Genomic DNA, 82,250 nt, shown 5'->3' on the forward strand with positions numbered 1-82,250 from the left:
GTCACCCCGGCCGCGGAGATCTCCACCAGCCCCGAGGACGACGAGTGCGTGGCCTCGGCCAACCCCGCCACCGCCGTGGCGATCAGCTCGGCGAAGGCATCCGGGTCCTGCTCGCCGGCTCGGGCGAGGAGCTTCACCGCCGGCACCGAGAGCAACTCCTCCGGCGTCTCGATCGGCCGGATGCCGTTGGCGTCGGCGTCCCAGCGCAGCGGGTAGTGCGCCTCGTGCCGCATCTCCCGGCTGTCCAGGATCTCCACGGCGAAGCTGATCCCGGGCACCTCGGCCCGTAGCCTCCGAGCCACCTCGGCCAGGTGGTGCGGTGCGAGCGGGTCAGCCCGCACCACCTCGTCCTCGAACGGGTCGTAGACCACGGCGCCGTTGGCGCAGACCGCCGGCAGCGGCCGGGCGAGCTGGTCGTACACCATCTTGAGCCAGCGGACCGGACGGCCGGTGACCAGGACGACCGGCGTGCCTCGCGCGGAGATCCGCGCGAGCAGGTCGGCGGTGCGCGGGCTGACGGTGTGGTCGTCGCGGATCAGCGTGCCGTCGATGTCGGTGGCGATGAGGCGGGGTGTGTCTCCCATTACCGGGACAGTAGCCGGTCGAGATACACCGCCACCCCGTCGTCGTCATTGCGCAAGGTCACCTCGTCCGCGACGGCGCGCAGAGCGGGGTGGGCGTTCGCCACGGCCACCCGCGACCAGCCGGCCCACTCGAACATCGGCAGGTCGTTGGGCATGTCACCGAAGACCAGCACATCGGCCGGGTCGACCCCGAGGGTCTGCGCCACCACGGTCAGCCCGGTCGCCTTGTCCACGCCGGGCGGGCAGATCTCGATGAAACCGAGCCCGGCCTGGGTGAGTGTGGCGACCTGCGGCGGGACGATCCGACGAGCCACCGCCAGCAGTTCGTCCACGTGGTGGTCGGCGGTCCGGGCAAAGGCCTTGATCACGTCGCAGGCGAGACACTCGTCGCGCGTGCGCGCCTCGAAGCGGTCCTGGTAGGGCCAGCTCTCGTGATAGTCGCCCCACAGCGGGGCGTCCTGCTCGTCGGACGCCTCGACCATGACGGTCAGCGGGCCGACCTCCGCCTCCAGGTCGGCGAGGAGCCGGGCCAGCACCTCGGCGGGCAGCCGCTCGTCGCGGAGCACCACCGGGCCGCTCGGGTCGCTCTGGTCGACCACTCGCCCACCACCGGCCATCACCAGGAAGTCGGCGGCGCGGATGTCGTTGCGGGTCAACTCGGTCAACCGAGGGCCGCGTCCGGTCGCGCCGACCACCGGAATCCCGGCGGCGCGCACCCGGTCGAGCACCCCATGGGTGTACGCGGAGACGGTGTCATCGCTGCGGACCAGCGTCCCGTCGAGGTCGGTCGCGATCAACTTGGGCAGTCCCGGGCGGGTCATGGTTCCTCCTTCGCCCGCCGCCGTCGCACCGCCAGCGTCAGGGAAACCGACTCCCGGCGTGACGGCGGGCAGCAACCGTACCTCGCGGAACGGGTCGCATCCATGGCTTCCAGGCGAATCGGACGCCAACCCCCGGCACCCGCAAGGTGTCCCCACCCCGCCCCCACCCCCTCCCCGCCGATCATGGAGTTGTGGTGTCCGGTTTACCCGTTCACACGACTTATGTTCACCACCACAACTCCGTGATCGACGCGATCGAGGCGCCGTGAGGTCGGGCGTTGGGGTGGGGTGGGGTTAGGGCTGGGGGTCGGGGCGGGCGAAGGGGGCGGCCGGGGCGACTGTCAGGTCGGCTGGTGCGGGTAGGCCGTCGTCGACCGGGTCCGGGTCGCGGCGGCGGCGCCAGGGGCGCGGTGCTGGCGCGTCGGCGGGCCGGTCATCGTCCGGTGGCGCGGCGAACGCGCCGGGGGGTGCGGCGGGCGCCAGCCGCAGGGCGGCCGCGAACAGCACACAGGCGGCGAACGCCATCACCAGCCCCCGGCCGTACTCGACCTGGAAGCCGTCCTGCGGCGAGTAGAAGAAGTTTCGCTGACCGGGGTTGTCGAAGCTGGCCGTGGCCGCCACCAGCAGCGCCAGCAGGGCACCGGCCAGGGTGAGGCCGGCCAGTCGGGCGTTCGGCCGCACGGCCGCCGTGCCGCGCAACGCCAGCGCCACGGTGCAGACCAGGGCGAGAAGCCCGACCAGATAGCCGACCCCGAAGCCACCGACCTCGGACACCCCGGCGGGCACCTCGATCGTCGCGTTCCCCTCGGGCCCGCCGTTCGGCAGGCTCATCACCAGCCACTCACCGACCAGCGAGGCGATCGCGGCCACCGCGCCCAGACCGGCGAGCAGCAGGGGCAGTCGAGGATCCCGCGCGAAGTCGGCCAGGGACCAACCGAACCGGCGTCGTGGAGCCGGGTCGACGGCGCCCCACTCGATCACGGCCGGGGCCTCGGACCGGTCGCCCTGCCGCGGGATCGGAAGCTCCTCGGACATCGGCCACCCTTCCGCCGGCACGGACCTGGGTCGCATCATGGCACAGCAAGCTGGTGGTGACAGGGATCGCAGGGCTGGCGAGCGTGCCGGTCAGTCGCTCGGCGGTCGCCTTTCCGCTAGCGTTTGCCTCATGCCTATCCGTACCGCTTCAGCACAGTGGCAGGGCAATCTCACCGAGGGCGCGGGCACCATCCGCACCGGTAAGGGCGGCCTGTCCGGCAACTACTCCTTCAAGTCGCGCTTCGAGGAGGGTGAGGGCACCAACCCCGAGGAGCTGATCGCCGCCGCGCACGCCGGCTGCTTCTCGATGGCGTTCTCCAAGGCGCTCGCCGACGCGGGCTCCACGGCCACCTCGGTCGAGACCACCGCCAAGGTGCACCTGGACAAGACCGACGCCGGCATGACCGTGACCCGGATCGACCTGGAGACGGTCGGCCAGGTCCCGGGGATCGACGACGCGGAGTTCCAGAAGCTCGCCGAGGCCGCCAAGGCCAACTGCCCGATCTCCCGCCTGCTCTCGCCGGGTGCCGAGATCACCCTCAACGCCCGCCTGGCTTCCTGAGCTAGCCGGCCCACACCGTACGTCCACGGAAGGAGCCTCCGCCCGGTCCCGGGTGGTCGCTTCTTCCGTGCATGTGCGGGTGACGGCCACGGTCGTCCCGCAGGACCGGGCCGCGTGCCCCCGCGTCGGGCACAATGGGCGAGGTGCCGGTGGAGATGAGCCGTGAGCGCTTCGAGGAGTTGGTCGGCGAAGCCCTCGACGAGGTGCCCGAAGAACTACTCGGCCTGATGAACAACGTGGTGATCCTGGTCGAGGACGACCCGCCACCGGGAGAGGTCGACCTGCTCGGCCTCTACGAGGGGCATGCGCTCACCGAGCGCGGCTGGGACTACTCCGGCGTGCTGCCCGACCGGATCTTCATCTACCGCCATCCGATCCTGCGGATCTGCGACAACGACGAGGACGTCATCGACGAGGTGGCGGTGACCGTGGTGCACGAGATCGCCCACCACTTCGGCATCGACGACGCGCGGTTGCACGCTCTCGGCTGGGGCTGACCCCCGCCGCTCGACGCCCGCGCCGCTCGATGCCCGCCCGCGCCGCACGGCCCGCGTGCGCCGCGCCGCCCGGCCGATGGCCTGTGCTTGCCGAGGTCGCCTACCGTCGGTGCAGCGAACGCGACCCTATTCAGGAGGCCCTTTCATGCGCAGCGAGCTGTTCTCCGCGGAGAATCTGGAGAAGGAGTCCGCGCAGCCCGGCATGCGGTTGCAGAACTCCAAGATGTTGAAGATCGAGCTCAACGGTGAGGCGATGGCCCGGGTCGGGTCGATGGTCGCCTACCAGGGGAATGTGCAGTTCCAGGCGCTGGGCTCGGGCGGGCTCGGCAAGTTCCTCAAGCAGAAGCTCACCGGCGAGGGCGTCCCGCTGATGAAGGTCACCGGCCAAGGGGACGTCTTCCTCGCCGAGCTGGCCAAGGACGTGCACATCATCGACCTGGAGCCGGGCGACGCCCTCTCCATCAACGGCAGCAGCGTGCTCGCCTTCGACTCCACCCTCCAGTACGACATCAGGATGGTCGGCGGTGCCGGGATGGCGTCCTCGTCCGGCCTCTTCAACTGTGTGTTCAGCGGCCACGGGCGGATCGCCATCACCACCAAGGGCACCCCCGTCGTGCTGAACGTGGACGCCCCGACGTACGTCGACCCGCAGGCCGCGGTCTGCTGGTCGGCGAACCTCCAGACCGGCTACCACCGGGCCGAGCAGCTCGGTCTCGGCACACTGCTCGGCCGTCGCACCGGTGAGTCGTTCACCATGAGCTTCGCCGGTCAGGGCTTCGTGGTGGTGCAGCCGTCCGAGGAGCCGCCGGTTCTGGGCAGCGGCCAGCAGCAGCAGGAGGGCGGTCTGCTCGGCGGTCTGCTGAGCTGATCGCGAGTGGCGTGGGGCGCTCCCGAACTGTGGGGGCGCCTCCGCCCGATCAGGTCAACTCGCCGGTACGCAGGCGGGCCAGCCAGGCCGCCGCATCGGCGTAGTCGATGTCGGAGAGACCGGCTGGCGCGGGCACCGGGCGTTGGCCCGCTGCCTCGGCCCACCGGTGCCGGGGGTAGGAGCCCAGGAAGCGGACGTCGGCACAGACCCGGCGGAGCCCCTGCAACGCCTCGCCCAGGCGTACGTCGGCCACGTGGCCGGTGCAGTCCAGGAAGAAGACGTAGCGGCCCAGCGCCTCACCGGTGGGACGGGACTCGATCCGGGTCAGGTTGACCCCCCGGACGGCCAACTCCATCAGCACGGACAGCAACGCGCCGACCCGGTCGTGGGCGATGTAGACCGCGAGCGAGGTGAGGTCGTCACCGGTCGGCGGCGGTGGCGGCCCGGGGCGGGACACCAGCGCGAACCGGGTCACCGCGTCGGGGTGGTCGGCGATCTTGTCGGCGAGTGTCGTGAGTCGGTGCCGGGAAGCTCCGATCGGTGCGCAGATCGCCGCGTCGTACTCACCCGTGCCGGCACCGGCGGCGGCCGCGCCGTTGGAGAGTACGTCGACCACCACGGCGTCGGGCAGGTGGTCGCGCAGCCAGCCTCGGCACTGGGTGGACGCCTGTGGGTGGGCCGCCACGGTGCGGACCGAGGTCAGCGAGGTGCCGGGCCGCGCGGCGAGCACGAACTCCACCGCCAGGATCACCTCCCGGGTGATCACCAACGGCTCGCCCTCGGCCATCTCGTCCAGGGTGACGCCCACCGCGCCGCCGATCGAGTTTTCCAGTGGCACCAGCGCGGCGTCGGCGTCGCCGGCGCGGACGCTGTCCAGTGCCTCCCCGACGCTGCGGGCGGGCGTACGGGTGCCGCGCTCGGCGGCGGGCACGGAGCGCAGGGCCTGCTCGGCGAAGGTGCCCTCCGGCCCGAGGAAGACGAAACGCGTCGGCGGTGTTCCCGGCATGCCGATCAGCCTACGCACCCGGTCCGTTGGCCGGGCCGGCGTCGCAGGCGAGGGTGCGGATCCCGGCCGGACCGGTGGCGCGTACCTCGATGGTGCAGACGTCCGTGCCGGCGGTGACCAGCACCGGGGCGCTGGGCCTGCCCCGGGTGACCACCTGGAGTTCCTCGTGCCCGGTCACCGTCAGCACGGTGAACTGCCAGTCGCCGGCACAGAGCGGCCCGGTTCGGACCTGGACCCGGACGTTCGCCGGCAGCACTGCGGCCCGACCGCGCAACAGTTGCAGCACCCGCTGCCCGGTCGGCCCGTTGCGGCAGGCCGTCGCGACCAACCCGGCGTCCGGGGTGGGCGTCACCGTACCGAGGGAGGGTGCGGTGGCCGGCGGGGTCGGGGGCGCGGTGCTCGGGCCGGGCGTCGTCGGGGTCGCGGTGTGGGTGGGCACAGCGGTCGGCTCGCCGAGCCCGGGTGGGGCGCCACAACCGGCCAGCGCCGCGACGGCGAGCGCCATCGGCAGGATCCGGGCGATGGCCCGGACAGGACCGTGATCGGCTGCCCGGCCAGGATTCGCCGGTGGGGTGTGGATCGTCGGCCGCGGTGAGGGGGACGCGGGGCGGGGCGGGGTGAACGGCACGGGCCGATCCTCGGGACATCGGAGAATTCGTCGCGGCCGGGGTGGCCGAGCCCATCGTAGGGTGAGCGGCCGATCGGGTGAAGGTCAGCCGGTGACGCGATGCCCGGCGCGCTGGAGCGCGGCCGTGCCCTCGGCCAGCCGGACGGTCGGCACCAGCAGGTAGTCGGTGTCGAACGTGGAGAACGTGACGGCGCTGACCCGTGCCTCGGCGAGCGGGTCGACGAGGGCGGCCAGGCTGCCGGCGCCGGCCGGCGCCACCGGGGCGGTGACCCGTAGACAGCGCCAGGTCGTCTCCACCACGGCCTGCGCCGGTGCCCGGTCGGTCGGGCAGATCACGGAGATCCCGTCGGCGGTCCAGCTCACCGTCACCACGTCCGCGCCGCGCAGCCCGCTCGACAGCGCGTACGGCAGGGTGGTGCCGGCGGCCAACCGGCACACAGCGTATTCCCCCCGGCAGTAGTGCGATATCGAGCATGAGGGCACCCTACGGCCTTCGTACGGGCCCACCCCGGCAACACCGCGTGCGGTGAAGGACACACTCCGCCGCAGGTCAGACCTCGGAGAAGAAGGTGAGGGAGCCGGCGACGGTGCCGTCGGTGAGCACCGGGGTGGAGATCGCGTCGACGGTCGCGTCGGAGCTGTTCGCCGAGGCGGCCTGCACCCGGAGTAGGCCACGGGCGAGTCGGCCGGAGGAGAGCGCCAACAGCGGCGGGATCTTGTCGATCTCGGCTTCGGTCAGCTCGCCCCGGTTGGCGGTGAAGTCGAGCAGGCGTAGCCCGCCGTCGAGCAGCGGTCGCCCGATCAGCCCGTCCGGCTCACCGAGGCAGAGCAACTCGCAACCGGCCGTGGAGATCGCCACCACCCGGGTGTCGGCGTCGATCAGCAGACACGGCTCGTCGGCCCGGGAGACTGTCGACGACCATTGGCCGACGTTGTCGGACTCCGGCTCTGTCGAGGCCCGCGCCGCCGGCACGAACGCTTCCGAGAGCGAAAGTTCGACGTGGGCCACCGCGCCTCCTATGTGCACCGATCGACTGTCCACGCTAGCGGGTCGCCGACGGAATCACCGAGCGCACCGGGTCACCGGGACGCGCAGCGTGAACCGAGGCGACCGGTGACGGCGCGGAGACCGGTGAGGTGAACGGGGGGACCGGAGCCGCGTGGCGTCGCCGGTGACGTTACCGGCGGTGGGCCGGCTTGTCAGCGGCCGTTCGGCCCTCGTCGTACCACCGGTAGTCGGCCGTTGGACGGTACGTGCCGTTCAGCCAGGTGCCGGGGTGCTGTGCGACCCGGGAAAGCTTCTCGGCTGTGGCGGGGCTGATCCGGCTGCCACCGGCCACGAGCAGCCGGTCCAGTTCGCGGTGGGTGGCCATCAGACAGTCCTTCGGAAGGCCGTAGACGCTGATCACGCCGGAGCCGACGAAGGTCAGCACCGGAGTCACCGGTACGGGCAGCCCCACCGCGTCGGAGAGGGCCTTGCTGGCCCGCTTGGCGTCCCGACGGGACTCGGCCACGTACGGGGGCCGCTTGCCGTTGATCTGCACCACGTCTCCGGCGACGAGCACCCTGGCCCGGCCGTGGTCGGCGATGGTCACGGCGAACAGACCGCTCGGCCCGATGGCGAGGAACCCGGCTCGGTCGTCCTGACCGCGGTCGAGGACGTCCGTCACATCGGTGCGCGGCCACTCGATCACGTGCCACGCGGGCCCGAGATGGTCGAGTTGGCCCAACGCCCGGGCCCCGGCCGCCTCCAGGCGGCGTGCACCCCGCTCGGCCCGACGGCGGCGGGCCCATTCGAGCGGTGTCGGACGGACCGGTTCGAGAACCCCCGGCGCCTCGACGCGGGGGTGTGGCACCGCCACGGGCGGCAGTGCCCGAGCGGACGGTACGGCTCGTCGTGCGGGAAAGACAGTCATCGCGACCTCCGGCAAAAGGTCCCTCGAAGTTATGTCCTCACTACCCTACGTTGCCACTACCGGTGTTCGGCAAGCCGGAGCGCCGGAGTGACTGTGGATGAATGCCATATTCATCCACAGTTCTTTTGTCGGATGCCGCTAAACCCTGCCCTACGCTGCGGGAGTGACCCACTACGTCGACAGTGAAGTCGGGCGGCTCGGCACCGTACTGCTGCACCGGCCCGGCCCCGAACTGGCCCGGCTCACCCCCCGCAACAACGACTCGCTCCTCTTCGACGCGATCCCCTGGGTGGGGCGCGCCCAGGAGGAGCACGACGCGTTCGCCGCGGCCCTGCGTGAGCGCGGCGTCGAGGTGCTCTACCTGGCCACCCTGCTGGCCGAGACGCTCGCCGTCGCGGACGCCCGGGCCGAACTCACCGAGCAGGTGCTGCGCTCCCGACGGCTCGGCGACACCCTGCGCGCCCGCGTCGCCGACCACCTCTCCTACCTGGATCCGGCCGCCCTGGCCGACGTCCTCACCGCCGGGCTGGCCCACGAGGAGTTGCGGATCAGTTCGGAGCGACCGGGTGGCCTGGTCTACACGCTGATGGACCGACACGACTTCGTCATCGACCCGCTGCCCAACCTGCTGTTCACCCGCGACTCGTCGCTGTGGATCGGCGACCGGGTCGGCGTCACCAGCCTGGCCATGCCGGCCCGCCGCCGCGAGACCACCCTGACCGACGCCATCTACCGCCACCACCCCCGGTTCGCCGGCACCGAGTTCGTCTACCGCCCGCACCTGGAGCACCTGGAGGGCGGGGACGTGCTGCTGCTCGCACCCGGGGTGCTGGCCGTCGGCGTGGGCGAGCGGACGACCCCGGCCGGCGCCGAGCGCCTCGGTCGGCAGGTCTTCGGCGCCGGCCTGGCCCACACCATCCTGGTGGTGCCGATCGCTCAGAAGCGCGCCACCATGCACCTGGACACCGTGTGCACGATGGTCGACGTGGACGCCGTCCTGATGTATCCCAACATCGCGAGCACGCTCTCCGCGTACACAGTGATCGCCGGCGCGGACGGCGAGGACCCACGGGTGGACGGGCCGGCACCGTTCCTGCGGGCCGCCGCCGACGCGATGGACCTCGACCTGCTCCGGGTCATCGACACCGGGCTGGACCCGGTCACCGCGGAACGCGAGCAGTGGGACGACGGCAACAACACCCTCGCCCTGGCCCCCCGGCTGTGCGTCGGCTACGAGCGCAACACGGAGACCAACGCCCAACTGGAGCGCGCCGGCATCGAGGTGATCCCGATCGCCGGCTCGGAGTTGGGCTCCGGCCGGGGCGGACCCCGCTGCATGTCCTGCCCGATCACCCGCGACCCGCTACCGGTCGCCGGCTGAACGCGCGCCGACCGCGCCCACCCGTCACCCGGCGCGCGGGACGACCGCGCCCGCCGCCGGGCTGAGCGGGACGACCGCGCCCGCCGCCGGGCTGGAGCGGGACGACAGCGCCCGGGTGAGCGGGACGGCGGGGCCGGCTCAGCGCAGGGTGAGTTGGCGGCCGAGCAGCCCCTGACGGGCCCGGCGGGCGGCGGCGTCGAGTGGGTCGGTGACGGTGAGCGCCTCCGCGTACCGCTTGGCGAACTGCGCCACCGGCTCCTCCCACTCGGCCGCCGGGGTCTCCTCCGGCAGGTCCCAGACCGGCACGAGCCGACCGTGTGCGCGGAACATGCCGGCGAACTTGGTCTGCTCGCCGAGCGGCAGGGTGCCGGCCGCGCCGAGTCGGGCCAGGGCGTCCAGGGCGGCGTCCTCGTCGTCGGGCAGCACCCAGCGCACGTGGGCCTTCTCCGGGACCTGACACCAGTACGCGGCCTTCGCCGCGGTCAGCCGCACCGTGGGGTAGATGGCCGCGTTCGCCCGCTCCAGCGACGCCTGGACGGTCGGATCGTCGGCCGCCCCCGGGTCGAGCCAGAAGTCGAAACCGTCGTGCATGGTGATGTCCAGCGGACCGTCCACGAGGATGTCCTGCAGCCGTGGGCCGGGGCCGGGCAGTGGCGGCACGGTCACCTGGCCACCCGGCTCGGTACGCAGCGCGCTGAGCAACGCGTCGGCCAGATCCCGGGAGACGTCGCCGGACTGCTGGTGGCGCTGGAGACCGATCAGCACGCGGCCGTCCGGCTTGGTGATCGCCGGGGCGGCCATCGGCAGCACCGTGGCGAGCGTCGCCGCCCGGTCGCCGAACTCCTCGACCAGGGCGGGCGCCAGCCGCAGCGGGGCGGAGGCGGCGGGCACCAACTCGCGCAGCGCGATCCACTCGGACTCGTCGACCAGCCCGTCGAACGGACGCGGCACGAAGACGTCCCGTACCTTGTCGCGACGGGGGGTGGTGTCGGCGGCGGTGCGCTGGCTCTTTCGACGCTTACTCACGGCGTCACAGCCTAGAGCCCCGAGCGGCAGGCCGTGGCCGGGACCCGCCCGAGCCGTCCTCAGCCCGCCGGCACCAGGTCGGGTCGGGGGGTCGGCACCGGGTCGAACTCCGCCCAGACGCGCTGGCCCATGCCGTCCTGCTCGACGCCCCAGCGAGTGGCCAGGCCGGCCACGATGTGCAGCCCGCGCCCGTCCGCCGCGTCCGGGTTGGCGGTTCGGAGCCGGGGCCCGGCGCTCGCGCTGCCGCCGTCGGTGACCCGCAGCTGGATCAGTGCGCCCTCGGTCGAGGGCCGCAGCCGCCAGGCAACCCGGATCACGCCGCCGGGCAGCGGCCTGGCGTGCCGCACCGCGTTGCCCACCAGCTCCGCGAGTACCGCGATCAGGTCCGCGAGGAGCGTCGGGGGTACGACGTCCGCCAGGTCGGCGGCGAGCCGGTGTCGGGCCAGCCGTGCCCCGCCCGGGTGGTGGGGAACCACCACGCACCAGGCTCGATCCCTCGCTGCCACTGCCGCTGCCACCGTCGCCTCCACGTCGCGCCACCCTTGGTCAACCGCGTGGTAGCCGCACCTCTGCGACCGTACCGCCGCCGGTCCTCGGTCGTAGGGATACCCATCCATTCTGTTGTTCAACGATCCGGCGGACGAGATAGAGGCCCAGCCCGGCACCCGGGTAGCCGCGGCGGTCGCCGGACTCGCCCTGCCAGAACCGGTCGAACGCCCGCTCCACGTGCTCGGGTCGGATGCCGATGCCCTGGTCGCTGACCCGGAACGCGACCAGTCGACCGTCGCCCGAGGCGGTGATCTCGATGGGAGAGTCCGGTGCCGAGTACTTACCGGCGTTGGTGGTCAACTCGGTCAGCACGGTGGCCAGGCTGGGCCGGTGACCGAGCGCCTTGGGGAGATCGCTCGGGAGGCGGAGCACCAGCCGGCGGCGCAGCTCCGCCGGCAGGTCCACGACGGCGGAGCGCAGCGCCTCGCCGAGGTCGAACGGGGTGGGAGGGTCGTCGCCCGGCCCCGCCTCGGCCGCCGAGCTGAGGAGACGGTCGACCAGCCGGGCCAGCTCGTTGGCACGCTGCCCGATCACCCGGGCCGCCTGCCGTCGGTCGACCTCGGTCAGCGACTCCCAGTGGTCGGTGAGGGTGTCCGCGTACCCCTTGATGACGGTGACCGGGGTGCGCAGCTCGTGGCTGGTCACGGCGACGAACAGCTCGCGGTCGTGGTCGCGGCGCTGCTGGTCGGTGATGTCCCGGAAGGTGACCACCCGCAACATGCCCGGACCGGGCAGGTCACCGGAGGTGAGCCGCAGCCAGCGGCCGTCCGGCATCCGGTGGTCCCGAACCTGCCCGGAGGGTGGCAGCGGAAACGGCAGCGGGCGGCTCAGCGCCTGCTCGACCGTCCGGCCGGTGACCTGGGCCGCGGCCGGGTTCCAGAGCCGGACGTGCCCGTCCCGGTCGACGACGGCCAGCCCGTCGGCGAGGGCCGCCACCACCGGACCGTCGCCGTGGACCGGCAGGCCAGTCTGGTCGCCGTACATGTGCGCGACGCAGGACGCGAGGTAGGCGACCACGCCCTGCTGCTCGGCGTCGGGCTCGTCATCGCCCGGATAGAGGGCGTGCAGACTGCCGACGGTGTGACCGCCGATCTCGGCCCGGGAGACCACCATCCGGCGCAGGCCGCTGCCGGCCAGTTCGCCGGCGAGGTTGCCGTTGAGGTCGCTCACCCGCGCCTGGCGTACCCGTGGTCCGGAGAGCAGGCAGACGGTGTCCGGGTCGTCGACTGCCAACGGCCGGCCGAGGGCCCACTCCGCCGCGCCGGTCGCGGCGATGACGCGGCCACCGGTCGGACCGAACTCGACGAACGCCATCCCGGTCGCGCCGAGCGCCGGCTGGGCTACCCGGAGCAGCCGGGCGAGGACCGGCAGGCCGGCGTCCCCAGAGTTGATCATCTCGATCACGACGGTGTGGCCGGCGAGGAGAGCGGGGAAATCGATACGCTCCGGCATGTGCCGAGTCTGCCCCGCCGAGCCGGTTTTGGGCACCCCCGCCGGGCGCTGGGGTCAGCGGTCCAGCCGGGCGAGGGCGTACGCCGGCCGGTCGGTGATGATCCCGTCCACCCCGGCGGCCAGCACCAGTTCCAGGTCGGTCGGCTCGTTGACCGTCCAGACGTACACCTGGTTGCCGGCCGCGCGCAGTGCGGGCAGCAGCTGCGGGCGGGCCCGGACCAGGCCGATGCCCGGCCCGGCGATCCGGGTGCCGAACGGCAGCCGCCCCAACCGCAGCCAGCGCGGCAGCACCTCCAGCAACAGCACGGTGGGCAGCGTCGGGGCCAGCTCGCGCACCCGACGGACCGCCAGTGGGGAGAACGACATGACGGTGACCTGCACCGGGTCGTCCGGCGCGGGGTCGGCCAGCCCGTACCGGCGCAGCAGGGTGACCAGTCGCCGTTCCACGTTCGAGCGGTAGCGGGACGGGTGCTTCGTCTCGACCAGCAGCCGGACCGGCCGGCCGGCGGCCAGCACCGCGTCCAGGAGCCGGGCCAGCGTCAGCAGCCGGGTGTGCGACTCGTCCGGCGGCAGGTCGCCGTTCGGCGCGCCACCCGGGTGCCACGAACCGAAGTCCAGGGCGTCCAGCTCGGCGAGCGTACGTGCGCTGACCAGACCGCGACCGTTGCTGGTGCGGTCGAGTCGTCGGTCGTGCACGCAGACCAGGTGCCCGTCCCGGGTCAGCCGGACGTCGCACTCCAGGCCGTCGGCACCCTCGTCCAGGGCGCGCAGGTACGCGGCGAGGGTGTGCTCGGGTAGGTCGAACGAGGCGCCGCGGTGCGCGAAGACCAGTGGCCCGCCCATTCCGCCGGCCTCAGATGACCTGGCCGGGCTGCCCGTTAGCGTCGACCACCGGTCGGCCGACGGCAGCCCACTGGCGCATCCCGCCGTCGGCGTTGCGCACCTGCTCCCAACCGTTGTTGATCAGGTAGGCGACGACCTGGGCGGAACGCCCACCGGAACGGCAGACGACCGCCACCTCCCGGTCGGCGGGCACCTCGGCCAGTCGGGCCGGCAACTCCATCATCGGCAGGTGGTGGGCGGTGGGCGCGTGGCCGGCCGCCCACTCGTCGTCCTCCCGCACATCCAGCAGGTAGGTCTCGTCGGCGATCTCGGTCACGGGCACGGTGGGAACCTGGGGTCCGAACACAGGAAGCAACACTAGATCCTCGTGGCCCGGTTCAACACCGACCGGGCCGTCGGTACCGTCACAACCGGGTCACCCAGCGCGGGTTGGCCTGCGCCCAGGCCGGCACCCGCGTGCCGCGAAGCGCCTCGAAGAGCCCGTTGCCCCCGTTGTCCAGCACCACGTACGAGACCTCGTCGATGGTCTGCGGCGAGGAGGGCACCTGGACGCCACGCATGCCGTCGGGCGGCAGCGCGCGCAGCGCGAGGAGCAGGTCCTCCAGGGGTACGCCGTTGGTGTCGACGGTCAACGAGCCGCCGACGGCCCGGAGCACCTGGTCGAATTTGACGGGGTTGTTCCGCAGGTCCGCCTTGCCGGCGCTGTCCAGCATCGCCCGGAGCAACTGCTGCTGGTGGTGTTGCCTGTCGTAGTCCCCGCCGGGCAGGTCGTAGCGCTGCCGGACGTAGTCCAGCGCCTGCGCCCCGTCCATCCGCTGGCAGCCGGTGGGGAAGACACGGTTGGTGTGGATCGAGCGGACCTCGGTGTCCACGCACATCTCCACTCCGCCGAGCAGGTCGATGACCTTCCGGAAGCCGGAGAAGTCGATCAGCGCGGCGCCGTCGAACCGGATTCCGGTGAGCCGGTTCAGGGTGGCCGAGAGCAGTTGGGCGCCGGCCTGCCCGCCGCCGCCGTGCTCGTACGCCGCATTGATCTTGTCCTGGCCGCCGCCGAAGCCGTTCGCGGGCGGGATGGCGACCAGCAGGTCACGCGGGATGGAGACCAGGTACGCCTCCCGCTGCCCGGCGGGGACGTGCACGATGAGGATGGTGTCCGAGCGTTGGTCCGGGCCGCTGTCGCCGGGGCGCCGGTCGGAGCCGACCAGGAGGTAGTTGAGCGGCCCGTCCAGGTCGGTGCGGTCGGTGCGGGCGTCGGGGTCGAGCAGTTGCTCCTTGGTCACCGTGCGGTCGTACCGGTGGGTGAGCATCTTGAGCCCGGCCGCGGCGAGCCCGGCCAGCAGGACGAGGACCAGGCCGACCCCGAGCAGGATCCGCGAACCCCGGGCGCGAGGTGACCGGGCGGGCGGGGTCGCTCCGGCCCGGCCCGCTGCGTTCCGTCCCCACCTGGACGTGACCGCCTCCCCGCAGCCGATACGTGAAACCTGCTCACGTCAGGCTACGGGCGGTGAAGTGGCCGTCGCTGGCTTTCCGCGACTACCGGCCGCTACTTGCGGCTGGAGATCACCTCGGGGTGGGTGAAGACGAACTCGGCGAGTTTGTCCTGCTTGACCGCCCGGAACATCGCCATCGTCTCTTCGCTCAGGCCCTCGGTGTTGTTGTTGTTGGCGTGGAAGGTGCCGTTGTTGGTCTTGAGCATGGTCAGCTCGTTGCCGGTGACCCCGCGCATGGTGAAGATGAAGTCCTCGATCGGCACGCCGCCGGTGTCCAGCACGAACGCCTTGCCCGCTGCCTTGATCAGGTTGTTCATCTTGGCCGGGTTGGACAACATCCCGCCCTCGGTGGCCTTCTTCGCCATCGCCTTGATCAGCTGCTGCTGGTTGGCCTGCCGGTCGTAGTCGCCGTTCTTGAGGGTCTTGCGCTGCCGGGAGTAGTCGAGCGCGGCCCAACCCTCCATCTCCTGGCACCCCTTCTTGTGCACCACCGGGGTCCGCTCCTTGCCGGTCTTCTTGGCGTCCGCGTTCCACATCGGCTTGCCGTCGACGTACGACATGTGCAGCGACTTGACCTCCTGGCTGACACAGATCCGCACCGTGCCCAGGGTGTCGATGACGTTCTTGAAGCCACCGAAGTTGATGATCGCCGCGCCGTCGAAGCTGATCCCGGTGAGTCGCTTGATCGTCTGGGCCATCAGCTGGGCGCCACCCTCCCAGCCGCCGCCGTTGGCGGCACCGGCCTGGAACGCGGCATTGATCTTGCCGGAGCCGCCGCCGTAGCCGCTCTTCTTGAACGCCGGGATCTGCGCCTCGGTGTCCCGGGGGATCGAGATCAGGTACGCCTGGTCGTGCGTGGCCGGGATGTGCAGGACGATGATGCTGTCCGAGCGGACGTCGTCGGCGGCCCAGCGCTCCCGCGCGTCCACACCGAGCAGCAGCATGTCGATCGGGCCGTCCAGGCTCGCCCCGCCCTCGGCGTCGGACTTGCCGGCCTCACCCAGCAGGTTGCCCTTCGCGATGCCGCCGGTCGCCTGCCCGATCAGCGCCTTGCTGCCGACGATGGCCACCCCGCTGCTCAGCATCAACACGGCACCGAACACCACGGTCAGCCTGGCCCAGAGCGGGTCCTTGCGCTTGGTCCGCTTCTTCGACCCACCGCCACCCGGGCGGTCGCCACCGCCACCACCGCCGCTGCCCGGCGGGCGCGAGCCCGGCCCGCCGCCCGAGGGGCGCGACTGCACGGGTATGGCCGCGGCGACTCGACCGCTTGGGGCGGTGGACCCGGGGGAAGAAGGGCGACGACTGGCCTGAACCGGCATGCGTGCTCCAGCTCGTGATCAGGAGGGGGCGGCACCACTGTACGTACATCAAATCGACTTGGCGAGTTCATCCCGGGTCAATCCGGACGTCGAATTTCGTAGACTCAGTCGATCGTCGCCGCTCGATGATCCGAACGGCTGGTGCCCGTCGGGCCGCGATCAGCCACCGTCGTTGCTCTTCGGCGGGTTGGCCTTGACCCAGTCGGCCATCGTGTCCGCCGACATGGCCTGGTACATCGCGAGCGCCTTCTCCCGGTTCGACACCACCACCGACTCGCCGTTGATCGTCTCGCTGCCCGAGTTCGGGCTGGTCACAAAGGTGAGGTTCTGGCCGCGCAGGTTACGGAACTGCAGCGCCATGTCTGTAACCGAGAAAGACTGGTCGACGGTTACGGCCGCGGTCACCGATTTGAGGAAGTCGTTCAACTTCTTCGGGTTCGCCAGCGTGCCGGTGCTGGCCGCCTTGTCCATCAGTGCCCGAAGGAACTCCTGCTGGTGCCGCATCCGGGCGAAGTCTCCGTCCGGGAACTGCTTGCGCTGCCGGATCCAGTCCAGCGCCTCCGAGCCGTCCATGTGGTTGGTGCCCTTGGTGAACGTCCGGTACGGCTTGTGGATCGAGGTGATGGTTCGCTCCACCTTCAGGTCCACCCCGCCGAGGGCGTCGGTGACCTCCTTGAAACCGCCGAAGTCGATCGCCATCACGTGGTCGATCCGCACGTCGGTGAAGCACTCCACGGTGCGTACCGCAAGCGGCAGCCCACCGAACGCGAACGCTGCGTTGATCTTCGCGCGCGAACCGGAGCCGCAGTCCGCGCCGGCGCTCTCCGGGATCGGCACGTACAGGTCCCGGGGGATGGAGACCAGATACGCCTCCTGGTGGTCGGCCGGGATGTGCATCACGATGATCGTGTCGGCACGCCACTGACTCTTGCTGTCGACCGGCGCGTCCGGGTCCCGCGAGTCGCTGCCGACCAGCAGGATGTTCAGCGCGCCATCGACGGTCTTCGCGGGGCGGCCACCGGTGATCTCCGCGAACGGGTCGGTGCGGGCCAGGTCGCTGTTGAGGTTGCGGGCGTACAGCCAGGCACCGACGCTGCCCAGCAACGCCAGCACCAGCACCGCGATCCCGGCCACGAGGGCGATCCGACCCCAGCGCGGTCGCGGGCCACGCCGCCCCGGCCCACCGGCGTCACCCGGTCCGCCAGGCCCGACGGGCCCCGCCGGGCCGCCGGAGCGGGGCTGCTCCTCGTCGTACGACGGGTAGAAGCGTGCCTCGGTCGGACGGGCACGCCCGGAGGCGCCCCGGTCGGGGCCGGGCACCGAGGCGCGGCCGGCGCTGCGGTGCAGGTACGGATGCGGGACGCCGGCAGACGAGGTCGCGGACATGTAACTCAGGGTACGTAGCGAGAGCCACCGCCGCCTTCAGGCGACACTCAGCGGCGGGCGTACGCGAAGATCCGGTTACCCTAGCCGCGCCCGGAAGTACTCGATCGTGCGTCGCAGGCCGTCTTCGGGCGCGACCGACGGCTCGTATCCGAGCAGCTCGCGAGCGAGCGTGAGATCCGGCCGACGCATCTCCGGGTCATCCGAGCTGCGGGTGACATAGGTCACCTTCGAGGTGCTGTCGGAGAGCGACACGATCAACTCGGCGAGTTGCCGCATCGTCAGCTCGTGCTCGGTGCCGCAGTTGACCGGGCCCGTCTCGGTCGAGTCGAGCAGCAGCAGGATGCCGCGCACCAGATCCTCGACGAAGCAGATGGACCGGGTCTGGTTGCCCGTGCCGTGCACGGTGATCGGCTCACCGCGCAGCGCCTGCGAGATGAAGGTGGGGATGGCGCGGCCGTCGTCCGGGCGCATCCGCGGGCCGTACGTGTTGAAGATCCGGACGATCGCCGCGTCGAGCCCGCGGTAGCGGTGGTACGCCATCGTCGCGGCCTCGGAGAAGCGCTTGGCCTCGTCGTAGACGCTGCGGACGCCGATCGGGTTGACGTTGCCCCAGTAGGTCTCCCGCTGCGGGTGCTCCTTCGGGTCCCCGTACGCCTCGGAGGTGGAGGCCATCAGGAACCGGGCGCCGTCGGCGACCGCGCGCTCCAGCAGGTGCAGGGTGCCCACCGAGCCGACCCGGAGGATCTCCACCGGCAGTTGGGCGAAGTCGGTGGGGCTGGCCGGAGAGGCCATGTGCAGGATCGCGTCGAACCGCTCGGCCAGCGCCGGGTGATGGGTCGGCAGGCCGTCGGAGATGTCCGCCTCGACGAGGGTGAAGGTCGGCCGATCCAGCAGGTGGGCGACGTTCTCCTTGGAGCCGGTCACGAAGTTGTCCAGCGCCACCACCGTGCAACCTCGGGCGATCAGGGCGTCCACCAGGTGCGACGGGACGAAGCCAGCTCCGCCGGTGACGAGGACGCGGTGACCGGAACCAAAGCGCTCAGCAACCTTCATACCGCTCAGCCTACCGACAGCCGAATTCGCGGACGGGGTCCCCTGTTGACGTCGCGCGTCAACAGGGGACCCCCTTTCAGAGGTGGCGCGGTCAGTGGGCGCCGGCGCCGGTGAGGGCGCGCACCTCCAGCTCCGCGTACTTGTCCTCGTCGTGCTCCTTGGAGATGACGGTGCCGATCCACCCGCAGAGGAAACCGAACGGGATGGAGAGGATGCCCGGGTTGGACAGCGGGAACCACTGCCAGTCGTGGTCCGGGAACATCGAGGTCGCCGCACCGGAGACCACCGGCGAGAAGAACACCAGCAGTACGGCCGAGAGCAGCCCGCCGTAGATCGCCCACACCGCGCCGGACGTGTTGAACCGCCGCCAGAAGAGGCTGTAGAGGATCGCCGGCAGGTTGCCCGAGGCGGCGACCGCGAAGGCCAGCGCCACCAGGAACGCCACGTTGAGGTTCTGCGCGAAGATCGACAGCGCGATCGACACCGCGCCGATCGCCAGGGCGGAGATCCGGGCGACCCGTACCTCCTGCCGCTCCGACGCCTCACCCTTCTTCAGCACGTTCGCGTAGAAGTCGTGCGCCAGGCTGGACGACGAGGCCAGTGTCAACCCGGCGACCACCGCGAGGATGGTGGCGAAGGCGACCGCCGCGATGATCGCCAGCAGGGCTGCCCCGCCGAGTTCGCCGCCGAAGAAGTCGAGGCCGAGCGCTTCGGCCAGCTGCGGCGCGGCGGTGTTGCCGGCCTTGTCCTGTGCCGTGATCGCCTGGCTGCCGACCAGCGCTGCCGCACCGAAGCCGAGGGCCAGGGTGAGCAGGTAGAACGTGCCGATGATGCCGATCGCCCAGAGCACGCTCTTACGGGCCGCCTTCGCGGTCGGCACCGTGTAGAAGCGGATCAGGATGTGCGGCAGGCCGGCGGTGCCGAGCACCAGGGCGATGCCCAGGGACAGCAGATCCACCTTGTTGTAGAAGGTCTGCGTCGAGTTGCCGGCGACCTCGACGCCGTACCGCAACCCGGGTTCGAGGAACGCGTTGCCCTTGCCGGAGGCCGCGGCCGCCTGGCCCAGCAGCTCCGACAGGTTGAAGTTGAACTTCGCCAACACCAGGATGGTCATCAACAGCGCGCCGCCCATGAGCAGGAACGCCTTGACGATCTGCACGTAGGTGGTGCCCTTCATGCCACCCACGGTCACGTAGATGATCATCAGTGCGCCGACCATGATGATGGTGGCCACCTTCGCGGTGGACGCGTCCATGCCGAGGAAGGTCGTCCCCGGCCGGATGCCGAGCAGCAGCGCGACAAGCGCGCCGGCGCCCACCATCTGCGCGAGCAGGTAGAAGATCGACACCGTGATGGTGGAGACCGCCGCCGCCGTCCGCACCGGACGCTGACGCATCCGGAACGCCAGCACGTCCGCCATCGTGTACCGGCCCGAGTTGCGCAGCAGCTCCGCGACCAGCAGCAGGGCCACCAGCCAGGCGACCAGGAAGCCGATCGAGTAGAGGAAGCCGTCGTAGCCGTACAGCGCGATGATGCCGGCGATACCGAGGAACGAGGCGGCCGACATGTAGTCGCCGCCGATCGCCATGCCGTTCTGGAAGCCGGAGAAGGACCGGCCGCCCGCGTAGAAGTCGGTAGCCGTCTTGGTCTGCCGGCTGGCCCAGATGGTGATGGCCAGGGTCACCGCCACGAAGACCAGGAAGAGCGTGATGGTCAGGTTGCGGGCGGTGTGGTTGCCCGCCTCAGCCGCGAGGAACGTCTCAACCGCGTGAACCGTCTTCACGGGTCACCTCCCCGATCTCGGCGCGGATCCGGTTTGCGATGGGGTCGATCTTCCGGTCCGCGTACCGGGAGTAGAGCCAGGCGATCAGGAACGTGGAGACGAACTGGAGCAGGCCGAAGACCAGCGCGACGTTGATGTTGCTGCCGAACAGCTTCGTGCCCATGAAGTCCCGGGCGTACGCGGAGAGAATGACGTAGAGCGCATACCACAGGAAGAAAGCGACGGTCATCGGGAAGACGAAGCCGCGCAGCGCACGCCGCAGCCCGGCGAACTCGTCCGACCGTTGTACGGCCAGGTACTTGTCCGACTGGGAAGCGGCCGGAGCGGGTGTGTCCGTGGACATCTGTGGATCACCACCTTCACAGGCGTCAGAGGAGTTTCGCGCACCGTAAAGAGCGCACTCCCCGGCAGGGAAGGCTGAGATCGACGCCGGTCGGCGAGTGCGCCGAGCGGTTGGCTGGCTGCGCCAAGTGACTCAGGTCACTGCGGTGATCGGTCGCCCCGGGCGAGGCGTCCGTTCAGGCCGGCAGCTCGTGATAGCGACCGCGGTAGTGCAGCAGCGGAGCGGCCTCCTCGGCCAGGTCGACCGCTTCGATCGTGGCCTCGACCAGCAGGCCCCAGCCGTACTCCCGGGCGGTGTCCAGCCGGCACCCGGCCCAGCCGCCGGCGTCCGCCGGGACCGGCCCGTACGGCGTCTCGGTCCACGCGCCGGTGGCGAAGAGCCCGCCCGGGGCGGGGAAGAGGCCGGCGAACCGGTCGGCGAGTTGCCGGTGTGGCGGGCCGAGCGGCGTGACCGCGAACCGACCCGACTCCTCGACAGCAGCCCAGAGGTCGGACTCCGGGTCGATGAGCCCGAGCAGCCGGTCCGGTTCCCCCTCGGCCACCAGGGTGGACGAGACGGTCAGCCCGGCCGGGCCGGGCGCCGTCCAGAGGGTCACCGGCGCGGCGAGGCGACCCCGCAGCCGGCGTACCGGCGACCGCTGCCCGGTCGGCACCGCGAACGGGTCGGTGTGGTGGATCTCGGCACCCGGCTCATGATTCACGTGAAACATTGTGACCCGCCCCGCCCGTCGCCCGAACCCGACCGGCGAAGGAGCGAATCAGGGCGGCGACCTCGTCCGGTCGCGTGTCGAGCACGAAGTGCCCGCCGTCGAGCAGGTGCACCTCCGCCGCCGGCACGTCGGAGCGGTACGCCTCGGGTTCGGTGACCTCGAACGATGTGTCGTACCGACCCCAGACCACCAGCAGCGGCGGCTGGGTGCGTCGAAGCCAGTCCTGCCAGGTCGGGTACGAGGCGACGTTGGTCCGGTAGTCGTACTGGAGATCCAGTTGACGCTCGATCTCACCGGGGCGACTGAGGAAGGCGTGCTCGTCGACCCACAGGTCGGGGTCGTACCGCTCCGGGTCCGGATCTTTGCCGACGTGCCGGGTCCGGATCGCCGCCAGCGAGAGGACGTTCTCCCGGACCGCCGCCTCGTGCGCGGCCCGGTCCTGCCAGAAGGCCCGGCGGGTGCCCCAGAGCGGGCCCAGCCCGGTGTCGTGGGTCACCGCGTTCTGCACGATGAGGCCGCGCAGGCGACCCGGATCGGCGAGGACCATCCGGAACCCCACCGGCCCGCCGTAGTCCTGTACGTAGAGCAGGTAGTGCTCCACGCCGACGGCGGCGACGAAACCCGCCATCGTCTCGGCGATCCGGTCGAAGGTGTACGGGCTCCGCGGGTTCGGCGGGGCGCTGTGCCCGAAGCCGGGGTAGTCCGGCGCGATCAGCCGGAACTGGTCGGCGAGCCGGTCGAACAGCGGCTCGAACATGCGCGACGAGGACGGGAAGCCGTGCAGGAGCAGCAGCACGGGCGCGCCCGGCGCCCCCGCCTCCCGGTAGAAGACCGAGAGCCCGTCGACGACGATGCTGCGGTAGCGCGTGTGCGAGCCCATGCCGACTGCCCCCTCGTCCCCGACTGCTCGCACCATAACGAGGGACGGACGTCGCGGACCGGTGTTCGGCCGGATGGCGACTGCCCGCGCTCAGCGCCGGGGGGTGACCGTGGCCAGCAGCTCCGGCTGGCGGCGGTCCAGCACGTCGCCGGCCAGGTACGCGCCCAGCAGCGCCGCCCCCAGCCCGTACGCGACGCCGACCGGCAGGGCCAGCCAGAGCCACGCGTCCCCGAGCAGCGCGGCGGCCACCACCATCGGCACCGCGGCGACCGCCGAGGCGAGCATGGCCAGCAGGGTGAGCAGCCCCTTCGCCAGGCCCGCACCGCTGTTCATGGCGAACGGGTTGCTCGTCTCCGGCAGCGAGTACGCCCCCAGCACCGAGACCAGGCTGTTGACCGCCAGCCCGGCGCCGTAGGTGGCGACCAGGCTGCCGGCCGTGAGCCCGATCCAACCCGGTTGACCGAGCAGCACCGACAGCACCACCGCGACGACCGCCAGCATCGGCAGCACGTACAGCGAGAAGGCCGTCATCCGGGCCCGCAACTCGACCCGGCCGGGCACCCCGGCCACCACGTTCGCGGCGTACGCGCTGCCGTCGAAGCCGAACTGGTTGGCCAGCGTGACGGCGGCGAGCACGCCCACGAAGACCATCGAGATGGTGACCACGACCGGTGAGCTGTCGCTGGCGGCCGCCGTCAACCCCTCGTCCTCCATGGCCGCGAAGTCCCCGCCGGTAACGTTGATCATCACTGGTACGAAGATGCCGACCACCGCGATCGTGATCAGGTTGGCCCGGCGGCGAGCGTCCCGCCACCAGTAGCGGGCCTCCCGGGCGACCAGGGCACCGAACCGGTCCCGGCGGGCCCAGCCGGCGCCCCGGGGAAACAGTTGGGCGACCGCCCCGCCGTCAACTCCGCGTCGTACCGGGGCCTTGCCGGCACTCGCCGCACCCACCATCGCCGACTCGAGCGACCGGGACCACCAGGCCAGCAGGGCACCGAGCGCCACCACCGTGATCAGCAGCTTGACCGGTGCCGCCCACACCCGCCCCTGGGCCACGTCGATGCCGGCGGTCCATGGAGCGCCCAGCGGCGTCCAACCGATCACGGTCGCCACACCGGTCAACCGGGCCCAGTCCGCCTCCCGGAGCGCGGCGAGGCCGAAGACCTGCAACGGGCCGAGCAGCGCGGCCGTCACCGCCAGCAGCACGGCCGCCAGGTCGCGGACCCGTCGGGACCGCAACATGGTGGCGAAGGCGCTGGTCACCGCCCGACTGGCGGCCACACAGAGCAGCAGCCCGGCGAGCACACCCACGACGGCGACCAACCCCGCCGACCAGCCCCCCAACGACCAGGCGGTCAGCACCAACCCGAACGACGCGATGAGCACCGCCAGCGCCGGCACGCTGATCAGGGCCGCCACGAACAGGCCGGTCACCAAGGTGCGCCGGGGCAGCGGCAGCAGCGCGAACCGGGCCGGGTCCAGTGTCTCGTCCACCCCGAAGAAGACCAGTGGCAGAAGCAGCCAACCGAGCACCAGCAGCCCGCCACCCGCCGCGGCGACCAGCACCGCGTACCGGCCGTTGTCGGTCAGGCCCGGCGCGGCGAACAGGAAGAAACCGCTGGCGGCGAACCAGAGCCCGAGCAACGCGCCGCCGACGAACAGGGCGATCCGCCAGCCCTGGCCCCGAAAGTTGTTGCCCATCACCCGCAGCTTGAGCCGCACGAAGTGGCGAGCGGAGACCGACCGTACGGGCGCGGCGGGGGTGGCGTCCGCGCTCACTGGGAGAGCCACGACAACTCCTCGCCGGTCGCGGTGCGCCCGCCGACCACCTCCACGAAGACCTGCTCCAACGAGCGACCGCCACGGACCTCGTCGATGGTCCCGACCCGCTTGATGGTGCCGCCGGCCAGGATCGCCACGTGCGAGCAGAGCCGCTCGACGACCTCCATCACGTGACTGGAGAACACCACCGTGCCGCCGCCGGCCGCGTACCGGGTGAGGATGTCCCGGATCAGCGCGGCGGAGACCGGGTCGACCGCCTCGAACGGCTCGTCCAACACCAGCACCCGGGGACCGTGCAGCAGCGCGCAGGCCAGACCGATCTTCTTCTTCATGCCCGCCGAGTAGTCCACCACCAGCGTCCGACCGGCGTCACCGAGCGCCAGCACGTCGAGCAGCTCGGCAGCCCGCTGGTCGACCACCGCCGGGTCCATCCCCCGCAACAACCCGTTGTACGCCAGCAGCTCCGCCCCGGTCAGCCGGTCGAACAGCCGGACCCCGTCGGGCATCACGCCGAGCAGCCGCTTGGCGGTGACCGGGTCCTGCCAGACGTCGTGCCCGAGCACCCAGGCCGAGCCGGCGTCCGGTCGCAACAGCCCGACCGCCATCGACAGCGTGGTGGTCTTGCCGGCGCCGTTCGGGCCGAGCAGGCCATAGAAGGAACCGGCGGGGACGTCCAGGTCGACGCCGGCCACCGCGATCGTGCCGTCGAACCGCTTGGCCAGGCCACGCAGTGCGAGCGCGGGGTGCTCAACAGTCATGCGCAGACGTTATCCGTCGATCGCCAGTTCCGCCGTCCGGCGACGGGCGGACCCGCGATCATCCCCGAGGCGGACAAAGGCCCCGAGGAAGAGAACCACGCCGATCTTGCAGTTTCTGTTGTCGACCTGGACAGATATGCGCCTTCTGTCGCGACAAAAAGTGCAAGATCGCGGAGGCAGGATCTGCGGCAGCTGCGATCACTGCATGCGGAGGGCTTCCGGGGTGTGCAGGCGGAGCATGGTGGCGGCTACGTCGGCCGGGGCACGGCGGCGGGTCGCCATCGACACGGCGACCATCACGGTGAAGGCCAGCGGCACCGTCCAGGCGGCCGGCTGCGCGATGAGCGTGGCCGGCCAGCCGGACAGCGGTGGGCCGAGCACGGTGACCAGCACCGCGCCGATCGCCGCGCCACCGCCGGCCACCACGCCGGCGGTGGCGCCCACGTCGGTCAGCCCACGCCACCAGATGCCGAGCACCAGCAGCGGGCAGAAGCTCGACGCGGCGACCGCGAAGGCCAGCCCGACGACCTGCGACACGTCCAGCCCGGAGACGTGCAGTGCCAGCACCGCCGGCACACCACCGGCGATGACGGTGGCCAGCCGGAACCCGCGTACCGAGCCCCGACCGAGCACGTCCGTCGAGATCACCCCGGCGACGCTGGTCAGCAGGCCGGACGAGGTGGAGAGGAACGCCGCGAAGGCGCCCGCGGCGACCAACGCGGCGAGTAGCCGCCCGGCCAGGCCGTCACCCAGGGCCGCTTCGGGTAGCAGCACCACCACCGCGTCGGTCTGGCCGCTGAGCAGCAACTGCGGGGTGTAGATCCGGCCGAGGACCCCGTACAGGGTGGGCAGCAGGTAGAACGCGCCGACCAACGCGAGCACGACCAGGGTGGTCCGGCGAGCCGCCGCACCGTCCGGATTGGTGTAGAAGCGCACCAGCACGTGCGGCAGGCCCATGGTGCCCAGGAAGGTGGCCAGGATCAGCGAGTACGTTGCGAACAGGCCCCGGTCGTCGTCACCGGCGGCGCTGGGCAGCAACCAGTCGCTGGCGTCGGTGGCCACCCCGGACACGCCCGGCACCGGATCACCGGCAGCGAAGGTCAGCTCGTCGCCGGGGCGTACCTCTCGGATGTCACCGTCGGGCAGGGTGAGGGTCGCGCGGTGCTCGACCACGACGGTGGTCGCGGCCCGGAACGTCGGCCCGTCGGGCGGGGTCACCGCCGGGCGGCCGTCGGCCTGCCACTGCAGGGCCAGGAAGATCACCGGTACGGCGAGAGCGGTCAGCTTGAGCCAGTACTGGAACGCCTGCACGAAGGTGATCGCGCGCATCCCGCCCAGCGCCACGTTCGCGGTGACCACGGCGGCCACCAGCAGGGCGCCGAGGGGGTACGGGGAGCCGGCCACCGTGGCCAGGGTCAGCCCGGCCCCCTGGAGCTGCGGCACCAGGTACAGCCAACCGATGAAGATCACGAAGGCGGTGGCCAGGATGCGGAGTCGACGCGACCCCAACCGCAGCTCGCAGAAGTCGGGCAGGGTGAACGCCCCGGAGCGGCGCAGAGGCGCGGCCACGAAGAGCAGCAGCGCCAGGTAGCCGGCGGCGAACCCGACCGGGTACCAGAGCACGTCCACGCCGTACTTGAGGACCAGCCCCGCGATGCCGAGGAAGCTCGCCGCCGACAGGTACTCCCCGCCGATGGCGGCGGCGTTCCACGTCGGACTGATCGCCCGGGACGCCACCAGGAAGTCGGACGTGGTCCGGGCCAACCGCAGCCCGTAGAAGCCGATCCCGACGGTGACCAGGGTGACCGCGACGATGGCCGGGACCACGAAGTCGTTGCCCACCTCAGTGCTCCGGCCGTTGCACCAGGTCGGTGAAGTCCTGCTCGTTGCGCTCGGCCAGCCGCACGTACGCCCAACCCACGGCGATCAGGAACGGGAAGGAGGCCACCCCGAGCAGCAGCCACGGCAGGTTGACGCCGGCGATGGTGGTCCGGCCGAGCGAGGGCGCGATCGCGAACAGCCAGGGCAGCCCGCCCAACCCGATGGCCACCACCAGGGACAGCCGCAGCGCCAGCGCCAGTTGGGCCCGGACCAGGCCGCGGACCAGCGCCTCGCCGACCTGGGTCTGCTGGGCCAGCTCGGCGCGGGTCCGCTCGGCGCGGGTGTCCTGCCGGGTGATCTCGGCCAGCACGATCCGGGACCGCCGGGGCGGCGGAACCGCACCGCCCGACCCCACGTCAGGGAGTTGCTTGGCCACCCCGGCAGTCTCGCCCGCCGTGCGCGATTGTCAAGCAGAGCCGCCCAACGGCGTCGTGCACATCGGTGGATGGCGTTGTGCATAACCTGTGGAGAACCGGTCACGCCTGTGGATAACTCCGGGGCGATGCCGGCTGGCGTGTGGGAACTTCCGAGGCTCGTTGTGGACAACCGACCGAGCTGCCAGGGTGGCGGCCCACGGTTACTCCAGGCCGATGCGCTCCGGCCGGGCCGAGGCGGAGCCGAGCCAGGTGTGCGGGTTGCCGTACCAGCACCAGCCCAACTTGGGCGCCCCCTGGCTGATCCAGAGCGCCGGCACCCGCTTGTCGCCGCAGCGGGAGCCGACCAGCGAGAAGCACCTGTTGCTCGCCAACGCGGCCGGGTGCAGGGTGATGAAGGCGAGGCCCTCGTCGATGCTCAGCGGCAACCGGCCCTGAGCGGTCATTCCCTCCAGGGCGGTGGCCGGCGCCAGGTTGCGGAACTCCTCGCCCCGGTCGACGTCGAAGAGCAGGTACGCCGGCCCGGCCGGCACCTCCAACTCCTTGATCGGGTCGAAGCGGGGCAGGTCGTCCTCTGCGTAGTTCCGGTCGACGACGCCGGGCTTGCGCTTGCCGGCCAGGGTGGTCAGCTCCACCCGTTCCGGCACCCCGATCAGGTCCCGGGTGGTGACCAGCAGGAACGGCACCCGGGACTCGGTGGGGGCGGGCAGCCCGGCGGTGCCCTCGACCGTCCTGGCCCGCAGTGGCGCGACCAGGTCGCGGAAGGCTTTCTCGGTCAGCCCGGCGAGAGTGGGATAGCCGAGCTGCACCAGTCGGTCGAGTTGGCGGTCGAACTCGGATTCGGCGTCGAACGGGGTCTCGGTCACGGCAGGCCTCCCGGAAGTCGTACGGACTAGCGTACAACGTACGGTAGGGCTGCTCCCATTCCCGGCTCAGCGACTCCAATCCTGCTTCGCGGCCCTGACCAGCTTGTCCTTCAGCTCCCGGGTGTGTCGCCGGCTCACCGGCAGCTCGGTGGAGTCGATCACCACCACGTAGCCGGAGTTGACCAGCCGCAACTCCGCGATCAACTTCAACTGCACCAGATACGACCGGTGCACCCGGACGAACCCGGCATCGGCCCAGCGCTCGGCGAGCGTGGCCAGCGAGACGCGCACCAGGTGCGACCCCTCCGCGGTGTGCAACCGGGCGTAGTCGCCCTGCGCCTCCACCCAGCGCACCGCCGAACGGGGCAGCATCCTGGTGGTGCCGGCCAACTCGATGGGGATGGTCGGGTCCTCCTCCGCGCGGGCCAGCGCCGCCGGGTGCGACGGCACCACCCGCGAGCCGATCACCCGGCGCAGCGACTCGGCCAACCGGTCGGCACGAACCGGTTTCCGCACGTAGTCGGTGGCGCCCAGGTCGAAGGCGTCCACCGCGCCGTCGTCGTACGCGGTGACGAACACGATCGCCGGTGGCCGGGCGAAGCGGCGCAACACCCGGGCCAGCTCCATGCCGTCCAGGCCGGGCATCCGGATGTCCAGGAAGACCACGTCCACGTCGCCGTCGCGCAGCAGCCGCAGCGCCTCGGTGGCATCCCCGGCCGTGTGCAACCGGGCCACCCGGGGGTCGGCCCGCAGGTGGTACGCCAGCTCGTCGAGCGCGGGCGGCTCGTCGTCCACCGCGAGGACGCGCAGGAAACCGGCCGCGTTCACCGCGCCCGTCCCGGTCCGCTCGCTCACGACCCTGCCCGTACGCCGGGGTGGAACTTCGGCACCCGCATGCTCACCTTCGTGCCCGAGCCCAACCCGGTCTCCACGACCAGGCCGAACCGGTCCCCGAAGACCGACCGCAGCCGCTCGTCGACGTTGGAGAGGCCGACGTGCTGGCCCGTGTCGTCACCCGGGTCGCCGGTGCCGCGGGCCAGCTCGGCGATGCCGGCGGTCAGCGTCGTCGGATCCATTCCCACTCCGTCGTCCTCCACCGTGATGTGGCATTCGGCGCCCGCGTCCCGGGCCTCGATGCTCACCATGCCCGTGCCCGGCTTGCGGGACAACCCGTGGCGAACCGCGTTCTCCACCAACGGCTGGAGGCAGAGGAACGGCAGCGTCACCGGCAGCACCTCCGGGGCGATCTGCAACCGCACCTGCAACCGGTCGCCGAACCGGGCCCGCTCGATGGTCAGGTAACGGTCGATCGACCGCAGCTCCTCGGCCAGGGTGGTGAACTCGCCGTGCGCCCGGAACGAGTACCGGGTGAACTCGGCGAACTCCAGGATCAGCTCCCGGGCCCGCTCCGGATCGGTCCGCACGAACGACCCGATCGCGGTCAGCGCGTTGTAGATGAAGTGCGGGCTGATCTGCGCCCGCAACGCACGGACCTCGGCGCGGGCCAGCCGCTCCCGCGACGAGTCCAACTCGGCCAGGGCGAGCTGGTTGCCGGCCCAGTGCGCCGTCTCCAGGGTGGCCTGCACCAACCCCGGGGGCGGTGGGCTGTCGGCGACCGCCACCAGCGCGCCCACCACCCGGCCGTCCGCCCCCAGCAGCGGCGCGACCACCGCACCACGGATCGGGCAGTCGACCCGGTCGCAGTGCAGGTCCTGCTCACCCAGCACCGTCGAGCGGCCGGAACCCACCGTCCGCTGGGCCGCCGCGAGCAGTTGCTCTCCGTGGTGCGTGCCGCGCCCGTCGAGGGCCAGCAGCCGGTCGGCGTCGGTGAGCGCCAGCCCGGCCGCCCCCACCAGAGCCCGCAGATGGCGTACGGCCTTCGCCGCGCCCGCCTCGCTCAGCCCCGCCCGCAGCGGCTCGGCGGCCAGGCCGGCGGTGTGCAGCACCTCGTAGGTGGCCCGCTGGGTGGCGGTGGCGATGCCACGGCGGGCCCGCAGTCGCAGCACCGCCAACAGGGCGGCGGTCAGCGCGGTGACGAGTGAGACGACGCCGACCACGGCGGAGAGGTTGGCAGCCACGCAGCGATCCTCGCCCCTGCGAGCCGGCGCGCCAACCCTCTAGTACGCGCCCTTGCGGGCGAGCACCACCCCGACGGTGCGCCACAGGATGCTCAGGTCGTACGCGAGCGACCAGTTGTCGACGTAGTAGAGGTCAAGTCGGACCGACTCGTCCCAGGACAGGTCGGAGCGGCCGGAGACCTGCCACAGGCCGGTCATGCCGGGACGGACCAGCAGGCGGCGGCGGACGTCACCCAGGAAGTCACCGTCGTCGGCCGGCAGCGGACGGGGCCCGACCAGCGACATCTCACCCCAGAGCACGTTGATCAGCTGCGGCAGCTCGTCCAGCGAGGTGGCCCGGAGGAAACGGCCGACCGGGAAGACCCGGGGGTCCTCCTTCATCTTGAACAGCATGCCGTCGGTCTCGTTGCGGTCGACCAGGCTGGCCAGCCGATCCTCGGCGTTGACGTACATGGTCCGGAACTTCCACACGCGGAACGTGCGCCCCTCGTGCCCCACCCGGGGCTGGCGGAAGAAGACCGGCCCGGGGTCGGAGATCCGGATCGCCACGGCAATGGCCAGGAAGAGCGGGATCAGCAGCAGCAGGCCGAGGCCGGCGGCGACCCGGTCCATCAGGTTCTTGGCCAGAAGCGCCGGCCCGGAGAGGGTCGGCTCCTCGACGTGCAGCAGCGGCAGACCCTCGATCGGCCGGATGTGCACCCGGGGCCCGGCGATGTCGGTCAGCTGCGGGGCGACCACCAGGTCGACGCCGGAGCCCTCCAACTGCCAGGCCAGCCGGCGCAGCTCGCCCGGCTCCGCGCTGGCCGACCCGCAGACGGCGATGGTGTCCCCACCGACCTCACGGACCAGGGCCAGGACGTCGCGTCCGGCGTACACCGGAACCGGGGTCGGCATGCCTCGGGCCGCCGCGTACCCGTCGGTGATGTGGATGGCGACGGGCATCAGCCCGGCGGCCGGGCTGCGGGTGACCGCCGCGTAGACCTCCAGGCACTCGGGCAGGGTGCCGACCAGCACCATCCGGTGCGCGGCCTGACCGGCCCGCCGACGGATGTAGTGCAGCGCCCAGCGGGCCACGAAACGGCCCCACAGGATCAACAGCAGGGCACCGAGCAGCGCCGTGCCGACCGTCCAGCGGGACAACTCGGTCTTGGTGGCGAAGGCGAGGAACGAGACACTCGCGGCGACCGTCACCCCGGCCCGGATCACCCGCTTGAACTCGTCCGGGCCGAGCCCCAGGTAGCGGCGGTCGTACGCCCGGTTGCTCCAGAGGATGATCACCCAGCCGAGCGGGAGCAGCAGGTAGGAGATGGTGTGGAACCAGGTCGGGTCCTGCTTGGTGCCGGAGAACCCGGAGGCGGCCTGGTCGAAGAGCTGGATCGCGATCCAGCTGGCGAATGCCGCCGCGCCGAAGTCGAGCAGCAGCAGGATCGCGATGTAGGGGCGGTGCCAACGGGAGACGCGGCGTCGTGCCCTGGTCCATGCCGACCGAGGAACGCCGTTGTGTGACGGCGGCGTCGGCGGCTGGATCTCGAAGCTGTCGACGTGCCGCACGAGTCTGCTCCGGCCTTCGTTGGTTACCGGGCGCTGGAGGCTTGCCGTCACCTCACCCATGTCCTCCCGCATGACACGGGCCGCTCACTCGGCGTGAGGGCCCGGGTCGCCCACCGTCCCAGTCTCCCACGCGGGCTCCGACCGGTCGCCGCCCCGAAGGAGATTGGCAGCCGATGGTGCCGGCGGGATCTGGCCGGCTCCGCACCATTTCAGAAGCCGGGGACCGGGCCACTATACCGATGGATGCGCGCCTGGCGAGAACGGCGGACCGGAGCTTTCACTCAGTGAGGGCGATTCCGCTCCGTAGTCACGGAGTGGAGTTACTCACCGTACGAGACGGGACAACCGACGGTCAGCGAGCGGCTTGCCGCCGGTCTGGCACGTCGGGCAGTACTGGAGGCTGGAGTCAGCGAACGACACCTCGCGCACGGTGTCCCCGCACACCGGGCAGGGCAGCCCGGTGCGGGCGTGCACCTTCAGCCCGGAGCGCTTCTCGCCCTTGAGCTCGGCGGCCCGCTGACCGAGGGACCGCTCGACCGCGTCGCCGAGAACCTGCCGGGTGGCGTGATGCAGGGTGGCGATCTGGTCGTCGGTGAGCCGGTCGGTGATCGCGAACGGGGACAGCTTCGCGGCGTGCAGGATCTCGTCGGAGTACGCGTTGCCCACCCCGGACAGCACCGACTGGTCGGTCAGCACCCCCTTGACCTGCCCGCGCCGGCTCCGCAGCCGCTCGGCGAAGGTGGGCAGATCCGCGGCGAGCGCGTCCGGGCCCAGCTTGGCCACCCCGGGGACCTCCGCGAGGTCGGTGACGAGATAGGCGGCCAGCTTCTTCTGGGTGCCCGCCTCGGTGAGGTCGAAGCCGGAACCGTCGTCCAGGCGTACCCGCACCGCGATCGGGCCCTTTCCCGGCCGCAGCGGGGTGGTGGCGGGGAACGCCTCCCGGTAGTGCAGCCAGCCCGCACGCGCCAAATGCACCACCAGGTGCAAGCCGCCCTCAAAGAGGACATCGAGGAACTTGCCGTGCCGACTGGCGTCGACCACCGCCCGGCCGGCGACCTCGCTCGGTGCCGGCTGGTACGTCTTCAGGGCGCTGATCGCGGCGATCTCCAGCCGATCGACGCGCCGGCCCACCGCGCGCTGACGCAGGTAACCCGCGAGCGCCTCAACCTCCGGTAGTTCGGGCACGACACAACGGTAGCCTTCTTTCCCGTGAGCGTGAGGAATGAGCTTGCGAGTCCCCACCGCGAGCGCGAGGAGTGGGCTTGCGAGCCCCGCAGTCGCGAGCAACAGTCGGCACAGCCGCGAACGAAAGGCAAGCTCCGTGAGAATCGTGGTGGCACACAACCGGTACCGGGAAGCCCAGCCGTCCGGTGAGAACACGATCGTCGACTCGGAGATCGCTCAGCTCACCGCCGCTGGCGTAGAGGTGCTGCCCTTCATCCGCAGTTCGGACGAGATCCCGTCGATGTCGAAGGCGGCGAAGGCGCTCCTGCCGATCTCGCCGATCTGGGCTCCGCGCGCCCAGCACGACCTCAGCCGGCTGCTCACCGAGCACCGACCGGACGTTCTGCACCTGCACAACCCGTACCCGCTGATCTCGCCGTGGGTGGTGCGGACCGCGCACCGGCACGGCGTGCCGGTGGTGCAGACGGTGCACAACTACCGGCAGGTCTGCTCGTCGGGGATCTACTTCCGCGACGGCGTGATCTGTCAGGACTGCAAGGGCCGGGCGCTGGGGGTGCCGGCGATCAAGCACCGCTGCTACCGCGACTCGGCTGCGCAGAGCGCGCTGATGGCGACCACCCTGGCCGTGCACCGGGGCACCTGGCGCTCGGTGGATCGGTACATCGCGCTCACCTCGGCCATCGCCGATCACCTCCGCGACTATGGCATTCCGGACGAACGCATCGTGGTGAAGCCGAACTCCGTACCCGACCCGGGTCGGCCGGCGCCGCTGGGTGACGGGTTCCTCTACATGGCCCGGCTCTCCCCGGAGAAGGGCGTCGACCTGCTGCTGGACGCCTGGCGTCGGCACCCGGTGGGTGCGCTCGGCACGCTGCGGGTGGCCGGCGACGGCGAACTGCGCCACCTCGTCGAGGCAGCCGCCGCCGAGCGGCCCGACGTGGTCTACCTCGGTCAGCTCGACCGGGCCGGCGTGCAGGCCGCAGTCGAGGCGAGCGCGGTGGTGATCGCCGCAGCGATGTGGCACGACGTGCTGCCCACCGTGATCATCGAGGCGCTGGCGAGCGGCCGGCCGGTGCTCGGTACGGCGTTGGGCGGTATTCCGTACCTGGTCGGGGCCGACGCCCCGCACGAGCCCGCCGGCACCGGGCCCGCCGAGAACGCCTCCGCGGTCGCCGGGGGCGGCGGCGGGTCACCCATGCCGGCGGGGATCGCCGTGGGCGAGGCCGGTTGGGTGGTCGCCCCGGAGCCGGCCGCGCTCGCGGCCGCGCTGCCGGTCGCCCGCGCCGGTGCGTCCGGGCTGACCCTGGCCGCCCGCGCCCGCTACGAGCGGACCTTCCACCCCGACGTGGTCACCAAGCGGCTCATCGACATCTACGCGGGCCTGGCCCGGACCCCCAACCACGTCTGAACCAAGTCCCGGGCGGCGGCCCCGCGCTACCCGGCCCTACCCCGCGCCGCGCCGTCCCGCCCGGCATGATCGCGCTCGATCCAGGAACTAGTCCCATCCGGCTGCTCCGAGGCCACGACATCCTGGATCAAGCGCGATCATGGGGGCGGGTGTCGCGCGATCATGGGCGGGTGTCGCGTCGTGGCGGGCGGCGCGCGGGTGGGTCAGCGCAGGGAGGCTCGGGCCGAGAAGGCGATGCTGGCCAGCAGGAAGCCGCCGTTGACGATCGTGAAGGCGACCAGCACCCAGAGGACCAGCGCGGGGGCCACGGCGAGCACCAGGGCGGCCACGAAGACCACCGCGCCGTAGTCGCGGACCAGCTTCACCAGGCGCACCGGCAGCGAGGTCGAGGTGACCATGCTGGCCGCGTTCGGGCCGGCCTGCATCACCGACGTCACCAGGTTGACCATCCAGGTGCCCGCGAAGGTCGCCACGAGCCAGGTCGGCGTGGACGGCTCCTGCGCCACGGCGGTGGCGGCCAGGGCTGCCACCAGGGCGATCTGCGCGGCCACGTCGCAGAGCACGTCGACGCGGGCGCCGGCCGCGCTGCCCTGGCCGGTCACCCGGGCCAGCTGCCCGTCCGCGCAGTCCAGGGAGTACGCCACCTGCCAGCCGACCAGGGCGAGTAGGCCGACCACCCAGGCCGGTACGTCCCCGGCGGCGACCGGGCCGGCGAGTGCCACCACGGTGACCGAGGTGGCCAGCCCGAGCACCAGGTTGGTGATGGTCAACGCGGTCGGTCGCAGCCCGAGCCGCTGGGCGACGAGCGCGAAGACGGCCCCCAGCCACTGGCTGATCGACTCGCTGAACAGGCCGCCGCCCCGGTTCACCCGGTGGAAGTCGGCGACGGTGGGACGGGGGTCAGCCAAGCTGGTCGCGGATTGCACCGGCGTAGTCTGCCAGCCGTTCCCGGGTCGCGGTAGGCGACAGTACCAGGTGTTCGAGGATGGTGTACCGGTCCGGCCGGGTACGTGGCGCGAACTGCACCGCCTCGATGAACTGGTCGTCGGTGAGCGCCACCTCGGCGGGGAGCCGGGGGAGACCGTGTCGGCCCAGGCAGGCCGACATCTCCCGGAAGCGGCGGAGGTCTCCGCGCAGCCAGGTGCAGAACAGCGCACCCAGCCCGGCCAGCTCACCGTGTGAGGCGGTGCCGGGAAAGAGCGAGTCGACCGCGTGCATGATCTCGTGGCAGCCGCCGCTGCACGGACGGCTGGTGCCGTCGACAGCCATCGCCAGGCCGCTGGAGATCAACGCCTCGGCGAGGACGATCACGAAGGCGTCGTCGCTCATGTCGCCTGGGTGGTTGAGCACCGCCTCGGCGCCCGCTCGCGAGAGCGAGGCGGCCAGCCCGTCGACCGGCTCACCGCGTACCTGCCGCGACAGCTCCCAGTCGGCCAGCGCGCTGATGTTGCTGATCACGTCGCCGATGCCGGCCCGGTTGTGCCGGTCCGGGCCGCTCTCCACGAAGTCCAGGTCGACGATCACCCCGATCGGGATGTGGACGCCGTACGAGCCCTTGATCCCGTCGGTGATCAGGCTGGCCACCGGGGAGGCGATCCCGTCGTTGGCGAGGCTGGTCGCCACCGACACCATCGGCAGCCCTCGGCGGGTGGCCGCGTACTTGGCCACGTCTATGGTCTTGCCGCCGCCGATGCCGACGACCGCGTCGTACGACCGGGAGCGGAGTTTGCCGCCCAGGTCATCGGCGGCGTCAAGCGTTCCGCCGGAGACGGTGAAGACGTCCGCCGAGCGCAGTGACGGTCGGATCAGCTCCGCGATCTGGGCGCCCTGACCCGGGCCGACCACCACCGCGACGTCACCCCCGGAGGAGATCCGCCCGTCGGCCAGGATCGCGCCCAGGTCGGCGACCGCCCCGCGTCGCACGTCGATGTGCAGCGGGGTGAGGACGCTCCGAGCTAGTAGCGGCACGCGATCTCCCGCGCGCGGGCCAGGTCGGCGTGGTTGTCGACCTCGACCCACGGGACGTCGCCGATCGGCGCCGCCCGTACCTCCCCGCCCCGGTCGGAGAACTCCTGGTAGCCGTCCTCGTAGTAGAGGTTCGGGTCCCGTCGCCAGGTCGCCTCCAGCGCGTCGGCGAGGGCGTCGGCGACCTGCGGCTCGATCAGCGTGGCGCCGATGTACTCCCCGTACGCCTCGCCCGGGTCCATCAGCTTGGTGATCCGGGTGAGCTGGCCGGCCGCGTCGAAGGTGGTCTTCATCTCCTCCTCGGCCAGCGGCTTGAGGGTGTCCACGGCGAGCAGGATGCCCGGGCCACGCTCGGCGAGCAGGGTCTTCTCCACGCTCACCGGGTGCACGGTGTCCCCGTTGACCAGCAGCACCCCGCGTGCGAAGTACTCCCGGGCGAGCCAGAGCGAGTAGGCGTTGTTCCACTCCTCGGCCTTGTCGTTGTGCACCAGGGTGAGCGTGACGCCGTACCGCTTCTCCAGGTCGGCCTGCCGCTCGCGGACCGCGTCCGCGGCGTAGCCGACGACGATCACGATGTCGGTGAGCCCGACCTCGGCGAGGTTGCCCAGCGCGATGTCCAGGATCGTCGTCTCACCGTCCACCGGCACCAACGCCTTGGGCAGGGTGTCGGTGTACGGGCGCAGCCGTCGTCCCGCTCCGGCCGCGAGCACCATTCCGATCATCGCGACATCCTCCCTCGTCCTGCTCCCGTCACCGCTGGAGGATAGCGCCGGCCGGGCGCGCCGCTCCGGCCAACCGGGTCAGCCGGGCAATGCCGCCAGGTCGGCGAGCATGGTGAGGCGCTCCTCCGCGCTGAGCGCGGCGTACGGGCCGGCGGCCCGCCGGTCGGTCTCCAGTTCGATGGCGAGCCGCTCGGGACCGGTCGGCAGGGCGGCGATGCTCGACGCGGTGTGCCCGGCGGCAGCCCAGGCGGCGGCGTGCGCGTCGGCCCGGTGGTATCGCATCGTGCCGAGCCGGTTGAGCAGCAGCACGCCCGACGGGGTGCCGTCCGGTTCGTACGGGGGCGCCAGCGCGGTGAAGGCCGAGCCGCCCCGGTCACCCTCCTCGTCGGCCAGCACCAGGGCGTACGACAGCAGTCGGCCGAGCAGGGCCACCAGCCGGTCCACCCGGTCGTCGTGCCCGGCCCACAACTCCTCGGTGACCTCGGCGTGCACCTGGTACAGCTCGGCGAGGAAGGCGGCGCCACGCTCGGTGGCGGAGAGGGCGCCGTCCGGGCCGCGGTAGATCATCCCGTGTGCCACCTGCTTGTCCACGGTCCGCCGGCAGACGACCGGGTCCTGGTAGCGGGTGATCGCCGCGAACCCGGGCCCGTCGACGGTGCCGCCGGGTGCGGCCAGCCGGGTGCGCAGGTCGACCAGGAAGCCGGTCGCCGTCACTCCGCCGTAGCGCTGGGACAACTCGGCGCCGCCGCCGTCCCGGCCGGCCAGCATGCCGGCGCGGAAGGTCCGGTCCACGGCCGGTGCGAGCAGCCCGGCGATCCGGTGCGGCGCGAGCGCGACGGCGTTCACAGACCGATCGACCGCAGGACGGCGAAGCCCTCCTCCGCGATCCGTCGGATCAGCCCGTCGTTGACGTCGCGGTGCTCGTCGAGCACTGTCACCTCGTGCTCGGCCAGCCAGCGGTACTCGGTGTGCTTGCCGGCCTCCAGCGTCGGGCGGTCGAGGTCACCGTCGACGCGGACCAGGAAGTCGTACTCGGTGCGGGCCAGGCCGTCGTCACCGACGTAGCTGTACTCGCCCACCTGGCCCAGGACGTGGGAGAGGACCCAGCCGGTCTCCTCGGTGATCTCCCGGCGTAGCGCCTCGTCGATGTCCTCGCCCGACTCCAGGTGACCACCGACGATGTCCCAGCAGTTGGGAAACAGGCGTCGGTGTGGTGAGCGGCGCTGAAAGAAGATGCGGCCGTCATGGTCGACGATCAGCGCGCCGGCGCAGCGCAGGGGCTCGGTGGACACCATCCGACAGTAGCCAGCGTCCGCAGCTTGTGCGATGCCGCTCTTGTCCCGGAAACATCCACCGACCACCATGTCCGTACCGAATGCCACCGTCCCAAAGGGGTGATGTGTGATGCAGGTACGGGATGCGATGTCCAGCCAGGTCCTCGTCGTCGGTCCGGAGCACACGCTCCGCCAGGCGGCCCGGATGATGTCGGCCCGCGGAGTCGGGTCGGCGGTCGTGATCGACCCGGATTCCGAGGGTGTGGGGATCATGACCGAACGCGACGTGTTGAAGGCCATCGGCGCCGGCCTGGACTGCGACGTGGAACGCACCGGCGCCCACCTGACCTGGGACGTGGTCTACGCGGGGCCGGAGTGGACGGTCGCCGAGGCCGCCGCCGCGATGGCCCGGGGCGGGTTCCGGCACCTGGTGGTGCTCGACGGCCGGGAGGTGGCCGGCGTGATCTCCGTCCGGGACATCATGCGGGTCTGGTCGGAGAGCCAGGCGGTCGCCACGACCTGACCGGGGGTGGTGTGCCGGTCGGATCGATGGGTAAGCATCCCTTGCGGGCGCGGAGGTGCCGTGGCTCGCGGGGGAGGTCCCGATGCGCGACGCGGAGCTACTGGTCGAGCAGCAGTACGCCATGCTCCTGCGTCGGGACGTGGCCCGGCTGCCGGATCTCTACGCCCCGGAGGCGTTCTACGCCATGCCGGGCGTGACGGTCCGTCCGATCGAGCTGCCCGCGCTGCTGCGCACCTGGACCGGCGCCTTTCCGGACCTGCGGGTCGACCCGGTGGGCGCGGTCCGCACGGGCGGTGGCGCCGCGGTCGAGCTGCGGCTGACCGGCACCCACACCGGCACCCTGCACTCGCCGTACGGCACCGTCGCGCCCACCGGGCGCCTGGTCAGCTGGGAGGTGGCCGACGTGGTCCGGGCCCGCAAGGGTCGGATCACCGCCTGGCGCTCCTACTTCGACTGGAGTCAGCTCCTCGACGCGCTCGGCGTGCAGCTGGAGGGACTTTCGCGGGCGGCGCAGCACGACGCGCTCGCCCTTCCGGTCTGATCTGCCGCCGACCGGTGGAGTGGGGTCACCCGACCCGGTGGCTCAGGATGCGGACATCGCCGTGCCGTCCGCGCGTCCCCCGCTGCCGCCCGTACGCTCAACATCCATGACCGCCGAGCAGTTGATCTCCTTTGCCCGTGGGGCTCCCTCGCTGGACATCGTCGATGTCGAGGGGCTCAAGGCCGCCGCCGTCCGCGCCTTCGACGCCGACCCCGCGGGGGTGACGGCGTACGGCACCTCCGTCGGGTACCTTCCGCTGCGAAAGTGGATCGCCGACAAGCACGGGGTCGAGGCCGACCAGGTGCTGGTCACCAACGGATCGCTCCAGGCCGACGCGTTCCTCTTCGACCACCTGGTCCGCCCCGGCGACGCGGTGGTGGTGGAACGCCCGACGTACGACCGGACGCTGCTGAACCTCCAGCGGATGGGCAGTGAGCTGCACGGCATTGCCGTCCAGCCGGATGGCCTGGACACTGCCGAGTTGCGCAAGCTGCTGGAGTCCGGGGTCCGGCCCCGGCTCGCGCACGTCATCCCGAACTACCAGAACCCGGCCGGCATGACGCTGTCCCTGGAGAAGCGCCGGGAGTTGCTCGACCTGGCCGCCGAGTACGAGTTCACGATCTTCGAGGACGACCCGTACGCGGACGTCCGCTTCCGTGGCGAGGCGCTGCCGTCGATGCTCTCGCTGGACACCCGCAACGTGGTGGTGCACGCGTCGAGCTTCACCAAGACGGTCTGCCCGGGTGTGCGGGTCGGTTACCTGGTCGGCCCGGCCGACCTGATCGCCTCCATCGCGAAGAACGCGACGAGTCTCTACATCTCCCCGGGGATGGTGTCCCAGGCGATCGTGCACCAGTTCTGCGTCTCCGGTGACATCGACCGCTCGATCGAGACGGTCCGGGCGGCGCTGGGTGAGCGGTCCCAGGTGCTCGCCGAGTCGTTGCGCCGGCACCTGCCGCAGGCGCGGTTCGTGGAGCCCGACGGTGGCTACTTCCTCTGGGTGGAGTTCCCGGAGGACGTGCTTGTCGACCGGCTCGCCCCGGCGGCGGCCGAGCGTGGGGTCGCCGTGGTCAAGGGCAGCGACTTCATGCTGGACGGCGGGCGGCACGCTCTCCGACTGGCCTTCTCGGCGGTGACCGCTGACAAGATCGACGAGGGTGTCCGGCGGCTCGCGGAGGCCGTCGAGGCCGTCCGCGGCTGAATTATCTGTCGGGTTCCTGACAGAAAGACGATGCCGGCCGTCCCGGGGCTCCCCTCCGGGCGGCCGGCTGGCCCACAATGCTGCGAGCGTCACCCCGCCAGTCGCGGAGTTCACCGCCCGGCCTCCGGGCCGGCCCCGCCCGGGTTGACGCGGCAGCACCACCTCCCGCCCCCACAGGTGCCGGGTGGGCCGTGTCGTCCCCCGCACACCCCCCGATGCGGCCCGGCCCGCCCGGCGCCGCCCCCACGCGACCGCCGTCACACCGGTCCTCGACCGCGATCGGCGTAGCCTGCAAGCCGCAGCTGAGCGCGGGAGGTGACGCGATGACGGATCGGACAGAGCGGGACCGGACGGCACCGTCGACCACCGGTCGGGTGCTGCGACCTCGGGCGTGGCCCTCCCCGGTCCGGGCGATGACCCGGATCCTCAACGCCGACGGCTCGCCGCCCGTCCCGGCCCCGGCGGGCACGGGCAGCGGCCGCAGCGCGGTGGTCGACTGCGCGCTCTACGTCGACGGCAAGCGGCAGCCCGGCGACTGGACGTACGCGGAGGCGCTGGCCGCGGCCCGCCGTGAGGAGCACGGCTTCGTCTGGATCGGTCTGCACCAGCCGGAGCTGGCCGAGATGACCGCCATCGCGGAGACCTACGGTCTGCACGAGTTGGCGGTCGAGGACGCGGTCAAGGCCGAGCAGCGCCCCAAGCTGGAGCGGTTCGGTGACGTCGTCTTCCTGGTGCTGCGCACCGCCCGGTACTGCGAGCACACCGAGCTGACCGAGAACTCCGAGGTGGTGGAGACCGGGCAGGTGATGCTCTTCATCGGCCCGAACTTCGTGATCAGCGTCCGGCACGGGGACGCCTGCCGGCTCGCCCCGATCCGTGCCGACCTGGAGACCAAGCAGGAGCTGCTGCTCCAGGGCCCGTGGGCGGTGGCGTACGGGGTGACCGACCGGGTGGTCGACCTCTACCTGGAGGTGGCCGACCAGATCGAGGACGACCTGGACGTGCTGGAGGCCGAGGTCTTCGACCGTCACAGCCATGGTCGGATTCAGCGGATCTACCAGATGAAGCGGGAGCTGGTGGAGTTCAAGCGCGCGGTGGTGCCGTTGCAGCGGCCGCTGATGTCGCTGACCTCACAGGTCAACCGGGACGTGCCCAAGGAGATCCGCAAGTACTTCCGGGACGTGCAGGACCACCTGAGCCGCACCGTGGAGCAGGTGAACTCCTACGATGATCTGCTGAACTCGATCCTCCAGGCGCGGCTGGCCCAGGTCACCGTCGACCAGAACAACGACATGCGCAAGATCGCAGCCTGGGCCGGCATCGCCGCGGTCTGGACCGCCATCGCCGGCATCTACGGGATGAACTTCGACAACATGCCCGAGCTGAAGATGACGTACGGCTATCCGGTGGTGCTCGCCCTCATGCTCGGCGTCTCACTGGCCCTCTACCGCTGGTTCCGCCGCAACGGCTGGCTCTGACGGCGGGGCGGAAGCGCCGCCGGTCGAAGAGCACCACCTGACGCGGGAGCGCCGACGAGCGGGGTCAACCCGCTCGCCGGCGCCCGATGCGCTGTCGCTGACCTCAGCGGCGGCCGTTGGTGCGGGCAGTGTCCTTGCCCAGTGCCTTGGTGAGGTCGTCGGTCGGCCGACCGGAGACGTCCGTGGCGCCCTCGGCGACCGACGGGACCTTGTCCGTCGGGCGGACACCGGTCTGCTTGGTCGGGGCGGTGGTGCTGGCGCTGGAGCCGCCGGCAACCGCCGAGCTGCCCGCGCCGGTCATCCCCGCCGCGCCGGCCATGGCCGACCCGTCGGACCCCTTGGCGGCGGACGGCGTACGCACCTCGATCGAGTCGACCTCGTCGCGCATCGGCTCCAGGGTGCTGCGGGTCGGGTCGTACTCGGCCCACTCCTGCTGCTCCCGGCGGCGACGCAGCGCGACCGCGCCGGCCAGGCCGGCGATGGCACCCGCCGCCAACAGGCCGGTCATCATCGAGCCGCGACGACGCGGCTGCTTCTTCTTACCGGTGATCCGCATGGTCTTCGACTTGGCCTTCCTGGTCAGCGGCCCTGCCTGCGCGGCGCCGTCACGAGCAGCCGCCGCCAGTGGTGCCAGCGTGGTGATAGTCGTCCCCCAGCCGGTCGACGCGCGGTCGCGTACCTTCGCGGCGGTCGGCCCGACGTAGCCCCGGGCCACCTGGACCCGCGGGCCGACGGTCGCGCCAGCGCCCTTCGCGGCGTGGTTGGCTGCCAGCATCAGGTGGCTGATGCTCTGGTTCAGTTCGGCCTTAGCCAACTGCCCCTGGGACTTACGCCGCCCGAATCCAAACACGGTCCTACCTCCTGGGAGTTGTTCCTTCGTCATCCTCCACCTTCGGATGCCTCCGCGATGCCAGATCGGGCACATGGGAGGATCCGCATGGAACTGACCAACAAGTGAGGAGTACCCGTGGCCGAGGCTGTCTACGCCACCCTGCACACCAACGCTGGCCCGATCCGGCTGGAGCTCTTCCCCAACCACGCGCCGAAGACTGTCCGCAACTTCGTCGACCTGGCCGAGGGCAACCGTGAGTACACCGACCCGCGCACCGGTCAGCCGGGCAGTGGTCCGTACTACGACGGCACCATCTCGCACCGGGTGATCAGCGGTTTCATGGTCCAGATGGGCGACCCGACCGGCACCGGCCGGGGCGGACCGGGCTACAAGTTCGCCGACGAGTTCCACCCGGAGCTGCGGTTCGACCGTCCGTACCTGCTGGCGATGGCGAACGCCGGACCGGGCACCAACGGTTCGCAGTTCTTCATCACCGTGTCCCCGACGCCGCACCTCAACAACCGGCACACCATCTTCGGCCAGGTCGCCGACGAGGAGTCGGTGAAGGTCGTGGATTCGATCGCGAACACCCCGACCGGTCCGAGCGACCGTCCGCTCCAGGACGTCGTCATCGAGCGGGTCGAGATCGAGCGGTCCGCTTCCTGAGCGACCGACGAGGTACCTTTGCTCGCATGATTGAGCGCTCCGGAGCACGGCCGGTGCCGATGGACCGTGTGGTGGCGGACGGAGGGTCGGCCCGGTGAGCGAGTCTCCGCCGACCACCCCGGTCTGCTACCGGCACCCCGGCCGGGAGACCTACGTCCGGTGCTCCCGCTGTGACCGGCCGATCTGCCCGGACTGCATGCGGGATGCCTCGGTCGGGCACCAGTGCCCGGAGTGCGTCAACGAGGGACGTCGCAGTGTCCGGCCGGCCCGTACCGCCTTCGGCGGCGGTACGGCCGGCCGGCACGGCTATGTCACCAAGGCGCTGATCGCCGTGAACGTGCTGTTCCTGCTGCTCTCCATCGCCTCCGCCCGGGGCGGGGACGCGGCGGTCGGCGGCTCCGGCTTCGGTGGCCTGATGGGTGGCAGCACGCCGCTGACCGAGTGGGGTGCGGTGCTCGGCCGGGCCTACCTCTCCGACTACACGCTCGGGGGGATCGCCGAGGGCCAGTGGTACCGGCTGGTCACGGCGATGTTCCTGCACTACGGCGTGCTCCACCTGCTGCTCAACATGTGGGCGCTGTGGGTGCTCGGCCGGTCGTTGGAGGCCAACCTCGGGCGGGTGCGGTTCGCCGCGCTCTACCTGATCGCGGGCCTCGGCGGCAACGTGGCCGCCTACCTGTTCAGCAGCCCGCGGGCGGCCACCGTCGGCGCGTCGACCGCCGTGTTCGGTCTCTTCGCCGCGCTGATCATCATCGAGCGCAGGTTGGGCCGGGACATCTCCCGGATCATCCCGATCCTGGTGATCAACCTGGTGTTCACGTTGGCCGTGCCGGGCATCTCGATCCCCGGGCACCTCGGCGGTCTGGTGGTCGGTGGGCTGATGGCGTTGGTGCTCGCGTACGCGCCGCGGAGTCGGCGGACGCTGGTGCAGGCGGCCGGTGGCGCGATCATCCTGCTGATCCTGCTCGCGCTGGTGCTCTTCCGGACCGCCCAACTGCTCAGCTGACCGGGCGGGCGGCCCGCAGCGTGGCGGCCACCTCCTCCGGGGTGGCCCCCAGGTCGTACCGGCCGAACAGGTGCAGTGAGTTGCCCGCGTCGATCTCCAGGGTCTCGCTGGTCAGCCCCAGTCGGGGTCGTCGGTCGACGGCGATCGCCTCGACCGCCGACCAGGGCAGCAGCCGCCGACCCGCGAAGCCGTGGATGACGGTGAGCCCGGCCGGGGCCACCGCCAACCGGACCGGTGCGACCAGGTCGCGTACCGCCCAGCCGGCCAGAGCTGCGGCGGCCAGGGCGGCCACCGCGAGGCGGACCGGGTCGCCGTCGGCGAAGAGCAGCCCGAGCGCGACGAGCAGGACGGCGCCGGCCAGCTTCGCCGCCGGCAGGCTCGACGGCACTCGCCACTGCCGTGTCGGAGACGTCTCATTCACCCGCCCAGCATGCCAGCGGCCGTCGGATTCCGGCACCTCGTGCAGGTGTGGCCGGACGACCGGTCGATGGACGACGTAGGATCGGGGCAGCCCAAGTTACCGGGGAGTAAACATGAGTGACGCGGTCATCGTCGGCGCGGTACGTACCCCGGTCGGGCGGCGCAAGGGCAGCCTCGCCAGCGTCCACCCGGTCGACCTCTCGGCGCACGTGCTGCGCGCCCTCGCCGAGCGCACCGGGCTCGACCCGGCCCAGGTCGACGACGTCTTCTGGGGCTGCGTGTCCCAGGTCGGTGAGCAGTCGTGGAACATCGCCCGCAACGGCGTGCTCGCCGCCGGCTGGCCCGAGACGGTGCCCGGCACCACCCTGGACCGGCAATGCGGCTCCAGCCAGCAGGCCCTGCACTTCGCCGCCGCGACGGTGCTATCCGGCCAGGCCGACCTGGTGGTCGCCGGCGGCGTCGAGTCGATGACCCGGGTGCCGATGGGCTCCAGTGTCGCCGGCGGCATGCCGTTCAGTGACCAGTTGCGCGCCCGCTACCGGGGCGTCGAGGGCTTCGCCGACGACGCACCGCTGCCGTTCAACCAGGGGGTCGGGGCCGAGCTGATCGCCCAGCGGTGGCGCCTCTCGCGTACCCAGCTGGACGAGTTCGCGCTGGCCAGCCACGAGAAGGCAGCCGCCGCGCAGGACGCCGGCGCGTTCGACCCGGAGCTGACCCCGGTGCCGCTCGCCGACGGTGGCAAGTTCGCCGCCGACGAGGGCATCCGCCGGGAGACCTCACTGGAGAAGCTGGGCGAGCTGGCCACCCCGTTCCGCGCCGACGGCGTGGTGACCGCCGGCTCCGCGTCCCAGATCTCCGACGGCGCCGCGGCCCTCGCGGTGACCACCTCCGACTGGGCGAGCCGGCACGGCCTGCGCCCGCTGGCCCGGATCCACACCGCGGTGGTCGCCGCCGACGACCCGGTCACCATGCTCACCGCGCCCATCCCGGCCACCGCGAAGGCGCTGCGCCGCGCGGGGCTGGGCATCGAGGAGATCGGGGTGTACGAGGTGAACGAGGCGTTCGCCCCGGTGCCGCTGGCCTGGCTGGCGGAGACCGAGGCGGACCCGGAGCGGCTCAACCCGCGCGGCGGGGCGATCGCCCTCGGTCACCCGCTCGGCGGCTCCGGTGCCCGGATCATGACCACGATGCTGCAGCACATGCGGGACAACGGCATCCGTTACGGCCTGCAGACCATGTGCGAGGGCGGTGGCATGGCCAACGCCACAGTCGTCGAGCTGATCTGAGGACACCGCCGCACGCCGGTCGGCGCGGCGGTCACCTGCGCCGGGGCCCGGATGCTGGTGGGGGCGCGAGCCGGCCGTTGGGCATGTGCACGACCCGGAGGAACGCGGGCAGCCGCCACGGCCTCGGTCCGCCGATGACCACGTCGCGCCGCAGCACCGCCTGCGCGATGCTGATCCGGCCGAACATCATCAGGTTGAACCGGGCGGGGCGGAACGTCACCCTCGCGTCGTACGGGGCGTCGGGTGGCGCGATCCGCACCCGGCGGTCGCCCAGGGTCAGCGTCGTCGTCGGCGTGTACTCCGAGCGGAACTGCACCGACACGTGGTGGCGGGGCATCGGCAGTTCGGTGTTGAGCAGCACCCCGTACGTGTCGCGCAGCATGTCGAACATGAACAGCTCCCAGTAGAGCGCGGCGTGCTCGTCCGGCATCGGCCACGCCCGGCGGAGCGCCCGCGCGATGTCCCAGCCGTGCACGAGCAGCTCGTTGGTCAGATGGGCGAACAGGCCGCCGACCGTCACCCGCGCGTTGCCCAGCCAACTCACCGTCGAGCGCGGATCGGCCGACGTCGTCAGGAGGCGGCCGACCAGGGTGTTCAGCTGCGTCAGCAGCACCTCCGGGTCGCGCTCGGTGAAGTGGGCGAGCACCTGGGCGTTGACGTCGGCCACCGTGTCCACGTTCGTGGTGGCCAGCAGGTCCTCCAGCCCTGGCACCCGGATGGGGACCGCGGTGCCCTCCAGCCTCGACACGTACAGCACCGCGATCGACACCACGTGCGCGAGGGTGTCGGCCACGGTCCAGTCGGCGGTCGCCATGACGTCGGGTGAGGGCGCGGCGGCCACCAGATCGGTGAACCGGTCGGTGGCCGTTCGCAGGGCCGTGTTGGCCACACTCCACCGGTCCGGATCTGCCGCGCCAGTCACACGAACAGCATCGAGCACCCAGCGCGCCGGAACATCTTCGAATGTGCCATCTTCCGGCGGCGGCAGGTCTGGACCGGCGTCAGTCGTTGTAGAACATGGTGGGGAACCACCCGAAGCCGAAGATCGAGGGCACCCGGACGTCCCAGTACACGACTGTGAAGACGCCCAGGGCGATGAGCAGCGCGCCGCTGATCACCATGCTGCGGCGTACGTCGGCGGCGAGCCAGCTGATGAACCGGCCACGGGTGAGCATGATCAGCAGCGCGAACAGTGCGGTGACCACGACGATGTTGCCGAGGGACTGCAGCACGAACGCGGCCGAACCGTACAGCGGGTTGCCGCTGTCGACCGCCCAGTGGAACAGCTTGTTGAACAGCGGGTACGGCCGGCCGATGAGGAAGCCGCCGATGAGCGCGCCGAGGGTGATCACCCGTGCGACCGGCCGGTCGGCGAACACGTCCGGCACCGTCCGGATCGCGGCCAGCCCCAGGTAGATGAGGGCCAGTCCGATGACGCCGAACACCACCGACGACTGGATGATGCGCACCGGCACCCCACCGGCGGTGTCGGTGGACAGCTGGGGGAGCCGGTCACCCAGCAGGACCCCGACGAACCCGTACACCGCGGCGACGGCGACCATGCCCAGGGTGAGGTAGCCGACCGGCCGCAGCAGCAGCCGGAGCCGGTCACCGTTGGCAGAGCTTGCCGCGCCGAGCGGCCCGATGGACGCGAGCATCGCGATGTTGCACGCGGTGAACGTGCCGGCGAGGCCCGACACGAACGCGAACACCAGGCCGGCGGCGGTACCGGAGATCGCCGTCGCCTTCGCGTCATGGCCGAGGATCCCGCTGGCGACGCTGTCACCGATGACCGAGTCGACGAACTCGTAGGACCAGAGCACCGCCAGCAGGACTCCGGCCGCCACGCTGACCGCGATGATGACGCCGTTGCGTTGTGGACGCTCGGCGGCGGAGGGGCGCGTGAAGTCTCGCGTGGCTGTGGTTGGCGTTCCCGTCATAGCTCCACTCCCCGAGCAGATTCGAGCATGATTACTGGGCGCAGCGATAATGTCGCTCACAGCTTCCTCGGCGCATCTCGCAGAGTGCGCAATCGGCAGATGCCACCTCCTCCGCTGGGACGCCGTGGGCCGGCGCCGGAATAAGCGGTCCCGAACCTCGGGAGGACGGCCTAGGGTGCCCAACGTGACGACGATCGAGCGTGCCCCGGACTGGTCCGACGAGCAGTGGCAGACGCAGGCCCGGTCCTGGGTCGACGAGCAGTTGACTCGCGCGGGTCGGCGGGTGACCGGGCCGGTGGAGCCGCGGGTCCGTCCCTGGTCGCTGGTGTGGCGGGTGCCCACCGACGACGGCCCGGTCTGGTTCAAGGCCAACAACCCGGGCACGGTGCACGAGGCGGTCCTGGTCGCGGCGCTCGCCGAGTTGACGCCCGACCGGGTGCTGACGCCGATCGCGGTGGACCCGGCGCAGGGCTGGTCGCTGCTGCCCGACGGCGGCGAGTCGTTGCGCGACGTGCTGGCACGCGATCCCGATCTGGCGCACTGGGAGCGGGCGTTGCCCGGGTACGCGGCGCTGCAACTGGCCACCGTGCCCCGCGCCGACGAGTTCGTCGCCCTGGGCGTGCCGGATCAGCGTCCGGAGGTGCTGGCCGGCCTCTTCGCCGAACTGCTCGACGATCGAGAGGCGCTGCTGATCGACGCCGAGGGCGGGCTCAGCGCGGAGGTGCACGAGCGGCTGCGGGCCGAGCTGCCGTCGTACGCGCAGCGGAGCCGCCGGCTCGCCGACATCGGCATCCCGGCCACCGTGCAACACGACGACCTGCATGACGGCAACGTCTTCGCCAGCGCGGCCGGGTACCGCTACTTCGACTGGGGTGACGCCTCGGTGGCGCACCCGTTCGGCACGCTGCTGGTGACCCTGCGCTCCATCGGGCACGCCGGGAAGCTCGCCGCCGACGACGCCCAACTGGTTCGGTTGCGCGACGCCTACCTGGAGGCGTGGACGGACCGGTACGACCGCCGGACCCTCGTCGAGGCCGCCGACCTCGCGATCGGTCTGGGGCCGGTGAGCCGGTCGCTGTCCTGGCGTCGAGCGCTGGACACCCCCGAGGAGTCCCGCGCCGAGTACGCCGACGCGGTCCCGGGCTGGCTGGAGGAGCTGTTCGCCGCCAGTCCACTTCAGCCGAACGCCTGACCATGATCCGTCCGAGTCGTAAGTCGGACAGGCAGTGCGACGGGCGGCGTGGAACTTCCAAAAATCCTCCGTGACCCACGTCACCCCGCTGGGGAGGTCGTTGGGCAGGTCATGGACGTCTTCTCCCGAACGTTCCTCCCGGCCGCCGCTGAGGCTGGCCTGGCCGTGCAGACGGTGAGCCGGCACATGCCGGTCTTCCGGCGCTGCGTCGGCTCCGGTGACGCCACCATCCTGGTCACCCGTTGCAGCCGCCCCGACCGCCCGGTCACCGGCGACTACCTCCTACTGCTCACCCACCGCCGCCTGGTGGTGACCCAGCAGACCCGCCTTCTGCACCGACTGCGCCTGCACCTCAACACCGAGTTGCGCGAGCTGAGCAACGTCACCTGGAGCCCGGACCCGCGGCTGCAGTCGGTCGAGATGGCGGCCACCGCGATCGACGGGATCCGTGAGCGGTTCCTGATCCGGACCACCCACCCGAAGCAGGTCTGGCAGCTCGACGCGTTGCTCAACCAGGCGTTCCGGACCCGCCTGCGACCGCCCGGCGTGCGGGTCGTCGCCAGCATCGGTGACGCACCGGCCGTCGCGCGGCCCGGGATGTTCGCTCCGTCCTGGTGAGCTGGCCCCCGCGTCGTTCCACCTTTACCGAACTCGAACACGCGCCGATCGCGCCAAGCCTCCGCCGTCGGCAATCATGGGCCGGTGACCGTCGAACCACCGCATCGCGGGCTCGTCCTCGTCGTGGAGGACGAGCCGGCCATCGCCGACCTGGTCCGGCTCTACCTCACCCGGGACGGGTTCGGCGTCCACCTGGAACGTGACGGAGAGGCCGGTCTGAGCGCGGCCCGCCGGCTGCGTCCGGTGGCCTGCGTGTTGGACATCGCGCTGCCGGGCCTGCCCGGCACCGAGATCTGCCGCCGGCTACGCGAGGCCGGCGACTGGACCCCGGTCATCTTCCTCACCGCCCGGGACGACGAGGTGGACCGGATCGTCGGCCTGGAGTTGGGCGCCGACGACTACGTCACCAAGCCGTTCAGCCCACGGGAACTGGTCGCCCGGGTGCGCGCGGTGCTGCGCCGTTCCGCCGGCGGCCCGGAGGGCGCGGACCGGCCACGGGTCGTCGGCCCGGTGACGCTGGACCCGGCCCGCCGCACGGTCACCGCTGCCGGTGCCCCGGTGCAGCTCACCTCCACCGAGTTCGACCTGCTGGCCCACCTGATGGCCCGGCCCGGCCGGGTCTTCACCAGGGAGGAGCTGCTCGCCGGAGTCTGGGGCTACGCGGCGCACGCCGGCACCCGGACGGTGGACGTGCATGTCGCCCAGGTGCGGGCGAAGCTCGGCCCGGCGAGCGTGATCCGGACCCATCGCGGCGTGGGGTACGCGGTCGATGCCTGACCACCCCGGGCACGTCGAGTCGCCGACCATGGCCCTGCCGGTGGTCGGCGCCACCCCACCCGCCGAGGCTCGACGAGGCCGCTTCGGCCGTACGCTGACCGCCCGCGCGGTGCTCGTCACCTGCGCGGTGGCGCTGGTGTCGGTGCTGGTAACCGCCATCGTCGCGGTGCCGTTGGCGATCCGTGGCGCGGAGCGGAGCGAGCAGGAGGCGCTCGCCGCCCAGGCCCGGCTCGCGGCCGAGGTGCTGCGGACCCGCCTCGACCGGGGTCGCAGCGCCGACGAGGAACGGCTCATCCAGCAACTGCGCGACCAGGGCATCGACGCGTACCTGATCCGGCGTGGGGCGGTCGACCGGGCGGGTCTGCCAACCCGGGTGGTGCAGCGGATCGGGCAGGGACGCAACGTGTCGGCTCGTCGCTCGGTCAACGGTGAGCGGGCCCTGGTCGAGGGTCGGGCCCTGCCCGGCGGCAACGGGGTGGTGCTCTCCCGTCCGCTGGCCAACGGCCTGTGGGCCCGGGTGCTGCTCAGTCTCTGGTTGCCGTTGCTGGCCGGGTTGACCGCCGGTGTGGTGGCCGGGTTGCTGCTGGCCCGTCGGCTGGCCCGGCCGATTCGCGTCGCGGCCACCGCCGCCGCCCGGCTGCGGGCTGGTGACCGCGCCGTCCAGGTGCCGGTCGAGCCGCCGGACGAGGTCGCCGACCTGGCCGAGGCGTTGAACGGGTTGGCTGCCGCACTGGCCACCAGCGAGGGTCGACAGCGGGAGTTCCTGCTCTCCGTCTCGCACGAGCTGCGCACCCCGCTGACCGCGATCCGGGGGTACGCCGAGGCGCTCGCCGACGGGGTGCTCGGTGCCGACGACACGGTGGACACCGGCCGGACCATGCTGGCCGAGGCCCAACACCTGGACCGGCTGATCGGTGACCTGCTGGCACTGGCCCGGCTGGAGGCCGCCGACTTCCCCCTCGAACCGGTGCCGGTGGATCTGACCCAACTGGCCGTCGACGCGGAGCCGACCTGGTCCGGCCGGTGCGCCGCGGTGGGCGTGCCGTTCCGGGTGGAGACGCCCGGTCAGCCGGTGCCCGCGTACACCGATCCGGGGAGGATCCGGCAGGTGCTGGACGGGCTGCTGGAGAACGCGCTGCGGGTCGTACCCCCGGGGTCGCCGGTGGTGCTCGCGGTCCGGCCGGCCGGCGCGGACCCGGCGCACGGCGGCGTGTTGGAGGTCCGCGACGGCGGGCCCGGCTTCACCGACGACGACCTGGCGGTGGCCTTCGAACGCGGTGCGCTGCACGAGCGGTACCGGGGGGTGCGCAAGGTGGGCAGCGGGTTGGGGTTGGCGCTGGCCGCCGGGCTGGTGCGCCGGCTGGGCGGGGAGATCGCCGCGGGGCACGCGCCGGAGGGTGGTGCCGCCTTCACCGTCCGGCTGCCCGGTGATCCTTACCTGACCCGAACATCGGCCTGACGCTCCGCTCGTCGTTGCGGGGAAGGCTGAGGGCTCCACGGACGAGAGGGAGAGTCATGCCACGTTGGGGTATCGCCACCGGCACCACGGCACTGCTCGCGGCGGTCGCGCTCGGCGTCAGCGGCTGCGGCGCGGCCGAGGTGGCCAGCCAGCCCGCCCGGGACGTCGCCGTCGAGGTCGCCGCCGCCATGGGGGTCGAGGGTCAGGCGCTGGCCGCGATGGGCTTCGACGCCGACGACCTGGACGTGCTGACCGTCGCCGCACCGGCCACCCCGACGCCGGGCGCGACCCCCAGCGCCAAGGAGAAGGCCCGGGAGAAGCGCGGTGAGGAGTGGCGCAAGCGCCGCCAGGCCCGCGTGCTGCTGCGCAAGAACACCCTGCACGGTGAGGCGGTGGTGAAGACGAAGGACGGCGGTACGCAGACCGTCGCCGTGCAGCGCGGCGAGGTCACCGCGATCGACGGCGACTCGATGACCGTCAAGTCCACCGACGGCTTCACCATGAGCTGGACCTTCGGCGACGACCTGCGGGTGGTCGAGCGGCGGGCCACCGTGCAGCCGAGCGAGGTCAAGGTTGGCGCGACGCTCGGCGTCGCCGGCGCGAAGGACGGCGACAAGGGCGTGGCCCGGCTCATCCTCATTCCCCGCGCCAAGTGAGCGAAGGGGCCCTGGTCGATGCCGGGGCCCCTGCCCTCGTCAGTAGACGCGGGAGCGATGCCGCCGGTGCCGCTTGCTCAGCGGCCCGGCGGGAGGGCGTAACCGACGTAACCGTCGAACTCCAGCCGCCAGCCGGCCGGGACGAGTTTGGCGCAGGCCGCCTCGCTGCCGGTGCAGACGATCGCGTCGACCGAGGAGGGGGCGGCGGGCGGTCGTTCCGGCAGTACCGACTGCAACGCCACCAGGTCCGGTGAGCCGCCGTCGGGGTGCCGCAGCAGCAGCCACCACGGGTACTCCCAGTTGTCGTTCTGCTGCACCAGCCCGATCCGTCGCGCACCGCTGTCCTGGACCGCGGCCGCCGCCCAGCGGAACTCGTCGGCCCACTGTGGGCGGCGCAGGAACCGGGTGTCCCAGTCCGAGGTGGTGAAGACCGAACCGGCACCGACCAGCCGGCGCGGGAAGCCGTACGACAGCGCGAGCACTCCGGCCAGCGCCGAGGTGGCCAGCACGGTGACGGCCACCACGGTGGCAACGGTTCGACGTCCGCCCGCGCGGTTGCGCAGGAGCGCGTCCAGCCAGAGGCCGGCGAGGGGTACGGCGAGCACCACGGCGTAGAGCAGCAGCCGGTTGCCCCACGGCTGCCATTTGATCATCGCGGTGTGCAGCAGCACGGCGGTCAGCACCGCCACGGCGTACGCCCGCAGCGACCCGGCCCGCTCGGCGGCGATCCGCCGTGGTCGGGCGAGCGCGATCACCACGCCGATCACCGCCAACGCCCCGGCCAGCGGAAACGCCACCCGGTCCTCATCCGGATACCAGGCCGGCTCCGGGAAGAGCTCCCGACCGAAGGTGATCGCGCGGTCCTGTGGGTCGACCCCGATCGCCTCGGCGCCGCTGATGATCACTTCCGCCCCGGCCCGACGCAGGGGCGCCAGCGGTGTGTCGAACGCCGTGTGCCCGATCCGCAGCGCGTTGACCACTATCGACGCCGGGTCGTGCCGCTCCATCGGGATGGACTCGCGCAGCCGGGGCGGCCCCAGCGGGTGCCCGAACTCGGCGGTGACCCGGGCCAGGAACGGGCCGACCACCACGGCCGCGACCACCAGGATCAGCACCGAACCGCCGACCGTACGGGCCAGCCCGCCGACCGGCCAGGACCGCCGTCCCGCACCCGCCGCTGACGTGCCCGCCGGTGCCGGAGGATCGGTCCGGGCCAGCCTCAACTGGGCCAGCCCCCAGAGCACCAGCAGCGGGCCGACCGCGATCAGGCCGCTGGTCTTGGTCACCGCGGTCAGCCCGGTGGCCGCCCCCAGCCCGAGCAGCGTGCCCCAGCCGGTCCGTCGACGCAGCCCGTCCAGCGTCAGGGTCGCCGCGCAGGCCACCCACGCCGCGCAGATCAGGTCGGTCTGCGTGCTGGTCGCCTGGAGCACCACCATCGGCGTGGTCGCCAACACGAACGCGGTGAGCAACTGGGCCCTCCGGCCGCCGCCGAGCTGCGCCGTGATCCGTGCGGCCACCAGGAGGCAGACCACCCCGGCCGCCCACTGCACCAGATTGTGCAGGGAGTCCCCGCCGGTGAGCAGGCGCAGGTGCAGCAGCAGGTACTCGGCCCCGGGCGGGATGGTCACCTGCCGGTGGATGGCGGTGGGCCAGAAGTCCAGGTCGCCCTGGGCGACCCAGTGCTCCACCTTCGGCAGGTGGTACGTCTGCGAGTCGAAGTTGTTCGGCTCGGCCAGCAGCGCGACCAGCAGCTCCACCAGGACCAGCCCGCCGACCGTGCCGGCGAGGAGCCGTTCGCCCGGTCGGGCCGTACGCCAGGTGTCGACGGCCGCGGCGAGCAAACCGGCGGCCCTCCGACCGGCCCGGGTCGGCGCGGTGGCGGCCCCACCGGGCTCGGCGGCCGGGGCGGACACGTCGGGGTTGCCCCCGGACACCACCGCGCCCACCGGAACCGGCCGCGACGCGGTGGTGACTGGCACCGGCGCGGCGTCGACCGGCTGCCCGAGGCGAGCCTCCCGTCGCCAGCGCAGACCGGCCGCCGTCGCGGCAGCGGCAAGGAAGAGCAGCCAGGCGACGGCGAACGCGGGTCGGGTCAGCGCGTGCGACGCGCCGAGCACCTCGACGACGAGCACCGCGTACGCCCCGCTGAGCAGGACGGCGCGCACCACGGCGAGCCGCAGCGGTGCCACCGCACCAGCCTCGCGTGGCCTCGTCGCGACGGTGAGCAGGAGCACCGCGGCGGCAGGAACCGCCGCGAGCAGGGAGCCGGCAGCCGACATGGCGGAAGTAAACACCATTGGTCTGAACCCGCCGCGCCGGCTGCCCCGCAGTGGCGGTACGCGGTTAACAAACCAACCAGGCTAGGCTATGGCCGACGTGTTGCCGCCACCGTGGAGATTCCCGTGAAGCTCTCGATCCTCATGCCGGTCTACAACGAGGAAGAACGCATCGCGGATGCCCTCAAGCAGGCATTGGCGGTGGACTATCCCTGCGAGATCGAGTTGGTAGTCGTCGACGACGGCAGCCGGGACGGCACCGGTGAGGTCCTCGGCCGCGCCGACGACGCACGCCTGCGGGTCATCACCCACCAGCGCAACGCCGGCAAGGGTGCCGCCATCAAGACGGCGGTCGACAGCGCCGAGGGCGACTACATGGTCATCCTCGACGCCGACCTGGAGTACGACCCGCAGGACATCCCCAAGCTGCTCGACCCGGTGCTCGACGGGCGGGCCACGGTGGTCTACGGCAATCGCACCTTCGGCAGCCACAGCGCCTACAGCTTCTGGTACGTGATGGGCAACAAGGGCGTCACCATGGCGGCCAACGTGCTGTTCAACTCGTACATCGGTGACCTGGAGACCTGCTTCAAGCTGATGCCGGTGGCGCTCTACCGGTCGCTCGAGGTGCGTTCGCGCGGCTTCGGCATGGAGGCCGAGGTGACCGGCAAGCTGCTGCGTCGCCGCATCCGGCCGTACGAGGTGCCGATCAGCTACCGGGCGCGCGGCCGGGAAGAGGGCAAGAAGATCACCTGGAAGGACGGCGTCGAGGCGATCTGGATCCTCGGGCGCGAGCGCGCTCGCCGCCGCCCCGCCGTCTCAGCCGCCAACTGACCCCAGGAACCCGCTGATCGACCGCCGCAGGCCGTCGGCGTCCAGACCATGCCACCGGGCGTGGTCGGCCGGATCGCCGTACCGTCGCAGGTCGGTCTGACCCACCCCGAGCGCGAGCAGCCGGTGCGGTACGTCCGCCAGCGCCCGGCTGACGACCGCGCTCGACGTGCCCGCCAGGTACGGCTCGACAAGCACCACGTCGGTGTTGGCGAGCGCCCGCAGCCCACGAGTGTCGAACGGCCGGGGCGTGTGGGTGTACGCCACCGTCACGTCCATCCCCTCGGTCGCCGCCAGGGTGGGGTCGAGCATCGGTCCGACCGCCACCACGAGCGGCGCGTTCGTTCCGCCCCGCCGCAGCACCCGTAGCCGGCTGGCATCCGGGTACGCCTCGGCGTTGCCCTGCTCGGAGAGCCGCAGGTAGATCGGATCGTCGGTGGTCGCGGCGGTGCGGAGCAGCGGCGCCACCTCGTCCGGGTGGCCGGGCACCCGGACCGTCCAGCCGTCGCCGAGGGAGTCGAAGAGCGCCACGTCCCCGGGTGACTGGTGGGTGCGGCCCTCCGCCGACCCGTCGTACGACGCGCCGATGCTGACCAGGACGGCTCCCACACCCTGGTGGTCCAGATCCAACTTGATCTGCTCGTACGCCCGGTCCACCAGGAACGTCGCGTACGAGTGCGCGATCGGACGCAGCCCGGTCAGGGCGAGCCCACCGGCCACACCGATCATCAGCTGCTCCCGGATCCCGACGTTGAGCACCCGGTCCGGGTGTCGGTGCCCTACCGGGGCGAACTGGCTCACCGAGATGTCGGCAAGCACCAGTGCGGTACGCGGATCCTCGTCGAGGAGCGCGGTGGCGGTGTCGATGAAGGCGGTACGCATGTCGGTCATCCCTTGCTCTCGGTGCGGGCGACCACCAGGTGCGGGTGTCGTGGCCGGTGCCCGGTCAGCGCCGCGTACAGGGCCTCGTGGTCCCGGCCGCCCACGGTGTCGGCGGTCCAACCGTTGACGGTGAACCGGCTGGCGATGCCGCCGGCCCACCCGTAGCTGGCCGACGCGTTGTCCACCACGACCGCGGTGAGGTTGTCCAGGCCTATCGCTCCCGCGTACGCGATCGCCTCGTGGTTGGATCCCTCGTCCAGTTCGGCGTCGCCGAGCAGCACGTACACCCGGGGTTTGCGCAGCCCCTGGGCGCGTAGGCCGAGCGCGGTGCCGACGGCCAGCCCGAGCCCGTGCCCGAGCGAACCGGAGCTGATCTCGACCCCGGGCACCAGGCGTCGGTCCGGGTGGTGGCCGAGCCGGCTCTCCGGGCCGGCCAGGTCGTCGAGCCAGGCGTCCGGGATGAAACCGTGCGCGGCGAGCACCGCGTAGTAGGCGGCCGGTCCGTGGCCCTTGGAGAGCAGGAACCGGTCCCGCTCCGGGTCGTCGGCGGTGTCGGGGGTGACCCGCAGCACCCGGTCGTAGAGCACCTGGAGCACGTCGATCGTGGAGTGCGCGCTCGGCGCGTGCTTCTCGTCGCCGGTCAGTCGTCGGATCAGCCCGGGCAGTCGGGCGCTGCTGTCGGTGGTCAGTGTGGTGGTCATGCCACTACTGTGTTAGTTGAAGTGCACTTCAACTCAAGGACCTGTTGATGCCGGATCTACTGACGATCGGTGAGCTGTCCGCCCGCTCCGGGGTGGCACCGTCGGCGCTGCGCTACTACGAGCGACTCGGGCTGATCCGCGCCGACCGTACCGGCGGCAACCAGCGCCGGTACGCCCGCGCCGAGCTGCGGCGGGTTGCCTTCATCCGGATCTCCCAGCAGGTCGGCGTCTCGCTCGACGAGATCCGGGCGGCACTCGACTCGCTCCCCGAGGCCCGCACTCCCAGCCCGCAGGACTGGGCGCGGCTCTCGGCGAGTTGGCGGAGCCGGTTGGACGAGCGGATCCGGCTGCTCACCAAGCTCCGCGACGACCTGGACGGCTGCATCGGCTGCGGCTGCCTGTCGTTGCAGCGCTGCACGCTCAACAACCCGGGGGACACGCTGGCCGGCGAGGGCCCGGGCGCCCGGCTGGTGCTGCCCCGACCGACCGACGACCCGACGCTGGCGGGCTCCCTCAACTGACGGCTGACCGCCCGCCCGGTGGGCGGGTGAGGAGCACCTTGCCGAAGTGGTCGTGCGATTCGACGCGCCGGTGCGCCTCCGCCGCCTCGGTCATCGGCAGCCGCCGGTCCACGATCGGCCGGATCCGGCCCGCCTCGACCAACGGCCACACCTCGTCCCGTACGCCCTGCACGATCTCCGCCTTCTCGGCGAGCGGACGGGACCGTAGCGACGTCGCGGTGACGCTCGCCCGCTTGGTCAGCAACGCGCCGAGATCCAACTCGGCCTTGCGCCCACCCTGCATCCCGATCACCACGAGCCGACCTCCGGTGGCCAGCGCGGAGACGTTCCGCCCCAGGTAGGCCGCGCCCATGATGTCGAGGATGACGTCCACCCCGCGTCCGTCGGTGACCCGCCGGGCCTCCTCGACGAAGTCCTGCTCCCGGTAGTCGATCAGGTGGGCCGCGCCCAGCTCACGCAGCCGGGCGTGCTTGGCCTCCCGCGCGGTGGTCAGCACGGTCACGCCGAGGGCCGCCCCGAGCTGGATGGCGAAGGTGCCGATCCCGCTGCCCCCGCCGTGCACCAGCAGCGTCTCGCCCGCGTCGAGCCGCGCCACCTGAATCAGGTTCGACCAGACCGTGCAGGCCGCCTCGGGCAGCGCCGCCGCGTCGACCGGGTCGCAGGCCGGCACCGGCAGCAACTGCCCGGCGGGGACCGCCACCCGCTCCGCGTACCCGCCGCCGGCCAGCAGCGCGCAGACCTGCTGCCCGACCGCCCAACCGGCGACCTCCGCGCCAACCTCCGTGATCACCCCAGAGCATTCCAAGCCGGGGTACGCGGGCGCGCCCGGCGGTGGCGGGTAGTGCCCCTGCCGTTGCAGCAGGTCAGCGCGGTTGACCCCGCTGGCCCGCACATCCACGACGACCTCGTCCGGGCCCGGCTCCGGGTCGGGCACCTCGGCCCAGACCAGCGCGTCGGGTCCACCGGGCTCCGGAATCGTGATGGCTCGCATGGGCCCAGTCTTCCCGATCTCACCGGGTGCCGCAGGCGCACCCTCCAGCCCACTGTGGACACGCGCGACCGCCTGGCCGGCGTACCGGGGAGGGACGCCGGGCCGCCCGGAGCGAGCCGTGGCAGACTATGCGTGGCCGTACGCCCACGGGCGGCGGCCCAGGAGGGTTCGCCTAGTGGCCGATGGCGCTGGTCTTGAAAACCGGTAAGGCAGCGATGTCTTCGTGGGTTCGAATCCCACACCCTCCGCCCACCTTGATCCACTCGACTCCCCGAAAGTCGGGGTGTCAGGAGTCCTGGGACACCCCGACGTCACTGAACCTGAGTCGATCTCCTGGTCCACGCCTCGTAGCTGAGCAGCACGGCGAGGAACGCGGTGAGCAGGCCGAGCGCGGCCAGGTCGGGCAGGTACCGGCCGACGGGAAGCAACGGCAGCGCCACGACGGGAGCGACGAGCTGCCCCGGTCGCACGCACCGGACGCTGAGACTCAGGAACGTCGCCCTGCCTGCGAGGAACAGGGCGGTCCCGCCGAACAGCGCGATTGCCGGCATCCAGTCCGAGGTGCCGGGGGACTCCTCGTGCGCGAGCCCGGCGAAGATCTGCTCGACTCCCAGCGCCACGTAGATGGTCCCGGCGACCAGCGGAAAGTGGGCGAGGGTGTAGGCGTTGGCGCCGACGTGGGCCCGCCGTAGCCCGGACTCCGTCATCAACGCCTGGCCGGCGGCCATCGCGGTGGAGGAGTACAGCCAGTACAGGCACACGGTGACGGCCAGCGTGAGGACCGCGGCCAACAGGATCGGTCCGCGGACCCGCTGTACCCCGACGCCGGCGCCGACCGAGATGAGGGACTCGCCGAGCGCAATGATCACCACGAGGCTGTGTCGCTCCGCGAAGTGACTCGGGCTTCGCACCGGCCACCCGCTCAGCACCGAGGACACCACCCCGCCGCCCATGTCGATGGTGAGGGCCGCCGCCCAGAGCAGGAGCTGGGCGGTGCCGCCGAGCACGGCACCGAGGACGAAGGGGATCCAGGACAGCACGGTCGAGAGGGCGTACAGACGAAGGGTCCTGCTCAGCTGTCGGTTGCCCGCAGCGGCCCACTGGAAGAGCGCGAGAGCGATGACGCGAAGCGTGACGTAGGCCAGCACCAGGATCAGTCGTTGTCTCGTCGTGCCCGGCCCGGTCGCCCAGGCGTCGGGGATGACCAGTGCGACGAGGAAGACGGCGGCCATCGAGACCGTCACACCGGCACGGATCAGCCCGACGTCGATGCGGACGTGGTTGCCCAGCCAGGAGTAGACCACCCAGGAGATCCACAGCAACAGGAGTACGAGGAATCCCTGCGTGAGCGCCACCGGCGACGGCCGCTGGCTCATGAACGTGGTGACCCGGATGAGGCCGAAGACGAACACCAGATCGAAGAAGATCTCGAAGAGGGTGGTTCGGTGTGTCTCCGCGGTCGCCACCGGCCGCGACCGGAAGATCCGCCCCATCAGGCAATCTTCACCGGTTTCAGGGTGGCAGTCCGGCGCGCCGCGTCCCGGTCACTCCGGCGGGTCGGTGGCCTGCCGCTCCCGGCGGATCGTCTCCTCGGCCAGTCGCTCGACCGCGCGTCGGCGTTCGCCGGCGATGGCCCGCTCGTCTCGGCGGCGGAACGCGGTGAAAACGGCCACCACGAAGTCCCGCCAGATGCCGGCCACGGTGTCCCCCTGCGGAACGTTGCCCGAACTCAAACGTAGCTCCGCGAAACCACAGTCGGTCAGCGCGTGCTTCCGGTCGTCGGGAGGGCCGTGGCGGGGTAAGAAGGGGCTGGTATCTCCGCACATCGGAAGGACGCGTCCCCATGACCCTGGAACGACCGATCGCCCCGGACCCGTACGAGCTGCTGCCGACGCTGCCCTCGTTCACGCTGACGAGCGACGACGTGCAGAACGGCGAGCCGATGGATGCCCGGCACGCGCATGGCAGCACCGGGGGCGACAACGTCTCGCCGCAGCTGGCCTGGTCGGACTTCCCCGCCGAGACGAAGAGCTTCGCGGTGACCTGCTACGACCCCGACGCGCCGACGGGCAGCGGTTTCTGGCACTGGGTGCTGGTGAACGTGCCGGCCAGCGTCACCCAGTTGCCCACCGGCGCCGGTGGCGCGGCGGGCACCGACCTCGGTGGGGCGTTCTCGGTCCGCAACGACTACGGCGAGCAGGGGTACGGCGGGTCAGCGCCGCCGCCCGGTGACCGCCCGCACCGGTACGTCTTCGCGGTGCACGCCCTGGACGTCGATCGCCTGGACCTGACGCCGGACGCCACGCCCGCCTACGTCGGCTTCAACCTGACGTTCCACACCCTGGCCCGAGCGGTGATCCGCCCGACCTACCAGATCAAGGAGTAACCCCGCCCCAGCTCCCGCGATCTTGCACTTACTGTCCCGACATCCCTGACCTAACAGGCATAAGGGCGACAGAAAGTGCAAGATCGGCGGGGCGGGGCCGGGGTGGGTCAGGCTGGGACGCGGGCTACGGCGAAGACGGACTGGCCGAACGGCGGAAGGACGAGCTGCTCGGCGGCCTTGGTGGCGGGCAGGACGAGGGTGTCGTACACCTTGACCATCGGGCCCTCCTTCGGCATCAGCCGGAAGACCTTGGTGGCCATGAAGTAGCCGATCAACCCGAGCGCGTTGGCGTAGTGCATCTTCTCGACGGTCAGACCGGCGTCGGTCATCGCCGCCCCGAGCGTCTTCTTGGTGTAGCGGCGGACGTGCCCGGTGGCGATGTCGGCCGGGCCCATCGCGAACTGGAACGCGGGCACGATGATGATCACGGCGCCGCCGGGTCGGACCAGGTCGCGCATGCTCTGCAGCGCGCCCACGTGGTCCTCGATGTGTTCCAGGACGTTGTACGAGACGGCGGCGCTGTAGTCGCCCCGGTCGTTGTGCGGCAGCAGCATCTGCCGGACGTCGATGTTCGGACGGCCGGCGAGGCGCTCCTTGAGCTGCACCAGCCGGTCCGGGTCCGCCTCGGTCGCGGTGAACCGAGGAAGCCGCTCGGACCATTCCAGCGCGTAGTCACCGAGGCCGCTGCCGATCTCGATCGGGTCGTCGCCCAGGTACGGCACGGCCAGTTCGATGAACCAGCGACGGTGGTTGACAGCGGTTGCCAGGCCTTCCAGGACCTCGGACTGCACGCGCTGATCCCCAGTGATTTCTGCCATGCGTCGATTCCTCACGATATGAACTCGACCCGTGCCTGGACCGACAGAGTGAATCATCCGCTGGGACGGCGAAAGAATCGGGGCATCGGGGTGGCCGAATTGTGGTCGGGGGGTGGGTTCGTGATCGGCGGTCGGCGAACCCGGCACATAGTACGGCAGTACCCCGAAACATGTCACGGCGGTGCCATACGCTGACTACCCTATGAATTGTCATGACTACTCCTGAACCGGACGTGCCCAGCGACAGCGGCGGCCCGGCCACCGCGTCGTCGGCGGAGGGGGCCTCCGGTGCCGTTCGGCCTTCCCGCAGGGGGATGTGGGCCGATCTGGCCGCTGTGCTGAGCTTCGTGCTGCTCGGTTTCTGGGTCACCGGTCGCCTCTGGCTGGACGCGGGCAGTGGTGTGCGGGACAACCAGTCTGATCAATCGCAGTTCGAATGGATGATGGCGCACGGTGCGCGAGTAGTCACGCACTTTGCGTATCCGTTCCATTCCAATCAGATGAACGTCCCCGACGGCGTGAATCTGATGGCCAATACGTCCGTATTATCCATTTCATTGCCAATGACGCCGATCACCCTGTTGCTCGGGCCGCGAGCGTCATTTCTGACCTTTCTCACCGCCGGCATGATTGCCACCGCCACGGCCTGGTATTTCCTGCTCTCCCGGGTCCTGATCGGCAGCCGGGGGCCGGCGTGGCTGGGCGCCGGCTTCTGCGCGTTCGCGCCGGCCATGGTGTCGCACGCCAATGGGCACCCGAACATCGTGTCGCAGTTCGTCGTCCCGTTGATCATTTGGCGCACACTGCGACTCGGCGAACCGCGCCGCTGGCTGCGCAACGGGGTCCTCCTCGCGCTGGTCATCGTCTGGCAGGCATTCCTCAACCTGGAGATCCTGCTGATGACCGCGATCGGGCTCGGTGTGGTCGTCGGTGTGCTCGCCCTCGGCCGCACTGATCTGCGATCGCGGGCCCGACCCTTCCTCGCCGGCTTGGCCGTCGCCGCCGGGGTCGCCGGGCTCCTGCTGGCGTACCCCCTCTACGTCCAGTTCTTCGGGCCGGACGCGTACTCCGGGCTGTCCCGCCTGATCCGCGGCTACTCCAGCGACCTGGCCTCGTTCGTCGCGTACTCCCGGGAATCCCTCGCCGGTAGTGCGCGCACCGCGGCCGGGCTGGCCAAGAACCCGACCGAGGAGAACAGCTTCTTCGGTTGGGCGCTGGTGGTGCTGGTGGTCGCCCTGGTCTGGTGGCTGCGGCGCTCGATCGTGGTGCTCGCGCTGGCCGCGCTCGGGCTGCTCTTCGCGGTGCTCTCGCTGGGCCGGGAGGTCCGCTTCGACAACCGGGGTACGGGTGTCCCAGGGCCCTGGGCGGCGCTGGAGAACCTGCCCATCCTGCACTCGGTGGTGCCGACGCGCTGGGCGTTGGCGATCACCCCGATCGTCGGGCTGCTGCTCGCCTACGGCGCCGAACGGGCCCGTGAGTTGGCCGGCGCGCACCCGGCCGCGCGGGGGCAGGTCCGTTTCGTCACCGCCACCGTGCTCACGATGGCCCTGTTGCCGATCGTCCCCACCCCGCTGCCCGTGGCCCACCTCGACCCGGTGCCCACCTTCGTGACCAGTGGGGCGTGGCGGCCGTACGTGACCGGTGGGCGCAGTGTGGTGACGCTGCCGTTGCCGGACACCACGTACGCGGCGCCGCTGCGCTGGTCGGCGGCGACCCGGCTGGACATGCCGTTGGCCCGCGGCTACTTCCTCGGCCCGGACACCCGCCCGAACGCCGATCCGCCGAAGGTCGCGCTGTTCGGAGCGACTCCCCGACCCACCAGCAGCTTCTTCGCCACCATTCGGCGGACCGGGGCGGTGCCGCCGATCACCCCGCAGACCCGGGTCCGGGCGGTCGACGACCTGCGCTACTGGCGGGCTGGGGTGGTCATCCTCGGGCCACACGAGCATGAGGCCGCGCTGCGCCGGGGGATGACCGAGCTGACCGGGATCCAACCGGTGTTCACCGGTGGCGTGTGGGTGTGGGACGTCCGGTCGTTGACCGACTGAGCGGTGCGGCCCAGCCCGGCCTGGTCAGCGGACGCAGCAGCCCTGGCAGACCTTCGGCCGGGGGAGGGTGAAGGCCAGGCAGCAGGTGCGGCGCTGCACTGTCGGCTCACCGGTCGGCCCGGGCACCAGCTCGATCAGGTCGGTCAGGTCGAGTGCGCCGAGCAGGGTGTCGATGCTCTGCACGGTGGAGCCGGGCAGGCCGTCCGCGGCCCGCAGGATGCCGTGCGCGATGCCGGAGGCGACCGAGCCGAGCAGCGTCCGAGTGCCCACCCGGACCTCGGACTGGATCGCCGTGATGAGCGGTGCCAGGTGGGCGTCGAGCAGTGACGCGCGCAGCGCGGCCAGCAGCTCGGCCTCGTCGGCGACGACCCGCACCTCCGGCAGGCCGGCGAGCGCCAACGGATCGTTCGGCAGCACCGCCACGGTGGTGCCCCGGCGCAGGCCCATGGTGAGCAGCTGTCGGTGGTCCTCGAAGTGGATCAGCAGGTCGGCCGGGTCGAGCAGCGGCACCCGCCGGGCGGAGGCCCAGCCGAGCACGACCGGCAGCGCGGCCCAGTAGCTGTACGACTTCCATGCCAGCGCGGCGCAGGCGTGCGGGGTGCCGCCCCAGCGGACGGCTGCGCCGTTCAGCAGCTCCGGCAGTCGGCTGCCGTCGATCAGGGTGGTGGCGGGTGCCCAGCCGAGCTCGTCGTCGACCAGCAGGCCCCGGGCGAGGCCGGGGAGGTCGTCGGTGCCGAACATGGCGCGCAGCGCTGCGGTGACGGGCGCGAGGGGCGTGGTGGCGGCCTCGCGCCGTGGCATCACCGCTGTCACCTGAGTCGTCCCCTGTCTGTGTGACCGAGGAGTGCGCCCCGGCGGACGACCAGTGCCGTCCTGAGCTAAGGCTAGCCTAACCAGACCCTCGACCGTAAGGGAAGCCTCACCTTGGTCACATCCCAGACGCCCAGGTCATCCCGCATCCCACGGGAGTAGCGCTTCGCGTACTACCCGGAGTCAGGGCTGGGAAACGCCGTCGCACGATCGATGGTCATCGGTGGATTGTCAAGCGATGTGTCGAAAACATGCCACATGCGTGTGCGCTCGGGCACAGAACGTGAAACTTATATCCCCGGCCACGAGGAAGCTGATGACGACCTCACCCCTCGAACGGGCTGCCGAGTCCTTCGCGGCCGAACTCGCCCGGCAACGGACGGGGCGCGGGCTGTCCAAGAAGCAACTGGCCGTCCTGATGGGGTTCGACCCGTCCTACGTGAGCCACGTCGAGGGGCGCCGGCACCGCCCGACCGAGGACTTCGCCCGCCGCGCCGAGGCCGTCCTGGAGGCCAGCGGCGCGATCTGGCAACGCTTCCGGGAGTACGACGACCTACGGCACGCCCGGGCCGGTCAGCCGCACCGCGAGCCGTACCTACCGGGACAGTGGCTGCCACCCGGCACCGGCCTGGTCGTGGAACGGGAGCTGGCCACCCTCACCCACACCGAGGACGGCTACCGGTGCGTCATCCACCGTGAGCTGTACAACGCCGGCACGGAGCCGGTCACCCGCTACCTGGTCCGGGTCGCCGTCGACCGCTACCCGAACGACCCCGGACGCTCCAACCGGCACCACCGGGAGCACCCTCTCACCTTCGCCGAGCTGCAGATCCAGGCCCACCGAGACGACGGCGGCGGAGACCCGGAGCCGATGCACTGGCGAGCCAAACACGATCGGGACGCGTTCAAGGAGATCTGGCTGCTCTTCGAGAACGGGGAGCGGCGCTTCCCCCTCTACCCGGGCGACCGGGCCACCATCGAGTACGCGTACAGCGTCGGGCACGAGAAGTGGGGCCCCTGGTTCCAGCGAGCCGTCCGGCTGCCCACCCGGCAACTCGCCGTACGCCTGGATCTGCCTGCGGCGCTCGACCCGCAGGTCTGGGGCGTGGAGACCTCGCTCAGCGCGGAGGAGGGCCCGCTGCGGACGGCGCCGCAGCGTCACGACGAGGGCGACCGGGCGATCTACGACTGGCAGACCGACGACCCACCGTTGAACGCCCGCTACCGGATGCAGTGGCGGTTCCGCGCCCGCCCGGACAACGAACCGGACACCGGCCCCGGCGGCGCCCGGGTCCGACCCAGCGACCGGATGCGCGGCCTCGGCATCGTGCAACGCGGGGCCGACCTGCTCCGTCAGCGGGCCCGCCCGTTCGACCTGCCCGCGGAGGAACACGTCGCCCGGGACGTGGTCGACCGGCTCACCATGGCCCTGGCCCGGCTCGACGAGCTGCACCCGTTCAGCAAGGGGGTCGGAGTCGCCGCCCCGCAGTTCGGCATCGACCGGGCGGCGGCCGTGGTCCGGCCCCCCGACCGCTCGGCGGAGCCGGTCGTGCTGCTCAACCCCCGGGTGGTCGACGCCGACCCGGAGACCGACGAGCAGTACGAGGGCTGCCTCTCCTTCTTCGACCACCGAGGTCTGGTGCCCCGACCGTTACGCCTGGACGTGGAGCATGCCCAGTGGGACGGCAGCCGCGTCATCACCTCGTTCGAGTTCGGCATGGCCCGGCTGGTCGCACACGAGATCGACCACCTGGAGGGCCGGCTCTACGTCGACCGGATGGCACCCGGCGTGCCGTTGGTGCCGGTGGAGGAGTACCGCGAGACCGGGCACCCCTGGCGCTACTGACCCAAGAAGGGACCGGGGCGCGTGCCCCAGGGGGCAGGGGCACGCGCCCCGGTGTGGGGGGAGGAACGTCTAGAGGTCACCGAAGGTGTCGTAGCGGATGTGCGGCGGCGGCACGTCGTCCGCGGCGAGCACCCGCAGGGTGGACCGGACCATCCGGGCGGCACCGGAGACGTAGCAGTCGTGCGTGGTCCACGGCCCGTACCGGGCCACCACCTCCGGGATGTCGCCCTGCTCGCCGTCGAAGTCCGGGTCCTCACTGCACGCCGCGGTGACCGACAACCACGGGTGTGCGGCCACCAACTCCTGCAACCCGGCCAGGCCGTACAGGTCGGCCGCCTGCCGGGCGCCGTAGAAGACGTGCACCCACCGGGTCCGGTTGTAGGTGGCCAACTCCTCCACCAGCGCCTTGATCGGTGCCAGCCCGACGCCGCCGGCCACGCAGAGGACGTCCCGTTCCGAGGCGCGGTCCAGGGTCATCGACCCCATCGGCGCCGCCAGGCGCAGCAGGTCACCCGGCCGCACCCGACGCACCAGGGCGCCGGACACCCAGCCGGCCCCCGGAGACCGCACGTGGAACTCCAACACGTTGTCGTCGTTCGGGGCGTTCGCCACGGAGTAGTTGCGCCACACCCGGGGGTGGTAGCGCGGCACCTCCAGGCTCACGTACTGCCCCGCCTGCCAGCGCAGCGGATGCTGCAACGCCCGGCAGGTCAGCACGGCGGTGTCCGGGCCGTACCGCTCATGGGTCAGCACCTCGGCGTGCCAGAACGGCGGGTCGTCGTCGGAGGCGGCGCCGGCCACCATCAGGGCGGCGATCGCCGCGTACGCCTCCCGCCACGCCTGGTCGTACTCCAGGTTCCAGCTGTCACCGGCGGTGCTGCGCAGCGCGTCCAACAGTGCGACGCCCATGGTGGCGTAGTGCTGCTCGTCGACGTGGTACTTACGGTGGTCGCGGCCCAGCGCCCGGAGAAACTCGTCGAAGCTCTCCGGGTCGTCGACCGTGTGGATCGCCGTGATGATCGCTTCGAGTAGGCGGTCGCCCTGGCCGGTCATCTGCACCGGGAAGAGTTGCCGCAGGGCGGGGTCGAGCAGGAACAGCCGAGCGTAGAAGTGACCGCTCAACCGGACCCGGTCGTCCTCGACCAGGGTCCAGCTCTCCTTCAGCAACCGCGCGAGGTTGTCCACGAACGCTCCTTCTCCAGACGGCAACGGATCGGGCGCTCATAGAATCTCCACGGAGAGTGTCTACTGGTCGCACAGAATGTGCGATCGGCTCATGGTGGCCGGTCGGCCATGTCACGGGCGCCGCACGTCGGGCAGAGTGGTGCGGTGACCGTTGAGCTGACCCGCCCGGTGTCCCGCCGACTGCTGGGCACCGAGACGCTGCTGGTCCTCGGCCTCTCCCTCGGCCAGTCCGCGATCTACGCGGTGGTGTCGATCATCGCGAAGCTGACCGCCGACGGTCCCCTCTCCAAGCAGACCGCCTCGCTGAACACCTCGGCGTCGGCCCGCCCCTGGCTGGACCTCACGTACCAGCTGCTCGGCATCGTGTTCGCGCTGCTGCCGGTGCTGCTCGCCGTACACCTGCTCAGCCGTGACCCCGGCGACCCGGCGCGAACCCTCGGCCTGGACGCCCGACGGCCCGGTCAGGACGTGGCGCGGGGAGCCGGCCTGGCGGCGCTGATCGGCCTACCCGGGCTGGCGCTGTTCTGGGCGGCGGCCCACCTGGGCCTCAACGCCACGCTGGTGCCGGCCTCGCTGCCGCCGGTCTGGTGGGCGGTCCCGGTGCTGATCCTCTCCGCCGTGCAGAACGCCGTGCTGGAGGAGGTGATCGTGGTCGGTTACCTGGTCACCCGGCTGCGCCAGCTCCAGTGGCGGCTGGCCGCGATCATTGCGGCCAGCGCGCTGCTGCGCGGCTCGTACCACCTCTACCAGGGCTTCGGCGCGTTCGTCGGCAACGCGATCATGGGCGTCGTGTTCAGCCTCTTCTACCTGCGCACCCGGCGGGTGATGCCGCTGGTCATCGCGCACACCCTGCTCGACGTGTTCGCCTTCGTCGGCTACGCGCTACTGCCCCGGGAGTGGTTCGACTGGCTCTGACCGGTCAACGCCTGTCGGGTCGGTAGACGGCCACCGTGCGGGCCGCGAGCCGGTCGGCTGCCGCCGCGTCCCCCAGCGCCGCCGCGAGCACCGCCGCACCCGGCAGCAACCGGGCCGCCAGCCGCAACGCCACCCAACCGCCGGCCTGCGCCGTGAGCGGGGCGGCCAACCGCCAGGCCGCCTCCGCCGCCCGTGGCCACGCCCCTTCGACCGGCTCGCCCGCCGTCTCGGCGGCGGCCAGGGCCGCCGCCGCGCTCGCCCGATCCGGGTGCACCTGGGTCAACACCAGCAGGTCGACGGCCCGGTCGGGATGCGTCGGATCCTTGCCGTACGCGGCGGCCAGGTGCAGCACCAGCTCCGAGTGCGTCCACAGCACCGCCGCCAACTCGGCCAGCGGCGCGAAGTAACCGGCCAGCGCGGCGGTCGCCCCGCCCGCACCCGCCGAGCGGACGAACCGCCGGGTCGCCAACCGGGCCAGGCCGTCCGCGGACGCGTCCGGATACCGGGTGCGCAACCCCGCGGCCCAGCCGGCCGCGCCGGGCCCGAGCGCCCGCACCGCGGCCAGAGCCAACAGCTCCGGCGCGAAGCCGGGGTGGTCGAGCACGCGCGCGGCGACCGCGCGCAGCTCCGATTCCGGGGTACGCCCCAGAGCCGGCTTAGGCAGCCGCGCGGCGGGTGCTGCCGGTGCCAGCTGCTCGGCGGGTGCTGTCTGCGGCTCGGTGGGTGTCGTCTGCTGCTCGGCAGGTGGCGTCTGCTGCCCGGCCACGGGTTCGGGGGCGGGCTTTGTCGGCGTGGTGCTCTTTGCCGGCGTGCTCTTGCGTGGGGCGGCCGCGCGCTTGGTGGTCTTCGCGGCTTTGACCGGGGTCTCTGGTGGGGTGGTGCTTGCCTCTGCGGTGGGGTTCGCGGCTTTGCTGGGGTTCGCGGCGCGCTTGCGCGGGGCTGGCGTGGCCGGGGTCACCTCGGTGGGCGTCTCGGTTGCCTTCCGGGGAGCAGCCTTGCGAACAGGGGTGGTGGTCCGGGCCTTCGACGGCGTCGGTGCGACGCCTGTTGCGGAGCCTGGTTGGTCGACGTCCGGTTGTGCTGGGTGCTCCGCACCTGTCTCGGAGGCCAGCTCGGTCGGTGCGCGTCGAGGCTGGCGAGGCAGGGGGCGGTCCGGCTCCGGTGGCTGGAAGAGCACCGCCGGGGCGCCCTTGGCCCGTCGAGGGCGCTGGCTCGCCGGAGCGGCTGCCGGCGGGGCCGCCGCCTCAGGCTCCACCGTCTCGGTGGGCTCGTCGGCCACGATCGGCGGCCGGAAGGTGGCCCGTGGGGAGCGCGGACGCGCTCGTTCAGCAGGCTCTCGACGTGTCGACTCGCTGGGCGGCTGCTCCTGCATATCGATGGAGCGTAGTCCCGATCACGCCGGCGCACAGCGTTGAAACACGGGCGCGGGCGGGCCCCGGTGGGCGTACCCCGGAAGTCGTTTTGCTCCCGGTGGGTGGCGACCTGTATCCTCGGGCGCGGTGGTCTGAGGATCACCAGGGAGACTTCGCCTAGTCTGGTCTATGGCGCCGCACTGCTAATGCGGTTGGGGTCTTAAAGCCCCTCCCGGGTTCGAATCCCGGAGTCTCCGCGCGAAAGCCGGGTGTGTACACTGGCTGAGCACAAGCGCCCGTAGCTCAATGGATAGAGCATCTGACTACGGATCAGAAGGTTAGGGGTTCGAGTCCCTTCGGGCGCACAAGATCATCAAACGCCTGACCTGCGGAAACGCGGTCAGGCGTTTTTGTTGATCGTCCCGATGGATAGCGGATGTCGCGTGGGCGTCATGTTGCGCCCGTCACTTTCCGTAATCATCGTGGCCACCACGCCAGGATCCCGGGTGTGACGCGGGGCCACCGCCACCCCGGTGCCCTCGATCTCCTCAACGCCGCTGCGGTGCCGGAGGCTGGCCCTCCCGGCGTGTCTGTCGCCATGCGTAGGAGGCCAGGAAGAACGCCGCGCCGGCCCAAACCAGGCAGTAGGCGCCAAGGCCAGCAGTGCTGATCGTCTCGTGGAGTCCGAAGTAGCCGATGAGGAACTGAATCGTCGGCAGCAGGAACTGAAGCATCCCGATGACCGTCAGCGGCGTTCGGACGGCCGCGAAACCGAAGAGGACCAGCGGCAACGCGGTGATCAGGCCGGTGCTGACGAACAACGCGGCCCGGACAGGACTGTCCCCGAAGTGGCTGTGGTTGGTCACCGACAGGACAACGAGATACGCGGCGGCGGGAACGGCCAGCGCGGCCGTCTCCACGGCCAACGCCCGCCAGCTCGGCATTGCCGCCCACTTGCGAAACAATCCGTAGACACCGAATGTGGCGGCCAGGCCGATCGCCACCCACGGTGGCCGTCCGGCGTCGATCCCCAGCCACACCACGCCCGCCGTCGCCAGTGCCACACTGACCCACTGCGCGACCGCCATCCGCTCCCGCAGCACCACCAGGCCGAGAAGCGCGCTGAAGAGCGGGTTGATGTAGTAACCGAGGGCCGCCTCGATCACGCGCCCACCATTGACCGCCCAGATGTAGAGGCCCCAGTTCGCACCCACGAAGCAGCCGGCGCCGACCAGCAGCGCCAAGGTCCGTGGCTGGCGGTGGATCGTACGCAGCCAGTTGAGGTCGCGCTGGATCGTCAACACGATGGCGACGAATACCAGCGACCAGACGATGCGGTGGGCGAGGATCTCCAGGGCCGGCGCCGGTTCCAGCAGCGGCCAGTAGAGGGTCAGCAGACCCCAGATGAAGTACGCCGCGGTTCCGGCCAGCACACCCGTGCTGCTTCGGCGTGGTCCGGCCACAGCGGCATCACCTCGTGAGAAAGTGCGGCGCTGCGGAGTCCGGGGCGGCGACCGCCGCCCAGCGTCCCGCGTGCCGCAGGATGCTGACGGGGTGGTCGAAGCAGTCGCTCATCATCTCGGTCGTCAGCACCTTTTCGACCCGCCCGCACCCGACCGTCCGGCCCTCCCGTAACAGCAGCGCGTGCGTGGTCGTCGTGGGCAACTCCTCAAGGTGATGGGTGACCAGGACGCTGGTCGCCTCCGGCGCCGCGTCCCGAATGCGGTCCAGGCTCGTCAGCAACTGCTCACGCGCGCGCAGGTCCAGCCCGGTGGCCGGCTCGTCGAGCAGCAGCAGCGGCGGGCGCGCCAGCACAGCCCGCGCAATCAGCGCGCGTCCGCGCTCGCCGTGGGACAGCAGGTGCCACTGGGTCTCCGCGCTCGCACTCAGCCCCAGCAGGTACAGAAGCTGATCCGCCCGCTCCAACTCGTCCGGGCGAGGCGTCCAGCGGGGCATCAGGTCGATCGTGCCGGTCGCTCCGGTGAGCACCACCTCGCGGGCGGTCAACGCGGAGCGCAGCGGATGCTGCGGGGTGACCCGGCCGATCGACCGGCGCAGTTGGAAGACATCGGTCCGCCCGAGGCGCTGACCGAGAATGTCCACTTGCCCGCGGGTGGGATGTCGATAGGCGCCGAGCACGCTGAGAAGGGTGCTCTTGCCCGCGCCATTGGGCCCGATCAGTGCCCAGTGCTCCCCGGCGCGGATCGTGACGCTGATACCCGCAAGCAGCAGGCGGCGCTCCCGCACGACATCGACTTCCCGAGCCTCGATCACCGTGTCGCCCGGGTCCGCGTGCGACGTCACTTCGCCGGCTCGTTCAGGAACACGCCGAGAACCAGCGCCACCAAGGGGATCAGACAGATGATGGTGAACACGCCCTCGGGACCCCAATGCTCTGCCGCCACACCGAGGGCGGGCGCGAGGAGACCGCCGATGCTCACGGCGAGCCCGAGCGTCACACCGGCAGCGGTGCCGGGCCGCGTCGGTAGATAGTCCTGGCCCAGCTTGACCAGCACGGCGAACGGGATGTTCAGGGCGATGCCGGCGAGCACGGCGAAGAGGAGCGGCGGGTACTCCCCGGGCGTGAGACGCAGACCGACGAGCGCGGGAATGGCGACGATCGCGCCGAACTGCACCGTGCGGACCATCCCGACCCGGTCGGCGATCCGGCCACCCAACAGCGTTCCGACCACCCCGCCGACGAGGAAGCACGCCAGCGCCGCCCCGGCGAGGCTCTTGCCCGCGCCCAGGTGACGTATCCAGAACAGCTCGATGAAGGTGATCGCGCCGAAGAAGGCGACCGATCTGACCGTCTCGATGCAGGTCAGCAACAGGAAGGGGGCCCACTGGTCACGGCCGCTTCGCGAAAGGCCGCGCGTGGCCGGCCTCTGTAGCCGATTCCGGTGTAGCAGGAAACCCATGAGCACGGCCGGTGGGATGAAAAGCGCGGTCGCTCCGACGCCCATGGCGATGAGTGCGGGAGTGGCCAGTACTGGTGCCAGAAAGAACCCGACACTGCCGCCGGCGGCAAAGATACTCATTGCTGTGGCGCTCTCACCCGCCGCCACCCGGGCCGACTTTCCGGCGGCCGGGTGGAACATCGCCACGCCGAGTCCCGACGCGCAGAGCAGAAGCCAGACCGCTACGTAACTATCCATGAGGCCGGACAGGCCGAGCCCGATTCCGGCGAGCGTTACTCCGGCCCCAGCGAGCCAGTCGGATCGGTAACGATCCACGGCGACGCCGATGAATGGCTGAGGAATGGAGCTGCCCAGGGTCGCGGCGAGCGTGAGACCACCAGCGGCCACGTAGCTGTAGTGGCGCTCCAGCACGAAATACGGGACGCAGGCCGGTACGAGGCCCTGGTAAAGGTCGTCGACCGCGTGGGCGGCGCCCCACAGGCGCATCCGTCGCCACGCCGACGGTTGCTCGCTCAGCGGCATCGCCCTCCCGGGGTTGGCCGCGTCCGCTCGGCTGTTTGTCTCCGTCACCATCGGGCTCTTCCTCTGCGGGTGCTGCAGGAAGAATGCCCGACCGCCCCGCCTGCGGACTATTGATATCCTGCCGACTTGTGTCGCCAAGCAGCCAACTTGTGAATGGCCCCGCCCGGGTGCCCTTGGCCGACCGCGAGCGGATCGATTGGCACCACCACGCGCGCCACCAGCTTGTCTGCCCGCGCAACGGCGTATTGGGGGTGTCGACGCCGACGGGAATGTGGACGGTGCCGCCGGATCGGGCAGCGTGGATCCCGGCGGGTGTCGCCCATGCTCATCGCGCCTACGGTCCCACCGACATGCGCGCGATCATGTTCGACCGCCCGCTGAACCCGTTGGGCGTGGATCAGCCCACCGCTCTGGCCGTCTCACCCCTGCTGCGCGAGGTCATCGTCAGCCTTACCGACGGCGACGAGTTGACCGGTGACGAGCGGGACAACCTTGAGCGCGTGGCTCTTGACCAGCTAAGACGGGCGGACACGTTGCATCTGTGCCTGCCGTACCCGGCTGATCCCCGATTGCGGGACGTCGCCGAGATCCTGCTCGAGGATCCCACCGACCACCGCACCCTCGCCGAGCTTGGCATGGCCGTGGGCGCTGGCGCGCGTACCCTCAGCCGGCTGTTCCGGGTGCAGGCCGGAATGTCGTTCCCGCAATGGCGCACACAGCTGCGACTGCATCACTCGCTCAAGTTGATCGCCGGTGGCGAGTCGGTGACCACGACCGCCGCGTCCAGCGGTTACAGCAGCCCCAGCGCGTTCATTCAGGCGTTCCGGGCCTTTTTCGGGATTACGCCCGGCGAATACTGCCGGAGCCGGCAGAGCTGCGATTCTTCCCCGTACCGGGGCTGAGTCGTCCCGTACGGCATCCGGTCCCGCCGCAGCCCGATCTTGTGACCGAATCTGTGCGGGACCGGATGTCCCTACCTGCTCTATTACCTCTTGCTACCCGAGTGCCGGGGCGGTCGGACGATCAGCCGAAGCAGTTGGGCACCGGCGGTGAGCTGGGTGTGCAGTTCGTGGGTCGGTTGCCGCTGATGACCGTCTTCTGGTCCACGGTGACCTGGCCGCCGTCGTTGAAGATGCCGCCGGGTGCCAGGGTGGAGATGTTGTCGGTGACCTTGCTTTCGGTGAGGGTGAGCCTGCTGCTGTTGTAGATTCCGCCGCCGCTCGAACCGCACGTGATGCCTTGACGTGGGCCGGATCAGCGACAAGAATTTACAGGAATCGCTGTTAGCGTTAACAATCCGTCCCAGTGCTGCGACGGCATCGTCATGCCGATGTGGCAGCGGTCGCGACGGCCTGACTCCTCGGTCAGCACTATCACTGCAGGGGAGAAATCTATGCGAACGAGGGCAAGATGGCTCGCGGCGACCGCCGCACTCGGTGTTGTCCTCGCCGGGGTGCTCACCTCGACCGGTCCGGCCAACGCGGAATCCAACGGCGGGGTGCGGGTGATGCCTCTCGGCGACTCCATCACCGAGGGCACGCAGGTGCCGGGCGGCTACCGGATCGGGCTCTGGCAGCGCCTCGTCAACGGTCGGTACACCGTGGACTTCGTCGGGTCGCAGTTCAACGGCCCGGCCAGCCTGGGTGACCACGACCACCAGGGACATCCCGGCTGGCGTATCGACCAGATCGACGCGAACATCGTCGGCTGGCTGAACACCCAACGGCCGCAGACCGTCCTGCTGCACATCGGTACCAATGACATCCTGCAGAACTACAACGTGAGCACCGCGCCGAACCGGCTCTCCACCCTGATCGACCGGATCACCACCACCGCTCCCACCGCCGAGGTGTTCGTCGCGCAGATCATCCCGCTCTCCAACAGCAACCAGGAGGCGGCCGCACGCACCTTCAACGCGGCGATCCCCGGCATCGTGCAGAGCAAGGTGAACGCCGGCAAGCGGGTGCGTCTGGTCGACATGCACAGCGCCCTCAGCACCGCCGACCTGATCGACGGCGTCCACCCCACCGCCGGCGGCTACGACAAGATGGCGGCTCGCTGGTACAGCGCGTTGCAGTCGGTGCCCGGCAGCATCGGCGACCCGGGCAGCGGCTCCGGGCAGACCACCGCGATCGTGGGTGCCCTGTCCGGCCGCTGCGTCGACGTCCCCGGCTCGTCCACCACCAACGGCACCCAGGTGCAGTTGTGGGACTGTCACGGACGCACCAACCAGCAGTGGACCTACACGAGCGGCAAGACGCTGACCGTGTACGGAAACAAGTGCCTCGACGCCGCCGGCTACGGCACCTCCCCGGGCACCCAGGTCACCATCTACGACTGCCACGGCGGAACGAACCAGCAGTGGAACGTCAACGCCAACGGCACCATCACCGGCGTGCAGTCCGGCCTCTGTCTGGACCCCTACAACGTGGGTACGGGCAACGGCACGAAGCTCGTCCTCTGGACCTGCACCGGCCAGACCAACCAGCAGTGGAGCCGCCGATAGCTCGTACGGTCGCGGCGGGTGGTCGGCGCATCCGACCGCCCGCCGGCACCTCCGCCAGGTGAGTGGTCGTTCAAATCGGGCGCGATTTTGATCGTTCTACGCATGCTGTCCGTGCAGGAGACGAGTGGGCGTAGGTGCGCCTGCCTGGAAACGGAGGAACCGCATGCTCAGCACGTTTCACTCGCGGGCCCGAGCGGTTGCCGTCGTCGGCATGGCCGGTGTCGTGGCGGCGATCGGCGCGGTGACCCAGCACGCGTCCGCTGCCGAGGTAGCCGCGCCCACTTCCGTGGGCGCCGACGCACGCCGGGTCGACATCCCGCGCATCGCCTCCTCCATCAAGCCACCGGCGGGATCGCGCCCCGTTGGTGCGTACGTGGTCGCTCGCGGAACGCAGACCTACACATGTGCTGGCGGCGTGTTCACCGGCGCATCGGTGCCGGAGGCCCAGTTGGTCGGCACCGGCGGCCGGGTCCATCACTTCAAGGGCCCGAGCTGGCAGTCCGAGCGGGACGGCTCACTGATCACGGCGAAGAAGACCGCGGAGAGCCCACGGGCGGGGACCATCCCCGAGCTGCTGCTGACGGTGGACACCCATACCGGCACCGGCATTCTCGGCGACGTCGCGTACATCAGCCGTCTGCTGACGTCGGGTGGCGTCGCCCCGGCCGGCGCCTGCACCGACGGCGCGACGGCGGCCGTGCCGTACGGCGCTGTCTATGTCTTCTGGGCCGCGAAGCGGTAAGGGCTTTGTCCCGGGCGGAGCCGCCCCTGTCCGGTCATACGGACAGGGGCGGCTTCAGTAGCGCCGACCGCGACGAGGCGACAAGCCGCGCTCGTGGCCGACTGGTGGACGGCATCGACGGGATTCGGTGGGCGGGGGATAGGCTGCGGCCGGCGTCGGAGTGACCTAAGGGGAACGGGTGATAGGCGGAACGGTTCGCGCGGTGGTCGCGATCTGCGGGCGTCCGGCGTGAGCGACGGTTTGCGTCCCGGTGACCCGGCACGCCTCGGCGGGTACGAGGTGCTCGACCGGCTCGGCGACGGGGGCATGGGCAGCGTCTTCCTGGCCCGCTCGCCGCAGGGACGGCGGGTGGCGGTCAAGGTCGTCCGTCCGGAACTCTCACACGACGAGGAGTTCCGGGGTCGGTTCCGCAGTGAGGTGAACCGCGCCCGCCAGGTTCCGCCGTTCTGCACGGCTGAGGTCCTGGACGCCGACCCGGACCATGACCCGCCGTATCTGGTGGTGGAGTACGTCGAGGGCCCCAATCTGGCCGAGGTGGTCCGGCAACGGGGGCCGCTGGGGGCGGCGCAGCTGCACAGCATCGCGGTCGGGGTGGCCACCGCCCTCACCGCCATCCACGGTGCCGGGGTGATCCACCGCGACCTGAAGCCGGCGAACGTCCTGGTGGCACCGGGTGGGATCAAGGTCATCGACTTCGGCATCGCCCGCGCGTTCGAGGCGACGAGCCAGCACACCCGGACCAACCACATGGTCGGCACCGTCTCGTACATGGCTCCGGAGCGGTTCGACACGACGTCCGGCCGTCCGGTGGGCCCGGCCGCGGACATCTTCGCCTGGGGTGCCCTGGTCGCCTACGCCGCTACCGGCCGCAACCCGTTCGGGGGCGACTCCGCTACCGCCACCGCGATGCGGATCCTCACTCAACCGCCGGACCTGACCGGGCTCGGCGGGCCGTTGCGGGAGTTGGTCTCCCGGGCGTTGGAGAAGGACCCCGCTGCCCGGCCCACCGCCCGGGAGTTGCTCGACGGGTTGTTGACCGCGGCGCGTCCGGTGGGTGCGGGCGGGCCGGCCGCACTCCTGGGCGCGACGCCGCCGGCGGGTGTGTCGCCCGCTGCCGGTGGTGACGACCAGGGCGCGCGGTCGATGCCGTCGGGTCTGGCCACGGGCAGTCGCGCGGGTTCACGTCGGCGTGGCTGGCTCACCGCGCTGGGCGCGACCGCCGCGGTGATCGCGGTGCTGGTGCCCGCCTACCTGTTCGGCCCACAACTGTTAAGCGGGCAGGCCAAACCCAGCCCGGCGACGCCGACCGGTGGTCCGGCAACGAGCGGGCCGGCGGCCACCGCGTCCGCGTCCGCATCGGGTAGGCCGACCGCGTCACCGTCGGCCAGCGTGGACCCGACCCGGGCCATGCTCGCCGGTCAGCGGCGATTCCTGCTGCACGCGGTGGAGATCGACCGTGACCTGTCGCTGCCCTCGCACGGTGAGCTCGAGGTCGGCGACGGAACCGGCAAGGATGCGCTCTTCGTGCTCGAACCGGTCGGTGTCGACTACATGATCAAATCCGTGAACCCGGACATCGCCCACCGACCGTGCCTCGGGGTCAAGCTCGACTCAGAGGGGAACAAGTCGCTGGTGGGAGCCGAGTGCCATCCGACCAAGGCGACGTTGTTCGCGATCTCTCGTGACGGCAAGGACGACAAGGGGCGCACCTCCTACGCCATCACCAACGACGAGTACGGCCCGGTGCAGTGGAGCCCGACCAAGCAGGAGATCTACGTCGAGTTTCTCGGTGACGCCCCGCTCGACACCACGTTCAGCCTGGTCGACCGAGGCGCGGTCTGATCCGGGCGTACCCCGCCGTCTGAAGCGACGGAAGTAGTCCGAGGGACCGTTGGCGGGTTGTCTCGCGTTCCGGTCCGTTCGGCTAACGCTTTGCTGATCAAGGGCCGCATACAGTACGCGGGCGCGGCGGTGCCGGATGGCAGCTGAGGATCAGACGACGGGGGCGGGTATGGGCAAGGCATCGCAGGAGCAGCCTCCGGCGGTCCGGGTCGGTCGTGGGCTGCCCACGCTTGCCGACCGGTTCGACGCTCGCGCCAACAGCATCGGGCTGTTGCGGATGGCTCTGGCGTTCGCGGTACTCGTCGCGCACTGCTGGCCCCTCGCGCTGGGTCGGCCGATGCTCGGCAGCAGCGAGACCATGCGACAGGCCGATGTCGGCAAGCTCGCGGTGTACGGCTTCTTCGTGCTCTCCGGCTTCCTCATCACCAGCAGTGCCCTTCGCTTCAGTCCGCTGCGGTACCTCTGGCACCGCGCGCTGCGCATCCTGCCCGCTCTGTGGGTGTGTCTGCTGGTGACCGCGCTGGTGATAGCCCCGGCGATCGCCTACTACGAGCGGGGCACCCTCGACGGCTTCTGGGGTCACCCGCAGGGCCCGTTGCAGTACCTGCGGTCGAACTGGCTGTTCGCCATGGACCAGTGGACGATCTCCGGCATTCTGCGGGACGTGCCCTACGGTCGTGGCATCGAGAGTGGCGGGCCGGTCAACGGCTCACTGTGGACACTGCGGTACGAGGTGCTCTGCTACTTCATGCTCGCTGCGCTGGCGGCGACCGCGGTGCTGGCCCGGGCGCGCGGCGCCGTGGTGTTGCTGCTGCTCGGGGTGTACGGGGTCGTCGTCGAGGACTTCGTCCGGGGCGACGGGCTCGTCGTCCTGCCGGCCAAGCACGGCGTTCTGGGGCCGTACCCGGTGGTCGGGACCTTCGAGAAGAACCTCGTCATCTACCTGACCTTCGCTTTCCTGCTCGGTGCGGTCGCCAAGCTGTACGCGCACCGGGTGCCGATGACCGGCTGGCTGGCGGCGCTCGCCGCCGTCGGGGTCGCCGTGACCGCACGGGCCGGCGGCTTCTATGTCCTCGGGGTGCCGCTGCTGGCGTTCCTGCTGCTGTACCTGGCGGTCGGGCTGCCCCGGTGGCTACACCCGATCGGCCGCAAGCGGGACTACTCGTACGGGGTCTACATCTACGCGTTCCCGGTTCAGCAGGTCGTCGCCCTGCTCATCGGCGTGCGGTACGGCTTCGTCACGTACCTGGCGGTGTCGTCCGCCGGCACCCTGGCCCTCGCGGCACTCTCCTGGCACCTGGTCGAGCGCCCCGCCATGTCGCTGAAGGACGTGGTTGTGCCGCTGGCCCGGCGGATGCGCGGCGGTGATTCCCCGACCGGCGCCGTCCCCGACGCCGAGGGCACGAGGAGGGCTGCCGTGTCGCCCATCGACGCGCCCACTCTGCCGGCCGTCACCGTGCCGACGCTCCAGCCGGTCGAGGTTCAGGGCTGAGTTCGCAGCACCGCGAGCAATGGGCAAACGTCGATGTTAACGCGCTCGCGGCGCCTCCTCAAGGGCCCAGCTGGGCTCCGCGCCGGGGATCTGGGGCGATGCCTGCGGGAAGACGGTGGAAGGTGTTCGGGGCCAAGATCCGCGGCTCGTCACCGGTAGATGTTCCCAGCACATTACGTCTTGACGAACGGCATGTTATCGCTCACAGTCGATGCCTAAGGACGACGACACCTTGGCTTTCCGGGCAAGCCCTGCCTCGTCGATCTCGAATCAGGCGTGCGCCACGGCATGCCGGCGTCTTGTTAACGCTAACGTTCTGACGCCTGCGCCTCGGCCACGCGTCGCGGTACGCCCACCTCGGGCAGGCCGTTCGGCTCTTGGTCACTGGAGGAGGATCATGTCTGCCCTCGATAGGTCTCCATCGATCGCAACGCCCTCGCGGCGGCGACGTTGGTGGTTGCCCCGCGTTCTCGCCGCCAGCGCGGCAGCGTTGATGGTCGGTGGCGCCGCGGTAACGGTGGTGTCGTCACCCGCCGCCGCGGCGACGGTCGACACGAACGCGTGGTACGTGTTGGTCAACCGCAACAGCGGCAAGGCCCTGGACGTCTACAACCTGGCCACGAATGACGGTGCCCGGATCACGCAGTGGACCCGCAACAACGGCAACCAGCAGCAGTGGCAGTTCGTCGACTCCGGTGGTGGCTACTACCGGGTGAAGTCGCGGCTGTCCGGCAAGGTGCTGGACGTCTCGGGATTCTCGACCGCCAACGGTGGCAGCATCGTGCAGTGGAGTGACCTCAACGGCACCAACCAGCAGTTCCGGCTGGCCGACTCGGACAGCGGCTACGTTCGGTTGATCAACCGGAACAGCAACAAGGTGATGGAGGTGCAGGGCGCCTCGACCGCCGACGGCGGAAACATCGTGCAGTACGACGACTGGAACGGCACCAACCAGCAGTGGCAGTTCGTCCGCGTCGACGGAACCACGCCGCCGACGACGACTCCGCCGCCGGGCGGCACGTGCGACCTTCCCTCGACGTACCGGTGGTCCTCCACCGGAGTGTTGGCGAACCCGAAGTCGGGTTGGGTGTCGCTGAAGGACTTCACCGTCGCCCCCTACAACGGCCAGCAACTGGTCTACGCCACCACGCACGACTTCGGGTCCAGCTGGGGTTCGATGAACTTCAGCCTCTTCACGAACTACTCGCAGATGGCCTCGGCCACCCAAACCGGGATGAACTCCGGCACCGTCGCGCCGTCGCTGTTCTACTTCGCGCCGAAGAACATCTGGGTGTTGGCCTACCAGTGGGGCGGCACGGCGTTCTCCTACCGCACCTCGACCAACCCCACCAACCCGAACGGCTGGTCCGCAGCGCAGCCGCTGTTCACCGGAAGCATCACCGGCTCCGGTACCGGTCCGATCGATCAGACTCTCATCGGTGACGGTACGAACATGTACCTGTTCTTCGCCGGTGACAACGGCAAGATCTACCGGGCCAGCATGCCGATCGGGAACTTCCCGGGCAACTTCGGCAGCAGCTACACGACCATCATGAGCGACACGCAGAACAACCTGTTCGAGGCCCCGCAGGTCTACAAGCTGCAGGGTCTGAACAAGTACCTCATGATCGTCGAGGCGATCGGTTCGACGGGCCGCTACTTCCGTTCGTTCACGGCGACCAGCCTGAACGGTTCGTGGACCCCGCAGGCCGCGTCCCAGAGCAACCCGTTCGCGGGCAAGGTCAACAGCGGCGCGACCTGGACCAACGACATCAGCCACGGTGAGCTGCTGCGCACCAACGCCGACCAGACGATGACCGTCGACGCCTGCAACCTGCAACTGCTCTACCAGGGGCGCTCCCCCAGCTCCGACGGCGTCGACTACGGCCTGTTGCCGTACCGGCCGGGTCTGCTGACCCTGCAGCGCTGACCCTGCACGGCACGGCACCGCAAAGGACAGCACCGACGGGGGGGGGGGGGCGCCCCCCCCCCCCCCCCCCCCCCCGGGGGGGGGGGGGTGAGCCCCCCCCCCCCCCCGCGGGGGGGCGGGGGGCCCCCCCCCCCCCCCGCCCCCCCCCCCCGGGGCG

General features: G+C 71.2%; 80 protein-coding genes, 3 tRNA genes and 2 pseudogenes (1 of these 85 cut by a window edge). 33 read left to right on the top strand and 52 right to left on the bottom strand.

Going from position 1 to position 82,250, the window contains the following annotated elements:
- The 3 genes from ACIBD9_RS16160 to ACIBD9_RS16170 form a co-directional block, all read right to left on the bottom strand.
- Positions 1-584 carry the 5' portion of an HAD family hydrolase gene (locus tag ACIBD9_RS16160; RefSeq protein WP_210787440.1) on the bottom strand. 229 nt of this gene lie to the left of the window's left edge, so 584 of the gene's 813 nt are visible here — the first part of the coding sequence; the start codon lies at positions 582-584; its stop codon lies off the left edge, out of view.
- On the bottom strand, positions 584-1,405 hold the full coding sequence (locus tag ACIBD9_RS16165; RefSeq protein ID WP_387175139.1) for an HAD family hydrolase: 822 nt from the start codon (positions 1,403-1,405) through the stop codon (positions 584-586). Before ACIBD9_RS16165 ends, ACIBD9_RS16160 begins: the two co-directional genes overlap by 1 nt.
- 294 nt (positions 1,406-1,699) lie before the next feature.
- Positions 1,700-2,440 (bottom strand): hypothetical protein, encoded by a 741-nt coding sequence (locus ACIBD9_RS16170; protein WP_396718287.1) that lies wholly within the window; start codon positions 2,438-2,440, stop codon positions 1,700-1,702.
- 130 nt (positions 2,441-2,570) lie between these two features.
- Here ACIBD9_RS16170 and ACIBD9_RS16175 point away from each other — a divergent pair, with 130 nt between their 5' ends.
- The 3 genes from ACIBD9_RS16175 to ACIBD9_RS16185 all read left to right on the top strand — a co-directional run bounded on the left by ACIBD9_RS16175 (position 2,571) and on the right by ACIBD9_RS16185 (position 4,367).
- Positions 2,571-3,002 carry an OsmC family protein gene (locus ACIBD9_RS16175; protein WP_387175134.1) on the top strand — a complete coding sequence of 144 codons (432 nt, stop codon included), beginning with the start codon at positions 2,571-2,573 and terminating at the stop codon, positions 3,000-3,002.
- A gap of 149 nt (positions 3,003-3,151) precedes the next feature.
- Positions 3,152-3,499, top strand: coding sequence for a metallopeptidase family protein (locus ACIBD9_RS16180; protein ID WP_030487733.1), 348 nt, complete (start codon positions 3,152-3,154; stop codon positions 3,497-3,499).
- Between the two features lie 145 nt (positions 3,500-3,644).
- A complete protein-coding gene (locus ACIBD9_RS16185; protein WP_396718289.1) occupies positions 3,645-4,367 on the top strand; it encodes an AIM24 family protein in 723 nt (240 codons plus the stop codon).
- A gap of 49 nt (positions 4,368-4,416) precedes the next feature.
- On the opposite strand, the gene pheA is transcribed toward ACIBD9_RS16185, so the two are convergent.
- The 5 genes and pseudogenes from pheA to ACIBD9_RS16210 form a co-directional block, all read right to left on the bottom strand.
- On the bottom strand, positions 4,417-5,373 hold the full coding sequence (gene pheA / locus ACIBD9_RS16190; protein WP_396718292.1) for a prephenate dehydratase: 957 nt from the start codon (positions 5,371-5,373) through the stop codon (positions 4,417-4,419).
- A gap of 10 nt (positions 5,374-5,383) precedes the next feature.
- Positions 5,384-5,878, bottom strand: a complete 495-nt coding sequence (locus ACIBD9_RS16195) for a hypothetical protein (RefSeq protein WP_396718294.1) — start codon at positions 5,876-5,878, stop codon at positions 5,384-5,386.
- Between the two features lie 207 nt (positions 5,879-6,085).
- A pseudogene (locus ACIBD9_RS16200) lies at positions 6,086-6,476 on the bottom strand (ACT domain-containing protein).
- 75 nt (positions 6,477-6,551) lie between these two features.
- Entirely contained in the window at positions 6,552-7,010 is a 459-nt protein-coding gene (locus tag ACIBD9_RS16205) for a hypothetical protein (protein WP_387175126.1), read from the bottom strand.
- Between the two features lie 169 nt (positions 7,011-7,179).
- The gene (locus ACIBD9_RS16210; RefSeq protein WP_238657411.1) at positions 7,180-7,917 is read right to left on the bottom strand and encodes a hypothetical protein; all 738 of its coding nucleotides are present in this window, start codon (positions 7,915-7,917) and stop codon (positions 7,180-7,182) included.
- Between the two features lie 163 nt (positions 7,918-8,080).
- On the opposite strand from ACIBD9_RS16210, the gene ACIBD9_RS16215 reads away from it, so the two are divergent.
- Positions 8,081-9,298, top strand: a complete 1,218-nt coding sequence (locus tag ACIBD9_RS16215) for an arginine deiminase (protein WP_396718296.1) — start codon at positions 8,081-8,083, stop codon at positions 9,296-9,298.
- Positions 9,299-9,436: 138 nt separating this feature from the next.
- On the opposite strand, the gene ACIBD9_RS16220 is transcribed toward ACIBD9_RS16215, so the two are convergent.
- From ACIBD9_RS16220 to ACIBD9_RS16325, 22 genes and pseudogenes are all read right to left on the bottom strand, one after another.
- Positions 9,437-10,324 carry a DUF5926 family protein gene (locus tag ACIBD9_RS16220; RefSeq protein ID WP_396718299.1) on the bottom strand — a complete coding sequence of 296 codons (888 nt, stop codon included), beginning with the start codon at positions 10,322-10,324 and terminating at the stop codon, positions 9,437-9,439.
- Between the two features lie 59 nt (positions 10,325-10,383).
- A complete protein-coding gene (locus ACIBD9_RS16225) occupies positions 10,384-10,803 on the bottom strand; it encodes an ATP-binding protein (RefSeq protein ID WP_396718300.1) in 420 nt (139 codons plus the stop codon).
- Between the two features lie 67 nt (positions 10,804-10,870).
- The gene (locus ACIBD9_RS16230) at positions 10,871-12,325 is read right to left on the bottom strand and encodes an ATP-binding protein (protein WP_396718302.1); all 1,455 of its coding nucleotides are present in this window, start codon (positions 12,323-12,325) and stop codon (positions 10,871-10,873) included.
- Between the two features lie 54 nt (positions 12,326-12,379).
- Positions 12,380-13,168 (bottom strand): glycerophosphodiester phosphodiesterase, encoded by a 789-nt coding sequence (locus ACIBD9_RS16235; protein WP_396718304.1) that lies wholly within the window; start codon positions 13,166-13,168, stop codon positions 12,380-12,382.
- Positions 13,169-13,178: 10 nt separating this feature from the next.
- Positions 13,179-13,514, bottom strand: a complete 336-nt coding sequence (locus tag ACIBD9_RS16240; protein ID WP_387175115.1) for a rhodanese-like domain-containing protein — start codon at positions 13,512-13,514, stop codon at positions 13,179-13,181.
- A gap of 58 nt (positions 13,515-13,572) precedes the next feature.
- Entirely contained in the window at positions 13,573-14,475 is a 903-nt protein-coding gene (locus ACIBD9_RS16245; RefSeq protein ID WP_396718307.1) for an LCP family protein, read from the bottom strand.
- Positions 14,476-14,711: 236 nt separating this feature from the next.
- The gene (locus tag ACIBD9_RS16250) at positions 14,712-15,980 is read right to left on the bottom strand and encodes an LCP family protein (protein WP_396718310.1); all 1,269 of its coding nucleotides are present in this window, start codon (positions 15,978-15,980) and stop codon (positions 14,712-14,714) included.
- Between the two features lie 159 nt (positions 15,981-16,139).
- On the bottom strand, positions 16,140-17,366 hold the full coding sequence (locus ACIBD9_RS16255) for an LCP family protein (RefSeq protein ID WP_396718312.1): 1,227 nt from the start codon (positions 17,364-17,366) through the stop codon (positions 16,140-16,142).
- 75 nt (positions 17,367-17,441) lie between these two features.
- The gene (locus ACIBD9_RS16260; RefSeq protein ID WP_238657854.1) at positions 17,442-18,419 is read right to left on the bottom strand and encodes an NAD-dependent epimerase/dehydratase family protein; all 978 of its coding nucleotides are present in this window, start codon (positions 18,417-18,419) and stop codon (positions 17,442-17,444) included.
- Between the two features lie 91 nt (positions 18,420-18,510).
- A complete protein-coding gene (locus tag ACIBD9_RS16265) occupies positions 18,511-20,202 on the bottom strand; it encodes a cation acetate symporter (protein ID WP_396718314.1) in 1,692 nt (563 codons plus the stop codon).
- On the bottom strand, positions 20,180-20,545 hold the full coding sequence (locus ACIBD9_RS16270; RefSeq protein WP_396718319.1) for a DUF485 domain-containing protein: 366 nt from the start codon (positions 20,543-20,545) through the stop codon (positions 20,180-20,182). Before ACIBD9_RS16270 ends, ACIBD9_RS16265 begins: the two co-directional genes overlap by 23 nt.
- Positions 20,546-20,720: 175 nt before the next feature.
- Positions 20,721-21,272, bottom strand: a pseudogene (locus tag ACIBD9_RS16275) (flavin reductase family protein); the annotation flags it as partial.
- Positions 21,235-22,134, bottom strand: a complete 900-nt coding sequence (locus tag ACIBD9_RS16280; protein WP_396718321.1) for an alpha/beta fold hydrolase — start codon at positions 22,132-22,134, stop codon at positions 21,235-21,237. The gene ACIBD9_RS16280 and the pseudogene ACIBD9_RS16275, both read right to left, overlap by 38 nt.
- 90 nt (positions 22,135-22,224) lie before the next feature.
- Positions 22,225-23,928: an ABC transporter permease gene (locus tag ACIBD9_RS16285; RefSeq protein WP_396718324.1), complete on the bottom strand. Its 1,704-nt coding sequence runs from the start codon at positions 23,926-23,928 to the stop codon at positions 22,225-22,227.
- A complete protein-coding gene (locus ACIBD9_RS16290) occupies positions 23,913-24,677 on the bottom strand; it encodes an ABC transporter ATP-binding protein (RefSeq protein WP_091396824.1) in 765 nt (254 codons plus the stop codon). The genes ACIBD9_RS16285 and ACIBD9_RS16290 overlap by 16 nt, the downstream gene beginning before the upstream one ends.
- 198 nt (positions 24,678-24,875) lie before the next feature.
- Positions 24,876-26,519, bottom strand: a complete 1,644-nt coding sequence (locus ACIBD9_RS16295) for a cation acetate symporter (RefSeq protein ID WP_396718327.1) — start codon at positions 26,517-26,519, stop codon at positions 24,876-24,878.
- A gap of 1 nt (position 26,520) precedes the next feature.
- Positions 26,521-26,934, bottom strand: coding sequence for a hypothetical protein (locus ACIBD9_RS16300; RefSeq protein ID WP_396718329.1), 414 nt, complete (start codon positions 26,932-26,934; stop codon positions 26,521-26,523).
- Between the two features lie 201 nt (positions 26,935-27,135).
- The gene (locus tag ACIBD9_RS16305) at positions 27,136-27,798 is read right to left on the bottom strand and encodes a DUF5701 family protein (protein WP_396718332.1); all 663 of its coding nucleotides are present in this window, start codon (positions 27,796-27,798) and stop codon (positions 27,136-27,138) included.
- A 66-nt stretch (positions 27,799-27,864) separates the two neighbouring features.
- The gene (locus ACIBD9_RS16310) at positions 27,865-28,626 is read right to left on the bottom strand and encodes a LytTR family DNA-binding domain-containing protein (protein ID WP_238657880.1); all 762 of its coding nucleotides are present in this window, start codon (positions 28,624-28,626) and stop codon (positions 27,865-27,867) included.
- A gap of 23 nt (positions 28,627-28,649) precedes the next feature.
- Positions 28,650-29,876 (bottom strand): sensor histidine kinase, encoded by a 1,227-nt coding sequence (locus ACIBD9_RS16315; RefSeq protein ID WP_396718334.1) that lies wholly within the window; start codon positions 29,874-29,876, stop codon positions 28,650-28,652.
- 39 nt (positions 29,877-29,915) lie between these two features.
- Complete coding sequence (locus tag ACIBD9_RS16320) at positions 29,916-31,487, bottom strand: sugar transferase (RefSeq protein WP_387175356.1); 1,572 nt, start codon at positions 31,485-31,487, stop codon at positions 29,916-29,918.
- Between the two features lie 264 nt (positions 31,488-31,751).
- Positions 31,752-32,612 (bottom strand): Fpg/Nei family DNA glycosylase, encoded by an 861-nt coding sequence (locus ACIBD9_RS16325; RefSeq protein WP_396718337.1) that lies wholly within the window; start codon positions 32,610-32,612, stop codon positions 31,752-31,754.
- A 136-nt stretch (positions 32,613-32,748) separates the two neighbouring features.
- On the opposite strand from ACIBD9_RS16325, the gene ACIBD9_RS16330 reads away from it, so the two are divergent.
- Complete coding sequence (locus ACIBD9_RS16330) at positions 32,749-34,020, top strand: glycosyltransferase family 4 protein (RefSeq protein WP_396718339.1); 1,272 nt, start codon at positions 32,749-32,751, stop codon at positions 34,018-34,020.
- 203 nt (positions 34,021-34,223) lie between these two features.
- On the opposite strand, the gene ACIBD9_RS16335 is transcribed toward ACIBD9_RS16330, so the two are convergent.
- The 5 genes from ACIBD9_RS16335 to ACIBD9_RS16355 all read right to left on the bottom strand — a co-directional run bounded on the left by ACIBD9_RS16335 (position 34,224) and on the right by ACIBD9_RS16355 (position 38,002).
- On the bottom strand, positions 34,224-34,946 hold the full coding sequence (locus ACIBD9_RS16335; RefSeq protein ID WP_396718341.1) for a CDP-alcohol phosphatidyltransferase family protein: 723 nt from the start codon (positions 34,944-34,946) through the stop codon (positions 34,224-34,226).
- Positions 34,921-35,988, bottom strand: a complete 1,068-nt coding sequence (locus ACIBD9_RS16340; RefSeq protein ID WP_396718344.1) for an iron-containing alcohol dehydrogenase family protein — start codon at positions 35,986-35,988, stop codon at positions 34,921-34,923. Before ACIBD9_RS16340 ends, ACIBD9_RS16335 begins: the two co-directional genes overlap by 26 nt.
- A complete protein-coding gene (locus tag ACIBD9_RS16345; protein ID WP_238662367.1) occupies positions 35,976-36,707 on the bottom strand; it encodes a sugar phosphate nucleotidyltransferase in 732 nt (243 codons plus the stop codon). Before ACIBD9_RS16345 ends, ACIBD9_RS16340 begins: the two co-directional genes overlap by 13 nt.
- A 78-nt stretch (positions 36,708-36,785) precedes the next feature.
- Positions 36,786-37,553 carry a hypothetical protein gene (locus ACIBD9_RS16350; RefSeq protein WP_396718346.1) on the bottom strand — a complete coding sequence of 256 codons (768 nt, stop codon included), beginning with the start codon at positions 37,551-37,553 and terminating at the stop codon, positions 36,786-36,788.
- Positions 37,550-38,002, bottom strand: coding sequence for an NUDIX domain-containing protein (locus tag ACIBD9_RS16355; RefSeq protein ID WP_396718348.1), 453 nt, complete (start codon positions 38,000-38,002; stop codon positions 37,550-37,552). Before ACIBD9_RS16355 ends, ACIBD9_RS16350 begins: the two co-directional genes overlap by 4 nt.
- A 109-nt stretch (positions 38,003-38,111) precedes the next feature.
- Here ACIBD9_RS16355 and ACIBD9_RS16360 point away from each other — a divergent pair, with 109 nt between their 5' ends.
- The 4 genes from ACIBD9_RS16360 to corA all read left to right on the top strand — a co-directional run bounded on the left by ACIBD9_RS16360 (position 38,112) and on the right by corA (position 41,724).
- On the top strand, positions 38,112-38,504 hold the full coding sequence (locus ACIBD9_RS16360; protein ID WP_030487774.1) for a cyclic nucleotide-binding/CBS domain-containing protein: 393 nt from the start codon (positions 38,112-38,114) through the stop codon (positions 38,502-38,504).
- A gap of 82 nt (positions 38,505-38,586) precedes the next feature.
- Positions 38,587-39,045, top strand: coding sequence for an ester cyclase (locus tag ACIBD9_RS16365; RefSeq protein WP_396718351.1), 459 nt, complete (start codon positions 38,587-38,589; stop codon positions 39,043-39,045).
- Between the two features lie 106 nt (positions 39,046-39,151).
- The gene (locus tag ACIBD9_RS16370) at positions 39,152-40,246 is read left to right on the top strand and encodes a PLP-dependent aminotransferase family protein (protein WP_396718354.1); all 1,095 of its coding nucleotides are present in this window, start codon (positions 39,152-39,154) and stop codon (positions 40,244-40,246) included.
- A 323-nt stretch (positions 40,247-40,569) separates the two neighbouring features.
- Positions 40,570-41,724 (top strand): magnesium/cobalt transporter CorA, encoded by a 1,155-nt coding sequence (gene corA, locus ACIBD9_RS16375; RefSeq protein ID WP_396718357.1) that lies wholly within the window; start codon positions 40,570-40,572, stop codon positions 41,722-41,724.
- A gap of 103 nt (positions 41,725-41,827) precedes the next feature.
- On the opposite strand, the gene ACIBD9_RS16380 is transcribed toward corA, so the two are convergent.
- Positions 41,828-42,607 carry a hypothetical protein gene (locus ACIBD9_RS16380; RefSeq protein ID WP_396718360.1) on the bottom strand — a complete coding sequence of 260 codons (780 nt, stop codon included), beginning with the start codon at positions 42,605-42,607 and terminating at the stop codon, positions 41,828-41,830.
- An 84-nt stretch (positions 42,608-42,691) separates the two neighbouring features.
- Between ACIBD9_RS16380 and ACIBD9_RS16385 the strand changes: the two genes are divergently transcribed.
- Both ACIBD9_RS16385 and ACIBD9_RS16390 read left to right on the top strand, forming a co-directional pair.
- On the top strand, positions 42,692-43,222 hold the full coding sequence (locus tag ACIBD9_RS16385) for a peptidylprolyl isomerase (RefSeq protein WP_203148254.1): 531 nt from the start codon (positions 42,692-42,694) through the stop codon (positions 43,220-43,222).
- A gap of 94 nt (positions 43,223-43,316) precedes the next feature.
- On the top strand, positions 43,317-44,228 hold the full coding sequence (locus ACIBD9_RS16390) for a rhomboid family intramembrane serine protease (RefSeq protein WP_396718362.1): 912 nt from the start codon (positions 43,317-43,319) through the stop codon (positions 44,226-44,228).
- On the opposite strand, the gene ACIBD9_RS16395 is transcribed toward ACIBD9_RS16390, so the two are convergent.
- Positions 44,221-44,649: a PH domain-containing protein gene (locus ACIBD9_RS16395; RefSeq protein ID WP_387173459.1), complete on the bottom strand. Its 429-nt coding sequence runs from the start codon at positions 44,647-44,649 to the stop codon at positions 44,221-44,223. The genes ACIBD9_RS16390 and ACIBD9_RS16395 overlap by 8 nt on opposite strands.
- A 112-nt stretch (positions 44,650-44,761) precedes the next feature.
- Between ACIBD9_RS16395 and ACIBD9_RS16400 the strand changes: the two genes are divergently transcribed.
- Complete coding sequence (locus tag ACIBD9_RS16400) at positions 44,762-45,934, top strand: acetyl-CoA C-acyltransferase (protein WP_238662377.1); 1,173 nt, start codon at positions 44,762-44,764, stop codon at positions 45,932-45,934.
- 31 nt (positions 45,935-45,965) lie between these two features.
- Here ACIBD9_RS16400 and ACIBD9_RS16405 read toward each other — a convergent pair whose 3' ends face one another.
- Both ACIBD9_RS16405 and ACIBD9_RS16410 read right to left on the bottom strand, forming a co-directional pair.
- Positions 45,966-46,856, bottom strand: a complete 891-nt coding sequence (locus tag ACIBD9_RS16405) for a maleylpyruvate isomerase family mycothiol-dependent enzyme (protein WP_396718365.1) — start codon at positions 46,854-46,856, stop codon at positions 45,966-45,968.
- Positions 46,857-46,935: 79 nt separating this feature from the next.
- A complete protein-coding gene (locus ACIBD9_RS16410) occupies positions 46,936-47,874 on the bottom strand; it encodes a hypothetical protein (RefSeq protein WP_396718368.1) in 939 nt (312 codons plus the stop codon).
- Positions 47,875-48,058: 184 nt separating this feature from the next.
- On the opposite strand from ACIBD9_RS16410, the gene ACIBD9_RS16415 reads away from it, so the two are divergent.
- The 5 genes from ACIBD9_RS16415 (at position 48,059) to ACIBD9_RS16435 (ending at position 52,576) form a co-directional block, all read left to right on the top strand.
- The gene (locus ACIBD9_RS16415) at positions 48,059-49,066 is read left to right on the top strand and encodes an aminoglycoside phosphotransferase family protein (RefSeq protein ID WP_396718371.1); all 1,008 of its coding nucleotides are present in this window, start codon (positions 48,059-48,061) and stop codon (positions 49,064-49,066) included.
- A gap of 111 nt (positions 49,067-49,177) precedes the next feature.
- The gene (locus ACIBD9_RS16420; protein ID WP_396718373.1) at positions 49,178-49,684 is read left to right on the top strand and encodes a hypothetical protein; all 507 of its coding nucleotides are present in this window, start codon (positions 49,178-49,180) and stop codon (positions 49,682-49,684) included.
- A gap of 84 nt (positions 49,685-49,768) precedes the next feature.
- On the top strand, positions 49,769-50,461 hold the full coding sequence (locus ACIBD9_RS16425) for a response regulator transcription factor (protein WP_124822475.1): 693 nt from the start codon (positions 49,769-49,771) through the stop codon (positions 50,459-50,461).
- On the top strand, positions 50,454-51,920 hold the full coding sequence (locus tag ACIBD9_RS16430; RefSeq protein ID WP_396718376.1) for a sensor histidine kinase: 1,467 nt from the start codon (positions 50,454-50,456) through the stop codon (positions 51,918-51,920). The genes ACIBD9_RS16425 and ACIBD9_RS16430 overlap by 8 nt, the downstream gene beginning before the upstream one ends.
- Before the next feature lie 56 nt (positions 51,921-51,976).
- Complete coding sequence (locus ACIBD9_RS16435) at positions 51,977-52,576, top strand: hypothetical protein (protein ID WP_396718378.1); 600 nt, start codon at positions 51,977-51,979, stop codon at positions 52,574-52,576.
- A gap of 77 nt (positions 52,577-52,653) precedes the next feature.
- Here the strand turns inward: ACIBD9_RS16435 and ACIBD9_RS16440 are convergent, their stop codons facing one another.
- Complete coding sequence (locus tag ACIBD9_RS16440; RefSeq protein WP_396718381.1) at positions 52,654-54,855, bottom strand: ArnT family glycosyltransferase; 2,202 nt, start codon at positions 54,853-54,855, stop codon at positions 52,654-52,656.
- 123 nt (positions 54,856-54,978) lie between these two features.
- Here ACIBD9_RS16440 and ACIBD9_RS16445 point away from each other — a divergent pair, with 123 nt between their 5' ends.
- Positions 54,979-55,686, top strand: a complete 708-nt coding sequence (locus tag ACIBD9_RS16445) for a glycosyltransferase family 2 protein (protein WP_030487790.1) — start codon at positions 54,979-54,981, stop codon at positions 55,684-55,686.
- Here the strand turns inward: ACIBD9_RS16445 and ACIBD9_RS16450 are convergent.
- Positions 55,672-56,565: a transketolase family protein gene (locus ACIBD9_RS16450; RefSeq protein ID WP_396718384.1), complete on the bottom strand. Its 894-nt coding sequence runs from the start codon at positions 56,563-56,565 to the stop codon at positions 55,672-55,674. The genes ACIBD9_RS16445 and ACIBD9_RS16450 overlap by 15 nt on opposite strands.
- A 5-nt stretch (positions 56,566-56,570) precedes the next feature.
- Positions 56,571-57,266: a transketolase gene (locus ACIBD9_RS16455; protein ID WP_396718387.1), complete on the bottom strand. Its 696-nt coding sequence runs from the start codon at positions 57,264-57,266 to the stop codon at positions 56,571-56,573.
- Positions 57,267-57,313: 47 nt separating this feature from the next.
- On the opposite strand from ACIBD9_RS16455, the gene soxR reads away from it, so the two are divergent.
- Positions 57,314-57,787, top strand: coding sequence for a redox-sensitive transcriptional activator SoxR (soxR, locus tag ACIBD9_RS16460; RefSeq protein WP_396718390.1), 474 nt, complete (start codon positions 57,314-57,316; stop codon positions 57,785-57,787).
- Here the strand turns inward: soxR and ACIBD9_RS16465 are convergent.
- Positions 57,780-58,778, bottom strand: a complete 999-nt coding sequence (locus ACIBD9_RS16465) for an NAD(P)H-quinone oxidoreductase (protein WP_396718393.1) — start codon at positions 58,776-58,778, stop codon at positions 57,780-57,782. The genes soxR and ACIBD9_RS16465 overlap by 8 nt on opposite strands.
- Before the next feature lie 161 nt (positions 58,779-58,939).
- On the opposite strand from ACIBD9_RS16465, the gene ACIBD9_RS16470 reads away from it, so the two are divergent.
- Positions 58,940-59,026: transfer RNA gene (locus ACIBD9_RS16470), tRNA-Ser, on the top strand.
- 63 nt (positions 59,027-59,089) lie between these two features.
- Here the strand turns inward: ACIBD9_RS16470 and ACIBD9_RS16475 are convergent.
- Positions 59,090-60,271: a low temperature requirement protein A gene (locus tag ACIBD9_RS16475; protein WP_396718396.1), complete on the bottom strand. Its 1,182-nt coding sequence runs from the start codon at positions 60,269-60,271 to the stop codon at positions 59,090-59,092.
- A gap of 51 nt (positions 60,272-60,322) precedes the next feature.
- On the bottom strand, positions 60,323-60,511 hold the full coding sequence (locus ACIBD9_RS16480) for a hypothetical protein (RefSeq protein ID WP_396718398.1): 189 nt from the start codon (positions 60,509-60,511) through the stop codon (positions 60,323-60,325).
- 110 nt (positions 60,512-60,621) lie between these two features.
- On the opposite strand from ACIBD9_RS16480, the gene ACIBD9_RS16485 reads away from it, so the two are divergent.
- The gene (locus tag ACIBD9_RS16485; RefSeq protein ID WP_387173297.1) at positions 60,622-61,164 is read left to right on the top strand and encodes a YbhB/YbcL family Raf kinase inhibitor-like protein; all 543 of its coding nucleotides are present in this window, start codon (positions 60,622-60,624) and stop codon (positions 61,162-61,164) included.
- Between the two features lie 107 nt (positions 61,165-61,271).
- Here the strand turns inward: ACIBD9_RS16485 and ACIBD9_RS16490 are convergent, their stop codons facing one another.
- Positions 61,272-61,982: a class I SAM-dependent methyltransferase gene (locus ACIBD9_RS16490; RefSeq protein WP_396718400.1), complete on the bottom strand. Its 711-nt coding sequence runs from the start codon at positions 61,980-61,982 to the stop codon at positions 61,272-61,274.
- A gap of 314 nt (positions 61,983-62,296) precedes the next feature.
- On the opposite strand from ACIBD9_RS16490, the gene ACIBD9_RS16495 reads away from it, so the two are divergent.
- Positions 62,297-64,030, top strand: a complete 1,734-nt coding sequence (locus ACIBD9_RS16495; RefSeq protein ID WP_396718455.1) for a hypothetical protein — start codon at positions 62,297-62,299, stop codon at positions 64,028-64,030.
- A gap of 24 nt (positions 64,031-64,054) precedes the next feature.
- On the opposite strand, the gene ACIBD9_RS16500 is transcribed toward ACIBD9_RS16495, so the two are convergent.
- Entirely contained in the window at positions 64,055-64,831 is a 777-nt protein-coding gene (locus ACIBD9_RS16500; RefSeq protein ID WP_387173291.1) for a hypothetical protein, read from the bottom strand.
- Between the two features lie 325 nt (positions 64,832-65,156).
- Between ACIBD9_RS16500 and ACIBD9_RS16505 the strand changes: the two genes are divergently transcribed.
- Positions 65,157-66,686, top strand: coding sequence for a peptide deformylase (locus tag ACIBD9_RS16505; protein ID WP_396718403.1), 1,530 nt, complete (start codon positions 65,157-65,159; stop codon positions 66,684-66,686).
- A gap of 69 nt (positions 66,687-66,755) precedes the next feature.
- Here the strand turns inward: ACIBD9_RS16505 and ACIBD9_RS16510 are convergent, their stop codons facing one another.
- Entirely contained in the window at positions 66,756-67,871 is a 1,116-nt protein-coding gene (locus ACIBD9_RS16510; RefSeq protein WP_396718406.1) for a globin domain-containing protein, read from the bottom strand.
- 144 nt (positions 67,872-68,015) lie between these two features.
- Between ACIBD9_RS16510 and ACIBD9_RS16515 the strand changes: the two genes are divergently transcribed.
- Complete coding sequence (locus ACIBD9_RS16515; RefSeq protein WP_396718409.1) at positions 68,016-68,786, top strand: CPBP family intramembrane glutamic endopeptidase; 771 nt, start codon at positions 68,016-68,018, stop codon at positions 68,784-68,786.
- Positions 68,787-68,790: 4 nt separating this feature from the next.
- Here ACIBD9_RS16515 and ACIBD9_RS16520 read toward each other — a convergent pair whose 3' ends face one another.
- Positions 68,791-70,065: a hypothetical protein gene (locus tag ACIBD9_RS16520; protein WP_396718412.1), complete on the bottom strand. Its 1,275-nt coding sequence runs from the start codon at positions 70,063-70,065 to the stop codon at positions 68,791-68,793.
- 239 nt (positions 70,066-70,304) lie between these two features.
- Here ACIBD9_RS16520 and ACIBD9_RS16525 point away from each other — a divergent pair.
- Together ACIBD9_RS16525 and ACIBD9_RS16530 are read left to right on the top strand one after the other, a co-directional pair.
- Positions 70,305-70,395, top strand: a tRNA-Ser gene (locus ACIBD9_RS16525).
- 35 nt (positions 70,396-70,430) lie between these two features.
- Positions 70,431-70,503, top strand: a tRNA-Arg gene (locus tag ACIBD9_RS16530).
- A 183-nt stretch (positions 70,504-70,686) separates the two neighbouring features.
- Here the strand turns inward: ACIBD9_RS16530 and rarD are convergent.
- From rarD to ACIBD9_RS16545, 3 genes are read right to left on the bottom strand one after another with little or no spacing between them, the layout of a single operon-like run.
- Positions 70,687-71,571 (bottom strand): EamA family transporter RarD, encoded by an 885-nt coding sequence (gene rarD, locus ACIBD9_RS16535; RefSeq protein ID WP_396718415.1) that lies wholly within the window; start codon positions 71,569-71,571, stop codon positions 70,687-70,689.
- Positions 71,572-71,608: 37 nt separating this feature from the next.
- The gene (locus tag ACIBD9_RS16540; RefSeq protein ID WP_396718417.1) at positions 71,609-72,442 is read right to left on the bottom strand and encodes an ABC transporter ATP-binding protein; all 834 of its coding nucleotides are present in this window, start codon (positions 72,440-72,442) and stop codon (positions 71,609-71,611) included.
- Positions 72,439-73,632 (bottom strand): MFS transporter, encoded by a 1,194-nt coding sequence (locus ACIBD9_RS16545; RefSeq protein ID WP_396718419.1) that lies wholly within the window; start codon positions 73,630-73,632, stop codon positions 72,439-72,441. Before ACIBD9_RS16545 ends, ACIBD9_RS16540 begins: the two co-directional genes overlap by 4 nt.
- Positions 73,633-73,730: 98 nt before the next feature.
- On the opposite strand from ACIBD9_RS16545, the gene ACIBD9_RS16550 reads away from it, so the two are divergent.
- From ACIBD9_RS16550 to ACIBD9_RS16580, 7 genes are all read left to right on the top strand, one after another.
- The gene (locus tag ACIBD9_RS16550; RefSeq protein WP_396718421.1) at positions 73,731-74,483 is read left to right on the top strand and encodes an AraC family transcriptional regulator; all 753 of its coding nucleotides are present in this window, start codon (positions 73,731-73,733) and stop codon (positions 74,481-74,483) included.
- Between the two features lie 101 nt (positions 74,484-74,584).
- Positions 74,585-74,788 (top strand): hypothetical protein, encoded by a 204-nt coding sequence (locus ACIBD9_RS16555; protein WP_396718423.1) that lies wholly within the window; start codon positions 74,585-74,587, stop codon positions 74,786-74,788.
- A gap of 186 nt (positions 74,789-74,974) precedes the next feature.
- Positions 74,975-76,087 (top strand): ricin-type beta-trefoil lectin domain protein, encoded by a 1,113-nt coding sequence (locus ACIBD9_RS16560; protein ID WP_396718426.1) that lies wholly within the window; start codon positions 74,975-74,977, stop codon positions 76,085-76,087.
- A gap of 163 nt (positions 76,088-76,250) precedes the next feature.
- On the top strand, positions 76,251-76,829 hold the full coding sequence (locus ACIBD9_RS16565; RefSeq protein ID WP_396718429.1) for a DUF3455 domain-containing protein: 579 nt from the start codon (positions 76,251-76,253) through the stop codon (positions 76,827-76,829).
- Between the two features lie 228 nt (positions 76,830-77,057).
- Positions 77,058-78,671, top strand: coding sequence for a serine/threonine protein kinase (locus tag ACIBD9_RS16570; RefSeq protein WP_396718431.1), 1,614 nt, complete (start codon positions 77,058-77,060; stop codon positions 78,669-78,671).
- 169 nt (positions 78,672-78,840) lie between these two features.
- Positions 78,841-80,163, top strand: a complete 1,323-nt coding sequence (locus tag ACIBD9_RS16575; RefSeq protein WP_396718433.1) for an acyltransferase family protein — start codon at positions 78,841-78,843, stop codon at positions 80,161-80,163.
- A gap of 397 nt (positions 80,164-80,560) precedes the next feature.
- Positions 80,561-82,093, top strand: coding sequence for a non-reducing end alpha-L-arabinofuranosidase family hydrolase (locus ACIBD9_RS16580; RefSeq protein WP_396718436.1), 1,533 nt, complete (start codon positions 80,561-80,563; stop codon positions 82,091-82,093).
- Positions 82,094-82,250: the final 157 nt, after the last annotated feature.

It is taken from the genome of Micromonospora sp. NPDC050784 (assembly GCF_044456765.1).
Lineage (GTDB): Bacteria > Actinomycetota > Actinomycetes > Mycobacteriales > Micromonosporaceae > Micromonospora > Micromonospora foliorum.

Bases quoted from the DNA above. Each gene is read 5' to 3' on its own strand.
- ACIBD9_RS16575 (WP_396718433.1), top strand. From the start codon at position 78,841: ATGGGCAAGGCATCGCAGGAGCAGCCTCCGGCGGTCCGGGTCGGTCGT.
- ACIBD9_RS16360 (WP_030487774.1), top strand. From the start codon at position 38,112: ATGCAGGTACGGGATGCGATGTCCAGCCAGGTCCTCGTCGTCGGTCCG.
- ACIBD9_RS16475 (WP_396718396.1), bottom strand. From the start codon at position 60,271: ATGGGGCGGATCTTCCGGTCGCGGCCGGTGGCGACCGCGGAGACACAC.
- ACIBD9_RS16255 (WP_396718312.1), bottom strand. From the start codon at position 17,366: ATGTCCGCGACCTCGTCTGCCGGCGTCCCGCATCCGTACCTGCACCGC.
- ACIBD9_RS16500 (WP_387173291.1), bottom strand. From the start codon at position 64,831: ATGCCACGGCGCGAGGCCGCCACCACGCCCCTCGCGCCCGTCACCGCA.
- ACIBD9_RS16250 (WP_396718310.1), bottom strand. From the start codon at position 15,980: ATGCCGGTTCAGGCCAGTCGTCGCCCTTCTTCCCCCGGGTCCACCGCC.
- ACIBD9_RS16230 (WP_396718302.1), bottom strand. From the start codon at position 12,325: ATGCCGGAGCGTATCGATTTCCCCGCTCTCCTCGCCGGCCACACCGTC.
- ACIBD9_RS16345 (WP_238662367.1), bottom strand. From the start codon at position 36,707: ATGATCGGAATGGTGCTCGCGGCCGGAGCGGGACGACGGCTGCGCCCG.
- ACIBD9_RS16170 (WP_396718287.1), bottom strand. From the start codon at position 2,440: ATGTCCGAGGAGCTTCCGATCCCGCGGCAGGGCGACCGGTCCGAGGCC.
- ACIBD9_RS16290 (WP_091396824.1), bottom strand. From the start codon at position 24,677: ATGACTGTTGAGCACCCCGCGCTCGCACTGCGTGGCCTGGCCAAGCGG.
- ACIBD9_RS16320 (WP_387175356.1), bottom strand. From the start codon at position 31,487: ATGGGTGAGGTGACGGCAAGCCTCCAGCGCCCGGTAACCAACGAAGGC.
- ACIBD9_RS16280 (WP_396718321.1), bottom strand. From the start codon at position 22,134: ATGGGCTCGCACACGCGCTACCGCAGCATCGTCGTCGACGGGCTCTCG.
- ACIBD9_RS16420 (WP_396718373.1), top strand. From the start codon at position 49,178: ATGGACGTCTTCTCCCGAACGTTCCTCCCGGCCGCCGCTGAGGCTGGC.
- pheA (WP_396718292.1), bottom strand. From the start codon at position 5,373: ATGCCGGGAACACCGCCGACGCGTTTCGTCTTCCTCGGGCCGGAGGGC.
- ACIBD9_RS16485 (WP_387173297.1), top strand. From the start codon at position 60,622: ATGACCCTGGAACGACCGATCGCCCCGGACCCGTACGAGCTGCTGCCG.
- ACIBD9_RS16440 (WP_396718381.1), bottom strand. From the start codon at position 54,855: ATGTCGGCTGCCGGCTCCCTGCTCGCGGCGGTTCCTGCCGCCGCGGTG.
- ACIBD9_RS16260 (WP_238657854.1), bottom strand. From the start codon at position 18,419: ATGAAGGTTGCTGAGCGCTTTGGTTCCGGTCACCGCGTCCTCGTCACC.
- ACIBD9_RS16450 (WP_396718384.1), bottom strand. From the start codon at position 56,565: ATGCGTACCGCCTTCATCGACACCGCCACCGCGCTCCTCGACGAGGAT.
- ACIBD9_RS16410 (WP_396718368.1), bottom strand. From the start codon at position 47,874: ATGACGGGAACGCCAACCACAGCCACGCGAGACTTCACGCGCCCCTCC.
- ACIBD9_RS16490 (WP_396718400.1), bottom strand. From the start codon at position 61,982: ATGGCAGAAATCACTGGGGATCAGCGCGTGCAGTCCGAGGTCCTGGAA.
- ACIBD9_RS16435 (WP_396718378.1), top strand. From the start codon at position 51,977: ATGCCACGTTGGGGTATCGCCACCGGCACCACGGCACTGCTCGCGGCG.
- ACIBD9_RS16270 (WP_396718319.1), bottom strand. From the start codon at position 20,545: ATGTCCACGGACACACCCGCTCCGGCCGCTTCCCAGTCGGACAAGTAC.
- ACIBD9_RS16175 (WP_387175134.1), top strand. From the start codon at position 2,571: ATGCCTATCCGTACCGCTTCAGCACAGTGGCAGGGCAATCTCACCGAG.
- ACIBD9_RS16370 (WP_396718354.1), top strand. From the start codon at position 39,152: ATGACCGCCGAGCAGTTGATCTCCTTTGCCCGTGGGGCTCCCTCGCTG.
- ACIBD9_RS16430 (WP_396718376.1), top strand. From the start codon at position 50,454: ATGCCTGACCACCCCGGGCACGTCGAGTCGCCGACCATGGCCCTGCCG.
- ACIBD9_RS16210 (WP_238657411.1), bottom strand. From the start codon at position 7,917: ATGACTGTCTTTCCCGCACGACGAGCCGTACCGTCCGCTCGGGCACTG.
- ACIBD9_RS16245 (WP_396718307.1), bottom strand. From the start codon at position 14,475: ATGCTCACCCACCGGTACGACCGCACGGTGACCAAGGAGCAACTGCTC.
- ACIBD9_RS16465 (WP_396718393.1), bottom strand. From the start codon at position 58,778: ATGCGAGCCATCACGATTCCGGAGCCCGGTGGACCCGACGCGCTGGTC.
- ACIBD9_RS16565 (WP_396718429.1), top strand. From the start codon at position 76,251: ATGCTCAGCACGTTTCACTCGCGGGCCCGAGCGGTTGCCGTCGTCGGC.
- ACIBD9_RS16495 (WP_396718455.1), top strand. From the start codon at position 62,297: ATGTGGGCCGATCTGGCCGCTGTGCTGAGCTTCGTGCTGCTCGGTTTC.
- ACIBD9_RS16580 (WP_396718436.1), top strand. From the start codon at position 80,561: ATGTCTGCCCTCGATAGGTCTCCATCGATCGCAACGCCCTCGCGGCGG.
- ACIBD9_RS16195 (WP_396718294.1), bottom strand. From the start codon at position 5,878: ATGGCGCTCGCCGTCGCGGCGCTGGCCGGTTGTGGCGCCCCACCCGGG.
- ACIBD9_RS16400 (WP_238662377.1), top strand. From the start codon at position 44,762: ATGAGTGACGCGGTCATCGTCGGCGCGGTACGTACCCCGGTCGGGCGG.
- ACIBD9_RS16455 (WP_396718387.1), bottom strand. From the start codon at position 57,266: ATGACCACCACACTGACCACCGACAGCAGCGCCCGACTGCCCGGGCTG.
- ACIBD9_RS16235 (WP_396718304.1), bottom strand. From the start codon at position 13,168: ATGGGCGGGCCACTGGTCTTCGCGCACCGCGGCGCCTCGTTCGACCTA.
- ACIBD9_RS16165 (WP_387175139.1), bottom strand. From the start codon at position 1,405: ATGACCCGCCCGGGACTGCCCAAGTTGATCGCGACCGACCTCGACGGG.
- ACIBD9_RS16380 (WP_396718360.1), bottom strand. From the start codon at position 42,607: ATGACGAAGGAACAACTCCCAGGAGGTAGGACCGTGTTTGGATTCGGG.
- ACIBD9_RS16545 (WP_396718419.1), bottom strand. From the start codon at position 73,632: ATGGTGACGGAGACAAACAGCCGAGCGGACGCGGCCAACCCCGGGAGG.
- ACIBD9_RS16505 (WP_396718403.1), top strand. From the start codon at position 65,157: ATGACGACCTCACCCCTCGAACGGGCTGCCGAGTCCTTCGCGGCCGAA.
- ACIBD9_RS16185 (WP_396718289.1), top strand. From the start codon at position 3,645: ATGCGCAGCGAGCTGTTCTCCGCGGAGAATCTGGAGAAGGAGTCCGCG.
- ACIBD9_RS16560 (WP_396718426.1), top strand. From the start codon at position 74,975: ATGCGAACGAGGGCAAGATGGCTCGCGGCGACCGCCGCACTCGGTGTT.
- corA (WP_396718357.1), top strand. From the start codon at position 40,570: ATGACGGATCGGACAGAGCGGGACCGGACGGCACCGTCGACCACCGGT.
- ACIBD9_RS16365 (WP_396718351.1), top strand. From the start codon at position 38,587: ATGCGCGACGCGGAGCTACTGGTCGAGCAGCAGTACGCCATGCTCCTG.
- soxR (WP_396718390.1), top strand. From the start codon at position 57,314: ATGCCGGATCTACTGACGATCGGTGAGCTGTCCGCCCGCTCCGGGGTG.
- ACIBD9_RS16355 (WP_396718348.1), bottom strand. From the start codon at position 38,002: ATGGTGTCCACCGAGCCCCTGCGCTGCGCCGGCGCGCTGATCGTCGAC.